Origin of the sequence: Oceanobacillus rekensis (genome assembly GCF_002153375.1) — a bacterium.
Lineage (GTDB): Bacteria > Bacillota > Bacilli > Bacillales > Amphibacillaceae > Oceanobacillus > Oceanobacillus rekensis.
Map to the genome: position 1 here is coordinate 1 of NZ_MTBQ01000005.1, position 115343 is coordinate 115343.

The following is a 115343-nucleotide window of genomic DNA, read 5'->3' on the forward strand; positions in this document are numbered from 1 at the left end:
ATCACTTCGAGTGAGTAAGATCCCTCAGAGACGATGAGGTTGATAGGTCCGAGGTGGAAGCGTGGTGACACGTGTAGCTGACGGATACTAATAGATCGAGGACTTAACTAAACTTCTTTATTGATATTGATGTGTTGATTTACTCTTATTTAGTTTTTAAGGTATAAACCTTAAAATATATGTCTGGTAGCAATAGCGAAGAGGTCACACCTGTTCCCATCTCGAACACAGAAGTTAAGCTCTTCAGCGTCGATGGTAGTTGGGGCTTTGCCCCTGCAAGAGTAGAACGCCGCCAGGCAAAAGATTATTTCACAGTACCTTAACGGTAGATCAACGACTATTCGTCGATTGGTCGTAGATTCGAAGTTCAACCTTTGAAATCTACCTGTGGAATTATTTATTTGTTAATACATAGTAAGTTTACCAGGCCCGTTGGTCAAGCGGTTAAGACACCGCCCTTTCACGGCGGTATCACGGGTTCGATTCCCGTACGGGTCACCAATATGGAGGATTAGCTCAGCTGGGAGAGCACCTGCCTTACAAGCAGGGGGTCGCAGGTTCGAGCCCTGCATCCTCCACCATTTTTAAACTTTTAGATGAATATTAATTTATCTCCCAAATCGCGGGGTGGAGCAGTCTGGTAGCTCGTTGGGCTCATAACCCAAAGGCCGTAGGTTCAAATCCTGCCCCCGCAACCAATATTTTCAATAATTATAAATTGGACTCTTAGCCCAGTTGGTTAGAACTATCGACTCATAATTGATGGGTCGCAGGTTCGCTTGGTAGCCCAGCAATTTACACATAAAATATGAATCCCTCCTATAAGCAGTTCCGATACTGTAGAGGGAGAAACTCCGCTTACATTTGTATCTATACGCTTCATTCACTTTGTGATTATAAATGAGTTTCATTACCCCTTTTGTCTTAATGGCAGGGAGGTTTGAAACAAAATCACGCCTATTAAATAGAATACGAACTTTTCTTCATATCTATTTTCACTCTAACCTAAGTTTTAGCATCTTTGCATATCGAGTATTTCACGAATACGGTACAAAAAACTCGCAGATCATTATCTGCGAGTTTTTTTGTGAAAGGAAAGTATTCCAATTATCCATATTGAAAAGTTAATTTCTCCCTTTATTGATCTACAAAGGTTCAGTAGCTTTATTTATTCAAAATAAACATTTTATTCTCTAACGGTATTTGAATTTAAGTTACTAACAATTTCTGTACTTGAAATATCTAAATGACTTTATAACACGGTCTTTGTTTCATCCAATGTAACTTCATTCAACAACCAGTAATACGTACCCCACTGGGAGTCAGATCCTTCTAATTGTATATGTTATGACAAATTTCGAGAACGCAGGAAATAAGCATTCATTTCATTTTATTATGATTTGTCTTTCGTGAATTGTATAATCATTACAAATTGTAACTACTGTAGTAAATTTAATCTTTATCGGATTTTTAAGAGTATCCTAAACACCGACGTTGAGATTCCTTCTGCGTGGTAAATAAAATAGCCTCACAATATTCCTTTAGAAAGTCAAAATGCCCCTTCCAGTCATCACCCATAACAAAAAGATCTGCATGGTACTCTTTTACATCACTGATTTTCTGATTCCACGAATATTCGGGGATAACATGATCGACATAACGAATTGCATCCAGAATTAACTTGCGATCCTCGAACGGATGATAGGCTTCTTTATTCTTCAGTTTACTAAATTCTTCTGTAGAAATACCAACAATCAAATAGTCTCCCATTTCCTTTGCGCGTGTCTGAGTAAAGGAATATGGCCAGCATGTATTAAATCAAATGTGCCATATGTGATTATCGTTTTAATGGAATTCTCATCCAGTAAATGTATTATTATAATTTTAACATAAAACTGGAACTAGAATTCTTCTTTAATTAATTAAATTCATGAGGATGTTCTAAGAAATCGTTGGACGTTTCAGAGGAGTCCAACCCCAGATGGTACCTAAGTTCATTTTGAGTTTGAACTCTACTTTCTTCTTCTACTTGGTAATACCAACCGCCGCCGTTTTCCATGTAACCTCCACTACCGGCTAGGTTTACATTTTCAATTTGAATCGTTTCATTTAATCCATAAGATAGGAATCCTCTAATCTCAGCAAATGTTAAATTTGTTTTCATATTTGATCCTACTGCAGTAAGTACATCTTCCAGTTTGAAAAGGGAGGATGCAGAAGTAACTTCTTTTGCTATTTCTTTAAGGATTTCCTGCTGTCTTTTTCCTCTTTCAACATCACTATCATATTTTCGCGTACGAGCTAATGCCAAAGCCTCTTCACCATCCAGCAGTTGATAGCCTGGGTATAAGTGAATAGCATCTCGTACATCCCCTGAATCCGACTCAACGATTTCATATGGCACATTAAACCGTATTCCGTCCAATGAGTCCACCACTTCAACAAAAGCATTGAAGTTCATGCGCACATAATAATCGACCGGTACATGCAAAAACTCCTCAAGTGTTTCAATCGTTGCCAGTGGTCCACCATATGCATGTGCATGATTAATCTTTGTTGAATAGTTTACTTCTGGCACATATACATAGGTATCTCTTGGAATACTCAACAATTTTATAGAACTATCATTCTTATTAAACGTAGCGAGTATTAATGCGTCTGATCGACTATTTTTACTATCCCGATGCTCGCTGTCATCGACACCAATAAACAAGACAGAAACATTATCTTCCACCGGATCAACAGGACCATCTCGAAGTGGAGAAGTTTCATCATCCCGGCCAACTTTCTCATGAGAATCCGTTACTATATTCGCTGTCTTATTATAAAGATGTGCAGCATAACCTATTCCGGATCCCACTAAAATAAGAAATAAAATTAATAACGAAACAAATATCTTTCTCTTTTTGGTAAATCTCTTTTTATTATCTTTAGACATAAATTAACCCCTCACGACAAAACATAACACTATTTTACCATAACAAGATAACATCATGGAAGCATGGGGACGGTTCTCCTTACTTCCTCGTATTTGATGTTCTGCAATTCATTATGTGAAGGCTAACATTTTTTAAAAATAATAAAGGCCTCTTCCAATTACAATCGAATAACCATCTACTAAAATGGTAGAAAATTTTAAGAACCCCCTTCGCACCCCCTAATCCAATCTCCTTTCGATTGTAATTGTGAAAGGGAGGTGAGAAACATGGCAGTAGCAGATATCACAAAATCCACATTGCAATTAGTACTTCAAGATGGGATTGATTCCGAATCAGGATTACCCATCTTGAAGTCGAAAAGCTTCAACAACGTAAAAACAGATGCAACAGCAGATCAGCTATATGCAGTTGCAACAGCTTTGGTAGAACTCCAGGAGCGTCCGCTTTATAACATTAATCGTAAGGATACGGCGGATATTCGGGAGGCGTAGTAATTTGAAATCTATTAAATAGAAAGGAGTTGTAACCATGAAAAAACTTGAAATGAAATTTACGAATCAAGATGGAAAAATTGTTACGTATTCATTGGACAAGCCTATAGAACCTGTCAATGTCGCTTCGATACATGCAGCAATGGATGAGGTCATTGCACAGAATGCATTTACTTCTACTGGTGGCGATCTTATTGAAAAGAAGAGTGCTCGTTTGGTTGAACGTATTGTGGAAGATATTGAATTAGGTTAATTTAGGTTTTGAAGCTTCATTACTAGAAAGGAAATATCACAACATGACCAGCGGCATAGCCTCTGGTCTGTTTTTCTTATTAAGAATAGCTTTAAATGGATTCTGAGTTTGAGGTTACAATTGTCTTTTACTATATTTATTATTCACCTAATTAAAAACCTGTAAACGGAAAAAATTCCATTACTCTATCACAATCTTACATTAATTAATACCTATTTGATTGAAAGAAAAGAAAGAAAGTGGTACTGTAAATAGGATTACAATTAAAGAATAAATGAAAAAATAAAACAACAAAATCTATTACTCGACATGCATTTAAATGTTATTAGCAGTAATGAGTGGTAAAATATATTTAAAATTCATTGGAGTGACTTGACAAATGAGTAAACGTATTAAGGTAATGACAATTTTTGGAACGAGACCCGAAGCAATTAAAATGGCTCCACTTGTTCTTGAATTAAACAAACGTTCGGAGGAGTTCGAATCGATTGTAACTGTAACGGCACAGCATCGCGAAATGCTGGATCAGGTTCTTGAGATTTTCAACATCACTCCAGATTTTGATTTAAACATTATGAAAAAACAACAATCCCTTGCACAGATAACTACCCGTGCATTAGAGGGTCTTGATGAAGTAATGAAGGAAACACAACCAGATATCGTGCTCGTGCATGGTGACACGACGACAACGTTCGCAGCATCTCTTGCAGCATTTTACAACCAGATTGCAATTGGTCATGTTGAAGCAGGTCTTCGTACATGGAATAAATATTCACCATATCCGGAAGAGATGAATCGCCAGCTTACCGGCGTGATGGCTGATTTACATTTCTCACCAACTGAAAAATCAAAGCAAAATCTGCTTAATGAAGATAAACCAGCTGAAAACATTGTTGTAACTGGTAACACAGCAATTGATGCATTGAAAACAACGGTTGATGAGTCGTATTCAAGCCCTGTTCTTGAAGGGATTGGCGATAAGCGACTCGTACTCATGACTGCCCATCGCAGAGAAAACCTTGGCGAAAATATGCAATCCATGTTCAGAGCTATAAAACGATTAGTAGAAACACATGACGATATTCAAGTTATTTATCCAGTACATTTAAATCCGGTTGTTCAGGAAACAGCAAATAAAATCCTTGGTAACGATGACCGCATTCAATTAATTGAACCACTTGGTGTGGTGGACTTCCATAACTTCGCATCCCATGCCTATTTAATTTTAACGGACTCTGGTGGTGTGCAAGAAGAAGCGCCATCCCTTGGTGTACCAGTGCTAGTACTGCGTGACACAACGGAGCGCCCAGAAGGAATCGATGCAGGTACACTGAAATTAGCTGGTACAGATGAAGATACAATCTTTAACCTGGCAAATGAGTTACTTTCTGATAAAGAAGCCCATGATAAAATGGCTAAAGCCTCGAATCCATATGGAGATGGGGAAGCATCTCGGAGAATTGCTGATGCAATTGTTAGTTATTTTGAAAAGAAATAGGAATAAAAAAGAGCCGTCAATATTACGATAAGGGTTGCATTTTTGATGTGCATATTAATTAAATGACAAAGGAAATGACGTATGAATTTTCATACGTCATTTTTACTGTCGTATCACTGCTTGCTGTTTGAATTAGGCAGTTAGATCAACAGAATTTTATTCGATGTTAACATAATATTCATAACATTATTCAAGAAGGAAAAGACAATCAAATTATGATTGCATTGTTTAACTCTCGCACCATATACTTTAAGTGAGACTTCCGCAATCGATGAATGATGAATAAGTCTTTAAAGATGTATGTACAAAATTTTTGCCAAAAATATTTTAAATTTTGTTAAAATTGTAAACAAATGCTTGTGTTGTGACAACCACCGTAATAAGATAGGGAAATAGAGTATAAAAACGGAGGTTAAGTGATTTGGGAAAATTTCTTGATTTAATTTATCAAGGTTTTAAATACAAGCTATATGTCCCTGGTGAATATAATACAGATAAAGAGTCTCCGTTGTTGGTGATGCTTCATGGATGTGGACAAGATCCAGATGATTTTGCTGCAGACACAAACATGAACACACTTGCTGAAAAGGAGAAATTCCTTGTCCTCTATCCTGATATGAACAATCCGTTCAATCCTTCAGATCCGGCCGGGTATAACTACTTTGGCTGCTGGAACTGGTTTTTAGATAAAAATCAGCACCGCGGGAAGGGACATCCCAAGCTTATTTATGAGATTATTAATGAGGTGAAAAGTAAATACAAGATTGATTCAAATAAAGTCTACGCTGCTGGATTATCGGCAGGCGGGTCACTAGCCTGTATTCTTGGTGCTACGTATCCAGATGTTTTTAACGCTATAGGAGTTTGTTCGGGACTAGCCTATGATGCTGCCAATGTATTTTTTCTAACCGACCCGATGGCTGAGGAAGCTAAAAAAAGTATGGAGAAAGGCGTGCCTGATCCATATGCATGCGGAAACAGTGCATTTAAAGAGATGGGAGAGTATAAGAAAAAAATACGGGTGATTGTTTTCCATGGAATCAGTGATACAACGGTCCATCCCATTAATGGCCAGCAGGTTATCACCCAATGGGCTCAAACCAATTTTCTTGTTGAAGGCGGTATAGGCCTTGCTGATGTTACCCCTGCCCTAGTCAAATCAGATATAATAAATGGGAAAAGCTATACCCAGCATATATATAATGATGGGGGCGGCGAACCATTATTGGAACTTTGGATGATTGATAAAATGGGGCATACCTGGTCTGGTGGAAGCCCGAATGGTTCTCACACGGACCCCTCTGGCCCAAGTGCAACAGAAATTATATGGAACTTTTTCAGTAACCATCAACAACAGCCGGAAGAAAAACGAATGGAGACTTCGGCCAAAAAGCCAATCCCGGTACCAGCGGAATTACCAAATGAATCATCAGTCAAAACATCGATTGAGTTACCGGTTAAACCGCAGGACGAATCACCAAGTGAAACACCAAAGAAGAACTTCTTTAGAGCTCTCCTGTCAAAACTTATGAAAAAGAAAAAATAAAACAAAAAACTAAAGAACCATCCCTATTAATCAAAGTTGGCGAGGTTCCCCCCGTAATCCGGCTACTAAGTTTGTAGCTGCTAACATAGTTATTTTGAATCTCGTTACATTTCTTCTGTCAGGTAAAGCCCTTCCGGTTGACTCAGGGTTTTTTCCACCTAAAGCGCGGGGATGGCTCTTTGCTTCTGTCTGGAGCTTATCCCGAAGTGAACTTTTGTAGAAATTTATCTGCAAAAAGAACTAAATAAGATTAATCAAACGTTTGAACAATAGAGAGAAAAGGAAGCATGGGGACGGTTCTCATGCTTCCTTCTTTGCTTTTATCTTAGAGTTCATCTTGCTAGAATTCGCTACCTTGAATAGTTAGATAGACTTCCTATAATCTACAATCGATATGATTCACTTATAGTAGCAAGAATTTTTAAAGAATCCTTCTCCACACCCCCTAATCCAATCTCCCTTCGATTGTAATTGTGAGAGGGAGGTGAGAAACATGGCAGTAGCAGATATTACAAAATCCACATTGCAGTTGGTACTTCAGGATGGGATTGACTCCGAATCTGGTTCACCAATCTTTAAGTCTAAAAGCTTCAATAACGTAAAAACAGATGCAACAGCAGATCAGCTATACGCAGTTGCAACAGCACTGGTAGAACTACAGGAGCGTCCACTTTATAACATTAATCGTAATGACACGTCGGATATTCGAGAGGCGTAGTAATTTGAAATCTATTAAATAGAAAGGAGTTGTAACCATGAAAAAACTTGAAATGAAATTTACGAATCAGGATGGCAAGATTGTTACGTATTCACTGGACAAGCCTATTGAACCAGTCAATGTCGCTTCGATACATGCAGCAATGGATGAGATCATTGCACAGAATGCATTTACCTCTACTGGCGGCGATCTTATTGCGAAGAAGAGTGCTCGTTTGGTTGAACGTATTGTGGAAGATATTGAGTTAGGTTAATTAAAGATGAGGCGATAAGGTTAGAGCTCGATTACTAGAATTTAGGAATATGACCAGTGGCTTAGCCTCTGGTCATATTCTGATAGAGAGAGATTATATTTTAGAGTGGATTTAAGAGAAGGTTGAAATAAAGGAGATGAGTTGTGCGATACAGAGGTGAAGTTGTGCAATAGACTCAGAAAGTTGCGCGGTACAGACGTAAAGTTGCGCAACCCAGACAGAAGGTGGTGCAATACCCCCAGGAAGTTGCGCAAATCATCCTCGAACTTGTGCAATAACTCTGTCGCAATCACCAGTATAAGTAAAAACTAACTGAAAACGATTCTTCTTCCTCTATCAATAATAAAACCAGACAGGAGGGAATTCACATGGAAACCTGGATACCATTCATGACTGAAGTAGGCTTTCCAATCGCGGTTACATTTTACTTGCTTCACCGTATTGAGGGAAAGCTGAATCAATTGATTGAATCGATTCATGCGTTGCCGGGAAAAATGAAATGATAGGAAAGAGAGCTTCGATTTGGAATCCGAAGCTCCTTTTCAAATTATTTTGTAACTCAAGACCTCTGCAAATATAGACAAGCAACGGAGATATATTTCATTTCCCGGGAAATATCGACAAAATAAAATATAAATTTGTTTAATTATGTTTGAATTACCCACTCTACAAGGTATAGTCAACTTATAATATATTTTTGGGAGGGGGGAGCCGGTGGAGATTTCACCAATTTACATAAAAGATGCAAACGTCTACAAGGAAGATAATAAAATTTCCAAAAGTAATATCTACATAGAAAATGGCCAAATTCAAACTATATCAAATAAGGACGACTTTGAGAAAGGATTGGAAGAAGATGTGCGCATTATCAACGCTACCAACCTAAACGCGATCCCTGGCTTCATTGACGGACATATTCACGGGACAAATGGAGCAGATGTAATGGATGCGACGGAAGAAGCATTGGACACGATGGCGGCAGCTCTTCCACAAGAGGGGACGACAAGCTTTCTGGCAACAACCATTACCAACTCCCCCGATAACATTGAAAAAGCATTGGTCAACGTTGCAAACTATAAAAATAAGCCCGGGCAGGCAGAAATGATTGGTGTACATTTGGAAGGCCCTTTCATCGAAAAGTCAAAGGCCGGTGCACAGCCACTGGAGTACATTATTGAACCAGACAAGCAGGTATTCAAAAAATGGCAACACCTTTCTGGTGGGAAGATAAAGACAGTCACGATGGCGCCGGAACACGATAGGGATGGTTCCTTTACTCGATACTTAGTAAGTGAAGGTGTTAATGTGTCTGCAGGCCATACTGGAACAGACTTTGCCGGAATGAAGCAGGCAGTAGGCTATGGTGTTCGTCAGGTCACACATCTTTGTAATGCCATGTCAGGAATTCACCACCGTGATATTGGTGTCGTTGGTGCAGCATTTCAATTGAAGGAATTGCGTGGGGAGTTAATTGCGGATGGGATTCATATTTCTCCTGAGATGTTGCAGCTGATTTATAATAATATGGGCAGTGAGCGGCTTATTCTGATTACCGATGCAATGCGTGCGAAGGGATTACCTGATGGTGATTACGAACTTGGCGGGCAGCCTGTTCAGGTAGCGAACGGGAGGGCAGTGCTTGCAGATGGCACATTAGCTGGGAGTATTTTGAAAATGAATGAGGGAGCCAAGCATTTGCTTCAGCTTGATGGAGTAGCAGTTGAAGATATTATCCAAATGGCTTCCGTAAATCCAGCGAAACAATTAGGTGTTTACGACAAAAAAGGAAGTATCACTGTAGGGAAGGATGCAGATATTTTATTAGTTGATGAAAATTTTAATATAAAATATACCCTTTCTCGTGGTATTATTACTTTCGTGGGGAAATAATAGGGTATATTACAAGTTTGTTCAAACGTTTGATCAAACAGAACAACGCCTGCTAATTCCTTAATATGGCAAATAATATGTATGGAGGTTAATTATATGAAAGTAATTAAAGTAAAAGACTATGAAGAAATGAGTACAGAGGCATGTACCTTTATTTTAAATAAGCTCAAGCAATTACAAAAACCCGTGCTTGGATTGGCTACAGGGTCGACTCCGGAAGGTTTGTACAAACGTTTGATCAATAAATATAATGAGCAGGAAGTCTCTTTTAAAGACATTTCTACATATAATCTAGATGAATATGTAGGGTTGGAAAATGATGATCCGAATAGTTACCACTATTTTATGCATGATAAGTTATTCAAACATATAGATATTCCAGAAGATCAAGCTCACGTGCCAAACGGAGTTGCCAAGGATATGGATAAGGAATGCCAGAATTATGAAAAACAAATTAGTGATGCAGGCCAGATTAATATTCAAGTACTTGGAATGGGTTTAAACGGGCATATCGGATTTAATGAGCCGGGAACACCTTTCTCCAGTAGGACACATATCGTTGAATTGGACGAATCAACGCGTGAGGCGAATGCACGGTTTTTCAATTCACTTGAGGAAGTTCCTAAAAAGGCAATTACGATGGGGATTGAAACCATTATGGAAAGCAAGGAAATTTTAATGCTTGTTTCCGGGGCCAATAAGAAAGAGGCGCTTGACCGGTTGCTGAATGGTGAAGTAACTGAAGATTTCCCAGCTTCAATCTTGCAACAGCATGATCATGTTACTGTTATAGCAGATGAAGCGGCTTTAGAGGGTAAATAGGACGCCCGAACGGTGCCTGACACTCCCCGCATTATGTTAAATAATATCAAGAGAGGGATGAGCAATCCGACGCTGATCCCTCTCCCTGAAATTATCGTTTCTTCACTGCAATAGCCGCGGTGTAACGTGTTATTCTGCAATCCTCCAGTTCTTTTCCCTCGAGCAGTCCAAGTTCAATTGCTGCGTTAATTTTCCCGTCATCTGGTTTTTTCACCACGTTAATTAGGTCGTCCAAACGAAGCTCCTCCAACCGTTCTACAGTATCCTTCTCGCTAAATTTTTCCGATTTCCTGATCTGCCTTAATAATGTAAATCCACCTTCCGTGATTTCTCCCTTTTCATTGGCACCCGCAAATTTATCCATGCAAGCATGGAAATTAGATTTTAACTGACTCATCTCTGCCTCTATTTCTTTCTTCATCTTATTAAGATCATAAAATCTAGCTAACATTTCTTCAGTTATAAGCAGGTTATCTACACTCATCCATATCCCTCCAGATAAAACCTATTTCTAGAGTTTATTTTAATGAAGGAGGAATTATTACAATAATATGGACAGGAACTTGAGAACCGTCCCCATGCTTCCGTCAAGTCACTTCATTTGCTTAAATTCTCGCCATCAAATATTATAGATTATTGTTTAATACACATAGGAGATGACAGTATGAATAATGTATTTCAAAATAAATGGTCGGTAATTGGGATTGCGATTTTTTGTTCTGTGTTATGGGGGAGTGCGTTTCCTGTACTAAAAATCAGCTACGAGGAATTGCAGATGGCACCGGATGATACGATTGCTAAGGTCGTATTCGCAGGGTTGCGTTTCCTGCTTGCCGGCTTGATTGTATTGGTTGGTTTATTGCTTACAAGTCCAAGGCATTTACTGGTGACACGCAGGCAGATACTCGTTTTAATTATTCTGGGCATCTTCCAAACGTCCCTGCAATACTTTTTCTTTTACAATGGACTGGCAAAAGTATCGGGCATGCAAGGTTCCATTCTTTCGGCCAGTGGGACATTTTTCACCGTTATTATTGCGCATTATTTTTATAAAAATGATCGAATGAATTGGAATAAGACAATCGGGTTAATTGCCGGGTTTACGGGGATTATTATCGCGAATTGGGGTCAGTCGTTTGAGCTGAGTTTTCAAGTGACTGGTGAAGGTTATATGATACTGGCAGCTTTGACGGGAGCGATTGGAACGATTATGGCAAAGGAACTTGCAACGGGGATCCATCCATTCGCACTAACAGGTTGGCAGTTGGCGATTGGAGCATCAATATTGCTCATCATCGGTCTTCCACAATTAGAGGAGAATGCGATTATCTTTAACCCGCTTGGAACAGGGCTATTCATCTACTCTGCAATACTTTCCGCGGTCTCATTTGCGCTCTGGTATTCGTTATTAAAATACAATAAAGCAGGCGAAATCAGTCTATACAAATTTGTCGTACCAGTATCAGGAACAGTACTATCAGCATTGTTTATACCAGGAGAAGAGATGAATTTGTTTATTGTCGGATCTATCGCCCTCGTTGCTGTAGGGATTGTTGCGATTAATTGGAAGCACGGGGACGCTTCTTCCGCTTCCGTTTCTAAGTAATTGGAAGAAAGAGAACCGTACCCGTGCTTCCTAAGAAAAACGATAGGATTAAATTTCAGCTATACCACAATGTTTCTCGTTGTGGTATTTTCAGTGTGTGGAGAAAAGAGCTTCTTGAAACGAGTCTTATTTGATAAACTATTAATATTAGGAGGCATTTTTAAAATACGGGCGAGAGCAGCACTCAAACGGGCGAGAGCAGTGCTCAAACGGGCGAGAGCAACGCTCAAGCGGGCGAGAGCAACGCTCAAACGGGCGAGAGCAGCGCTCAGACGGGCGAGGGCAGTGCTCAAACGGGCGAGAGCAACGCTCAAACGGTCGAGAGCAGCGCTCAAACGGGCGAAGGCAGTGCTCAGACGGGCGAGAGCAGCGCTCAAACGGGCGAGAGAAGCGCTCAAACGGTCGAGGGCAGTGCTCAGACGGGCGAGAGCAGTGCTCAGACGAGGACGGTTCTTCAGCTTCCGTTTCTAAGTAATTGGAAGCAAGAAAACCGTCCCCGTTCTTCTGTAAAGCTAATGCATGAAGCTGACCAAATCAGGCATCTTCTATTTCCTTGTCGATATAAGATAGTTCAGGCAAATTCATTAATCTATAATTTTCCATTTTTCAGCTTATTTTGGCTAGAACGTTCATCGAAGAACATAACCGTGTCATCACAGTTCTCGCAAAGTGCAAATCCATACGTTATTGGATTTCCACAGAATTCACAAGGCTCTGTTTTAGGATATGGCATTGCATTCCCTTCCTTCTTAAGGCAACACTTATATAGGTGTGGTTACCTTTTTATACCTATCCTGTCCATTTATCAAACCTAGTAAACTACCAGAATCCCAATTTACGTGAATTGTACCAATATCATCTACAAAACTAACAGTTCCTCTTGATCCGGGCGGTAACTTAAGGTAGGGGTCATATAACGAAATCACTTCAATTCGTGTTCCTTCTGGATACCTCTTACGAATCATTTCCACTACTTTACTTTTTGTAGCTACAATCACAATATTCATTCCTTTCATAAAAGGTTGTATCTTTATCATACCCTGAAAACTTACAGTTATATCCTTTTAATTTTTGAAGATTGTTAATATTAAAAGGTTACCGAGCTAACGGTGCTTCCACAAAGGTAGCTTTGCCATATTAAATGGTAAGGCTATTTTTGGATTGTCGACAAAAAGATTAATTTCAATAGGTTCAATAGTTGGATAAGAGGATCATTCTGCTGTGCTTATCTATTCGGAGTAAAATTTTATAACTGGAAAACTCATAAATACGTCTCAACCCAGTGAAAAGTATGGAAACTAAGTTAAAGATCAAATATGATATTCATCCAAGCGTTAGTAAGATCACCAACATATCATAATGAAAATGCATAAATGAGGTGATTTTTATCAAAGTTCGCCAGTATAAAGGATGTTGTCCACATTATCCTATTTCTAAAACACCAAAGAAAAAAGGCACCTGTCCATCTAGGAGGAGAGGACCAGCGGGACCACCAGGACTAGAAGGACCAGCAGGGCCATGGGGACCACCAGGACCACCAGGACCACCAGGACCACCAGGACCACCAGGACCACTAGGACCAGCGGGACCAGAAGGACCAGCAGGACCAGCAGGACCAGCAGGGGAAGCGGGAACTGGCTCAACCTTCTTTACTACACAAGCAAACAATACAGTTGACCTGCTTACTTCTTCTCCGATTGTAATGGACCTTCCACCTTTAACAACTTCAGAGGGTCAACAGATAAAGTTGGATTCCACGTTTAGACTATTTTTCTCAACAGGAAGTGTAACGAACTATTCGTTAAACGTGAATTACCAACTAGTGAGAATGGGTACTAGTCCTACTACGTTGACAACCGCACCAGTAATTCGAACTAGAACGTTTTCTTCAAACACAACTACGTCTGATACGTTTACACCAAATATCACGTGGATAGATACACCGCCACCAGGTACACACACTTATAGAATTATCATTACAAGAGTCACTTCAACAAATATCACAACCTTGCAAGTCACAAATCGAGCATTAAACACTGTGGCACAGATTACGGTTGACCCTTTTAATATCTATGTCAGAGCAGGGGAAGTAGATGGGGATGGAAGTCAAGAAAACCCATTCGGAACAATTCAAGAAGGTATTGCAGCAGTAGCTCCGACAGGAACCGTTCATATATTAGAAGGAACTTATCCCATTGTGTCCCCAATTAACGTTAATAAACAAGGAATCACTTTACTTGGATACCCAGGAAATATGATCGTACTGCAAGCAAATGTCAATCCTTTCGTCGTAACTGGAAGTTCGGTAACCCTTGAAGGATTAACGATGACGAGTGATATCCCATATCCTAGGGAATTTATTCGAATTAGCGGAAGTGATCATCGGATTTTAAATAACACTATTTATGGACCTGAGCAAACGCCGCCATCAAGTGGCTGGGTAACAAATCGTGCAATTGTTCCACTAGCGGGTAATATGACAAACCTATTAATAGAGGGAAATACCTTCCACTCGCTTAGACAACCTGCATATTTAAATCCAAATACAACTGGAGATATCATTAACAATGTGGTATACAATACCCGTGGCTGGGTAGTAGACAGAGCTATTTTTGTTTTCTCCGGAAATTCCTGGGGAATCCCTGGAAACTTCGTTGATATTGCTTTGTTAGCGGGAACTCAATTCGGTCCTCCCTATGACCCATTATCTGAGTTATCGGAAAATAATAGTGATGCTACAATCGACGATCAAAGAGTATAATAATAATTCATATTGGAAGCAATAGCATGGGTTAGCATAAAATATTCCTACTAAACTATAAAGGAATTATTCTATGCTTAACCCTAACTTCCAATCCAACAACATATTAATCGGCCAGAAAAGTTCTGGGTTGTACATCATTTCTAATAATCGAAGTCTAATTGGATAAGTGTAGAAATCTCTAGATACTGAATAAAAGATACTTTCCGATTAGTACTTTGTAAATAGTAGTGCAGCACCTGAAGAGCTTCCCTATGTAAATAACAGAATTACTATTACTTCAAATATGGCAATATCAAATCGATGGTCTTCTGAAGACTAGCCTTCTCTTCTGCAGACAACGTATTGGCCTCAAGGTTATTTGTCTTTAGTGATAAGCTTTCCAAATCAGCTTGTAGCTTTTTTAGGGGCGCTTCCAGCAGTGGCCTTTCTTCAGCGATAGGCTGTTTTTCTTTATCCACATATTTATCCACATATACATTTCCACGGGAGTCCATCTGGGCGAGGAAAACCTCCTTGAAGTCTTTTGCCCCTTGCTTTTGTACCTCACCGAGTAACCATTCCTTCGAATAACCGTGTTCCTTCAAGCCCTTATCAAGCAATTGACCATCCATAATCAAGATGGTTGGTCCATGTTCCGGTTCCGAGGGAATCCCTAATGTATGCGGTGTAAGCGGCTGCTGATCTGTCTTCAGCATGACACTAAGCTGCCCGTTCGTCTCCAAAACAGCCATCTCCACATCGGAAACCTTAAACGTCCCTTTCTCCCTGAGTAATAGCATCAATTCATCGATCGTAAACAGATTCTTTTTCATGTTTTTTTCCAGTATTTTACCGTTCTGTATCATTATCGTTGCAGTACCATCCATCATTTTTGTAAACCACATAGATTTCAAACTCATATATGCCAGGATGATTGGGAAAAGTCCCCAAACAAGCAATGCCATCAGTCCGGTTGCTATTTTAACATTCTGATCGACAGACAAGGTTGCGGCAATGGATCCAATTGTAATTCCCACGCAATAATCGAAAAAAGTAAGCTGAGAAATTTGCTTCTTTCCCATAATGCGAGTCATCAGCAACAACAACAGAAACGCAGCTATCGATCGAATTAGTATCAACACAAGTTCGGGCATGGCATATTTCTCCTTCGTCCATTATATGATGTAATCTTTTTCCATTATCGGGCAATATAGGATATGTTATTCAAACTATTGGGAGGAAATATCATTGATATGAAAACGATTATCTATTTGTCGCTATTCATCCTGCTTTCCGGATGTGCTCAGACAATCGGTGGGGATATCTTTTTCAAGCCTATGGATGAGCTTGAACAAGCATTGGACCAACCAGAATGGGAAGAAATTTCACTCCAGGCCAATGAACTCAAAAGTATTTATGAAGATAATAAATGGAAAATACAGTTGCTTGGCGATGAAGGTGAATATGAGGGATTAAATGAAAGCATTAATAAAATGATTGCGGCAGCAAAAGAAGAGGATACGACGAATGTAAGAATGGAACTCGCAACGGCCAGATCCCTTATAAAAGACATCTATTCATTATAGTTTTCATCATATAACAAAAATTTTAAATAGAGGTGAAAAGGTATGATATAATATTAAATTGAAAAGACAAAGGATGTGACAATTAAATGAATTTAAAAATATTCGCCATTGCTATTTTGGCTGCTGTTGTATTAACTGCTTGTGGTGCAGATGATACAGTCAAGGGGGAATCTTCCCAAGAAAATGAAACAGAAAACATGAAAGAATTGGTGCGTGATTATAGTACAGGTAATTTAAAAGCTGAGGCTGCTTCCATTACTTCTCACCAACTGATGGTAAACGATAACAATGGAAACGAGTTAGTCTATGACCTACCTGCAGACGACTTTTTTGTTTCTATTGCACCGTATGTCAATGAAACCCATCCATGCACAAATCATAGTTTGACAAGCTGCCAAGGAGAAATGACAGAAGAAGTGTTTGATATTTATATTGAAGATATGGAAGGCAATGTAATCATTGACGAAACAATGAAATCTCAATCTAACGGATTTGTCGATTTATGGTTGCCACGCGATAAAACGTATCGAGTTAAAATTAAGCATGAAGGACAAATGATTGAATCAGAATTATCTACTTTTAAAGGCGACAAGACTTGCATTACAACGATGCAACTGATGTAAACAAATGAATATTTACTTTATACATAAGAAAGATACTCGAAAGTCGATTATTATCTATCGACTTTTTTTATCGTTAAAAGAAGCAGTTTCATAACTCGGTTAAGCTATACATAATAACGTTTAAAAATAGTGAAAAGGGGAGATAGTATGAGAGGGATTTAAAATATAAAAAGTGGGAGGAAATGTAGCGATGAAGAAAAACAAATTAATCATAAGGATACTTGTTATTATGACAGTGCTGGTTTTAGCGGCTTGTGGTGGAAATGAAGAAACGACAACCAATGATGATGCAAATACTGGTACTGAACCTCAACAAATCACGTATGTGGGTGATGAAGAGTCTGATTCTGTCCAAGAAATGCATCATTCAAGTTCAGGTGAAGTTCCAGGAGGTTTGGTGGAGTCAGAAAATCCTACATATCCAGTTGATAGTGAAGCAAAAATAAACGCGGACCATATGGGTGGTATGGATGGCGCTACAGCAACAATTACTGGAGCATACGATACGACTGTTTATATGGTTTCATATACCCCGACAACAGGTGGTGAACCAGTGGAGGATCATAAATGGGTGATTCATGAAGAACTCGAAAACGCTGGGGAAGAACCATTTCAATCTGGAGATGAAGTTGTATTAAATGCGGACCATATGGAAGGAATGGATGGAGCAGCGGCTACGATTGATTCGGCTGAACAAACAACAGTATATGTGGTGAGTTACACGGATACCGAAACCGGTGAAGAAGTAACAAATCATAAATGGGTAACAGAAGGCGAACTTTCACCAGTGGAATAAATTATAATTAAACTTTAATTAGTAAATAAAGAGATCCCTTCACGAGTGGTGTGGAGGGATCTCTACTTGTAATTCGCGGCTAGCTATTGATAGAAAAAATCACGAAGCAATAGATCCTGAGTTGAATCATATTGAACATGTAGAAGAAATGGTGACGTTTTTCTTTTGAACGATGTGGTGTATGAATCATAGAATATTGAAGATCATAGTTCGGTTAATAGAAGTGAGATGATCCTTTCCCATGAATATCTATTTTAAAATTATAGAAGAAGTAATTTTTAGTTGTTCTGGTTGAGGGAGTGTCCAGCATTAGCATATATAGTAAAACATGATTTAAAGTCTAAAATTTCATTCAAACGTTTTATTTCATCATAAATTTCTCCTTTTAAAGTATTGTCCGTACACCTTTCGTACTCGTCTTCTAACTTATAAATTTCTCTTATGAAAAGAAGCCTTTCTTCAGGAGAAATCATAATCATCACCATCACCTTCTAACTGATAAGTACTTTAAGTGTAGTTACTTTGTACTTCATTTACAAGAACTTATATTGTCGAATTTTGGGAATTTATTAAAAATATATATTTAGATAGTATGGCAATATCGGATAGAGTTACCTGAGCGAATTGAAAGGTTAATGGAAGAAAGAGGATTCTAAATCTTAATCAACGAACGGGTTAAAAAACAGGTATGATTTTCTATAATTTAATGAAAATCATACCTGTTTGTTCTAGCTACATGCTCTTTTGATTTAGTTTCCCCATTTTATGCAGTGTATGGTTTGTTCCCCACTCATGCATGGCTTCTAAAATCGGTTCTAAACTTTTGCCATATTCCGTAATAGAATACTCCACTTTGGGAGGAACTTGCGGGTAAACTACGCGCTGAATTATATCCTCGCTCTCCAGTTCTCGCAACTGCTTCGTTAACATTTTTTGCGTAATACCAGGCATGCCTCGTTTCAATTCACTGAAACGTTTTGTGCCTTCCTGCAGTAAATGCAATAAAATAATTGGTTTCCACTTACCTACTAAAATGCCTAAAGCATCCTCTACGTTACAATGTTCTGGTTCTTTCTCCATGATTTATTCCCTCCAATAGTATCCTTTTGTATACTATACCACTTTTAAGTGCGTACTTTTAAAAAGTAATTTAATAATTTATAATAAGGATGTGCAATATAGAAAATAGGTATAAGAGGAGAGTTCTATTAATATGAATATTTTAGTAGTAAAAGCAAATAATCGTCCTTCAACAGAGGCAATCTCTAGCAAAATGTATGAAACATTTATGGCTGAATTAGAAGGTAAAGAAGTAAACGTAACAACTTATGATGTGTATGAAGAAGACACACCATACTTCGGTCAAGATGCCTTTAATGCTTTTGGAAAAGTCCAAAATGGTGGAGAATTAACAGACGTTGAATCACGTCTTTTAGCAGCAAAACAAAAAGCAATGGATGCAATCACAGCTGCAGACGTAGTCGTATTCGCATTCCCATTATGGAATTTAACAATCCCAGCTAAATTACAAACATTCATTGATTATGTATATGCTGCAGGATTTGCATTTAAATATGATGCCCAAGGCAACATGATTCAATTAATGACTGATAAAAAAGCTATGTTCCTAAACGCTCGTGGCGGAGTTTACTCCGTACCAGAAGCAGCTCCAATGGAAATGGCTGTTAATTACATGCGCAACGTATTCGGTGGCATATTCGGTATGGAAATTATCGATGAAGTGATCATCGAAGGTCACAATGCTATGCCAGATAAAGCGGAAGAAATCATTACTGCAGGTATGGAAGAAGTAAAAGCTTCAGCAAATCGTCTACTAGAAATGACGGTTACTGCTTAATTTAAAACTTTATCAATTGAGAAAAGGATCCATTTTGATTAATTTATTTATCAAAATGGGTCCTTTATTTATCGTAAAATCTAGTGGTTCTTCTAAATACAATTTCAGTTGTTTGAATTTTATGTTAATATAAAAGTAGAGTTCTAAAGTTGAAAGATAATATTTTACAATAAGAAACGATTGATCCATAAGTGTAGTGGTATCTTGTTTGAAAAGAGAGGAGAAGAAGTATGATTGAAGTATTTGGCAGGAAGTATCAGTTAAATGTTTTGATATTTTCCTTTATTTTTATCATTAGCCTAGCGATTATTTTATTGAATGTTTTCTATGCTATTAAATTTGGCTCTAGTATAGTCAATCTGAATATGGGTGTTGGATGTGTATTGCTTATTTATTCATATTGGAATCTATCGTTGAAGTAAATAAGAAACTTCGGCGACCGCTCTGGGAAATATACTTGCGGTTGCGGACGGCTGGGGTCTACTTATATTTCCTAGAGCTGGTGTTATGCTTGCAAACTATTAATTACATTAGTGATTACTATAAAAACACATTACACAGCCTCACCAGTCCGGCATCGCTGTGGGGTGACTCCTGCGGGAAAAGCACGTGTCCGAAGACCCCGCAGAGTGGTCTCCTCGAGGAGGCTGAGGCCGTGCCCGCGGAAAGCATCCGCCCGGAGCGATCCCGGACGGCGGCAAAGCACATACTTATAGTTTAATGGTTTAACTATTTTAATTTTTTCAATGTAATTGGAGAAAAAGGAACTTAAATCATCCTAAATTAACTGTTATAACTAAAAGGAGCGAAACGATTTGAAGTACTGGCTAACATTTATTGGTATTTTAATGACAACAATATTTGGTGGAGGATTTCTTATTCGCTTTATACGAGATTCAGACTTTTATATTGTTGAATTTATATTAGGTATGATAGGTATTATCATTTTAACGATAGGGATATTTATCAAAGCTACGATGAAACGAGATGAAAATCCCTTCCTAAGATAGGGTGAAATAAAAACAAAGAAGATAGTCAACAGATACTATCTTCACAAAAAACAAACTATTTTCCAAATTCAATTGTTACAGTTCCCAATCCTCCAAATTCCGCTTTAAACGTATCTCCATTTTGTACTGGGACAGCTTTCGCAAGTGCACCTGCAAGAATTACCTCTCCAGCATTCAGTGCAATATCATATTCTCCTAAAGCGTTGGCAAGCCAGACTACTGCTTCTAAAGGATTCCCCAAAACCGCAGAACCTAGTGCCTGATCCAGAAACTCACCATTTTGATATACTGTCATTTCTACATTCGGTAGATCAAGATCTTCCAAGCTTTTCTTACTCTTACCAAATACAGCACCAGCTGATGAACCGTTATCTGCTACGGTATCCTCGAACTTGATTTTCCAATCTTTAATTCGACTGTCAATAAGTTCTGCTGCTGGAACAGCATAATCGATAGCTTGTTTCACATCTTCCAATGTAATACCAGGACCTTTAAGGGAATGCTTCAAAACGAAAGCAATTTCAAATTCCACTCTCGGAGCAATGAAACGGTCAGCATCGATCGGTGTTCCTTCCGAAAAAATCATATCATCTAGTATGTGACCATAGTCGGGGCGGTCAACGCCTAGCATCTCTTGCATCGCTTTACTTGTCAGCCCAATTTTTTTCCCTTTAACGGTAGCTCCATTTCTTTTACGCTCTTCCACATAATTCAATTGAATTTGATATGCATCGTTAACGGAAATAGCCGTATCTGTATCTGTAAAGGGATCGATTGGCTGGCGATTTTTCTCTGCTTCGTAAATTTCCATTGCAGCATCTTTTATCTTTGCAACCATATCTTAAACTCCTCATCTCTCTATAAAATCATATAACCTTTCATTAGACAGGCATTTCCTCCATCTAACAGAAATGTCTGAACCGTTAAGGTCATCTCGCAATTTTTTATCTAAAATCTCAAACTTGCTTATCTCTGGATCGTTTTCGACTTCTGTATAAAAGATTTCACTTCCGGAGTGAATCGTCACTTCATACACGCCGCTTCCAGGCAGCATATAATAGCTTTCAGGAGAAAAAGAATCGTTTACTATTTTCCCTCTAACTTTATATACGCGCCCCATCATTGCTGAAAGGTCTTCTAACCGACCTTCAGCGATGGTATTTCTAATGCGGGTGGAGCTTATCTTCTGTCCCAAGTACTCAATTTTACTGACCTTTGTTACATCCAACTTCCCGGAAGAGTCCTCTATCATACGGTCAATAGTACCCGCCCCCATTTTGCCATACTTAAAATCATACCCTGCTACCGCATGAACGGTACCGAACTTTAATAGGTATTTATCCAAGTATGCTTGAGGTGAGAGAGAGGCGAATTCTCTATTAAACTCAACAATATAAAATCGATCTACCCCTAATGTTTCCAGCACATCTGCTTTTTCCTGTAAAGGCATCAAATAGTCAAACTCTTTCTTTCCACCTGAAAGGACAACTTTAGGATGGGGGAAAAAGCTCATCACCGTTAAATCCACATCTCTTTTTTTAGCTTCTTCTTTAGCCGCCAGTATTACTTTTTGATGCCCCTTGTGAATCCCATCGAAAAAACCTAAAGCGATTACATTTTCACTGGAGTGTTCCTGCCAATAAGTCAGGTTTTGTGAATTTAAATAGATTGTTTTCATTAGCTTTCTCCCCCTCCTATTAAAAGTTTAGACAGATACGCTTTCGAGTTCTTTCAGTTCACGGTATTTACCACAGTTGAAAATTAATGGATCCCCATCTTGCAAGTCCAATCCTGTTACCCGTCCGATAAACAATGTATGATCACCTTCGACGTGTTCATTGTAGACTTCACAAGAAAGTTGAGCCAACGCATTTCTTACGACAGGTACTTGTTCTAAATAATCGAAATTGAATGCATCTTCCATTTTCTTCTGACCAGCAAAAATCATCGATTCTTCTTGTTGCTCGCAAGAAAGAACATTTACTGAAAAGCGATTACTTTCCTTTATTTTATCCAGCATCTTTGCACCTTCTTTGATTGATATAACAATCAATTTTGGATCAAGTGATACAGACATAAAGGCGTTTGCTGTCATACCGTGAATTTCACCATCTGTTTCCGTTGCAATAACATTTACCCCAGTTGCGAATTTCCCCATTGCATTTCTAAATTGACGATCATCCATTAAAATTACCTCCCATAAATAATTAAATGCTTGATTGATAATGATTATTGTTGTTGTAGCTCTGCCGCTACTTCTAGAATCATATCTTCCTGGCCGCCAACAGCTTTGCGCTTACCGATTTCCATTAAAATATCACGGGCATCGACACCAAATTTCTCTGAAGCTTTATTTGCATGTAGCAAAAAGCTTGAATATACACCTGCATACCCTAGTACGAGACTGCCCCTCGTAATTTCCTGTGGCTGCGGTAAGATAGGTGCGATAACATCTTCGGCAACATCCATTATTTTATAAATATCAATACCGGTTTGAATCCCCATTTTATCTAGAACACTCGCGATTACCTCTGTTTGCGTATTGCCAGCTCCTGCACCGAGACAGCGAATACTTCCGTCTATACGTTCTGCACCGGCTTCAATTGCCGCCAATGAATTAGCTACGGCTAATGATAAGTTATTATGAGCATGGAAGCCGACTGGTACGTCTATTTCTTGTTTTAATGCTTTGATGCGTTCTGTTACTTGATATGGCAATAATGCACCAGCTGAATCAACAAGGTAAATGACATCAGCCCCGCCGTTCACCATAATCTTTGCCTGTTCCACAATTTTACTTGGTTCAGCCATATGGGACATCATTAGAAATCCGACCGTTTCTAGGCCTAATTCTTTGCCAAGATTTAAATGTTGTAGGGACACATCTGCTTCTGTCACATGTGTGGCAACACGCAACATAGAGACCCCTAAGTCAGCTGCACGTTTTATATTCGGCTTCGTTGCAATTCCAGGAAGTGACAGGACTGCGATTTTTGCGTTCTTCGCTGTTTCCACAGCTGCCTCAATGAGTTTGAACTCATCTGTTAAGGAATGCCCATACTGTATGGTGGAACCTCCTAAACCATCGCCATGCGTGACTTCGATATAGGGCACATTGGCTTCATCTAATCCTGTTACTGCAGCACGCACTTGCTCCTCTGTAAACTGATGGCGCATTGCATGACTACCATCGCGTAAAGCGACTTCTGTAATGATGACATCTCTTTTCATCCGATAATCCCCTCCCTTAAACAGTGGCTTTTGCTTTTGACCATTCCTCTGCGATTTTGACTGCGGCTGCAGTGATAATATCCAAGTTTCCTGCATAGGCAGGTAAATAATCTGCTGCCCCAGAAACCTCTACAAATACTGAAATTCGATTTTCTTCAACAAATGGACGGGATTTTAGGCGGTAGCCTGGTACATATTGCTGTACCGCTTGCTCTGTTTGAAGTAATTTCTCATATAGAGCATCTTCATCCACTAATGTCTGATCGACTATTAAGTGAATCGTATCGTTCATCATAATTGGCGGCTCCGCAGGGTTTAAAATCATTACGGTTCTCCCTTTTTTGGCTCCACCTACAACCTCAATAGCGCGGGAAGTTGTCGCGATAAATTCATCAATGTTCGCACGCGTTGCAGGACCAGCACTCTTACTTGCTATCGTTGCAACGATTTCCGCGTATTCTACCTCATAAAGTTGAGATACGGCATGGATAATTGGAATGGTTGCCTGTCCACCGCATGTGATCATGTTGACATTTTTAGCATCCGGATTTTCATGAAGATTGACAGTTGGTACGGTGAGCGGCCCGACTGCTGCCGGTGTTAAATCAATCGCACGAATTCCATGGGCTTCAAGCTGCTCCGCATGTTTTATATGTGCGTAAGCGCTTGTCGCATCGAATACAACATCTGCCTCCTCAGGATTTTCTAAAAAGCCATCCAAACCTGTGTGAACGGTTTTGAAGCCTGCTTCTCTTGCTTTACGAAGACCGTCTGAATCCGGATCAATACCAATAACTGTCGTTAGCTCCAGGTGCGGTGAACGCATAATTTTTTTCATAAGGTCGGTTCCGATATTTCCAGAACCTAAAATAGCTACTTTAAGTTTAGACATAAAATGCATCCTCCTTTGCTATAAAATTTAAATTTACTCTAGCCTTGTTATAAGGGGGGATAATTCTTCTCTTTTTGATTTTTCCTGTGGTATAATGATATACAGATTAGATACCTGAAAATTTTAAATCTTGACCATTTAAAATGTAACCGTTAACAAGTTTTTTAAAAGATGAATAAGGTTTAAAGCAAGTATTGTGAATGTTCCCCAACCCCTTATAAACTTTGCTTGGAACTCAATAACCAAATAGTATCACTTATGTAAATAAAATGAACCCTATGATAAATAGCAATTTTCAATTATTTTTAGTGTGAAACGTTTTAAAAGCTAATTCGAATGAACACGATTCATGATATGAAAGGGTGTATACAAGTGAATGTCGATCTAAGCAGTACAACATTAAATGATGTATTTGAATTGCCCAAAGAAGAGGCCTTAAAATCTTTTTATGACCGCATGGTTACCATTCCGGTTACGGCTATGTCGGCTTTAAAAAAGGAGCTTGTAGCAACTATCGGAGATGATCGCACGAAGGGGATTTTTATTCGATATGGTTGGCATTGTGGTGTTAGTGACGGAGAAAAAGCGCTCACTTCTCAGTGGGAAAATGAAGTTGATCTAATTAATGCTGGACCAAAATTGCATCGATTACACGGATACCTCGATGATGTTATAATAAATGCTATTGACTATGATAATGAAGGCGACTTAGCGTTGATAGATGCCGACTGGTTTAATTCATTTGAAGCACATGAGTTTTTAAAGAGCGGTATTCATAGTGATCAACCTGTTTGTCACACCCTTTGCGGCTATGCGAGTGGCTATTTATCAACGGTTTTAAATAGGCCTATGATCGTTAAAGAAACTAAATGCATGGGGATGGGTCATGATAAATGTGAAACCATTATTATACCTCAGGAAAAGCTGGGAAAAGAGCTGGAAAATGAAAATAGATATTACCAATCTACCAGTATGATTCAGGAATTGGATGAAATAACAGCAAAATTAAAAATTGAACGTGATAATTTAAATAAAACATATACCATTCATCGGAAATTAATTGAAGAATTATTGTCAAAGAAAGGGCTACAAAGCATTGTAGACTCATTATATAAAACAACAGGCCTACCTACATTTATTGAAAATGAACACCATCAGATTATGGTGAAATCGGATGATGTTACGATTGATTTTGATTTGGGGAAAATAAGTACGGATACGACTAGTTTTATAAATATTTCTCCTGGAATAGGTATACTTCGAACACCTATTTACTTTGAACAAAAAATTAAGGGGTATTGTTCGTTTCTTTATTCCACAGATCATACACCAAATGATTTGGATTACATGATTATCGACCAAGCTTCACTCACAGCATCGATTATATTGCTGAATGAAGATATTAAGATGAATACCGAGCTGAACATTAGACGTGATTTCTTAAATGACATTTTAGAGAACAGATTAGAGAAAGAAGAAATCTATAAAGTTGCCTATTATCTTAATTTTAATCCAGATGATTCTTACTGGATGCTTACGATGGAAAGAAATATCAATGAATCCGAGATGAATCATGAGATTGAAGTCAATGAGGAATTAGTCCGTTACGTAAACTTTTTTTTCAAGGAGAGAAATATAAACGCAATCGTATCGCAAAAAGCGGATAAAATTATTATGGCAATGGAATATTCCGCATTTGAAAAACAATATATGAAGCAATCAAAATTTATTAATCAGTTATTAAAGCATTGTTTACGCCGTTTCACCAAATATAAATTTTTTATTGGTGTAAGCACAGTCGTTCAAAAAATCGACCAGCTTCCTATACTATATGATGAAACGTTGGCAACATTAAAAGCGAAAAATCCGAAGAAACAAATTCATTATTTTGAGGACTTAGGGATTGAAAGTGTCTTATTTCAAATACCTGATGAGACATTAATTAATCGTTTTGTTTATAAACAAGTAGGGGAATTGCTTGAAGCGGACAAAAGTTGCGATTTAATTAAAACGTTATATGCCTATATAGAGAACGGTATTAATATTAATAACACCGCTAAAGCTCTTACGATGTCTATAAGTGGATTACGGTATCGTTTAGAGAAGATTAGCGATATTTTAAATATCGATTTGAACGATACAAAAAGTGTTTTCTCCGTTTATATGGCATTGAATGTGTTGAAAGCGAGGGGAGAGATTACGGTTTAATTGATTGATTATTTATGAATTTGCAGAACAACCTTAGGAGAAAGCAGTTAGTCTGACTGTTTTGTTCTGGGGTTTTTAACTTTTTATTTGATTTTTACGAGTAAAGATTTACTTACAAACTTCTATGTTTCCGTTTGAGGTGTGCTGAGGCCCGAGTGGAGTTTCGTTTGGCCCGTATGAGGTGAGCTGAGGCCCGAGTGAAGGTGTGTTTGGCCCGTCTGAGTTGAGCTGAGGCCCGAGTGGAGGTGTGTTTGGCCCGTTTGTGGTGTGCTGATGCCCGAGTGGAGTTTCGTTTGGCCCGTCTGAGTTGAGCTGATGCCCGAGTGAAGGTGTGTTTGGCCCGTCTGAGTTGAGCTGATGCCCGTCTGAGTTGAGCTGAGGCCCGAGTGGAAGTGTGTTAGGCCCGTCTGAGTTGAGGTGAGGAGCGGTTTTCTAAACCGCTCCTTATTCGTAAATTTTTTAAAAACCATTTGAAACAATCGAAACCAGTAAGAACAAACCTTAAAAGAAAGCAGTTATGACTGTTTTCTTTTTTAATTTGATTTTTACGAATAAAAGTTGTACTTGTAACCTCTATATATGAAGATACAGGTGCTTATTTATACTTATTAGTATATAAAGTACGAATAAACAGTGAACTTCCGTACTTTATATAGCTATCTTCGTGAATGTAAGGCAAATATAATGGTAATCTATTGAACAGAATTTTTTGACAATACAATTAATTTTAAGAAAAAGGAAGGATGATATCTTCCCCACATTTATTTCTTGGTATGTCTATTATCAAAAGTTGGATTTGAAAGCGGTTTCCAAGATGGATTTGGCCCAGGTAAACACAAGCTGGTGTGCTGAGGCCCGAGTGGGGATGTGTTAGGCCCGTCTGGAATGCGTTGCCGCCCGAGTGAAGGTGTGCAAGGAAAAAGGAGGATGATTGATTCAAAATGGATCATAGTAAAACATCACATTGCTGCAGTATGAGTCGGAGTGACATCGTGGCAATAGACGATGATTCTAGACAAGAGCTAGATTTTGAGGAAAACACTCTATCATCTGTAAAAGTAGAATCGGCTAAACAAATCTATATTCCTGGTGGTAGTTTCTTTATGGGTACGAAGGATAAGGACGGTTACCCGGAAGATGGGGAGGGGCCAGTTCGAAAGGTTACGGTAGATCCTTTTTATATGGATGCCCATAGTGTTACAAATGCGGAATTTCGCGATTTCGTAAATGAGACAGGCTATGTGACGGATTCAGAGCGATTTGGATGGTCATTTGTTTTCTATCAATTTGTTAGTAATCAAACAAAACGTAAAGTAAAGCAAGTCGTTCAGCAGACGCCATGGTGGCTCGTTGTACGTGGAACATCATGGAAGCATCCAGAGGGACCGGACTCAAGCATTGAAAAAAAGATAGATCATCCGGTTGTACATGTGTCATGGAATGATGCGAGCGCTTATTGTGAATGGGCAGGGAAAAGGCTGCCGACAGAGGCTGAATGGGAGTTTGCGGCACGGGGTGGATTAGAACATAAGAAATTTCCGTGGGGAGATGAACTTACACCAAATGAGGAACATCTTTGTAATGTTTGGCAAGGAGAGTTTCCAAAGACAAACACCAAAGAAGATGGTTACATAGGTACGGCCCCTGCTAAATCCTTCCCGCCAAACGAATATGGCTTATACAATACGGTTGGGAATGTTTGGGAATGGTGCTCCGATTGGTTCGCGAAGAGTGTACGGGACCGTGGTGGAAGGAATAATCCTAAAGGGCCAAAATCAGGTGAATCACGTGTGATGCGTGGTGGTTCGTATCTTTGTCATCATTCCTATTGTAATCGGTACCGTGTAGCAGCAAGATCAAAAAATACACCGAATAGTGCATCAGGGAATATAGGATTTCGCTGTGTCACAGATGTTTAAATTTATCATTAAAAAGGGAGGAAATGCTCTTGGAATATAAAAAGAGAGATGAAAAGCCATGGTCAAAGTACGTTAACAAATTTTCCATGTTCAGTACGGCGGCATTGGCAGCAACTATTTTCTTAGGGGGATGTCAAGCTCAGACGGAAGAAGCTAATGCTGACGCAGGTCCCGTGGAGGAAGCTGAAAATCAAGCGAAAATAGAAGAAAAAACGAATGTGATGTATATCGTATTAGATGATTCTGGTTTTTCTGATTTGGGTAGCTTTGGATCTGAAATAAGTACGCCAAATATAGATGCGCTAGCAGAAAATGGTTTGAGGTATAATAACTTTCATACAGCACCAGTTTGTTCTCCAACACGTGCCTCCTTGCTAACAGGAAGAAATACTCACGCTGTTGGCATGGGGAATGTGGCGAATTTTGATTTTGGTGAGGAGTATCCAAGCCGTAGAGCTGAAATACCTAAAGAAGCTGGTTTTGTAACAGAAGTACTTGGAGAAAATAATTATACAAACTTTGGACTTGGAAAATGGCATATTACACCGACAGTAGAGCTTTCTCCTGCTGGTCCATATGATAGATGGCCACTTGGAAGAGGATTTGATCGATATTATGGAAACTTAGAAGATTCTTCTGATCAGTTCCGTCCAGAATTATTTAGAGATAATAGCATCGTACCTTTACCAGATGTAGAAAACTATCACTATTCAGAAGATATTGTTGGGAATGCGAGACAATATATCACGGATCATGTATCCATTCGACCGGATGATCCTTTCTTTATGTATCTTGGTTTTGGTGCACAGCATATGCCGCATCAAGTACCTGAGGAATATATTGAAATGTACGAAGGTAAGTATGATGAAGGCTGGGATGTTTTGCGGGAACAACGATTTGCAAAACAAAAGGAACTTGGAGTTATTCCAGGAGATGCAGAACTTGCTCCAAGTGATCCTGATGTACCTGCATGGGATAGCCTAAACGAAGAGCAAAAGAAACTTTATACTAGGTTTATGGAGACATATGCGGGATTCTTAACACACACCGACGAACAAGTTGGGAAATTAGTTAATTCCTTAGAGGAAAAGGGAGAATTAGATAATACGCTCATTGTATTAATTTCCGATAATGGTGCCAGCTTCTCAGGTGGAGAAAATGGGGCAACGAATCAGGCCCTTGCATATAGTAAAGTTCCTGAAGAATTTGAATCGATGCTTGAAAAATACGATCAAATTGGTGGCGAACAGACGAATAGTGATTATCCTTCAGGTTGGTCCCAAGTAAGTAATACACCGTTTGCGAAATTTAAAGGCACGACACATGCTGGTGGAATACGTACTTCTATGATTGCTCATTGGCCGAATGGTATCGAATCAAAGGGTGAAATCAGTACACAATTTACACATGTTAGTGATATTACAGCAACAGTATATGATGTCCTTGGAATTGAAGTACCAGATCAATTAAATGGCATTGAGCAAATGGAAGTGACAGGAATCAGTTTTGCAGAAACATTTGATAACCCGGATGCGAAGACGGGTAAGGATACACAATACTTTGAACTTAGTGGTAAACGTACGATTTATCATGATGGATGGAAAGCAATATCCAAACACGAGCCAGGTACAGATTTTGAAGATGATGAATGGGAACTTTACAATGTAACAGAGGATTTTTCAGAATTATATAATGTGGCAGCTGACCATCCAGAATTAGTTGAGGAACTGATTGACCTTTGGAATGAGGAAGCAGAAAAGAATAATGTATTCCCATTATCAGAAGGCTTCTTAGAAGGTCTAGCAAATTTACCAGAGGGTAATATAAGAGCAAGAAAATCGTTTACGTATTATCCAGGAATGTCACATTTAAGTGAATCAGCTGCACCACTGACATTAAATCGTAATTATGAGATTACCATTCCAATTGTTTCAGGTAAAGGAGATGAAGGGGTACTACTTGCTTTAGGTAATGATAAGAGCGGATATACCTTCTATGTAAAAGAAAATATGCTTCATTATGAGTATCATAATGGTGCAGAAAGATTTATCATCACCTCAGATAAGAATTTAGGTGAGGGGGAGAATACTGTAACATTTGCCTTTGAAAAAACAGGTGAGCATCAAGGTACGGGTACATTGTTCATCAATGATGATCCTGTTGGTGAAACGGAAATACTATCACTTCCGTTCAAAACGTCTTTCGAAGGGTTGGATATTGGCAAAGATCTACTATATCCTGTAAGCCCTGAATATGCGGATAAGGAAAGTTTTCCATTTACCGGTGAAATTGAGAAGGTTCAATACGATTTTGAAGAAGCTGAATATATATTAATTGAATAGGTGAGGAGCGGTTTCGAAACCGCTCCTTTTTCTTTTAAAAAAACTGCCTGAAACAGTGGGAACTAGTAAGAATGAAACTTAGGAGAAGGCAGTTAGTCTGACTGTTTTTCTTTTGAGGTTGCTTTTTATAAATGAAATATTTACTTATAAACTTTTATGTTTCTTTTTGGGAAGTGCTTAGGCCCGAGTAGAGCAGCGTATGGCCCGTATGATGTGTGCTGAGGCCCGGGTGGAGTTGCGTATGGCCCGTATGATGTGTGCTGAAACCCGAGTGAAGCTGCTGTTACCAGGAAGATGGGGAGCGGATTTCGAAATCGCTCCTTATTCGTAAATACAAACCTTATCAGAAAGCAGTTAGTCTGACTGTATTCTTCTAAGGTTTGTATTTTTTTAGAAAAATAATGTACTTTTTATAAATAGAAGTTCCCTATAAAAACGCTTACCATCACTGGCTTTTGCAAACATTTAGAAAAGTCAATTAGTATATAAAATCTAAAAATATAGTAAACTTTAGTATTTTTAATAGCTATCATAATGAATCGATGCCAAATATACTATAACTAGTCAGACAGGTTGTTTGTAAAAAATGATTGCGTTTACAAAAGAACATGAAGGAGGAATTACATTGCCAATCAGTACTTTAGAAGCTCAGAAAACATTTAATAGAGAAGAGTTGCTTCAAAAGGCAAAAGAAATTGGAGAGTTAGCTGAAAAGCATGCTTTACAATCAGATAATGATGCGAAATTGCCAGATGTAGTCATTGAAAAAATGAAAGAGGCTGGCTTTCACAAGCTGCATAGACCGAAAGCATATGGTGGTCAGGATTTAGATTTTCATACCTTTGGTGATATCGTTCGAACGGTAGCCAACTATAGTGTTCCAGCTGCTTGGATAACATATTTCGCTATTATTCACGAATCATGGCCGGCATTTTTACCAAAAAAAGGTCGGGACGAAATGTACAAAACGAATGCTTTATTGGCTGATGTCTTTGCACCAGTTGGAAAAGTTACAGATGATCCTGATGGAGAAGGTTATCGAATCAGTGGTCAATGGAACTTCTGCAGTGGCGTATTATGGAGTGATTACATTGGCCTCGGTGCGATTCACAAGATGAGAGATGGCGAAGAGCCAGAGCTAAGTTTGTTTATCGTCCATAAAAAGGATGTAGAGCTCGTTGAAAACTGGGATCCAATTGGCCTTCGTGGGACAGGCAGTAACGGAGTGAAGCTAGATAATGTATATGTTCCAGCCCATAATGTTTTCCCAGCAAAAAGAGTTATTAATGGTGCCACAGCTCCAGACGGCAACTACGAAGAGGACTACCAGATTTTCAATGTACCTTATATGGCATACTTCCTATCTGGATTTTCACAAGTTGCAATTGGCGGTTTGGAACGACTCGTTAACGACTTTAAAGAAAAGACAAAGGGACGCATTCGTATTTACAACAATAATGCAAGCGAAAAAGACGGTGGCAGCGCCCAGCGTACACTTGGTGAAATATCCATACAGTTAACAGCTGTAAAAGCTGTAGCGAAGCAATATATGGATAAATTAAGTTATTATCAGGAAAATGGTATTCGGGTTTTAGAGGAAGAAGAGCGTGAACAGCTGTTCGCGATGCGTGCGTATATTGCTAAAACATCAGCAGATACGGCAACACGGATTTTAACAACACTTGGTGGGAATTCAATTTATAAGGATCAACATTCAGAAAGATTTGTTCGTGACATACTTGCAGTTGCAGCACATCCATCACATCTATATGAAGATGCAATGGTAGCGTATGGAAAAACGATTCTCGGATTTGATGGACATCCAATCTGGTAAACGGGTAATCCTTTAAAATATTAAAAACTAAATTTATTGGGGGAAAATGAAATGACAAAAGAACGTATTTTTGATATTGCACATCTGGCACATATTGAGATTTATAGCCCTAAATTAGAGGAATCTGTAAAGTTTTTTAAAGAAATTTTAGGAATGGATGATGTATACCGTGAAGGAAAGTCGGTTTACATGCGTGCATATGAGGATCACTACCATAATACATTAGTTATCACTGAGCATCATGAGGCTGGATTAGGTCATCTGTCCTTAAGAGCTACATCGCCTCAAGCACTTGAGCGTCGCGTAGCTGAGATTGAAAAGATGGGCTGCGGTATTGGCTGGATCGATGGAGATATCGGTCATGGCCGTGCATATCAGTTCAAATCACCGGATGGTCATAAGATGGAAATCTTCTGGGATGTTGAATATTATCAAGCACCTGACGATCAGAAAACCCCATTATTGAATCGCCCGCAAAAACGTCCGAATCGCGGTGTACCTGTCCGTCGTTTAGACCACATTAATTTACTGGCAAAAGAAACAAATAAAAATGTGGAGTTTTTGGAAGAAGCACTTGGCTTTAAAGTTCGCGAGCGTATTTTAGCTCCTGATAATACAGACGTTGCTGCATGGTTAAGTGTTAGTAACTTAGTGCATGATGTTGCGATTATGGGAGATGCATTAGAAGAAGAAGGGCGTCTTCACCACATTTGTTACTGGTATGGTTATCCACAGCATTTAACAGATGTTGCAGATTTATTGATTGAAAACGGATACGAAATCGAAGTAAGTCCGATTAAACATGGCGTATCCCAGGCAGCATGTATGTATGTTTTCGAACCAGGTGGAAATCGTGTAGAACTATTTGGTGATGCAGGTTATCTAATCTTTGACCCAGATTGGAAAACAATCGAATGGGATGCTAAAGATGTAGATCAAGCTATTCTATGGCATGGTACGCAATTGCCTCAAGAGTTTTTCCAATATGGAACACCTGTAAGAAGCAAAGAGCCAGTGAAAAATTAATAGCGTTTTTATAGTATAAGTTGGGGGAACATGAAAGAGGGAAGGATCGTAGGCTTCCTCTTTCATGCTCATCTTTTTAGGTTATACGATTGTTATCTGTTTGTTTATTGGCGGTTTTCGCGTAGGTTGCTTTTATCTGCTTCGTAGTCGAGGTAAACGGCTGCGAATGGAAGATAGGTGACATCGGCGACGCTCTGGGAAATATACTTGCGGTTCGCGGGCGGCTGGTGAGCCCCTTCATGCTAACGCATTTCAGTATCTCACCTATGCCTCTTTTCCCTTAGGAGTCTTCGTGTATTTCCCAGAGCTAGTTTTAAGCTTACAAATTATTAACTGCATTGGCTATTAATACAAAATCAGATCACAAAGCTTCACCAGTCCGGGGGAGCGGAAGGCGGTGACTCCTGCGGGAAAAGCACATGTCCGAAGCCACCGAGAAGAGTGGTTTTCTCTTCGGGGCTGAGGCCGTACCCTAAGGTGCGCATCCGCCCGCAGCGATCCCGGACGGCGGTAGAAGCACATAATTATAGTAATTATCTAGCAGTTACATCAGATCTTTTCGATGGGACGAGCAACCGCAGTCCCAAAGTTTACTTAAAAAATTCATCCATTCAACAGTTATCTATCAAGCCTTATAAAAAGGTAATAGGAGGGTTTTACTTGCAATTACAAATCAGTTCAAAACAAATGAAAATCAATGGAATTAATACACATTATCATGAAGAAGGTTCAGGAACAGAAAAGATGATCCTCATACACGGGTCAGGTCCTGGTGTATCAGCATTTGCAAACTGGAGACTCGTTATTCCGCGTTTAAGTGAATCACTTCATGTGTTTGCACCGGACATCGTTGGTTTTGGCGAAACAGATAAGCTTTCAAAAGATGAATACACACTTGATCTGTGGGTAGACCATCTGATTGGTTTTATCGAAGCAGTATCAGATGAACCCGTACATTTAGTAGGAAACTCATTCGGCGGAGCCCTGTCACTTCATGTAGCACATAGAAGACCTGATTTAGTGAAGAAATTAGTTTTAATGGGAAGCGTTGGGACGCAGCATGAAATATCATATGGTTTAGACCGCGTCTGGGGATACGAGCCAAGCTTTGAATCGATGCAAGAATTGATTCAACTGTTCTCCTATGATCAAAACGCAGCAAAAAATGACGAACTGGTTCGCATGCGTTACGAAGCAAGTATCCAACCAGAGTCCAGAGACGCATTTGCAACGATGTTCTTTAATAACCGACAAGAAAGACTGGATGAACTTGCATTGCCGGACGAAGAAATTAAGAAGATTAACACGGAAACTTTATTATTCCACGGCTTAAATGATCAAGTTATTCCATTTGAAGACACAAGTTATAAATTAGTTCAGCTATTACCACATGCCGAGCTCCATTTATTCACTGAATGTGGTCACTGGACACAAATTGAAAAAACAGAACCATTTATTGACCACATACAAGCATTTCTTAAAAACTAAAAAACTAATACAGAGGAAGCACGGGGACGGTTCTCGTGCTTCCTTTTGTGCAGATATGGAAGCAAGAGAACCGTCCCTATGCTTCCAATTAGCAGACTAATATAAAAAAAAGGATGAATGATGATGAGCGAAACTTACCAATATGAGATTGTGCTTCCTTCGAACGGTGTGAAAGAAAACAAGAAATACCCAGTTTTATTCGCTTTACATGGAATTGGCTATAACGAAAATGAAATGTTGTCCGTATTTGAAGGATTGAAAGAGGATTTTATATTAATTGGTATTCGAGGAAATTTAACGTATGAGGAAGGCTTTGCTTATTATTATTTACAAGAATATGGAAAGCCGGGACGTAAACTTTTTGATGAAAGTATGGAAGGGTTACAAGATTTTATCGAAACTTCCTTGGATAAGTATCCAATTGATCCAAACCATATTTATTTAGCTGGATTCAGTCAAGGAGCTGTACTTGCCAACTCACTCGCATTAGTTGTTGGCGATAAAATAAGCGGCATTGTTTCCATGAATGGTTATGTACCAGATTTTGTTGCCCGTGAGTACCAGGTAAAATCCATTGATCAGTTATCTGTCTTTTTAACGGATGGAGAAAAAGATAACATCTTCCCGCCGGAAATCGGGGAAAAGAATTATCAATTTTTCAAAGAAAAGGGTGCTTCCGTTAAATATAAAACGTATCCAACGGGGCATTTAATTGGTAATGAGAATAAAAATGATGTTACGGATTGGTTGCTTGCGAGAGTTCATAGCATTAACAAGCAGTAAATCTTATGAGCATATCAATTGTAAGAGTTGATGGCGGAGTATTTTTAACAGGTAGGTACCAAAATTATATTTTTAAATAGATAGAGTAGGAGTTCCCTTCTACTCGACTGGTCCAAGAAAGGATTGATGCCCTATTCTTTGAACTTGTTTAACTAAAGAGGCACAGAGCATAATTAAAAAGTGCTCTAACGTTAGAAAATGTTGGGGCACTTTCTATTGTTATTTGTGTTTACATTTGCTTCTTCATTCGAGAGTTTATTTCCTTTATTTAAAATAAAGAGCAATTAACATAAATAGCAAAGCAAACCAGCGCTTTGGACCAAGGGGAATCACAAGCTATTGAACCAACCAAAATGCTTTTTCAAATTCAATAATCCGGTCTTCCGTGAATCCACCTGTAACCACGATCTTAACATGCCCAAAACCTTCTTTATCAAGTGTTTCTCTTAATGTATTTAGCAATTCTCGATTAATTCCACGCGGATCAAAAGTCCCCATCAAATGATAGTTTCTCATGAAATACTTATCTAGAGCATACGTGAAGTGTCAAGGCGAACAGACCTAAGCTTATCACCGAATTCCCTTGCTAATTTCAACGAGTCCGCAATGAGATCATCATTATTATAATTAACAAGTGCTGGCATTCATCTTCAGGATGCATCCCATGATAGCCTTTTGTAGCTGCAACTATTATTTGGAAGGTATTCTGGCACGAAAACATTCGTTGCAACAAATGTATACAACGTGGTAAATTACACACTTTAAATATTAATCATCAAATAAGTAGCTTCCTGCTGCAAGTCTATTATTCCGGTTAAAAGCTAATTACATGATTTCCATAGATCAAAAGAATCTTTAATTCAAAATGTTTTTGTTGCATTTCACTAACTTGAGGTGTAAAGTGATAGTAACGAAAGGAAATGAGTCAATTGAGAAAAAATACACATGGTTCACTAATCTGGTTACGTATAGCTCGTTTTACTCATCAAAGTAATTTACTATCGAATGAATTCTTAAAACAGTTCGGTATTACGGCTGCACAGTTTGATGTATTGAATCAGGTTTCGACTTATCAGCCGATTACGCAAAGTCAGCTAGCTGAAAAAGTAACGGTGTCGGAAGGTGGAATTTCACGCATGCTCTCTCGTCTTGAACAAGAGGATTATATACATCGTAAGCAGGATTGGAAAACCAAATGGATTACCCTTACTTCCAAAGGGGAAGATAAAATGCAGGAAGTCTTTGAGCACCAACTTACTTTCCAAACGTCCGTTGTCAATGGGTGCTTGACAGAGGAAGAGCAGAAAACACTATATATACTAATGACTAAGCTACAAAAACATACTGAAGATAAATTAGAAAATTAAATGCCCCCTTTTCCTTGTGGTAATTCGAATATTATTATTTTTTTAATTATCACTTGACTAGTAAATTGAAAAAGGAGGAATTATATTTGTTTACAATACCAGGACATCATCACATCTCGATGATTACAAAAAATGCAAGTCAAAATAATCACTTTTACCGATATGTGCTTGGTTTACGTCGTGTGAAAATGACGGTGAACCAAGATGATCCGTCGATGTATCACTTATTTTATGGAGATAAAACAGGTAGCCCAGGTACAGAATTATCATTTTTTGAAATTCCAGCAGTAGGCAACACATATCGCGGTACCAATGCGATAACGAGAATCGGATTACTTGTTCCGTCAGAGGCAAGCCTATTATTCTGGAAAGTACGTTTTGAGGAGTATGGTGTACAACATGGGGAGATTACAACTTATGCTAATCATCCAGCTTTAAAATTTGAAGATCCAGAAGGTTTACAGATGGTATTGCTTGTTTCTAACGGTGTAAAAGTAGCACATTGGGAAACATGGGGGAAATCCGAGGTCCCTCTCGAACACCAAATTCAGGGAATGGGCTCTGTGGAAATGACGGTACGAAGACTTGATAAACTTGCGAGCACCCTTACAGACATGTTTGGCTATATAGAGATAAGTCGAACGGATGATGAAACTATTTTTCAGTCTATCAAAGGAGAAGTTTTTGGTGAAATCGTTGTAAGGTATTTAGACGGTCCAAAAGAAAGACCGGGCCGAGGAAGTATTCATCATTTAGCTATACGGGTTCAAAATGAAAGTGAGTTACTCTATTGGGAAGAACAAGTGAAGCAACGTGGATTTCATTCATCGGGAATTGTCGACCGTTTCTACTTTAAAAGTTTATACTTCCGTGAATCGAACGGTATTCTTTTTGAAATTGCCACCGATGGACCAGGTTTTGCGATTGATGGAGAAGTGGAACATTTAGGCGAAAAGCTGGATTTACCACCATTTTTAGAAGAACGCCGTAAAGAAATTGAAGAAAATCTAAACCCTATTGAAGAGTACTGATGAACAAACAAACCGTATCACATTAATCTAACCAATTATACGATTAAATTTGAAATTTCTAGGAGGAAAATAAAATGAACCAACTAAAAGGAATGCACCACGTAACAGCTATTACAAGTAGTGCAGAAAAGAACTATGAATTTTTCACCTATGTATTAGGTATGCGCTTAGTTAAAAAAACAGTCAATCAAGATGATATTCAAACCTATCATTTATTCTTTGCTGATGATAAAGGTAGTGCGGGTACAGACATGACGTTCTTTGACTTCCCAGGTATCCCGAAAGGTACACACGGAACAAATGAAATTTTTAAAACTTCATTCCGTGTACCAACAGATGCCGCAATAGAGTATTGGGTAAAACGTTTTGATAAATATGATGTGAAGCATGAAGGTATTACCGAATTATTCGGTAAAAAAGTATTATCCTTCGTCGACTTTGACGGTCAGCAATACATGCTTATTTCCGATGAATTCAATGAAGGGATAGCTTCAGGAACCCCTTGGCAAAAAGGCCCTGTGCCACTTGAATTTGCGATTACAGGTCTTGGTCCAATACATGTACGTATTGCGCAGTTCGATTATTTTAAAGAAGTATTAGAGAAAGTGATGCTGTTTCGTGAAATTGCAAAAAATGATTCCCTTCACTTATTCGAAGTAGGGGAAGGTGGTAACGGTGCACAAGTAATCGTAGAGCATAATGCCATTTTAGCCCAAGGACAACAAGGATATGGTACTGTGCATCATGCAGCGTTCCGTGTTGAAGATACAACTGTATTAAAGGAATGGATTGACCGCATGGATAATTTTGGTTTACCTACATCAGGCTATGTCGATCGTTTCTTCTTTGAATCCTTATATTCCCGTGTTGCACCTGGTATTTTATTTGAATTTGCTACAGATGGTCCTGGATTTATGGGAGATGAGCCTTATGATACGCTTGGGGAAAAATTATCTTTACCTCCTTTCTTAGAGCCTAAACGTTCAGAAATAGAAAAGATGGTTCGTCCAATTGATACAGTAAGAAGTACAAAGGAATTCATCAAAGAATAAAAGGGAAAATATTCAACCAAACAGCTATCTATGAAAAGGTAGAAAACTTACGCTAAACAACTTGATTGGATGCAATGTACTTAAACTTTAGTCGAAGATGATGTTTAAATAAATTATCATTTGTTTGGGTAACTTAATTTTAGGTAATACACATGTAAGAATTGCTGAATGAGAAGGTAAAAAAAGAAGAAGAAAACTTAAAATGAAAAAGGATTATTTTATATGACAGTAAGTAGATGAGCTAACCGGATAATAGCAATCGGCACTACCGAAAGGGGTGATACATGTACTGGGAGATATAGTTACTAATAATGAAACATGAAGGTATCCCAGCTATTTAGCAAGCGAAACTTACTGGAATATTCCGTAAGTAAAGATTCCAACAGACTTTCAGGAAAGTTTATTAAAAGCAAAAATACTACTATATTACTATTTGAGGTAAGAGACAGTTTTAACATAAGAAAGGGGCAATTAACAATGCAAAAGAAAGTGTTTATTTCACCGAAAAAATATATTCAAGGTGCAGGGGTTCTTAATCAAATTGGTGAAGAAGTTGCGAAAATAGGGAAAGCACCACTCGTTTTATCTGATAGTAACGTTTGGGGAATTACCGGAAGTACAGTAGAAGAAAGCTTTAAAGCATCTGGTACTTCTTATTTTTATGAAGAGTTTACTGGTGAATCATCGACTACAGAAATGGATCGTCTTACTAATGTAGGAAAAGACAAAAATGCGGACGTAGTAATCGGACTAGGTGGCGGAAAAACAATCGATACTGCAAAAGCAGTTGGGGATGCACTAGGTATTCCAGTTGTTGTTGCACCAACAACAGCTTCTACGGATGCACCAACAAGTTCACTTTCAGTAGTTTATTCAGATGATGGTGTGTTTGAGGGTTACAAATTCTATAATAAGAATCCAGATTTAGTTTTAATTGATTCAAAAGTAGTTGTTGGTGCACCAATCTTTCTTCTAGCTTCAGGTATGGGAGATGCAATGGCAACACTTGTTGAGGCAAGAGCTTCACAAAAACGAAATTCAGATACAATGGCTGGTGGGAAAGCAACCCTTGCGGCGCAAGCTATTGCTGAAAAAGCAGAAGAAGTTTTATTCGATCAAGGAATTGCAGCATATAGAGCAGCTAAACAAGGATTAGTTACTCCACAAGTTGAAGCTATTATTGAAGCAAATACACTATTGTCTGGATTAGGATTTGAAAATGGTGGAGTAGCTGCAGCACATGCGGTTCATAATGGATTTACTGCATTAGAAGGTGAAGTTCATCGTCTAACTCATGGTCAAAAGGTAGCGTATGGTGTCTTAACTCAATTAGTACTTGAAGGATACTCAGAAACTGAAATCTTACGTTATGCTAACTTCTTCAAGGAAATTGAATTACCAACAACATTGAAAGATCTTCATTTAGAAGATGCTACTTATGAAGACTTACTTAAAATTGGTGAATTAGCAACTATAGAAGGAGAAACATCGCATAACATGAATCCAGAACTTACACCAGAACAAATTGCAGATGCAATTTTAGCAGTAAACGAAATTACAACTGCTTAATTTTCGTCGATTGATTTGAAATGAGTCATGCTTTAGTAGAAAAGTAATATGTTTAAATAATTTACGAAGCCTTTCCCCTTTGGATATAGAATCTAAAGGGTTTTTTTTAGTGAAAGAAAAGACTTTCTAAATTAAAAGATGGATGCCAAAACAGATTAAGCACCTACATAAAGCATCAAGTTGTCATGAAGGAAATTACATATTTATGACTGATAAGTAATTTTCTTTCTTATTCGACATTCATGCCTTTTTGAATTAAAAGTAAATGGCTCTTTTACAAAAGAGTGCAAGTCTCTTTCATTATTTATTGCACAAATGTATGGTATCGAACTCAGCATTGCACAACAAATTACATTAATGTTAGTTCTGATGGTTACTTCTAAAGGAATGGCTGGAGTACCTGGTGTATCCTTTGTCGTGTTACTAACTACATTTAGTGCGATGGGATTACCTGCAGAAGGGTTAGCGTTCATTGCTGGTATCGACCGTATTCTTGACATGGGACGTACTGCAGTTAACGTAGTAGGTTACTCACTAGCAACGCTAGTTATTGCTAAATGGGAAGGTCAATTTAACCCTCTAGTTGAAGAAGAGAAAGTTGTACAAGTTTCATAATATTACTTTTAGAAACACTCACAAATGTTGATCCATTTGTGAGTGTTTTTTAGTTTCTTAGGGAAATTGCTGTGAACAACAGTTGTTTCTACTTTGTTCTTTGTACAGGAGAACGAGCAGCAGTCCATATTTCGACAATCCGTACGCACAAGAAGAAGCTGAGTTACAATTATTCAGCTTCTTCTTCAACTTCTAATTTAGTTGTTGTACGATGCTCCAATAATAATCAATAAGATAAACAAAACAACAATTAATGCAAATCCGCTTCCATTATTGTTAGACATATTTTTCACACTCCTTAAAATAAATTGAAGTAAGCTTACTCCGTATTACTATATTCTTGTTAAAAGAAAGTGATAGGGACAACCAAATTATGCTATTCGTGGAAATTCATAATAGTATCAATTTTATTCAGGACAATAGTTTATGCCTTTTTTATGCGAAATTATGATTCTAAGACGGTTTGTCTATACATCGAATTGACGGTAAACATAACTTATTTTAGATTGTCTTTTAACTGCAATCTATTAAAAAGTAAAGGAGAGGGAAAATGTCTAATCAACAAGCGGATAGGAATGCATCTTCAAACCAATTATACGAGAGTATAGAACAGCAGGTACGATTATTGAATGACATTTTATTAGAAAAGAGGAGAAGGAAAATGTCTAATCAACAAACGGATGGGGATAAATCACCCGAACAGTTATACGATAAAATAGAACAGCAAGAACAATTATTGAATGAAATTTTATTAGAAATTAGGAAAGATCAACCATCGTCTAGACCACCATCAAAATCACCTTTTAGTTTTTTAGAAAATATTGATTTGGATGTGGAGAAACTTTCAAAAATTGCTATTTTTATTTCAAGTCTATATATGGATAGTAATGAAGAAGAAGATGAAGTTCAATCGAGTAGGGACGGTGATTAATCTCTCGAACTTCCATACTTTTGTTTGATAAACGGTGATTCATTTTAAATCTGACCCAGTTGTATATAACGGACATCATATGCAATCCTCAGTAATATAATCTTCGCTTTTTTTGCAGTTTGGTATACTTGCTCGTTTATATGAATTCAGATACAAAAAGGCAGAAGCTGAATTGCAATCCAGCTTCTGCCTTTTTTCAAATTCTATCTTAGTACCATGATGCTCCAATAATAATCAATAGGATAAACAATACAACGATCAATGCAAATCCACCGCCATAATTGTTTGAGTTGTTAGACATACTTTTCACACTCCTCAAAATAAATTGAAGTAAGCTTACTCAGTATTAATATATTCATGCAAAACGAAAATGATAGGGACAACCACATCAAGCTTTTTGTGGAAATTTATAATATTGATTAATTGGTGATCGGGGCGAGGAAAAGGATTTTAAACATGACAGAGTTGTGCGGTATTTAGTGAAAGTCGCTCCATAACCTACAATAGTTGCGCGACATCACCTAAAAGTTGTGCACTAACTATTCTAAGTAGTGCAATCTCTGCTAATTGACATATATATAGAAGGTTAGGTAGTCAATTGCTTAAGCAACATTGGGTAACGGGACCCATTGGCAAATACCTCTCGTTCTTTCGGGATAAACAGGGAAAATAGTCAAGGGTATTCAGACATCGGTTATTGTGGTAGCTCTCTTTCATCAAAAAAAGGTATTGAGACCAGTTTTTTCAATATCGAATGGATTAATTGATATTTCCCAATTTCTTGAGGTGAAATGTGATTCTTTAATGTACAGCACTAACTAATTTTAATTATTTATTTTAATTTATTTATTTTCTTGACCGATTAAATAAAGTTTCTTATTCACACCTTTTTTAGGGATTCTCTTTAAAAAAAGCCGAAACAAAGACAAGTGCACAGGCAAAATGTCCTGGTATTAATATTCATATAGTATCCCTTATAAAAGGAGCTTTAGATAATGAATAGTATTAATAAAAAAATTCGCGCTTATCATCCTAATAAAAAAGGCCATACTTATTGTCCTCATTGTTGTAAAATTTCTTGTTGTTGTGGCTATTCTAGAGGACTAAAATGTCCAAAAAGACCGGCCTGCCTAGCAGGACCACCAGGACCGGCCGGCCCAGCGGGAGCGCAAGGAGAAGCGGGAGTACCAGGCCCAGCAGGAACACCAGGAGCAATCGGTCCATCAGGCCCGGCCGGCCCAGCGGGAGCTCAAGGAGAAGCAGGAGAACCCGGCCCAGCAGGCCCAACAGGGGCATCAGGAGCAGTCGGTCCATCAGGCCCGGCCGGCCCAGCGGGAGCACAAGGAGAAGCAGGAGAACCAGGTCCAACAGGAGCAACAGGAGCAATCGGTCCAGCCGGCCCAACGGGAGCGCAAGGAGAAGCGGGAGAACCAGGCCCAGCTGGCCCAACAGGCCCAGCTGGAGCAACCGGTCCAGCCGGCACAGCGGGAGCGCAAGGAGAAGCAGGAGAACCAGGTCCAACAGGAGCAACAGGAGCAATCGGTCCAGCCGGCCCAGCGGGAGTACAAGGAGAAGCAGGAGAATCAGGCCCAGCAGGACCACAAGGAGAGCCAGGCCCAGCAGGACCGCAAGGAATACAAGGGCCAGCAGGAGGAGTATTGGCATTTGCAGACTTCTTCGCGTTAATGCCACCTGATAATGCAGATACCGTAGCACCAGGTACAGATGTAGATTTCCCTCAAGATGGACCAAATAGTGGAACAGGAATTGCCCGTACAGGTCCTTCATCATTCAACTTAACTGATATCGGTTTTTATCAGGTGTTGTTTCAAGTGAGTGTCACTGAAGCAGGACAGCTTATTTTAACACTTAACGGTGCAGACCTAGCTTATACAGTGGTTGGAAGAGCAACCGGTACTTCACAGATAGTAGAAATGGCAATCATTGAAACAACAAGCGTCAATTCAATTCTTACTGTACGAAACCCTGCTGGTAACTCTACAGCACTTACGATCACTCCTTTAGCTGGGGGAACAAGACCTGTTTCAGCGCATCTTGTGATTACCAGACTTCAATAAACAGAATAGATTAGTAGAATCAGGACTGTCGTGATGATAAATCTCGATTCTAAATAGGTAATTGAAGTACTAAAGTAACTGTAAACAAATTAAAAATAGACCACCAAATTAATTTACAAATTTTGGTGGTCCATTTTAATGCCTTTTATAATTTGTATCATAGGTATCGGAACATGTTACTTTATTGCTGTTTTAGCTTGCACTCCCAGCCGAAACAGCAGATGAACAAGAAGAAACAAAACACATCCCGAAATACAAAAAAGGAAGCACGGGGACGATTCTCGCGCTTCTTTTTTGTGCAAATATGGAAGCAAAAGAACCGTCCACATGCTTCTTCTAATGCTAATTTTTAAATAATCGGGATGCCGTGGCGTTGGTATGCTGCGGCTTCGAGGTTTGACATTCCTTGGATTTCAGCAAAGGATGCAAGGTTGTCCGAGATTTTAGGTTCATAATTTTTCGGTGGTGCTGCATGTCCCATTCTACGCTGGTTTCCGGAATTTCTGCGGGCGAATGGTCCCCAAATCGCAAGTGTTAAGCCTGGTGATTGAATATTTACGAAAAAGGTCTTTCCATCAGGAGAAAAGGTCGGTCCAGCAAGCTCTGAGTTATTGAGCATATTTTCAGCGAAGACATATGAATCTCCTTCCGGTGTGATTCCTATAATCCGGTCTGTGCCATTGCCATCTTCAGCAATCCATAGATCTCCCCATGGTGTAATGGTAATGTTGTCCGGTGATTCCAAATCATTTGATTTCGTTGATTCATAGAAAAGCTCCAATGTATTTGTTGCGGGAATATAACGATAAACTGTACCTAGATTTTCACTGCCGCCAGACGTATCCGAGAACCAGAACACACCGCCAACAAAATGGCATCCTTCTAATCTGGAGAACTGGATACAACCTTGTTGTCTGGCTTCGAAAGTAGGTTTTTCAGGGTTCACATCTTTCCAAACGATTCCAAACTTTTGCCCGGAGTAAAAACTACTCGCCTCATCCGAACTCAATTCCTCAAAGGCAGCAGCCTGTAATTTGCCACCTTTTTGTAAGGAACCAATCTTTTGACTGCGGTCTACTGGAATGTAGCGATAAAAATAACTTGGTCCAGCGTCTTCAGTCAAATAGACAATTCCAGTCGCAGGATCAACATCCACAGCCTCGTGCGAGAAAGCACCCATATCACGAATTGGCGTTTTTGACAGATTACTTTCCGGATCAAGCGGATCTACTTCGAAAACATAGCCATGTCCTTCGTTAAGCGTCTCTTCACATGTAAGCCAAGTTCCCCACGGAGTAGCGCCACCTGCGCAATTCCGTATGGTACCTGCAGAAGTTACGTATTCATCTTGTACTTTGCGGTTAGCACCAACAACAATCGCTGTCGTGCCACCAGTATTTTCTTTATCATATGGATTTTTACCAATAACAGGATTATTTGTACTACTAGTCAATTCATGATTGCGTACGAGAATAGTAGAGTTATTACGTCCATTAAATGCTGCCATCCCATCAAACATCGATGGAATCGGACGCCCATCAGAAAGCTTGCCACCTTCTTCCGAGATAATCCGGTATTGAAATCCTTTTGGAAGCTTGAAAACCCCTCCAATATCATTTACTAAAGGGCCATATCCACCGAATACACCTTTTGCACTTGCTTGCGTTGAAGCTGCTAATGCACGATTCCCTCCAGTAAGAGAAAGAATGCCTGTTGCTCCTAATGCAATGCTTGCCGTGCCCATTCCGCCTACCTTCAGAAACTTGCGCCTGTCCATTTTAGATTTTTCACTCATGTAATTCCCACCCTTTAGATAATTTTGTATTTCCTATTGAAAAGTCTAATGAATTGCAAATCAACTCTACTAATAGGGTAACAATACTTTATTAACTTGATATGTACTTACAGTAAAGGTAGTGTAAATTCTGGGATTATTTGTCTTTTTATTAAATGAGGAAGCAAGAGAACCGTCCCCATGCTTCTTCTATAAAATCCGTACGTTTTATTTTTATAATTGTGTAATATATGTTATTGACGATGATTGTTGGTCGTGTTACGATTACTCAGTCATAAGGTTATTATAGAGTCGAATAAGGAGATGTAACGATGACGTTTAAGGAACAATATGAGGAAATTAAAGCTATTGCTGATAAAATATATGCAAATCCCGAATTGGGATATAAGGAAGTTCATACGAAAGAAACGATTATAGATTTTTTAAAAAACGTAAATCCGGACGTTAAGATAAATGAATTTAGTACAACGGGTTTTCGGACAACACTTGGGAATGAAGAGAAGGATGTACACATCGCGTTTATTGCTGAACTCGATGCAGTCTATGCACCGACACATAGGTATGCCGATAAAAGTAATGGGGCGGCACATAATTGCGGGCATTATACGCAAGTGGCAATTGCGCTTGCATTATATAATTATCTATTAAAATCGGAAGCTTACAAACAGTTTGATTACAACATCACCTTTGTCTTTGTGCCGGCAGAGGAATATTTGGATTTGCCATACCGTGAAGCGTTAATGAAGCAAAATAAAATTACACATTATGGTGGCAAACCCGAGGCAATGAAGCTTGGGGTGTTTGATGATATTGATGTTGGCATATGTGTTCATGCCATGGGTGGGGAGTTCGAGAAACGAAGCATTGAAATAAATTGTGATTTGGCTGGATTTTTATATAAAAAATACAATTTTATAGGAGAAGCAACACATGCTGGCTTTGATCCATTCTCCTCAAAAAATGCCTATAATATGTCATCCTTATTTAATGTTGCAGTGGGATTAAGCAGGCAGCAGTTGAAAGATTCGGAACAAGTGAGAATTAATCCAATCGTTATGGAATCGGATATGTCGACCAATGTCATTCCAAATCATATTAAGGTAGGAACAGACTTACGAACCAAATCGATCGATTATTTAAAAGAAGTTGCCGGAAAATTGGATGATGCTGCAAAAGGCAGTGCTATGTCTTTACAGGGAGAAGTAGAAGTGGAAACGCAAATGGGTTATATGCCATTTATACAAGATCGTTATTTATCGGAATTTGTGAAGGAAGCTTATAATGAAAGTGAAGAGATAGAAGATATTATAGAGAATAACTTTATTAGTGCTGCGGGAGATATTGGTGATCTTAGCTATATGATTCCATGTATTCAAATTGGCTATAGCGGGTTTACTGGTACGATTCATGGGGATGACTTTATCGATGTTGATCCGGAATACATCTATGAAACGTTCCCGAGATTTTTGGCCCAGGTTTTCGAAAAAATAAACGGAAACATCGACAAGTCTAAATTATATCGAAAAACGTATGAAGATTACGTCTCAATAATAGAAGCTATTATTAAATAATTATGCCACCCAAGGAAAGAGGAGACTCCATGAAGAAAAATTTCATCTATTTAATTGTTTTTGCTCTACTCGTTATTACGGTTGCTGAATTTATCGGTTTTCAAAGTATTCCTATAGGGTCATTTTCAATCGGATTACTGCCATTGGTTTTTGCAATTGCCATTACAATGATTCTTGGTTTGAGTATTTTTAGAAAAGGATTTTGGAAAAAAGTATATAGCAAAGAAAACGTTGATTTTGCTAGTAAATATTTAATCTTCATCATGCTTCCATTAATGGCCAGATATGGTGCCGACGTTGCTCCTCAAATTGGCGAAATCATTCAGGTAGGCTGGGTATTTATCATCCAGGAGCTAGGGAATTTGGGAACCGTTCTGATTGGTCTTCCACTAGCTATTATGCTTGGATTAAGGCGTGAAGCAATTGGTGCAACCCTCGGAATTGGCCGTGAAGGGGAACTCGCATATATCTCAGAGAAATATACATTGGAGTCTAAAGAAGGGCGTGGCGTTCTTTCCATCTATATAATTGGTACATTGTTTGGGGCAATCTTTTTCAGTATTTTCTCTCCGATCCTACTACAGTTAGGATTTCAGGTGGAGGCATTAGCAATGGCCACCGGGGTTGGTTCGGGGAGTATGATGAGTGCGGCATCGGCTAGTTTGGTTGCGCAAGTCCCTGACATGGAAAGTACGATTCTTGCCTATGCCTCTGCAAGTCAGCTATTAACTAGTTTCCTAGGTACATTTACAATGGTATTTCTAGCGGCTCCGCTACAACAATTGATATACAAATTTTTAGTGAGAGGTGACAACTAATGACTAATGGAATGAATAAATATGTTAAATATGGTCTAATTCTCTTGCTCAGTGTTGGTCTCATTTTGTTTACACAGGAAATTAAGTCGTTAAAGGATCCTAATTCCATGCCGGTTACTGGAACGACAGTGCTTGGACTTGGTGTTTTATGGCTGTTCTCCATGATAGGAATTGGTATTTCAGATGTCATGCAAAAATCATCAGTGAAATTTATTCGTGACTTTCCCATATTAGGATGGGTATCGATTACATCACTGGTACTTTGTTTAATTTCGGATTTCTTTGTTCAAGCAATCCAGGCTGTAGACTTTTTATCCATTACAACACCAATCCTTACATTTGCAGGAATCTCAGTAGCAAACCGCCTTGTGGATCTAAGAAAAACATCCTGGAAAATCGCCCTAGTCGCGATCTTCGTCTTCACCGGAACCTACGCAGGCAGCGCTCTACTTGCCCAACTTGGACTATATCTAGCAGGGAATTAGGAAGCGCGGGGACGGTTCTCTTGCTTCCATTTTACGCATTTGGAAGCAAAAGAACCGTCCCCGTGCTTTCACAATACTTTATTAACTAAATATGTACTTACAGTAAAGAGAGTGTAAGTTCTGGGATTATATGGATTTTAATTAATGGAACATATTAAAATTGGAAAGTAAGGATAGAAATGATGAGAATTATACATAGTTGGTCCAAACAGGGGGATGTTCAGAAGGTTTAATCGGTATACCAGGATTGAAACTGATTGCAGTTACCGCGTTAATTAAAAAGGCTTCTAGAGATTGGAAGAGCATCAGGAGATACCTTACGTGAACTAAAAAATATATACGCCGAAACAGCATTTTTTCCTTTTGCCACTGGTCTTTAAATGTATCCTTCTTAAATGCTTCAGAAATCATTTGTCTTGAATTTCGGATAAACCTTCTTTTAGCATTAATACTGTAATGTAGTTGTTATTGATGTCATAAGTCCTCAGAATACAAATGGATGGAAACCTGCAATAATAAAAAATAAATAGGGGGTTATATACCGGTGTTACAATTGTTTCCATAACCCCTGCATGTCAATCGCGTTAAAACTAGGCCCTGTTCAATACCTCTTGAAACGCATACTCCTCGTCATTCATATACCCTTTGAAAATGATATCCTTAATACTTGAATGATTGAATACATACGTATATTTCTGATCGATGTAGCCCTCCGGATAAGGCACACCAACATAGTCATACACTGCATCCGCTCCATCTTTCATTATTATCTGTTTTCTCCCGTAAATCATCAGTTTTTTGTCGCCGTTTTTCAATAAGACAATCGTTCCGTTCGGTAAAAGTGTTTCTGCCATTGTTTAACCACAATTCCTTTCTCATTTAATTTTCCTCTTATTTTATTATAGTTTGGCCTCAGAAGAATTATGTTTACAAAGAAATATTTACTTGATTGCTATTTCTTTTTGCTGGGATTCCTTTCTATCATATGCGCTGCTCAAGCCATTGTGATAAAAGAATCACCAAGACATAGAGTGGGGTTTATTTATGGATGTGGGAATGGGATTTGGTCCTTACATCATTGGTTATATATTTTGGTGCAAAATAACCATGACAAGCTAAAAGGCATACGTCATTTCGTATGCCATTTAGCATGTCATTTAACCGATATTACCTCAAAACGGATTCCTTTAAACGGTTCTCCTGCTTCCTGTACCGGTTTGGGGGAATGGTTTTAAACATAACAGAGTGGTGCGATATTTAGTGAAAGTCGTGCGATAACCTAGAGGAGTTGCGCAATAACACTTCTAAGTCGTGCGATAACCTAGAGAAGTTGCGCAACAACACTTCTAAGTCGTGCAATAACCTACAAAAGTTGTGCAGTAACTATTCAAAGTCACGCAGTCCCCACCAATAGTCGCGCAATCCTCCACTTTTAAATCGTATCACTCCCTGAGTTTTATCAATTCATGTCGAATATGTAAGCAAAAGAACCGTCCCTATTGTTGCTGAAATACTCTATTCGCAATACCCATTGCTTGTACAGCTTTGGGGAATCCGGTGTAGCCGGCGCAGTGGATGATGATTTCTTTGATTTCGTCTTCTGTTAGTCCTACTTTTAATGATGCTTGGAAGTGGACTTCGAGTTGTTCGAATGCACCTTGTGTGATGAGTGCTGTCAGTGTGATGACTTCTCTTTGGGAATGAGATAGTGCCTTTCTTGAATAAAGGTCACCGAAGCCGAAAGAGACGATCATTTCCCAGAAGTCTGGTGATATTTCCTTCATGCCTGACATGACTTCGCGGACTTCTTCCGAGAAAAGTTCTTTCATGGCTTCTATGCCGACATCATATCGTTTATTATTTTCCATTTTATTGCCTCCCCATTGTTGGTGGTATTTCGTATTGGTCGACTAAAACTTCTACAAGAACAGGTTTGTTTGTTTCTTCAATCGTATGTAATGCTTGTTTGATATTTTCTGCTAAATCAGCTGGCCCGTGGCTCGTGTACGATTGTAATCCCATTGCTTTGGCAAATAATGCTGCGTCCATTGGTGTATCATACACGCCCCCGATGGATGAGCCGGTCATTTTATGCATGCCTTTTTCGACCATATCAAGTCTTCCATTATTCAATACAATGAAAAGGACGGGAGAATCATAGTTGTAGGCGGTTGAAATCTCTGTGCCGTGCATAAACATACAGCCATCTCCGACTAAGCAAACAATGGTTTTCTCAGGCGCTGCTAGTTTAGCCCCGATGGAATAGCCAATGCCATGACCCATTGCACCGAAAATATCATCAAAAAAGAATGTTCCCGGATGATAAATATCAAAATGTTTTATACCATAAAATGTGTGACTTCCATCGTCCCCAAAAACAATCGCGTCTTCAGGAAGGGAGTTTCTCATGACTTGTAATGTTGTGACAGCAGACATACGCTTATCTGGATCATTTTCCACCGGATGAACGGGCTCCCTAGGGATGAAAAACTCATCACTGCTTGCAGGCTTGGGTAAATCTTTTAAAATAACACTCAGATTAGATCGAATATCTCCAAGTACAGGAGTAGTCGGTACCTTGATAGATTTCCCGATAAATGTCGGGTCATAATCAAAATGAATGATATGACTTGGGTACATATCTTCTGTAACACCTGGGATGGACATATCGCTTAGTCTTGTTCCGATGACGATTAAAACATCTACACCTTGCTGGAAGTAGTTCTTAGCTTCATCTGTTCCGCCCAGTCCAAATGCACCTAATGATAATTTGTGATTGGTTCGGAATGTTCCTTTACCGCCTGGTGTTGTGATAACGGGTATTCTCCAATGTTCTGCGAATTGCTGGACCTCCGCGTAGGCTCTGCTCGAATGCACACCTTTCCCTAAAAATAGAAGGGGACGCTCAGCAGAATTTAATTGATCAATAACATCCCTGGTAGCCGGGGAAACCATCTCATGCGCTATTGGTAAGTCAATTTTGAAGGGCTCAATTTCTTCTATTAAAATATCAAATGGTATCGATAAATGTACGGGTCCTTTGACACCGGAAACTGCTTTTTCCAAGGCATGCTGAAGATAGGGTTGCAACATCTCAGCACGTTCAATCCGGGCACTGAATTTAGTTACCGCTTTAAACATGTCAACGAGATCTGTACCGAATATGCTGGAATCTTGCCCCATTGCTTTACCAGTATCTCCCGCGGATGGGTGACCGGTAATAAGTAATAGCGGTACATTTGATGCCTTCGCTTGTCCAGCGGCTGTCAGCAAGTTCGTTCCACCTGGCCCGGAAGTTCCGACGGCGACTGCTATTTTCTGATTCATTAATGCATATCCAGCTGCCTCAAATCCAGCTCCAGACTCATGTTTACTTAATACAAATGTCAGGTCATTTTTCTCCAGTTGAAATAAGATTGGTGAAATAGCCTTTCCTGGTATGCCAAAAACGTGATTGATTCCCCAATGTTTAAAATTTGCAGCTAAAATAGATGCAGATGTTTTCATTATTGTTTTTCCTCTCTCGTTGTTTCTTTATTTTAAATATAGATTTGTTCAATTTCCCGAGCTGGAATTGGTTTACTAAAGAAATAACCCTGTGCAATATTGCAATGGTAAGTCTTTAGAAAATCCACCTGTGCTTGTGTTTCTACACCTTCAGCAATGACATTCAAATTAAGATTATGTGCCAATGTAATAATCGCCTTCACAATGATGGCATCGTTATTATCTTCCACTATTTCACTAACAAATGATCGATCAATTTTAATATAATCAATTGGGAAATCCTTCAGATATTTTAACGAGCTATAGCCTGTACCGAAATCGTCGATACTTATACAAATGCCAAGGGCTTTTAATTGTTTTAAGACTTTGACGGAATACTCATATTCCATCGCCATATATTCTGTTATTTCTACGACTAAATATTGCGGATCGAGTCCTGTTTGATAGAGTACTTTCTCCATATATTGCACCAAGTTCCGGGTCAAGAATTGTTGAGTCGATAAATTGACGGCGATTTTTACGGGCTTCATGCCAGCATCCTGCCATTTTTTATTTTGGATGCATGCTTCATTAATGACCCACTCGCCAATTTTCGTGATCAGACTGCTTTCTTCCGCCAATTTGATAAATTTATCAGGATAAAGCAAACCGAGCTTCGGATGCTGCCAGCGGATCAATGCTTCGAGTCCAACTAATTTTCCCGTACAGTTATCAATCTGTGGCTGATAATGCAATATAAACTGATCCTTTTCCAATGCTTTTTTTAAATCCCATTCCAGTTGAAGCTCATCAATCATGTTAACGAGCAGTTCATTAGAATAAACGACGTAACGATTTTTACCAAGTGATTTCGCCTGATACATCGCATTATCTGCAAAAATCATGAGTTGTTCCGATGTAATTACGTATTCTGGATAAATCGCAATACCGATGCTTGCTGTCGTATGCAGTTCGTTTGTTCCTACTTGGAAAGAGGTTTGGAACTGATCCAGTATTCCTTTAGCCCTTGTTCTTAAGGCGCGCTCATCTTCAAAATCTTTTAGCAACAATACAAATTCGTCGCCGCCCATCCTGCCAAGTACATCGTTTTCCCCGAGACTCATGGCTAGGCGCTTACTCACTTCCACGAGAAATTTATCTCCATTGGAATGGCCAAAGTTATCATTGATTATCTTAAAACGATCTAAATCCAAAAATAGCATTGCCCAATTTCGTGTAATACCCTGTCTTGCGTCTTCAATTAACGTATCAATTTCACTTTTAATATATCTTCTGTTCGGTAAAGAAGTCAGGTCATCATGGTAGGCCAGGTAGTTATATTTCTCCTGCAATAAATAACTGTCAGAAATATCCCTGAATTGGCCAAATGCTCCAATTATACGATTGCCTTCATAAATTGGCTGTGCATCAAATAAACAAACAACATCATCACCGTTTTTATTCTTGAAATGCAGCACTTCATTATTAAACTTCTCTTCCTGCTCGATCACCTTTTCAAAATAATCTCCAGTTAACGAAGACTCACGAATATCTCTTCCAACTACAGAATCCTTGCAATTACCTGAAATTTGCTGGGCAAAATCATTGAATTCTGTCGTTATCCCTTTTTCATTTGTGATGACAATGCCATTACTCGTTCTGCTCAGCATAATTTGATTCATGATGTTGAGCTGCCTGTTTTGCTTTCTCAATAATAATTCTCTCTCAATCGAATCAACCGACTGAGATAACATCGTTAAAAACAGCGGGTTCTGAAACTGAATCGGCATCATGAGGGACACGCTGCCAAGTAAATTATCTTCATCGGTATATTGGAATGTAGCGCCATAACAGGCTACATCATAGAGGAATTTATGGTAATGATTTTCACCTATGATACTTATCGGATGTTTCTGTTGTAATGTTAAACTGACAACATTTGTTCCCGTATCATCCAGTGTAAACAGACTACCTAATATAATCCCGAATTGATCGGTGGTAGACTTTATCGTTTCGTCACCATCTATATTCAAAAGGTACCCATCAGCATCAGAAATAACGACTAATATCGGTGTTCCTTCCAATGAATGTAGTAACTTGTTTGAGAAAAAACTTACAACAGACAGAATCTCACGATAGGATTTCCGCCTTTCCACCAATTCATCATCCGTTAAAAACGTCTTCGGACGGGACATCACATCCGGATCCATCCCAAGCCTTGCGCATCTCTCCTTCGACTCCCTTATATAAAACGGCTCCTCAACACTCATACCTAGCACCACCTTAAGAGGAAGCACGCGAACAGTTCTCCTGCTTCCATTTTTACATTTATGGAAGCATAAGAACTGTCCCCATGCTTCCATCTATTTAACTTACTACCAAATTATAACATTTAAACAATCTATTATAAGATGAAATAAATTCGATTGTCAATCCACTGAAGGAGCTTGGCGACGGTTCTCCTGCTTCCTCAAGGGCTTATTTATTAACTTTTTGTGAAAGAATTTATTTTATAGGGAAGGACTATAGTTACCTATAAGTGGTGCGTTTAGGATACGTTTGTTAAACTACTGGAAGATGGAAGCATGGGGACGGATCTCCTGCTTCCTTGTATCGGAGCGGGGAAGATGATTTATACATAGCAGTGTTGTGCGAAATTTAGCGAAACTCGCACGGTAACGTAGAGAAGTTGCGCAATAGGACCTGAAAGTCGTGCGGTAACGTGGTGAAGTTGTGCTATAGGAGCTAAAAGTCGCGCACTAACTATTCAAAGTCTATATTATCAAAAGAGGAACCGCGAGGACCGCGCTTCCGATAAAGGAGCTGAAATGGATGAGGGATGATGATTTATGGTATCGGCTTGATAATGCTGGGAAGTTATATTCTTCTCTCATTTCATCCCGGGCAACGACTTTGTTTAGGGTGTCTGTGACGCTTGATAAGCCGATTGAACGTGGTCTTTTGCAGGCTGCTTTGGAAGCGACGTTGGAGCGGTTTCCTTTTTATAAGGTGCAGTTAAAGCAAGGTTTCTTTTGGTATTATTTTGAGGGGACAGATCAAACCCCGCTGGTGGAGGAGGAAATGTATTATCCATGCATGAGTTTATCCATTAAAAGGCGCGGGTCATTTCCGTATCGGGTGTTATATTTTAAAAACCGGATTGCCCTGGAAGTTTCCCACAGTATTACGGATGGTACGGGTGCGCTTAAATTTCTGGAAGAGCTTGTCGTGCAGTACCTTCATTTGAAGGAGTCTGTCCCGATTCACAGCGAGAAGGTAAGTGAAGAACAGCTGCAAAAGGAGACGGAGAATGCATTTCGTAGGTATTATGAAAAAAGTATTCCTGCCCCGAAGTCTCGCGTTGGGAAATCATTTAAATTGCCCATCCAACTTGATAAAAAAGGGCATTATCATATCGTAACGGGTATTTTAAATGTGGATACATTAAAGAAAAAAGCAAAGGAATATAATGTGTCGATTACGATATTCCTGACTGCTATTTATATTGAGAGTCTGATAAAAATACAGGAGCAAACGGTGAGGCGTAAGCAGCCGATTGTTATCAATGTACCCGTTAATATGCGGTCGTATTTTGAGAGTGAAACGATGCGGAATTTCTTTGTCAGTATCACGCCTTCCATCGATGCAAGGCTTGGTGAATACGAATTTGAAGAAATTATAGCGGAATTAAAAATTGAGTTCAGCCGATTACTGGCACCTAAAAAGTTAAAGCAGTATATTAAGCGAAGTGTCATCAGTGAAAAATCGCTAGCCCTACGATTAATGCCATCACCGATCAAGGATATTGTGGCACCGTCAATCTATTCCTTCTTTGGTGAAGGCCAATATACGAGCGGGTTATCCAACTTAGGGATTATTCGCATGCCAAGTGAAGTGGAGAAGTACATCAAAAGAGTGGAATGTTACCCACCGCCAAGTATCGGGAATAAAGTAAAGGCATTGATGTTAACCTATAATGATTATGTTTACATATCTTTTGGAAATTTAACGAAAGATCGAATGCTGGAACGTGAATTTTTCCGGAGAATTCGTACGCTTGGAATTCCCGTGACAATTGAAACAAATGATGAGGAGTAAAATACAATGGCCTATTGTCCAAAGTGTGGCATTGAAGTGGAAGGAGATAACAGGCCTTGCCCACTATGCAATTTTCACATCCCTAAAGTAAATGAATCCGAAGAAGCAGTCGAAAAAAAATTCCCGAAAGCGGCCAACCCATACCCTGTCCATTTGAGAAGGGTGCTGAACCGGATTTTCGTTTTTGTAAGCCTATTGGTATTCGTCTCGGTGAGTCTTATGTTCTATATCGACTATGAATTAAATGAAGCATCTACATGGTCAAGGTATAGCAATATAAGCGTTATGGCCGGATGGGGTGTTTTATACTTTTCATTCGGTTATGTTCAAAGCTATTATAAAGTAATTATCGGTATCGGCTTAATCGCGTTAGCACTATTATTTGGACTGGACATGTTCAGTGGCAGTCTTGACTGGTTTGTCCCATTAGCATTTCCAATTGTTGTCGGGACTACTGCAATTGCTGTCAGCTACTGGAGTTTAATCCGAGCCTTATCGGTAAGAGGATTTAATGTCGTCGGCTTTTTCTTCATCGCCGTTGTCATTCTCTCCATGTGGATAAACTTCTTCATTAATAGTTATCAAGCTGAAACAGATCTAATAAATTGGATCATCGACACGGCCCTGCAACTCTTACCAGTAATTCTAATTATGATCTATGTTAAATATCTTATGCCTGAGCGGATTAAGCAAAAAATTTCTAGAAAGTTTCACTTATGAGAGGAAGCAGGGACTCCTGCTTCCTTTTGTTGTGGATGAGTAGGCGGAGTCCTCGACTTCGGCAAGGGACCGCGCGAGTTCCGGTCCTTATTGCACCACTTCGGCAAGGGACCGCGCGAGTTCCGGTCCTTATTGCACCACTTCGGGAAGGGGCCGCGCGAGTTCCGGTCCTTATTGCACCACTTCGGGAAGGGACCGCGCAACTTCCGGTCTTAATTGCACCACTTCGGCAAGGGACCGCGCGACTTCCAATCTTTATTGCACCACTTCGGCGTGGGACCGCGCAACTTCTGGTCATTATTGCACCACTTCGGCAAGGGACCGCGCGAGTTCCGGTCATTATCGCACCACTTCGGCAAGGGGCCGCGCAACTTCCGGTCATTATTGCACCACTTCGGTTAGGACTGGGGCGTATATTTGGGAGGATTTATAAGATACTAAGATTGATTCTAAAAAGATTAGAAGCTAATTGTTAATCAAATAATATGAATAAAGGATGATGACTTGCTATGAATAACCGTCGAGGTATGATGAGTTCATTACTTACTATTGGTGCAGCAAGTGCTGCTATTTACGGGATTACAAAAGGGGTCCAAAACGGAACATTCCAGCGATTGCCAGAAACCATTTCCAATACCCTCAATAGCCCGCAAGTTCAACAATTAACGCAACCACTACAGAATCTGGTAAATAACCAAAATACGCAGCAATTAAACAACGCAGTGCAACAGGGAACGGATAATCTACAACAACAAATGGGAATCAATCAAAATAATCAATAATGATTGTTGTAATCAAGATGGTTTTCGTTTAGAAAGCCATCTTGATTAACCTATAAAATAACGAAACATATCTCTCAAGATAAATGTACATTGTTCCCCCCTCCTCTACTTTTTAGTAGAGGAGGGGGGACTTTTAATTTTTATAATTAGAGATGTTTTGTTTACGTCTGAAGGTTAAAAAACGTTATAATCGCTCTCTCTTAATGATTTACTCTAAATGGCCTTAGCCCCATATTCTACAGGGCTAAGGCCATTTAGTCGTTCATTGTTATAAACCCATATAATCCATCCACATCCTTACAAACCTCTTCAAAGTACCATATCTATTAGGTACTATTTCTCGCATTTAAGTGTTTCTCAAAAAAACTCTATTGGTCCATTATCAAAACATCTACCGAGTTAAGAAGGTGTAATGTTTTGGCTGCAGAACCTCTACCAATTGGGAGAGGAATAAGTTCATGCGATTTCCATTTAAGACCTTGCCCAACCATTGGCATCAAGGGGTTTTGCCTGTTTTCACAATACTCAACAAACATACAAACTTTAAGGTTTTTTCTGCATTTACTATAAGTAAGAACATGCATAGATACATGATCTACGTGCTCTGTAAATTAATAGCAGGAGGGTAGCGTGTGAAAACAATAGTTTTTTTAGGAGCAAATAAATCAGGTTCCAGCCGAGAGGCCATTAAGGCTGCAGAACGCATGGGTTATTTAACTGTACTCCTAACAAATCGAAGTAAATTCTTGCTGCAAAGAACGGAGTTTCCTGATGTTCACGAAATGATGTTTAGTGAATTCACTAAAGAAGATTTGATTCAATGTATTATTGAACTAGAGAATCAAGGGAAAGAAATTGCCGGTATTCTAAGTTTTATTGAATCTTATGTGTGTCTAGCATGTGAATTATCGGATGAGTGGGGCATTTCTTCATTTTCAACAGAAGCTATGCGGAAAATGGAAAACAAAATCGAAACACATCAAGTGCTTAAAGGAATCACTTCAGCCAAATTTGAAGTTTTTCACCCATTCGATTCACTATCTATGTTCTTAAATCGTCATAAAAAAGGAAAATGGATTGTTAAACCTCCGAATTCTACTGGTTCAAAAGATATCATTCTAGCTGACAATCAAAACAAGTTAAGACAGGCAATTCAACATTTATCTAATAAGCGTCACGGTCAACCTATATTAGTTGAGGAATATTTGGATGGTCCACAATATTTAGTGGAGGTATTAATCGACGCTGGCACTGTCCATATTGTCGCAGTCATAAAGCAATCATTCTCTGAGTTTAATCCTTTTGTTGTCACAGGATATTCTATTCAAACAGATCTCGAAGAAGTCTTTTATAACCGTTTATATGAGAATGTCACTTCCATTATTCAAGCCTTTAATTTTACAAAGGGGGCATGTCATCTAGAATTAAGGTTTGTTCGTGGAGAGTGGAAACTCATCGAAATCAATCCACGGATTTCCGGAGGAGCCATGAATGCCATGATCGAGAAAGCTTATGGCATCAACTTAGTTGAGCAAACGATACGGCTTTATTTAGGACAAACACCTAACTTGTCTAGTCAATGGAAAACAAATATTTACACGCATTATGTAACCGTCAGTAAGTCAGGGAAATTATTAAAGGTAACAGGGCGTAATAGAGCTGCAAGGTGTCTAGGGGTAGAGCAAGTTTATGTGAAACCAAGAAAAGGTATGATAATAAGCCCACCTGTCTCCATGGGAAAACGCTATGCCTATGTAATAGCAAAAGGTCATACGTCTGAACAAGCAAAGATAAACGCTCAAATCGCAGCGAAAGAACTGCATTTTCACTTAGAGGAGGAAGAATATGACAACAATTGGCATGCTTTCTCACCGTAATGATCCAAAAACTGTGTTTAAGTCGTATGCATATGCAGCAGCTGCAAAGATGGAGGGGGTTGATTTTTTCTTCTTTTCTCCTGGGAGAGTTAATCTCAAAGAACAAATTATCCTTGGATGGGTTTATGAAATGGGAGAATGGATAGAAAAAATGGTCCCTTTTCCAGATGTCATCTACAATTCTAGTCCACCAATAACCGAAAATCAGGAAGTAATCGTTGATGCGTTGCGTCAAAATATACCTTTTACGAGTAACCCCATTGGTGACAAAATGAGTGTCTACAATCGAATAAAAAAGGATGGAACCTTTTCAAACTATTTGATTCCTTCCGTAGACATTACGCAATTCGATGTAGTAAACGACCTATTAAATAGATATCAAGAGATCATTGTTAAACCTGCATCTGGTGCAAAAGGAATAGATATTGTTTATATCCAACAAGAAGATGATCAGTACACTATTTTTCAAAATCAGGTAAAACAAGTTCTAACCAAAATAGAACTCCAGCAGTTCATCGAAAATATTATAAGGAATGATGACTTCCTATGTCAGCCCTTTATACAAAGTAAAACGAATAATGGATTATCCTACGATTTTAGGTTGCATACTCAAAAAGATGGAGAAGGAAAGTGGACATTGACAACTATTTATCCAAGAATTGCTGGGGAAGGTGTTGTTGCGAACTTAAGCGGTGGTGGCTATGCAGCCATGTTCGAAAGTTTTTTAAAACATGAGTTTGAAGAGAAATATTATGATGTCAAAAGAACGTTGGAGCATTTTGCCGTCCATTTTTCTACTCATTTTGACGGTTTGTATAATGAACCACTTGATGAATTGGGGATTGATATTGGCTTAGATGCTAACCGGAAAATTTGGATATTCGAAGTCAATTGGCGACCAGGACCTCCTGCACTATTTAGTCTAGAACAAGATGTTACCAAGCGTATGATTCGCTATGCATGCTATTTACACCTGCAAAAAGCGCGATTAATGCAGAGTTTAAGGAAATATAACTGATATCCAAAACATGCAAATGATATATTCATCTGTAAAATGAGGAATCTACTTTAATATCGAGGGATCTTAACGTTAAGTGTACGTATCGTATAGCAACGAGGGGAGCGATCAATTACGAATAGCATCGCTGCCCTCTTAACGTTAGTCAAACATCGGTTTCTTCTATCGTAAGTAATTCTTTTATATCCTTGACATCTAACTCGTTTACTATTTTATCTATCACGTTCCTGGGAATATGTTTATTTCGGTTATGGTAAAGATCATTAATTGTTCCCGGTCGGATTCCGATTGTTTCGGATAGTTTCGCTTGGGACATTCCGCGTGATTCAAGTAAATCCTTTAATTTGATTTCGACTTTTTTCATAAAAGGAATCCTCTATTCTAAATTAATTGTATTAACTTCATTATGGAACAAATTAAACTATATTAATCAGAGGTAATCGAATGAGTTTCGAATTGATCGGAGCGGACGGTAAAATTTATTCTATCGATGGTACGCGCATTAAATAACAATGACCCCATCGTTCTCCAAAACACAGGGCCGACTATACTACGTTAGCAGCGTCTCCAAAAATATACAACCCCGCTCGAATTTCCCGCGATACTTGTATAAATAATAACTACCATGTATATTGTCTTATTTTGTCGAAAACGAAACACAAGAAACTCCCCACGCTTTCAGGAATTATATTCCAATTTTACCATTTATGTGTAATAATTAGTTATAAAGGAGTGTGTATTTGCAATTTTCTATTTAAGGTAATAATTTACCGGGTGATTATGTTTTCATAATTTGGTCGGAATATTCATAAATTGGAGGGTGGGGATGGCGTTTTATAAAATATGAAACATCATTGTTATGTATTACTCGCCAATAACAGAAGGGGTATTGATATATGAAGAGAGTATTTCACCAGGGATTAGGGTTTGTAATTAGTTCGGAATATCACACATAAATTGGAGGAGAAGGGATGAATTTTTGTAAAGAATGTGGGTCTTCTTTGAAGGGGGCTGCGTTATTTTGTAAGGAATGTGGAACCCCCGTTGTTGCTGCAAGTGAAAGTAAGTCAATAGAACAGAAGGAATCAGCACCAGAACCACAATTAGTACCGAAACAACCGATGCCGAAAAAAACGAAGATTATGTGGATATCGATAGGCGCAGTGGTTGTATTATTTTTTGGACTACATACATTTATGAATACATTATTATCTAAAGAACGTTTAATTGATGGTTTTCAAACCGCGCTGATAGAGGGAAATGCGGAAGAAATCGCTGATTATCTCACATCAAAGGATAAGCAGCTAGAGATTGATAAGGATGCAGTAGCAGGTCTGCTCCGTTATTTCCAAGAGCATCCGGATGAAATCAATCCGCTTGTTACTAGTTTAAACCAACAATCGCAATTGCTCGACCAACCGAATAATGCTTTGGCAGTTGATCCATGGAATGAGAGTGATCTTATAAAGTTACAGGCGGATAGTAAGCTCTTATTTTACGATCGCTATAGCTTAGTAATTGAGCCTGTCTATCTTACTGTAGAAACAAATTATAAGGATACTGTTTTATCTATAGATGATGAAGAAATAGGTACTGCAGATATCCCTGATTATTCAAGTACATTTGGTCCTTATGTTCCTGGATACCATTCCGTGAAGGCTGCATTGAGTACGGATTTCATTGATTTGGAAAAAGAAGAGAAAATTCTTCTAATGCCGGAAAACGGTACGGAATCCGTTGGGATGAACTTGGAATCGGATCAAGTGACTGTTGAGATGCCAGCATCGGACGGGAATGCAACGTTATTTATCAACGGTAAGGATGTAGGGATAAACCTTTATGAAAACCCTACATTTGGCCCTGTGTTAACCGATGGGTCGATGACGCTTGCTGTAGAAGTGGAATTACCTTGGGGAACGGTAAAAATGGATGAGCAACCAATTGAAAGTGACTATGTGGAACTCAATATGATGAATGAAAAATTACAGACTGTTCTCATGGAAACAGCAAATGAGTATAATCAGCAATGGATTCAGGCAATGGCAACTGTTGATACTAGCGAATTAAATACGGCAACAAAATCACTTCAGGAAAGTACCCTGGAGGAAGCAACCAATGCGATGGAAAATGGCCAAGCTCTAGAAGCGGAATACCTTGGATCTGTTTATGATTTGGATTCCATTCGTCTATATAATGAAGAAGATCATTGGACAGCTGGAATGTCATTGGAACTAACAGGAAACTTTACAAGCTACGATATCGATTACCCCGAATATGCGGATACAGAGGATCGTTGGACTCAGGATTATGAGTTACAATACGATGAAAAAGCAGAGGCATGGCTAGTTAGTTCACATCGAAGCGGCTGGGGCATCGATAGTGAGAATGTGAAAGAATATACTGTCGACGAGCCAGTCATCCATAAATCTAATTGGATTGATGAAGATGTGGCAAGTCCGAGTGAAACTACGACTGCCACTGTAGAAGACTCTGATGCCGGGGAGTTCGTGCTTCAATTTCGTGATGCCTATGAGAATTCATTGAATTCAAAGGATTTTAGTTTGATAGAATCTTATTTAAAAGTGGATAGTCATGCATATGATGAATTAGAGGAATATGTCGGTAATTTAAAAGATACTGCCTACGCATATGAATTCACGTCGAATGAAGTGATTAATACAAAGGAAATTGATGATAGTACAGTTGAAGTAACTACAAATGAAATTTTCGTTTTTACGAATCATTTGGATGAGCAGATCGATTATGATCGTGACAAAGTTTACAACGTTAATATAACGGATGATGGTTATGAAATTACGAAAATTGATTATGTAGAAACAAATAGAGACTGATAAAAGAGGAGATATGAAAAAATGAATAAATGTTTCAAATGTAATCATGAACAAGATTCGGGTAAGTTTTGTGAACTATGCGGAACAACAATGGGTAGTGACGTACCGGCCGGTGTTCAAGTCAAACAGGAAACTGCTGCATCTGTAGCATCCAATGTGCCAATCCAGCAATCGAATATAGATGCGAAAACAGCTTTAAAAGACTTTGGAGCGTATTTTATGCGTCTGTTGAAGAATCCCTCAGCAGCATTGTCTTCCAATGAGAACTTATTCCTGAATGGATTAATTAACATTGCTATCTACGTGATAGCATTGGCAATCGGCCTTTATCTCTTGATTAATTCTGTATCAAAAGCAGCGATGGGTTTTGGTAGTATGCTAGGAAGTGATATGAACGTAACTATTCCTTTCTTTGCCATTGTATTCCGCGTCATTTTTATTACATTAATATTTATAGCTATTTCTTGGGTAAGTACACTTGCGATGAGTAAATTAGGAAAGAGTACCGTAACTAGTAAAGAATTAATTGCACAATTTGGTGGGTTGTTAACCCCATTTATCGCGATCAATATATTAGGTTTATTAGCAGGGCTGGCTGGATCTATTCCTACTACATTAACCTTAATGTCACTTTCCTTATTCTTTGTAACATTCATTCTTCCAGTAGTTCTAGTTTCAGAAAAGGTAAAAAACACATCGAATCAAAAAGTGTATATAGCGCTTGGCTCCTCTGCCTTAGCGATGTTTATATCTTATATCATTATAAGAAGTATCATATTCGGAATGATTGAAGACCTTGAAAGTTTAACCAGCTTTCTATAAAAACACGGGAGAAAGTGGACTGAGATAGTCATTATTGTAGAAAGAGGAAGCAGGAGAACTGTCCCTGCGCTTCCTAAAAGTGAACCCGGCCATGGGATGTGGAATCTTGGCCGGGTTTTGTTGTGGGTTATTATAATTTTAGTAGGTTCTATCCTTGGAGTATGGGGTAATGTTATGTTTTTATATCATTCCCAATGTCTTTTTAATGCGTTGTATGTCTACTTTATGTGCCCAAGTTTCTTCACGAATAAGTTCTTGGTTAATAGCTGCTGGGCTGTTTTCTTCTATTCGTGTACCAAATTCCTTCGCATTCCCAATCTTCATTCCATCCATTTCTGCTTTTAGATACTCTTGTCCAGATCGAAGTGCAGTTAATATTTGACCGTGTTCCCCTAGTTGAGTGCTATGTTCTTTAAGTTGAACGCTATGCTCCTTAAGCAAAATCCCATGTTCCCTCAATTGAGTGCTATGCTCCTCAAGAATGCGACTATGCTCATCCTGTTTCTCGAGAATCTTCTCCAGCATTCCAATAATCTGATCTTCTTTTTCCATGTCAGTCACCTCCTCTTTAGATAGTTATAATATAGCATAAAAAAATCCAAGCATAAATTGACATGTTTTCAGTAAAAAGGCCAAAAAGTATATCAAAACTCAATAAAACTCCCTTTGATAAACTGAAAATTAAATTACCAAAGACCCTGCGGCAATTTTCGACTAGTTAAATTCAGTAAAAATTAAATTTCAGCAAATTGCTAAATCTACCATTGTCCTTATACTATAGTTAATAACTAGTAGGGAGGAGGAAACGATGATTATTAAAAAACGTACAAAACCACTTCTGTTGAAAAAATACGAAGCGCTTATACCCAGACTTAGGAAGAACTTTCCGGCCCTTCCGGAAATTCAATATGAATCGGCGAAGTACCTAAAAGGCTATACAGGAGAAGTGAAGGTCGATTATTATTTATCCCTGATTGCCGAAGCTTATACGATTCTACGGGACGTTTGTCTAAACCTAAACAACCAGACATTTCAATTGGACAACCTCGTTATCACACCTCACGCAATCTACATTATCGAAGTTAAAAACTATAGCGGAAGGGTTATATTCGATACCATACTCAACCAGTTCACACGCGATGACGGTAAAAGGGAAGTGGGCTTCAATCACCCGATTACACAGGTCGAAATCCAACAAATTAAACTTCAAAATTGGCTAGAGCACCGAGGTCTTCCAACTATTCCAATCTACTATTTAATTGCCTTCAGTGAACCAACTACGAAGATTGAAGTAATAGGTGATCAGCAAGCTATCGCTAAAGTAGTTACACGGGGAGAAAATATCCCAAAGAAAATAATGGAGATGGAAAGCAGATTAACCGAAGCGGCTAATTACCAACATCAGAAAATCGGATATACCCTATTGAGGGAATGTAAGGAATATGATAAAAATGTTATGGCAAAGCATGGGATTGAAGGAAGTGATCTATCGCCAGGAGTGCAGTGTCCCGAATGTAGTTGGCTAGGTATGGAGCGTATCTATAATAACTGGATTTGCAACAGATGTAACCATCAATCAGCCCATGCACATGAAAAATCACTAGAAGATTATCTACTACTAATCAGCCCCTGGATTAAGAACGCCGAATTCAGGCGATTCCTAAACATTAAATCAAAAAATATCGCTACCAGACTCATGAGGAAATCGGGATTAACCCATGATAAACAGCGCAGGAGGTGGCATAAAAAGTAGCATCCCACAATACTCGGTCCGCAGCACCCACCAAACGGTCGCCGCCCGCGCCAACTCGGTCCCCAGCCCTCACAAACGGTCGCCACCCGCCCCAGCTCGGTCCCCAGCACCCACGAAACGGTCGCCGCCCGCGCCAACTCGGTCCTCAGCCCTCACGAAACGGTCGCCACCCGCCCCAACAAGGTCCCCAGCCTCCGCCAAACGGTCGCCGTCCGCTCCGGCTCGGTCGCCAGCACCCACCAAACGGTCGCCGCAAACTCCAGCTCGGTCCCCAGCACCACACCGCCGCCCAAACAACACCCACACATCAAAAGAAAAGGCACTCCAGCGCAGCTGGAGTGCCTTCTCTTTTCCCTAACAACCGGCCCTTCATAAACCTTATTTAATCAAAACCCAGCCACCCAAACCACTAAGCTAATAAAACCCACCCAACAAAAAAGAAGCAGGAAAACTCCCCCTGCTTCCAAACTAACCCTTAATAAAATCTCTTATAACTATCAAAATGACTCTTCCAATAAGGATTGTCCAAACTAGTAACCTCTACGCCACTAGACCCAGCTTGGATCATTTTATTATTTCCAATATAAATTCCCATATGAGAAATTCCTGCTTTATATGTTCCTTCAAAGAATACGAGGTCTCCTACTCGTGGAGTGTTAACGTAATAGGAGCGGTCAAAGTATCCTGCTGCAGATGTGCGGCTGATGTCCATGCCTGCTTGTTTGTATGCATAATAAATGAATCCACTGCAATCAAACCCGTTTGTAGTTGTGCCTCCCCAAACATATGGTGTACCAACTGCGCTATTTGCTACGCTGATTAGTTTATCAACATTATAATCAACGTCCGTTGCTGGAGCTTTACTTGAACTACTAGAAGGTGCTACCGAAGCTGATCCAGATCCAGCTTTCCCGCCAATATTCAATTTCTGTCCAATTAAAATCAAATCAGAACTTAACCCGTTCCATGATTTCAAGTTAGAAACGGATACACCATGCTGTGATGCGATTCGTGATAATGTGTCACCAGACTTCACCGTATAAACAGTTGATGAACTTACCTTACTGCTACTGGAAGAACTGCTCGATGAACTAGAACTCGAAGATCCTCCCGCACTCACCGCAAACTTATTCCCTGGATAGATCAATGTTGTGTCCAAGTTATTCCATTTCATCAAGTTTGATAGGGAAATTCCGTGTTTTGAGGCGATGCCGCTTAGGGTGTCACCACTTTTTACTGTATAAGTTGTAGATGTATTAGTAGATGTAGTAGTAGAATTAGAGTTAGATTCTGATGTTGTACCCTTATCTGTTTCAATTACTTGATTCGGATAGATTACATCGGATGTTAGATTGTTTATTGATTTCAACATGGATACGCTTGTACCATATTTACCTGCGATTGCCCATAGGGAATCACCACTTTGAACTTTATGTGATGCTGCTTCTGCTTCGTCTACTGCAAAGAATGCTGATGCAATCGCTGCTGAGGCAGTAACCGACATAACCATTTTCTTATTCGTCAATTTCATTATCCCCCTGTTGTCCAAATCAAGCTCACGAGTCACGCACGTCCTTAGCCTTTGAGCCTTTCTTTAGACTCTTGCAAAAACAGGTGCCCTTATTTGCTCTTAATTGGAAATCTATCTCTGTTTAGCCAATATCTAACAGAAACTATCATCATTATAGCTTCTAAACTAAAAAAATTATAGATTAATAGGATATTTGTAATCATTTTGTAATATAGACGCATCAACGTAATGTCCAGACTATAGGCTACTAGTAGTGGTTCCCAACAATTGTTTAGAAATTTTTACAAAACTTTTTCTGGAAATACCGCGAAATATGTTATAATTCCCTTTATATTGTCGATATAGAATGATAGGGTTAAAACATATAAATTAGAAACAGCACTCATTACAAGACTTAAAGTCGCCATCAACAATAGATGGTAAACACAATGGAGGTACAAGAATGGAAGAAACGATTTCCCTCAAAGAGATCTTCGAGGTCATCAAGAAGCGTTTGCTACTCATTATCGCGTTAATGTTGGGGGCAGCAATAATAGCTGCAGTTATTAGTTATTTCGTATTAACACCAACATATCAAAACAGCTCCCAATTTATTGTGAATCAAAGCAATCCAAATCCAGAAACACAATTTACACAGGCGGATCTTCGGACAAATGTGGAACTGATTAATACTTATAATGTAATAATTAAAAGTCCAGCAATCTTAGATACGGTTTCAGATGAATTGAACTTAGGTTTGACGAGTGGTCAATTATCAGAGAAAATCCAAGTTGCAAGTGCAGAGAACTCACAGGTTGTTACTGTAACGGCAACAGATCCTGACCCAACACAAGCAGCAGAAATTGCCAATACAACGGTAGAAGTTTTCCAAGAAGAGATTCCAGAAATAATGAATGTGGATAATGTTTCCGTATTATCACAGGCACAGCTTTCGGAAAACCCCACACCAGTAGCGCCGAATCCAGTCCTTAACATTGCAATTGCGATTGTTCTTGGAGCAATGGTTGGCGTAGGGCTAGCATTCCTGCTTGAATACTTGGATAACACGATTAAATCAGAAGAAGATATAGAGAAAAAATTAAATGTACCTGTACTTGGTGTCATCTCACATATTGATGACAAAGATATACATCTGGAAGGTTTCAATCATGCAAGTAAAGACAGAGTGGTAAGGGGTGGTTTCGATGGCGCGAAAAAAACAGTCTAAAAAAGGAAATAAAATGCGTCATTTAATTACAAAATTGAGTCCACGCTCACCTATCTCTGAACAGTACCGAACCGTCAGAACGAATCTGCAGTTCGCGTCAGTTGATGAGGAAGTCAGGTGCATCATGCTAACATCTGCTGGTCCAGCTGAAGGAAAATCGATGACGACAGCGAACCTAGCAGTTGTTTATGCGCAACAAGGGAAAAGCGTCCTGCTGATTGATGCAGACTTACGTAAACCGACCGTGCATTATACATTCCGTCTGGATAACTTAAAAGGCCTAAGCAATGTATTGGTAGGAGATATACCCCTAAAAGATGCGGCAGTAGCGAGTGATGTAGATAATCTTGATATTATCTCATGTGGACCAATCCCGCCGAACCCATCCGAACTGCTTGGCTCGAAGCGGATGCAGCATCTCATTCGGGAAGCGCGTGAAGTATACGATGTTGTCATCTTTGACACACCGCCAGTGCTTGCCGTAACCGATGCACAAATCCTTTCCACCTTTGTGGACGGAAGTATTCTAGTCGTTCGCAGTAAGAGCACCGAATTTGAAGCGGCACAGAAAGCAATTGAAGCATTAGAATCTGTCAATGCGAAAATCCTTGGTACCGTGCTAAATGATCGTGAGAAGAAAGAAGCTAATTATTACTATTATTATGGTAACTAATAAAAAACTCCCTTTCCGTTAATAGGAAAGGGAGTTTTTTTGTTGACCAATTATATATAGCATGACTTTTGTTCTACCAATGTGACTTTTATGTGACCGAAATACACTATTATCCTACTTAGTTCTCTGATAAAATTGAAATATAAGGAAAAAATCCTAAAGACTAACAAAAGAATTTATATAAACGGTAACTATTAATAAGGGGGTAACAGTTTTGATCGATATAAACTGTCATATTTTACCGGGGTTAGATGAGGGGTCCAAATCGATTACAGAAAGTATTGCGATGGCAAGAACGGCAGAAAAAGAGGGCATTAAAACGATTATCGCAACGCCGAACCACCATAAGGATTCATCATGGAACGATCCGATGGAAATTATGGGAGCGGTCAAATTCATGAACGAAAAGATGAAAGAAGAAGGAATCGACGTGGAAGTCCTTCCAGGTCAAGAGACGAGAGTATATGGGGAGATGTCAGATGATCTAAAAGCTGGCAAAATCCTGCCGATAAATGGAAGCAAATATATATGTGTGGAGTTACCGTCAAATCAGGTGCCAGAGTATACGACCCAATTATTCTTTGAAATTCAAATTCTTGGGCATATTCCAGTAATTGTGCATCCGGAAAAAAACCATGAATTTAGGGAAAATCCAGATAAGTTGTATCGAATCGTGAAAAATGGTGCACTGACACAGCTGAGTGCTGCAAGCTTGGCTGGGAAATTAGGCAGAAATACAGAACGGTTCGCAAATCAGATTCTGGATGCAAATCTAGCCCATTTTGTCGCATCCAATGCCCGCAATAACAAGAAACAGGGATTTTTTATGAAAGAAGCATTTGCACGTGTGAAGAAGAATTATGGCAAGGACTTCGCGAATCTTCTAATAGATAATAGTGATGCACTGGTCCATGATGAAGCAATCTTCAAAGATGTACCAGATCGAATTGCGGTCAAGAAAAAATGGGGTATGTTTTAAACTTATTTGTCAAATTATTTCAAATTAATATAAGATATAGTAATTATAATAAAGAACTCCCTGCTGGTTCTCATCGGGGAGTTCTTTATTTCCATAAATAGTATGTTAAAAGTTTCTTATCTTTCTGCTATACTAACGTTAAGTAAGTTGGGACAATTGTAAAGCATTAGTGACTTTACTATACTATTGGATAACTATAGATTAATCTGGAGTAATTTCACATACAAAAACGAGAGGACGTGGTTTCGAATGATAGATATCCATTCTCACATTTTACCCGGGATAGACGATGGAGCGAAAACGGAAGAAGACAGCATCGAGATGGCAAAGGCAGCTGTTGCCCAGGGAATAACGGCTATTATTGCGACTCCTCACCATAAAAATGGAAAATATGAAAATGACCGTAATTCGATTGTTAACCATGTTGCGATATTAAATAAACTATTTAACAATGAAAATATTCCGCTTGAAGTGCTTCCAGGGCAGGAAACACGAATCAATGGTGAAATGATAGAAGACATCCAAAACGAAAGTCTTCTTTCTTTAAATCACTCCAAATATATATTTGTTGAATTTCCGTCTGGACAAGTACCGCGATTCGCAACCCAGATGTTATTTGATATTCAGGTGGCAGGCTACACCCCTATCATCGTACATCCGGAAAGAAACCAGGAGTTAATTGAACATCCATCCAAGCTCTACGAATTCGTTAAAAAAGGGGCACTCACCCAAATCACCGCAGCAAGTCTCATCGGCAAATTCGGGAAAAACATTCAAAAATTCACCGATCAATTAGTCGCAGCGAATCTTACACATTTCATCGCCTCGGATGCCCATAATACGACAACCAGAGGATTCTGTATGGACAAAGCATTTCAATATGTGGGTAATCATTATGGAAACGACTACCATTATTTGTTTACAGAGAACAGTCAACTGCTCGTTGACAATATGAATGTCAATCGAATGGAACCCGTAAAAGTTAAAAAGAAAAAGTTCCTTGGCCTATTCTAAAGCTATATGCATACACGCTTATAGGCTATACACAGCTTTGTATAGCCTATATTTTAATTTACAAAAGTAGAGGAGATGGGAAACGAAATCTATTAAAAGGGGCATTCAAATCATGATTAACGTTCTTATTGTAGAGGATCAACGATTGTTTCGCGATGGGGTAGAGGCAATTATTGGTCGTACGGACGATATAAGCGTCGTTGGAACAGCTGAAAATGGAGAAAAGGCGATCGAACAGATGAAGCTTCTTCATCCAAAGGTTGATGTTGTATTAATGGATATCCATATGCCGAATATGGATGGGATTGCAACAACGCGCTTTTTAAAGGAAAACTACCCGGAAGTGAAAGTAGTTTTGCTCACCACGACGGCAGATGACGATATGGTTATCTCTGGTATCGTTCTCGGGGCAGATGGATTTTTAATTAAAACCCTCTATGCCGAACGGTTAATTGACGCTATTCGTATGGCGTATGAAGGGGAAATCGTGCTTTCTGGCGACGTTGCCAGAATACTTGGGAATCGTATTCGTGAATTGACCATGGATAAGAAACAGATCTTTACACTAAGACTCGATAGAATGGGATTTAATTTCACAAGACGTGAGATTGATATTGCCTATTTACTAATGGAACACAATTCCAATAGCCAGATTGCCAATAAGCTATTCCTTGGGGAAGGCACCGTTAAAAATTACATTAGTGAAATCTATCATAAACTTGACATTCATAATCGAGCAAAGGCGATTACCTATTTCAAACAAATCATGCAAGAAACTGAATAGGAAAAAAGTACAAGTTATGACTTTAATTGTCGAAAATCACTAATAAAGATGACTATGTTTATAGTACTATTTAAACATATCATTTCAATGGTAAAATTAAATAGGCGGGGAATACGAATGATTACAATTACATATATAAGCAAAAACACTTTCTCCACACAGTTTATAGAAAACGTTCTAATGCAACCCGATATGGGGCTGAATGGCCAGGTTTTTTTCTCGGAAGACACGGTTGCCATTACGAATAAATTAGATCCAGAAGTTATCTTGATGGATTCAGATGAAATACCTATTAGCAACACGATGGAAATCATGACCCAACTGAAAGAGACAAATCCCAGTGTGAAAATCCTCCTATTGGTAAGCACCGTCAATAACGGTAACCTTTTCCATTTCATTGAGGCTGGTGCAGATAGTATACTAGAAAAGCATTCGACTGTTACGGATGAAGTGATAGATACCATCCGATCCGTACGGAATGCTCATTTTGCCATGCCGCAAAAACTAATTGAAGAACTAATCGAGAGAATGGTTGAAATGAAGGATGATAACTATGACTTCTTTCAGAAAAGACTCACGTCAAATGGTGCCGTATTATCGGTAAAAGAATCTGAAGTTGCCTATTACCTCAAGCAAAACATGCGTAACCGGGACATAGCAAAGCAAATCGGAGTGATAGAAGGAACGGTGAAAGTACATATTAGTAATATTTATAGAAAACTTAATATAAAGGGCAGGAAAAATGTGGTAGAATATCTTAATAGAATCATGTCGAATAAAAACGATACGGAAAGAAAGCTCGAGTTTAGTAGTATATAAGAAAAAATCATAGGAAAGGAGCATAATATATGTCCTACCGTAAAAGGCTAACATCGCTCATCATCTTAGATTCACTCATTGTCAGTTCGGCAATCTTTATTGCGTTCTGGGTCGTGTACCCGTCCTATCCGAACGTATTTCTGACACAGGAGCTTATTACTAGCGCGGTTGCACTCTTAATTTTCCACCATATCTTCGCGTTTATTTATAAGCTGTATAACAAGGTTTGGTCGTATGCGAGTGTTGGTGAGCTTGTTGCCATTGCGAAAGCTATCACCTTCTCCATCGTTGGTGCAGCGGTTGTTCAGCTCATTGTAAATGGCTCTATCTTCAGCCGAGCATTGCTAATCACATGGATGCTGCATATTCTACTCATTGGCGGTTCACGCTTCGTATGGCGGATCTTCCGTGATCGATACATAGCGAAGGATACCGAGCAGAAGAAACGCACATTAATCGTTGGTGCCGGATCTGCCGGGGCCATGATTGCAAGACAATTGAAAAATGAACATAACAATACCGAGTTACTCCCTGTCGCATTTGTCGATGATGATAATAACAAACAAAAGATGCAGGTGTATAATTTACCAGTCGAAGGAACAACAGATGATATTGAAGCAGTTGCTGAAGCACAGAAAATAGAGCATATTGTTATTGCCATTCCATCGTTACGTAATGGCCAACTCGAGAAAATTGTTGAACAATGTAATAAAACGAATGCAAAAGTACAAATGATTCCAAAAATCGAGGATCTCATGACAGGAAAAGTATCTGTCAGCCATCTGAAAAATGTCGAAGTGGAGGATCTGCTCGGTCGTGATCCGGTCAAGCTCGATATCGATATGATATCCGATTATGTCACTGGGAATACGGTGATGGTAACTGGTGCAGGTGGATCGATTGGTTCGGAAATCTGTCGTCAGCTCATGCGCTTTACACCAAAGAAAATTCTACTTTTAGGCCACGGAGAATACAGCATTTATAATATTGATATGGAACTTAAACGTGTCTATGGCGATACCGAAACAGAGATTATTCCAATCATCGGTGATGTACAGGATAGACAACGTATATTTGATGTTGTTAATCAGCATAAACCAGAAATTATTTACCACGCTGCAGCACATAAGCATGTACCATTAATGGAATATAATCCACATGAAGCTGTGAAAAACAATATTATCGGTACGAGAAATGTCGCAGAAGCTGCCGATGCATTCGGCGTCAATAAATTTGTGATGGTATCTACCGATAAAGCAGTAAACCCTACAAACGTGATGGGTGCAACGAAACGTGTAGCAGAAATGGTTGTCCAGGATATGGCACAGCGAAGCAAGACGAAATTCGTCGCCGTACGATTTGGTAATGTGCTTGGAAGCCGTGGTAGTGTTATTCCACTCTTTAAAAAGCAAATTGAACGCGGTGGACCTGTGACCGTTACTCATCCGGATATGACCCGTTACTTTATGACGATACCAGAAGCATCGAGACTTGTGATTCAGGCAGGGACACTTGCGAATGGTGGAGAAATCTTCGTCTTGGATATGGGTGAGCCTGTGAAGATTGTTGATTTGGCTCGAAACCTTATTAAATTATCAGGTTATACAGAAGACGAGATTCCGATTGAGTTTGCTGGGATACGGCCTGGGGAGAAGATGTATGAGGAGCTTTTGGGTGAGGATGAGGTTCTTCCGGGTGAGGTTTATGAGAAGATTTATGTTGGTCGGACGGTTGAGGTGGATTCGGTGTTGTTGCTTGATTTGATTGATAAATTTGATTGTTATGATGCGGTTGAACTTAAAGAAGAGTTGATGGGGATTGTGTTTGCGGAGCGAAGAATGGAAGCAGTGAGGGGTTAAAATAATTGATTAGATAGTAAATAAAGAGAGTTTAATAACTTATTTTACTTCAGCTTACGAGCCAATTAAATTTTGAACTCTGTTTAATCTATATTAATAATATAGCTAGAAATATTTGATTAGTATGGGAGGAATATCAGTTGATATATGAAATAAAAAATAAATTTAGAAAACTGTCTCACTCTAACAAAATTTGGAAGAGTGCTTATTCGGTTGCTAATCAAATTAAGATTCGTTTATTATCTGAAATGAGCGATGAAAAATTTGCAAAGCTAAAATATAAAGAAAATACTGGGGAAACATTAAACATAAAGGACCCAAAAACATATAATGAGAAACTATGGTGGCTAAAGATTAACAATAGAGACCCACTATTGACAATTTGTTCAGATAAGTACAAAGTACGAGATTACGTGAAAGATTGTGGATTAGATAATATATTAATAAGAACCTATGGAATATATGATTCTGCTGATGAGATTGATTTTAGGGAATTTCCAGAAAAGGTAATTATTAAATGTACTCATGGTTCAGGTACAAATATAATTTATGATAAGAATAATAAGAATTTTGAAACAGAAAAATTTAAGAAAAAATTTAATGTAGCATTAAAACAAAATTATTATTATCAATCTAGAGAGTGGAATTACAAAAATATTCAATCAAAATTAATAGCTGAAGAAGTATTGGAAGATAAAGGAAATAAGTCATTAATTGATTATAGATTTTTATGTTTCGATGGAAAAGTACAATTAGTTTTAGTCGATATAGATACAATGGCACCAGACGGAACTCATGCTCCAAATGCAAAAAGAAATATTTATGATTCTAATTTTAATCTTATTGATATGAAAATCGGAAGAGAAAATTTCGATGGGAATTTAGTGCGAAAACCTCAAAATTTCGAGACAATGGTTGAATATGCAGAAATATTATCTAAACCTTTTCCACATTGTAGAGTTGATTTATATAATATTGAAGGACAAATCTACTTTGGAGAGATAACATTTTATCCTGGAGGTAGTACACAAAAAATCACTCCTAAAGAGTGGGATATAAGGCTTGGATCATGGATAGATATTAATAGCGAAAAGATACTGAAAAATTAGTGGATATATTGTTATAATTATAGAATTGAGGGGAAGATTTGTTACGACATACATTAATATATGCCTTGGCGAGAATAATCCCTGGCTTAATAAATCTTGTTGCACTACTTATATACTCGAGACTATTATCTCCAGGTGAATATGGCTTATATGCAACTATAATATCTATAGTAACTTTTTTAGGAATCTTTTTCTTTAAATGGCTAAATACAAGTATTATAAGGTTTGAATCTGCATATCAAAAAAATGAAAATATATTTATATCAACTATAATTGGTAGTTTCATTATATTGGTCTTTATATCTATATTTCTGATTCCTATTCCGATTATTTTAGTTGAAAGTAAATACTATTTGTTTTTAGTACTAGCAATATTATACTTTTGGTCACAATCTTGGGGAGATTTAAATTTAGAATTAATTAGATCTAAATTAAAGCCGACAGTATATTCTTTAATGTATTTAGTACGATCTTCTATCAGTGTAATTTTAGCTATTCTATTATTATATTGGGGTCAGGGAATTGAAGCTCTTTTTATTGGTCTAATATTAGCTAATTTATGTTCATCTTTATTAAACTTAAAATATTGGTTGAAATTCAGATTTAAATATATAAAAATATCGATTATTAAAGAGTCCCTTAAGTATGGATTTCCATTAACAATTAGTACAGGCCTAACAGTCATAATTGATTCCTCTGACCGCTGGACGCTTGCAATGCTAGGAAACCAAGAAATGGTGGGTATATATTCTGTAACTTATGATTTAATACAAAGAACAATTGGGGTACTATTAGTCATAATTAATACAAGTTCTCTACCATTAATAATAAGTTATTATGAAAAAAAGGATAAAATTAAATTAAAAAGCTCTTTAAAAAATACTATTAGCATGCTATTAATAATAGGTCTTCCTGCATTTGCAGGTTTAACATTACTATCTGATAGTGTGGCAATTGTATTATTGGGAGAGGATTTCTCAAAGCAAAGTGACTGGTTAATGCCAATTATAGGATTAGCTATTCTATTTTCATGTATAAAGGGTTACTATTTCAATATTCCTTTTATTTTAAAAAAGGAAACAAAATTCCAATTAAATATTTCTATAGTTGGTGCAATACTAAATGTTACTTGTAACTTAATAATGATTCCTTTATATGGAATAATGGGAGCTGCATTGGCGACGTTATTAACATTCATAATAGTTATGGTGATAACTTGGTATTTTGGAAAGGATTTACTTGCTTTACCTTTCCCGTTTTTAGATTTTACTAAAATTGTTATTTCAACATCCATAATGGTTATTGTTATAACCAATATTTCCTTTCGCCCTAATTTAATTAATTTATTAATGATTGTAACACTTGGCCTAGTTTGCTATACAATATGTTTGTTTTGCTTTAATGTATCTAATTTTAGAAAGAAAATAATTACTGTTGCTATTCGTTATAGAAGAAAATACTCTTGAATCTAGAAGGAGTTTTAGTTATGTACAAATTTTCAATTTTCATTCCTGCATATAACCGTGTTCATACTTTAGAGAGATTGCTAGTAAGTATTGAAAATCAAACATATAAAAATTTTGAATGTATTATTGTTGACGATGGTTCAAAAGATGAAACGGCGAATTTTATAAAAGAAGTTAGAGATAATTTTTCATTTCCAATTATATATGTATATCAGAAGAATAGTGGAAAACATGTTGCTCGGAATAAGGCTATAGAAATCGCTAAAGGTAAGTTTTTTTTGACTATTGATTCTGATGATATTTTGTATCCCACAACTCTAATGCAAATGTTAAATATATGGGAAAATGAAATTCCCGAAAGCGACAAATTGGGTTATGCAGGAGTGGAAGGATTATGCGTTAGAATGGGAGATAAAAAAGTATTAGGAGATAAGTTTCCGGAAGAAATATATCATTCAGATCACTTATATACAAGATTTAACCTTGGGGTTAGTGGAGATAAAATTAGATTTATTAGAACAGAAGTATTGAAAGATAATTTATTTCCTGTTATTGAGGGAGAAAAGTTTATAACAGAGAGTACAGTTTGGAATAAGATAGGAAAAAAATATAAAACTGTTTATGTAAATTATAAATTTGCCGAGGTAGACTATCAAAATGATGGTTTGACTAATAATAGTCTAATTAATAGATTAAAAAATCCAAGGGGATGTAGATTGTATTATAAAAATTTCCTATCATATATCTCTCCTACGTTTAGGCCTGAAAAAAAATATATAATTAGGAATTGTATTAATTATTATAGATTTTCATTTCATTCAAGAATACCATTTAAAAAACAAATAAAAGAAATACCTTTAAGTAATATTTATAATCTTTACATAATTATTGGATATATCTGTTACAAGCAAGATAAGTGGAAAACGAGGAAGAAAAAATGATTGCTAGTAATAATTTATCTTTAGTTAATTATCGTATTTTTAGTTTTCTATTAATAACTGCGTGTTTACTTTCTCCATTCTATACATTAAGAATTGGAAATATATTATTTACAATTTCTGATTTTCTATTTTTGTTAACTATTTTCTATTTATTTATAATTAAAGGTTTTTACTTTAATAAACAGGTATTGCTATATTATTCACCACTATTTTTTGGAGTATTCTTAATTGTCTTCGGCCACAGTGTAAGTGTTATTATTAATGGGTTTTCTGATGATTTAATTACTGAACCTTTACAGTATTTATTTGTGTATTTACTACTTCCATTTATATTGATTTCGGCAAATGAAGATACAATTCTTAGATCTATTAAAGCATATGTTTGGGGGATTTCTTTAGTTATTTTAATTGGTGCGATTCTATTACTATTTCTACCTGATGTATACAAAACTCTAGAGTCACATGGTATTTTTATAGGAATAAGTAGAATGGGGTCATTTTTAGGTGCGAACGGTTTAGCCAAGACAGTTGCTCTAAGTATTCCGCTATTATTTTTAATAAGAAAGATTGGGTTAATTAAGAAAATTACTTTTTACTTTTTTTCTATTATCTTTTTAATAGGAATTCTTCTCTCAAGTTCATATGGGGGATCTATTGCTGCAATAATCTCACTAATAGTTACATTCTCATTGAATTTCCTAATATCTAAAAAAAAGAATATTATATTGGACTTACTTAAATACTTTATTTATTTATTATTATTCATTGTTGTTTTTTCTTTCTTCCTATATTTAGATAATAAACTTGAATGGAATTTAACCAGCGGCTTTCAAGAACGAATAATTAATGTATTAGTTTCTCAAGAAGTTAATGAAGCAGGTAGCTACTTAATTAAGTTAGATCTAATGAGAGATGCAATAGAGATCATTTCGCAAAATCCTATAATAGGAATGGGTCCTGGTAACTATCTAGAACAAAGTATCTATTCACAAAATGTTCATAATGCTTATCTTGGATTGTGGGTAGAGTCTGGTTTATTTAGTATAGTAGGTTTATTAATTATATTATTAACTTCCATTTTTTATTCATTAATATCCTTATCAAGTAAAACTAGAAAGTTAAGAATTTATGGCATGACGGCCTTTGTTGTCACGCTAATTTTGTGCATAAATTTATTTACGGATACTACAGTGTATGTTAGGTCAACAATATTACCCATGTTAGTCTTATTTAGCTTGGTTGTGAAAAGTTTATATATTGAAAGGAAAAATATAAGAATGACTAACAAACAGATTTGAAAGAAAAAGGATATTATGTCAATGCTATAAAACTTCTTAAATTACTACTCGAAAGAGGTTATTAATAATACAAGTGAATTCAATAAAAAAAATCTCCTGAAATATAAAGTAATAAATATGTAAACATTGATTATATTTTAAACAAGTGAAGTGATAAAATGCCAAAAAAAAAAATTACCCATATAATAACTGGTTTAAATATGGGTGGTGCTGAAACAATGCTATATAAACTACTAAAGTATGTAAACAATGAAAAATATGATGTAAGTATTATTTCAATGATGGATGAAGGAGTTTATGGAGAAAAAATACGTGATTTAGGGTTCAAGGTTATTTGCTTAAATATGAAACAAGGTATCCCTACTATTAATAGCTTTATTAAGGCAAGAAAGCATACCAAGAATACAGATATTATCCAGACGTGGATGTATCATGCTGATTTGTTTGGTTATTTACTATTTAAGTTTTCCAGTGCAAAAAAGCTGATATGGGGTATAAGAAGAAGTAACTTAGATCCGAATTTAAATAAAAAAAGCACAATTGCAATAGCAAAAATAAATTCAAAACTATCAAAGAAAGTCGATGCTATAGTTAGTTGCTCTATTAAAGCTAAGGAAGTACATAGTGAATTTGGATACTATGATAGAAATATGATTGTAATTCCAAATGGATTCGAATTAACTGAATTCAGCAAAGACCTCCAGGGTAAATTAAAACTCAGTATGATCGTAGGAAGAGGAGAAGATATTCCCTATATTTTACATGTAGGTCGATGGAATAATTTGAAGGACCATAAAAACCTTTTGAGTGCATTATATAAACTGAAAAATAAAGGCATCAAATTTCATGCGGTTTTAGTCGGACCTAATATCGATGAAGAAAATAAAGACTTAGCTAATCTCTTAAATGATTTTTCTCTTAATAACAATGTCAGTCTATTAGGGAGAAGGAATGATATTACAACACTAATGTCGGGAGCAGATATTTTTGTTTCTTCCTCTATTGATGAAGGTTTTCCAAATGTAATAGGAGAAGCAATGGCATGTGAAACCCCCTGTGTAGCAACAGATGCAGGTGATTCAGCGTATATTGTGGGGAATACGGGAAAAATTGTTCCTACCAGGAATTCTACAGCGTTAGCTACCAGTATTCTTGAAATGCTAGATTTACCTAAATTCGAGAGAAATAAGCTGGGTTTATTAGCAAGACAGAGAGTTAACGACCAGTTTGATATTCATAAAGTAACAAGTCAGTTTGAAGAATTATATAAAATATAAATAGGGGTTGCGTAAAAATGAAGAATAAAATTCTAGTAACAGGTTCAGCAGGTTTCATAGGTTCGCATTTATCCAGAAGATTACTTAAAGAAGGCCATCAAGTAATCGGAATCGATAACATCAACGACTACTATGACCCGCAATTAAAAGAAGACAGATTAGCACAATTAACAAATGATAACTTCACTTTTGTCAAAACAGATTTAGAAGATTTAGAAACTATTAATCAAACGTTTGAACAATATAAACCAGAAATAGTAATTAATTTAGCAGCTCAAGCTGGTGTTCGTTATAGTCTAGAAAATCCGCATGCTTATATAAATTCAAACGTAGTCGGCTTTACCAATATTCTTGAAGCATGCCGCCATTATAAAGTGGAGCATCTTATCTATGCATCTTCAAGTTCTGTATATGGCGCGAATACATCCAAGCCATTTTCAACTAGTGACAATATTGATCATCCGTTAAGTTTGTATGCAGCAACTAAAAAGTCAAACGAGCTATTTGCACATACATACAGTCATTTATATGGTTTACCAACTACTGGATTAAGATTCTTTACGGTTTATGGACCGTGGGGCCGTCCGGATATGGCGTTGTTTCTTTTTACGAAAGCTATTGTTAATGACGAGCCAATTGATGTGTTTAACCATGGAAATATGATGCGTGATTTTACGTATGTAGATGATATAGTTGAAAGTATTACTAGATTGACTCAACGACCTGCTCAGCCAAACCCTGATTGGTCAGGTGCTAACCCAGATCCGGGTTCAAGCTATGCACCATATAAAGTTTACAATATCGGAAATAATAGTCCAGTTAAATTAATGGAATTTATTGAAGCAATAGAGAATAAATTAGGCAAAACAGCTAAGAAGAATTACTTACCGCTTCAAGCCGGTGACGTACCAGAGACATATGCAAATGTAGATGATCTATTTAGAGATATTGATTTCCGACCGCAGACAACTATTCAAGATGGTGTAAATAAATTTATTGATTGGTACTTACAATATTATGGGGTGAAATTATAATGGAACAAACAATAGCAGTAGTAGGATTAGGATATGTAGGATTACCGTTAGCAGTGGCATTTGGGAAAAAACGCGATATTATTGGTTTTGATATTAACGAAGAACGGATTGAGGCATTAAAGCAAGGATATGATAAAACGAATGAAGTAGAAGCGGAAGATATGAAAAATACAACCGTTGAATTCACAGCAAATCCTGCTGATTTAAATAGAGCAAATTTCATTATCGTTGCGGTTCCAACACCAATCACAGAAAATAAACAACCGAATCTAATACCTTTATTAAAGGCCTCAGAAACTATCGGTGAAAATATATCAAAAGGTACAATAATAGTTTATGAATCTACTGTTTACCCTGGAGCAACAGAAGAAGAATGTGTACCAGTTTTAGAGAAAGCCTCTGGATTAAAATGTGGAGAGGATTTCTTTGTTGGATATTCTCCAGAACGAATTAATCCTGGTGATAAAGAGCATACATTTACAACAATTACGAAAGTTGTCTCAGGACAGAATGAAGAAGTATTAGAAACTATAGCTGCTGTATATGGTTCAGTTGTTGATGCTGGGGTACATAAAGCAAGCTCAATTAAAGTTGCTGAAGCAGCAAAAGTAATCGAAAACACTCAACGTGATTTAAATATTTCTCTAATGAATGAGCTAGCTGTTATCTTTGAAAAGTTAGACATTGATACTGCAGAGGTATTAGCTGCAGCAGGAACGAAATGGAACTTCTTAAACTTTTCACCTGGTTTAGTTGGTGGACACTGTATAGGAGTAGATCCTTACTATCTAACTTATAAAGCTCAAAAGGTTGGTCATCATCCTGAAGTTATTTTAGCAGGTAGAAAAACAAATGATAACGTAGGAAAATTTATCGCGACGTCTTTAGTAAAACAGATGATTAAGAAAAACATGCCTGTACAGGGTTCAACGGTTACACTTCTTGGATTTACATTTAAAGAAAATGTTCCTGATTTACGTAATACGAGAGTAATAGACATTGTAACTGAGCTGGAAGATTATGGAATAAAAGTGCAAGTTACAGATGCACAAGCAGATCCTGTCGAAGCTCATGAAGAGTACGGAATTGATTTAATTTCATACAAAGAGCTAGTCCCTGCAGATGCAGTTGTTTTTACAGTCCCTCATGAGGAATATTTAAATGAAGGATGGGGAATTTTTGATCAATTATTGAAGCATGGTAAAGGTATTGTATTTGATGTGAAGAGTAAACTTGATAAAATGACTCGTCCTGAAAATATTGAATTATGGAGATTATAATTTATGAAAGGTAAGATACTGCAGGTTTGTGCGATAGATTTAACTGTAGATAAATTGCTCAAGCCACTGATATTAGAATCAAATAAAAGTGGATTTGAGACGCATGTTGCCTGTACAGATACTGGATTATTCTCGAAATTGAAAAGCGATGTACCAAACATGCATAATATCCGAATTGATCGTTCTATTAATTTAGTCTCTAACATTAAATCTATTATATCTTTGTACAAGCTAATAAGGAGAGAAAAATATGACATAGTGCATGTTCATACACCAATTGCTGCATTGCTCGGGAGAGTTGCAGCAAAACTAGCAGGTGTAAAACATATCGTTTATACTGCACATGGTTTTTATTTTCATGATGATATGTCAAAAAAAGAGTATAAATTCTTTTATACAATTGAAAAGTACGCTGCTAAATTTCTGACAGATTGGCTACTTCTTCAAAGTGAAGAAGATTATAATTTGGCTATAAAGGATAGATTTATAAAAGAGGATAAAACGATTCATTTAAGTAATGGTGTAGATTTAATAGAAGTGTTCAATCCACAAAAGCTAAATAAGGATGATATCTCTAACTTAACAGAGGAAATCGGTGTTAATGAAAATGATGTTATATTTACCTTTATTGGTAGATTAGTTAGGGAAAAGGGAATTATAGAGCTATTGAAATCTTTTAAAGAAATTTCATCCAAATATCCTAATGCAAAATTGCTATTGGTTGGTGGCTTACCGGATAGTGAGCGAGATACTACTTCAATTAATGAGATTAAAGAACTTATGGAGCAAGATAATGTGATTTTTTTAGGCTTTCGTGATGATATTCATAATCTCTTAGCTTTAAGCGACATTTTTGTATTACCTTCTTATCGTGAGGGGTTACCTCGTTCAATCATTGAGGCGATGGCGATGAATAATGCTATAATTGCTACAAATATCCGTGGGTGTAGAGAACAAGTCGTTGAAGGGGAAAATGGATTTTTGGTAGAGAGAAAATCCATTAAGGAATTAGCAGATGCTATGAATAAGATGTTAAGCCAAACAGATCAGATTGAAAATATGGGATTAAGAGCTAGAGAAATTGCAGTTCATAAGTTTAATGAAGCAAAGGTATTGGAGAAACAGCTGATACTTTTTGAAAAATTAATGTTTGGTAAAAACTTTAAATCGTAAAGCATAACAGATAGAATTTCTACCTATAAGACCTACGTGATACTAGAAATAGGATTCGTAGGTCTTGTTAATAAATTAAGATTTAAAATGAAATAATAGAAATAAGTAGGTGATCAAAATCAAAAGATGTTTCGATTTCATAGTTGCGTTAATTGCACTAGTTCTTTTATCCGTGTTCATAATAATAACAGCAATTTTCGTTCGATTTAAACTAGGGTCACCCGTTATATTTACACAACAACGTCCAGGTCTACATGGTAAGCCTTTTAACGTATATAAGTTTAGAACAATGACAGATGAGCGAAATGAAAAAGGTGAGCTTTTACCGGATCATGTACGTTTAACTAAAGTTGGTAAATTTATTCGAAAACTAAGTCTGGATGAACTCCCACAACTGTTTAATGTCCTAAAAGGAGATATCAGTTTAGTTGGCCCTCGTCCGTTATTGATGGAATACTTACCTTTATATACTCCAGAGCAAGCTCGTCGTCATGATGTAAGGCCCGGAATTACAGGTTGTGCTCAGGTGAACGGAAGAAATGCAATCAGTTGGGAAGAAAAGTTTAAATTGGATGTTTGGTATGTAGAAAATCGCTCCTTTTGGCTAGACTTTAAAATTCTATTTCAAACTGTGTTGAAAGTATTCAAGTCTGAAGGAATTAATCAGGATGGACAAGCTACGATGGAAAAATTTAAAGGTACTGATCACAAGAAGGTCTCCAAAAATCGTTAAATTAATTTTAATAGGCAGCGGATAGTAGTACTAGATTGCTAGATTCTTTACAAAAGAAAGATTATAAATATTGTATAGCAATTGGAAGAATTATGTCCGTAAAAAAATTTGATAAATTTTTTATCCTGATTGAGCAATATGCGATTGTAAATCATCCAACCGCGGTAAGTCTACTAAAATAGGTAATTGAACTGTGATTATGCTAAATTCAATGGTTAATGCAGACTCTGTAATCGGTAACCATTCTATTTTCAATGCAGTCTTTGGTTGAACATATAATATATTGAGGGTTATGTATACTTCTCCAAAAGCAACTTAGCTGGAATTGTGTCTCTAGGCTAATGAAATCAGGTGCGCAGGGGCTGTTGTGATCTCTGGAAAACATGTTGGAGGTTGGAGTGTTGCCGAGGGCGTTGTTGTGAATGATATTGGTGAACAGTGTTACTGCAGTTGGAGTTCATACAAAAGTAATAAAATAGTTATGAAAAGAGATGAAAGTAATGCAAAAACAAAAAAGAATCTTCCTCTCATCCCCACACATGAGCGGAAACGAGCAAAGATACATTCAAGAAGCATTTGATTTAAACTGGATTGCTCCACTTGGTAACAACGTGGATGGACTAGAAAAAGATATTGCAGAATATAACAATATAAGAGGTGCAGCTGTAGTTGTTTCTGGTACTGCAGCAATTCATTTAGCATTAAGACTTTTAAATATTGGACCCGAGGACACTGTTTTCTGCTCATCGCTAACTTTTGTGGCTAGCGCAAATCCAATTTTTTATCAAGGGGCAACACCCGTTTTAATAGATTCAGAAATGGACACATGGAATATGTCTCCAGTAGCATTGGAGCGTGCATTTGGTGAGGCACGTGAGAATGGAAAGCTCCCAAAGGCTGTAATTCTGGTTAATTTATATGGCCAGGCCGCTAAGATGGATGAATTGATGTCTATCTGTGATTCATATGGTGTGCCGATTATCGAGGACGCTGCAGAATCATTAGGAAGTACATATAAAGGGAAGAAAAGTGGTACATTCGGAAAATACGGTGTGTATTCATTTAATGGCAATAAAATCATCACAACATCCGGTGGTGGTGCTCTCGTATCGGATGATGAGGAAGCATTGAAGAAAGCTACATTCCTAGCAACACAAGCCCGTGACAAAGCAGTACATTATCAGCATAGTGAAGTCGGCTATAATTATAGAATGAGTAATATTGTTGCTGGCATCGGGCGCGGACAGATGGAAGTATTGGATGAGCGTGTTGCACAAAAGCGTGCAGTTTTTGAACGCTACTATGAAGCATTTGGTAACTTAGATGGAATTGAATTCCAACCAGAACTCGAAGAAACAATGTCAAATCGTTGGTTAACTGTATTGACCATTGATCCTGAATTAACCGGGGTTTCACGTCATGAAATAATTAAGAGACTTAATGAAGATAATATCGAAGCACGTCCAGTATGGAAGCCAATGCATTTGCAACCGTTATTTGAAGATGTGAAGTATTATCCGCATGAAGAAGGAAATAGTGTTTCAGATTATTTGTTTGAATATGGTTTGTGTTTGCCTAGTGGGTCGAATATGAGTGTTGAGGAGCAGGAGCGGGTTATTGAAATTTTAAAGGGTCTTATAAAAATATAAATTCCGATGAAGGTTAAATATCTGCTGGAACTAATATGTTTTAAAACTCTATTAGAACTGGCAGTATTTATTTTTATTTATGGAAGTACAATAAATGGACCAAAATACAAGTTGTTACAATTAGACTCTAACTTATTTATTACTTATAAGAATAATGCCGAAAGTATTATTAGAATTGTTATTAAAATTTTGAAACTTGGATTTAGAATATTACATAATTATGGTACAATATAATCATTCGTTCGACGAACGAATGATTATATTATTTGGAGGGAGTCCAATAGATATATTAAAGAATACAACTCTTTTTCACCCAACTGCAGAATTAAAGGAATTGATGGTTTTAGAAATGTTAGATAAAGATACGAACATTACGCAAAAAGAGTTGTCAAATAAGCTCAGTGTAGCAACGTCGATGATAAATCAATATATAAAACAATTAGAGGAAAAGCAATTTCTAGTCAAAGACAAAAAGTCAAGTAGAAATGTTAATTATATAGTTACAAGTAGAGGAATAAAAAGGAAAAAATACTTATTGATGACATACGTATATGAACTATTACAACTCTATAACCTGGCAAAAGACAGCTTTGATTTTATTTTCACAAAGATTGAATCAAAAAAAATTAATAATATTTTGTTATATGGTGGAGGTGAAGTAGCTGAAACAGTAATAAATTTAATAAACGAAAGAGGTGATACAGATCTTAAGATTACTGCAATTATTGATGATGATGATAAAAAACAAGGGGATAAATTATTAGGTTATGAAATAGTTGATCCTAGAAAACTTAATTATAGTAATCATATTATTTTAATAACAAGCTATACTTATGAGCAACAAATAAGGAAGAAGTTAAAAACACTAAAAGTACCTGAAGAAAATATTTTAAATGTTTTTGAGAGATAACATAGGAGGAAAAATAATGAATGACATAGTTATTTATGGGGCTGGCGGATTTGCAAGAGAAGTAGCTTTACTAATTGAGCAAATAAATGCAGAAAAACCTACATGGAACTTACTTGGTTTTATAGATGATAACGTGGAGAATACTGGGAAAATACTAAATGGGTATTCAGTATTAGGTGATAGCAAATGGATTGAGGATTTTGATAAGGAGTTAAGTGTTTCTTTAGGTATAGGTTCACCAAGAGCCAAGGAAAAAATCATTAATAAAATTAAGCATATAGATAGTATAGGCTTTCCAAATATTATTCATCCGACTGTGGGTATTAGTAATACAAATATCCTAGGTGAAGGAATCATTATTTGTGAAGGCAATATTCTAACATGTAATATCTCGTTAAATAATTTTGTAACTATTAACCTTAATTGTACAATAGGCCATGACACTATTATTGATGAATTCTGCACTTTACTTCCGAATGCATCTATCTCTGGAGGTGTTAATTTAAATAAGAGAGTAGACTTTGGAACTAATGCAACTATTATCCAAGGAATAAACGTAGGAGAGAATACAATCGTTGGAGCTGGAGCAGTGGTAGTAAAAGATTTACCAGCAAACTGTACGGCAGTAGGAATGCCTGCAAAGCCTATTAAATTTCACGAAAACTAAGATTTATTAATAACAAATAAAATTAATGTTTAAAGGAGTTAAATATGATTAAAACCGTAACAGTACTAGGCGCAAATGGCACAATGGGTTCTAATGTTTCTGGTATTTTTGCTTCATTTGGAGGAGTAAAAGTATATTTGGTAAGTCGTACAATTGAAAAGTCAAAAAAGGCTATGGCAAATATAGCTTCTTCAGTAAAAGCTGATTCTGTTAAGAAGAATCTAATTCCAGCAGATTATTCCATGCTTGAAGACTGTATTAGGGAGTCTGATTTAATATTTGAAAGTGTTGCAGAAGATTTAGATACTAAGATAAAGATAAATAATGAGATATCTAGCTGGGTAGATGAAGATACAATTATCTGTACAGGATCATCTGGATTATCTATAAAGGTGTTGGCTGAGGTATTTCCTGAAAATATTAGAAAGAATTATTTGGGTGTTCATTTCTTTAACCCTCCTTATAATTTAACCTTATGTGAGATAATACCATCGGAGTACACAGAAAAAAAACTTTTAAATAATATGAAAGATTATGTAGGGAGTAAATTACATAGAACAGTAGTACAAGTAACAGATAGTCCTGCCTTTCTTGGAAATAGAATCGGATTTCAATTTATAAATGAGACTCTGCAATACGCTGAAAAATATAAACATAAAGGTGGTATTGATTATATTGATTCCATACTAGGACCATTTACAGGTAGAAGTATGCCACCTTTAGTTACCTCGAATTTTGTAGGATTGGATGTTCATCAAGCAATAGTTGATAATTTATATGATAATACAAATGACTATGCTAAAGAATCATTTATTATGCCCAACTTCGCAGTCTATTTAGTAAATAAAGGAATTCTTGGAAAGAAAACAAATGGTGGATTATATAAAACTATAGTTTCAAATGATGGGACTAAGAAATATCTGGTATATGATATTTCATTAAATGAATATAGAGAAGTTAAAAATTATAATTTATCTTTTACAAATAAGATGGTAGATTCATTGAGAGTAGGAGATTATAATTCAGCTTTCAATACATTAATTAATGATAGTAGTCTTGAGGCAAAGTTATGTTTAGAGTTCCTACTAAAATATGTTGTATATTCATTAATTACTTCAAAATATGTAGGTGATAGTATTCACGCAGCAGACGATGTTATGGCTGCTGGCTTTGGCTGGTGTCCTCCATTAGGAATGGTACAAGCATTATTTGGTATAGAGAACTTTGTAACTTTAGCAGAAGAGAGATTACCAGAAGCAATCTGGAATGAAGTTGAGATTGAACAATTATTTTCGGATATCTCATCATCAAAATACGATTACCGTAGATTTTTCCAAGCGAAACATTAATTTATAAATATGGGGTGTAACGATGAATAATGTATATGTATTAGGTGGATCTCAAACTGACTTTCAACGGAATTGGAGTAAAGAGGGTAAAAATGAAATTGCATTATTAAAAGAAGCTATAACAGATGGTTTAGATGATGTAGGTATTTCTTTTGAGGATATAAGTCAACTAAATTCAAAAAATAAAGTTGCTTTTTATGTTGGTAACTTTATAGCTGAGGAATATATACAACAAGGTCATATTGGTGCCTTAATCACAGAAGTAGATTCTTCTTTTTATGGTGTCCCAACTGCAAGATATGAAGCGGCCTGTGCATCTGGATCTGTTGCTTTAGATGCTGCTATTACTAAAGTGAAAACCGGCGATTATGACGTAGCTATAGTTGTAGGTTGGGAATTAATGAAGACCGTTAACTCTAAAGTTGGTGGAGATATTTTAGGTAGAGCAGCATATTATGAAAAAGAAGGGAAAGGTATTGATTTTCCATTCCCAAAACTTTTTGGCAAGTTAGCTGATGAGATTATTGAAAAATATCAATTAGATGAGCAAAGATTTATGGATAGTCTTTCTATTATATCTAATAAAAATTACAATAACGCAAAAAGAAATCCATTAGCACAAACTAGAAACTGGTTTATGGATTTAGAACAAGCTAAAATGAGGGGCACAGAAACTAACCCTTCAGTAGGTGGTAGGTTAGCTGTCTCAGATTGTTCACAGGTTACAGACGGAGCTGCTGTAGTAGTTTTAGCTTCAGAAAAATACATGAAAGAAAACTATGAAAAAGAATTTCCCATAGTAAAAGGATATGGCCACAGGGTAGCACCTATGCTATTTGAAAAGAAAATGAAAGATAATAATAACTCCCCTTATATTTTACCTTGGACAAGACAAGCGGTTGAAGATGCCTATAATCGTTCTGGATTGTCAGTAGACGACATTGATTTCTTTGAAACTCATGATTGCTTTACCTCAAGTGAATATGCAGCAATTTCTGCTTTTGGGATTACAGATCCAGGTAAAGAATATGAAGCAATTGAAAAGGGAATAACCGATTTTAATGGAGAGAAGCCAATTAACCCAAGTGGTGGACTTATTGGCAGTGGTCATCCAGTAGGTGCAAGTGGCGTAAGAATGTTCCTGGATTTATATAAACAATTAACTAATAATGCCGGTTCTTATCAACTAGAAAAAAGTGATAATGGAATGATGTTAAATATAGGTGGCAGCGCCACTACTAATTATGCATTCATTTTAGGTAAAGAATAAAGATATTAGATAATTATCTTTTTCTGTTTTATTTTGAGGGATATGGGGTCAAACACCCAATGCGTTAATTTGCCATAGGGGGGCTATGGGGTCAGACCCCCACCGCTTTAAAGCGCTAAAGTGTATAATTAAAAATTAGAGTAAATCATAGGATTTACTCTCCTTAATCTCTGGTGCCTGTCCTCCACTATGTTGGGTTGATGAAATTCCAAGAGTTAAATAATGTTTGATGTTTGAAATGATTCGGATCCCACCGCTTTGACCCTCCACTTTAAAGTATTAATGTCCATAAGCATAATATTTTTAGCGAAAGAAGTAATAGATAGCAACGTTAATCTATGGGCTATAGTAGTTCATTATGTATTGCAAGAATGAAGACTCTAAACGAAATGTGTTTCACGATTAGTAAAATTAAATAAAAGTGCTACCATCTGGTATAGGATTCAAAAGCATCAACATCTCCAACCCACTTATCTCCGGCAGTCTACCTAGAAAGTCATCGAGTTCCAACCGGTTTCGGAAACTAAAGGCAGCTAATTCCTGTACCGGTCGATATATACGATCTTCATCAAGCGCTAATTGATATAAACGTAAAATAAGAGTAGAACCTACTTCCTCAGTAAGCGCTGAAACTGCAAAAATTTCATTTGTAGGTGAGAATATAGTTGTGTCTAATGTCATTTTTTCTAATAGTTGTTTTGGGAAAACTACATTTGGTTCTGCATACATATTCATAACCTCCACTTTTTAAGTTAAATAATGCTTGATTTTGAAATGATTGGTGTTAAGCAATAAGACCCGTTTTTGAAGATTAGATTTAATATAACAATTCATTGAAAAAATGATTATTTGTAATAATTTGCTTGTATGTTCCCAAGTCTTTAATAGGTAAGTTTGTCTCTAAACTGTAGCAGCTTTGGTGTGTCACCGTATTCAATTCATCCATGAAAACAGCATCATTATCTTGTAATGGTACGTGACATACTCCACAATGGATCCGTCTTTTTTGATTTTCCATTTTATCACTCCTTATTTAATTTTATTTTACCTATTAATCTATTTAGAATCAAGTGTATATCCTGCTTTCAAATGCAGGTGCCTGACCCCCGACGCTTCGTGCCAGAAAGGAATTGCGACAAAGAGTGGAGGAGATACTTAGAATTTCGGAGGTTTGTTTTCTTTGGGAGGATACCATTAAAGGGATTTTCTCTGCTGAAAACCCCTACCTATTCTCAGAGATCGTTCAGCCCTTGCAGCTCCTATTAAATATTGATGTCAGTCATGCATTTATTGCACTCAAGGGGGACAAGGATCGATTGCAACAGCATTTGCAAAAATTTCATCCCTATACAAACTACTTCCACCTTGTCGATTCTAGTGAAAAGCATGATGCATTGCCACTAGGACAAGGAAACATTGATTAGAATATGGTGAAACCCTATGTAGGTAAGAAGAATTTCATCTTTGAAATTGATTGATGCATTCAGATTTTCTGGATTGTACACCGATGATAAGAAGTGTGGAGCATTTTAATAAGATTTAGGGTTATAGGGACAGAGAACCTGTAAGCCTAAGTTGGGGAAAGGGTGGAGCTTCTTGTTTTTTAAAAAATAAGCCCTTCGATTATTCCCACAATCAAAGGGCTTTAACATTAATGAAAAGCTAGTTCGTATTTAATTTATTTCATCACTTTTTCTAATGCTTTCTTAGTAACAGGTCCGTATATTCCGTCTGCCGCTAATCCATGAGTTGACTGGAACCTTCTAACCGCATCAGCCGTCTTGGGACCGTAAACTCCATCAATCCCATTATTCTTCGCACCTTTATCCGGGTAGTAATAAACGCTTGCTAGTGTCTCTTGTACAGCCCTAACACCGCTGCCGCTAGGATATGGTCTAATTGCACGATAAACAGTGTTGGGTAGAGACGTTCCACTATTTGGAGGCGTTTTATTGCTATTTAGTTTATTATACACTTGTTTACCTGCTAATCCATCCTCGGTTAGACCGTAATAACTTTGAAATCGCCTTACAGCATCTTCCGTATCGTCACCGTAATAGGAATCAATCCCATTGTTATTAGCTTGCTTATTTGGATAGAATGGTGGATTGTTGTTCGAAAGTTTCGTCTGTAATTGTCTTACAGGTTCACCGTATTCACCGTTTCCAAGAGTTTGACCAGTCCAATTACCAGTTACTTTTGTCCATTTAGGTTTAGGTGTACTAGGACTAGGGGACTTAACTGGCTGCTCAGGTTGACCTTCAGAAGTATCTCCACTAGCACCACTGATCATCCGATTGAAGTCAGCCCAATCAATTCCTTTACTCCCATTTCGTAAGTTAGTCGGACAGTTCTTACCACTCCAGCGGTGATGCTGAACCACATTCGTTTGTGGAATACCCTCATCTTTCATGATTTTCTTAACTAATTCCGCTGCATTCTCAACCGCCTGTTTGAAATCTCCGTCCCTGTTAACGCAAATTTCAATGGCGATAGAATTCATGTTACCATCACCACGACCATCTCCTGCATGCCAGAGCCTAGCCGTGTGTTCAAACGATTGTATAGCTTCTTTATCGTCCACTTGCCAATGCCAGGATGCGGTAAAACCATTAGATTGTAGATTGGCATGTGTTTGTGCATCTGCACCACGGCTTGTATTGGCGGTCTCATGAATGGTGATAAACTTTCTACCATTGATTCCGGTGTACCCACTTCGGCTTGAGTAGACGAGTTGCTTTTTAATAAGCACCATCTTAACACCTCCTTATTATATTATTTAAAAAACGAGCCGCCTGATTGGACTAGTTGTTTGTACTAGATAAGCAGCTGACTGGATTCCTTATTTCAACCATTTTCTATGCAATTCTTCATTTTGCTTCTGTGCCTTTTTCTCATTGAAGCAGTTTTTGGGGCTATGGAGGAATAAAGTGGATTTCTATAACTACAATCGAAATTAGATTGAAAGAAGGGGTGTTCAATGGGGCAGACACCCAATGCTTTAAAGTGTTAAAGAATACAGGTGCCTGAACCCCGCCGTTAAAGCGCTAAAGTGTAAAGGGTTTATGGTGGGGAAAGGTAGTGGCAAATGGAAGTCATTCGTGAAATTATGAAAGGTATTGTTCGTAAAAGCGCGGCATATATTTTTCAAAAAACGTATTTGACCAAAAGAAAACCACCCCGCGCCGTCGCAAGCAAAAGGGTGGTTCTCAGGAACAAATAAAGTTGTTTGACAACCATCACCCAGACGGTAGTGGTTGCGGGAGGAGTGTTAGTTGCACTTCTCCTTTTATCTATATCCTTTATACATGAATTTATTCCAATTCTAGTAGCGATAGGAATTTTAGAAGATTAATGAAGGTATCCGTTCATAGATCCTGGTGCCTGCACGCACTGTTATGCTTCTCGCCTACCAATCGCATAACTAGGAAGTCTAAGGATAAAAACAGTTTAAGCATTTCTAGTATCTTTTAATTTCCTAAAAAAAGAATATTTAAACGCTAGAAAAAACTAGACGTGGAACTCTGTCTACTGGGAAGGATTGAAGTGGTTGCGATTAGGCTTAGTTTCTAATATATTAAATAAGCCGACTCAAAAATGTGGGTCCGTATTTTTAATATATTGTTAATGGACGTGATTTAATGATTGATCTATCAGTTTTTAATATTTTAACTCTTTAAAAAAGTACTTGATTGTTAAAGCGCTTTCAATTATAATCAAGAAAAGTATTTAGTTTGTTTGATTGACAAATAATATTATGAGGGGCTGGGGATAGAAATTATTGGAGTGATTAACAAGTGATGAGGCGTATTTAATTCAGGGGAATCTTGTATTTTTAAATTCATTTAGGTTTAAAATGTAAGCGTTATATCGTTGCTGTGCAGAGCAGTGAGCTAGTTTAGTTTTTAGGACTTTTACCCATTTTTATGTTTCGCGTTAATGCAGGGGTTAATTCGAATGGATAGGGAGAGTTAGCTTTCAGGATGGAATGGGCAAATGCCAGTTAGTAATAGACAACAGGGGGGAAAAAATATGTCAAATTTAAAAATGGATAGTGGTTACGAATATAATACGGCAAAGCTATGGCAAATTGCCTTCTTTACACTAAATAATACAGCAACTAATTTATACATGTTTGCGATTGGATTTGTATCCTATTATGCAACGGGTATAGCTGGTTTATCTGTCGTTGTTGTTAGTACAATCCTAACGTTAATGCGAGTATTTGATGGTATTACGGATCCAATTATTGGGTTCTTTATCGATAAATTAGAATCGAAGTTTGGAAAGTTTAGACCAATGATGATTATGGGGAATATTATTCTCGCTGGTACGTTATTAATTATGTACAACGTCACACATCTATTACCAGAATCCATGCAGTTTTTATTTTTTGTTTTCATATATGCAATTTATATTATCGGTTATACGATGCAAACAGCTTGTACGAAAGCAGCACAAACCGTATTGACGAATCATCCGAAACAACGACCGTTATTTTCCGTATTCGATGCTTCCTACAATATTGCTATCTTCACAGGTGGACAAATTTTCGTAGCTTCCTACCTTGTTGTTAAACATGGTGATTTTAATCAGGGGTTATTTACAGAATTAAACACATATGCAATTATCCTTTCTGGTATGTTTACGATATTAGCTGTAATTGCACTATGGAATAAAGATCGTAAAGAGTTTTATGGCTTAGCAGAGGAGAGTGTTCAAACAAGATTCCGAGACTACTGGCCAATACTAAAGGGAAACAGACCGATGCAAATGCTTGTTTTAGCCGCTTCTACGGACAAGCTTGCTAGTTCCCTTATTCGCCAGCCAGCTGTTATCATTATGTTCTTCGGAATTATGCTTGGCGATTATGCGCTCAGTGGAACAATCTCATTGATCACCATTGTGCCGTCTCTTTTAATAACCTTTATCGGTGTAAGGCATGCGACAAGAGCTGGTTTGAAATCGACACTGGTAAGAGCTACTTGGTTGGGACTTATTTCGTTTTCATTACTGGCCATTTTCTTGTTGGTAATTGAACCATCAGCGATTTCTCTGACGAATATCGGGATCACGACGATTATTTTCCTTATCTTGTATAGTTTAGGAATGGGTTCTACGTCGCTTACTCCCGCGATTGTAATCCCGATGATTGCAGATGTGTCCGATTACGAGACATATAAAACTGGTCGCTATGTGCCTGGTATGATGGGAACCATTTTCTCATTTGTAGATAAGCTAATCTCTTCATTAGCGCCAGCACTCGTCGGTTTTCTATTATTCTTTATTGGCTATCGAGATGAGTTTCCTCAACTGGGAGAAACGCTTACTGTAGCATTGCTGATTATGACATTAGTGATGAAATTCGGTATTCCGATTCTTGGCTGGATTTGTACACTGATTGCTATGAAATATTATGATTTGGATGATAAGCGAATGAAAGAGATTCAAACAGCGATTGCAGAAATTAAAAACAACGCTAAGGAAAATAACGATAATCCAAAGAGGGTCGTTTAACCCCAACGCGTTAATGAGCTATATGTAAGATTAAAGGAGAGTGAACCTTAAGGGTTACTCTCCTTTAATTCTGACGATCATAGGAATCACATAGAGTGTCAACGTTACACTTAAAACCGTTTGACCGTTTCGATGAAAATAAATGGCCGTGATTGAAATGCAGGTGTCTGACCTCCATCGTTAGTGAAATAAAGGTAGAAACGAAAGCTTGTGGAGAGCGATAATTCCTTCTCCGCAAGCTCTTTATATTTAGAACCATGCCGACTTATAAAATTCTGCTTTAAAAAAGATACGACCAAGCTTTATGGAAACGCATATTTCTAAACCTTAGATTTCTTTAATATCAAATGAAACGATTCGATCTGTGTTTGGATTATAAATAACATTTCCTTGCACTCGGATTGTTTCCTGTGGTGACTGGAGAATAAATTCAAAGGATTCTTTTGTCTGTGAAGCAGAAATCTCTGATTTACCTAAATGTGCATAATTCGTTATGTTATAGCCCGGATATGCTGTTTGCGTAACTTCCATTAAATAGTTTCCCCATTTATCCACTTCTAACTGTGGATAAGGTAAGATCTCAATATTAAAAACGCCAACATTCGGATTTACTCCCAATGCTTGAAAAGCTCTTCGGTGCAGGTTAATCCTGTTAGATGGGTAACCAGCCACCTGGTCAACGACTTTTACGAGAATTTCCCTGCCTACAGGTGCCGAAACATTTCTAATCTTAATGGTGTCCCCACATTGATAAGGGGAATCTTCTCCAACTGCTGCTGTCATGTATTCGTTATCTGACCAAGGGATATCGCATATTGTTACTTGTCCACCTTCAGTCCAGGTTGCCTGGCCTTTTATTGCTTGTTGACGACCATTATTATCATAGGAGTAACCCACTTCATTATATATAGGATTAGGATAGATATATGGATTTATTGGATAAGGGATTACCGGTTGATTTAAATATCGCATATTTGCAAAATAAGGGTGCATCATCTTACTTACCTCCTGTCATAAACTTAAACCTTCTTGTTACTATATGATTTTATAAGGTTAACTTGTGACAGTTGCTGTAATAGTAAAATATTTTTTGTAATCAAATTATAATAATTTCCAAGTTTTATGTATGTTAATTATGGGAAATAGTCATTATATAATCATTACATTCTTAGAAAGGAATGATTCATATGAAAAATTTTAAATGGTTAGGAATTGTCCTGCTTTCTTCAGCAGTTTTAGTTGCTTGTGGTGATGAACCTGCGGAAGAAATTGAAGAACCAACAACTCCACCTGTAGAAACTCCGGCAGAGGAGCCTGGTGGTGAGATGGAGGATGATGGAACAGGAACTGAAGATGGGACAGAAACTGAAGATGGAACAGGAACTGAAGGCGGAACAGAGACTGAAGATGAAATGAATGATGACGCCGATACAGGTGCTGAAACTGAGACTGAAACAGAAGAAGATAGTGAACAATAAAGGGCATGAATATAGGTATAAAAATAGTAACAGACCTCTAGGACCTCTACTAGGGGTCTGTTTTTCATTCATAAATTTCAGATGAATTTTTCGGGACAAAGGGACAGGCACCGCGTCCCAACGGTTTTTGCCATATTTTGTGTATCCATTGAGCTGAGAATTCAGATGCTTGACAGTGCGGAAGGTGCAAGCTCGTAATAAATAGCGAGTGGGATTTCTAACGAAGGAATGCCGGGGTCAGACTCCCACCGCTTCAATTCCGTCAATTATCGTATTAAGTTGAGCATCTTTAAATATTTCCTTGAAGTAAAAGTAATTAGCCAGTTCTGGATACCCAACATTATACCGTTCATGACATTTAGGACAACCTGTATGATGAATAGTTCGGTTTTTAGCTTGAGTTTCCCAATTATGGCCACATTCCTTACACCGCCAAACAATATACTCATCACAAATGCAGGAGCCTGACCCCCACCGCTTTAAAGTGCTAAAGTATTTTTGAGAAATGTTTAGACGAAGACAGAGGAAACACTGAATGGAATGACACCACTAGAATATAAGAATGCAATCGCAGCTTGACCATCATCATTCAGTAAGCTCACAGGCCTTGCTCGCTTACTGAATGATGAGGATGAAGTTGCAGAAGACTTCCTTGCTTATTTTGAAGCTCCATCAATGTGTAACTTTTATTGCAGATTGAACAGCTTTAGGCTAGGGACGTGCTAATTCGTCATTTCCCGGGAAATATAGACAAGTTATTGTAAATATAAAGTCGATAAGTGACAATGCTGTTCGAGAGCTATGGGGTTAGTCCCATTCCGCATTCGCTATTTCGTTTTTCTGGTAGCAATTCAGGGTGTTATGAAACGAATTAAAGCTAAGGGGATTGAAGTAGTTGTATATGAGCCAGCACTTCATGAAGAGACATTCTATAATTCTAGAGTAATTAATAATTTTGAAGAGTTTAAGAGAGTTTCAGATGTAATTGTTGCAAATCGATTGTCAGATGATTTACGGGAAGTTGAGGATAAGGTGTATACGAGAGATTTGTTTAGTAGGGATTAATAAATTGACCGCCGGGCCTGGAACACTGGGGCAGGCACCTTGGTCTGAAAAGGACTTAGGGCCAGTTCTCAACAGGTTTCCGACGCCAACTATTTTAAAGTAGTTTTTTTACAGGAAATAACAGTGCCTGTCTCTACCACTTTAACGCTGTGAAGCGATAGGGGACAGGACCTGTTTTCCAAAGAAGTAAAATCAGTTAACGGTGCTACCACTTGGTAATGGATTCAAAAGCATCAACATCTCCAACCCACTTATCTCCGGCAGCCTGCCTAGAAATTCTTCGAGATTCAACCGGCTTTGGAAACTAAAGGCAGCCAATTCCTGTACCGCTTGATATCCACCATCTTCATCGATCACTAATTGATATAAATGTAGAACAAGAGTAGGACCTACTTCCTCAGAAAGAGCTGCAACTGCAAAAAATTCATTTTCGGGTGAAAATATAGTTGTTTCTAATTTCATTTTTTCTAATAGTTCATCAGGGAAAAATATATTTGGTTCTGTATCCATATCATAACCTCCAATTTTTATATAAATGATAGCATGTTGAAGCAGTATAAATCTACGTTATCTTTATTAAGTTTTTGTATAGTTTTGTTATCTACTAGTTTCGGTTTTATGGGGTTGCTTATTCGGATTATTACAAAGGATTTAGGTTTCGATTAACTTATACCTATTTAAGTAATTTGAATCGATAGGGGTGGAGGGAAAAGTGAAATCATGTGGTGTTCATTTTAAATGGTTTTGGCTTCAAATTATTTAAAAAGCCTAAATCTAAGAGAAAAGGCATTTTATACAAGAATAATGTTGTCGGTGTAATGGAAGAAAGTAAATTAATGTCGTGAACTTAAATAAAAATACCTATGTTATTTTAGGCATAACTTGTTGATAATAATAGTAGGTGGTGTGTATATGATCAAACTATGGCATAGGTTCAGATTGATGTATTTTAATACAATTTATCAAGATTGCATCGATGCAGCGGTAAGAGAAAAGATACGGAAGAAAATAAGACACCATGAAAGTTATTTATATGATTTGGAACAAAGTGCGAACTAGTGAATACTCAGAAAATATTTAAAGGCTTCCTGAAATCAGGAGGTCTATTTCTATGTAAGAAATGAGGTGATTAATTGGATATTAACCAGGACGATGTTTAATTGACCATTATCTCAGAATAATTAGCACCATTCTGAAAATGTGTGATTACAGCCAGCGAAATGTACCATCCTTGACATGTTTTTTACCACTGAATGACAAAAAGTGTACCAATGAATGACAGCCTGTTTACCACTTCCTACCTTCAGGTGTAATGAACAAGGGTAAAATATCATAGGTTTTTAATGTTAAGTTGTTATACAAATTTGATTGTTGTTCAATAAGATCAGTCTTCCGCAAACGGGATAGATTGTTGGAGAATATTATTACTGTAGTTGCGTGACCTTACCAATTTATTTTCGCCTAATCCCTAGAGAAATTAAAGGGGAGGTTCTATAAGAGTTAGAAAATAAAACCTATCTACTCTTGGAAATAACAGTACGGAATGTCTCACCCTTATCCGTTACAACCCAAGCAGGATCATCTTCCTGATTAACAGATTGAACTCGAGTATCATAACGCAAGTCAATTCTAGGACCAGCTTCGGCTTCTGCCCATAAGATAAATACAAAACCACTTTTACTTGAATTTTATAACCCCTATCATTCGCCTTTTTTTAACCCTTAATCTTCTTACCTATACAATATTATTTCGATTTACATACCGTATAGAAAGGAGGTGAAATTTATGGAGAAATTTATCGCTAAGTTAAGAGGGATAAACGAAGTACCTCCAGTAAAGACGGATGCTTTTGGAGTAGCTAAGTTTCTTGCTAATAAGGATTGTACAAAAATTGAATTTGAGCTAGAGGTCAACAATATTAGAAATTTCATTCAAGCACATATTCACTTTGGAGCCAGCGGTGAAAATGGACCTGTTCTCACTTTCCTTTTTGGGGCTGACCTAGCGACTTTAGAAGATCAAAATGGGATAACCACTCGCCGAGGAGTAGTTACGGGAGTTATTACAGATAAGGACATCGTTCCTAATGACGCAGGTGTAAGAAATGTCAATGACTTACTAGTACTGATGCGAAAAGGATTGACGTATGTAAATGCTCATACCGAACAAAATCCTGGTGGGGAAATTAGAGGTCAAATTATTCCCATTCACAAAAGATACTAAGTGTCTATTTTGCCTGTCTGTTCCCCACCTCTTAATGGGTGAAAGACAGGCACAGGATTTGATATATTTTAATAGATTTTGATTTTACGCAATAGGGCGCTATTGTTGAAGACCATAAGCCTAATTCCTCGTTTAAAATAAGGAGAGATTAGGCTTTTTATCTTTCAATATCCTTAACGTTATATATCCGCACTTTCTTGACGTGACTCCCATTGGTAATTGGCAATAAGTGGTAAACTCATTGGCGAACACTGGTGAAAGACATGGCAAGGGTGGTAAAATCACGTGGCCGTAATCAAATGTGAGTATTGCAGATAAATTGAGCCACTTGTGCGGAGTTTTGAGCTAGTGATTGCGGCGGAAAAATCCACGTAAACGATAAAACAAGAATCATAAATTTAACAATCTAAAAATGCAATATATCGTATACTAGTTCCATGTTTGTCAACTTATCCCAAATTATTATCAAGATTGTTATTAATAAATAATACTTATAGTAAGTGATAAACGAATGAAAACGTTTTATTAGGAATTATGAGAAAATTTTCATTAAATGCATTGCTTTTTGTAGAAATATTGTGTAATATATTGCGTATTACTTAAATAGGCAAAGGGGTTGCAGCAATGATAACATTCATCGGGTCTATCTTATTTTTGATTGTAGGTTATATAATATATAGTAAGGTTGTTGAACGAATTTTTGGGATTGATGATAGACAGGAGACACCTGCCTATTCCAAACAAGACGGTTTAGACTTTGTACCAATGAAATGGTGGAAAGGGAGTTTGATCCAATTATTAAACATTGCTGGAACCGGGCCAATCTTTGGTGCCATATTAGGTGCTCTATACGGACCGGTCGCATTTATTTGGATTGTTGTTGGTTGTATCTTCGCTGGAGCTGTCCATGATTATTTCTCTGGCATGATGTCACTCCGGCATGGTGGGGCACAATTTCCAACACTAGTCGGAAAATATTTAGGGAAATATGCGAAATTTTTCATTACGATTATTTCCATTTTCTTGATGATTTTAGTGGCTGCAGCATTTACAGCGGCGCCTGCGCAATTGGTTTCTTCTATAACACCACTTAGTTTCACGGCATGCTTGCTTATCGTTTTTGTTTATTTATTGCTTTCTGCCATTCTTCCAGTTGATAAAATTATCGGGAAGCTTTATCCGTTTTTCGGTGCAATTCTTATTTTTATGGCTGTATCCATTGGGATTGGGATGTTCTTTTTCGAGACACCGATACCTAATTTAACATTAAATAATCTACATCCTGGGGATATGCCGATATGGCCGTTGTTGATGGTTACTATTTCCTGTGGTGCGATATCTGGATTTCATTCTACACAAAGTCCGATCATTGCACGTACCTTGAAAAAGGAAAGTGAAGGTAGGAAAGTATTTTACGGTGCGATGGTTGTTGAGGGTGTTATCGCATTAATTTGGGCTGCAGCAGGTATGACATTCTTTGGCACTACTTCAGGTCTTCAGGAAGCACTAGCAGTAGGTGGTCCTGGTGGGGTTGTAAGTGAAATCAGCATCTCTACCCTTGGCACATTCGGTGGAATTCTAGCAATCTTTGGAATCATCATTCTTCCAATTACGACAGGTGATACGGCACTTCGATCATCGAGAATGATGCTTGCGGATTTATTAACACAAATCACGAAAAAAGATTTAAAAAAGAAAGGGACAGTTGCTTTACTTATCATTCCTGTTGCATTGCCAGTACTGTTTCTTTCCATGATTGATTATAATTTCTTGTGGCGCTATGTTGGGTGGACAAACCAGCTTGTTGCAACGGTGATGTTGTGGACAGGTGCGATGTATTTAGTGAAAAATTACAAGTTCCATTGGATTTGTAGTATACCGGCATTATTTATGACAGCAGTTGTTACTACCTATGTCTTTTACGCACCAGAAGGATTTAATATGGGTTATGGCATTTCGATGATGCTCGGTTCTATACTTTGGGTTGTTGTTGCGATTTGGTTTGTAAGTAGGTTGATGAAGCAGAGAAAAGTGAAGGATAGTGAGGTTGCTGTTGGTCGTGCTTCGTAGTGAGGGTGTTGTGTTAGACCCCTACTAAAGTGCATCAATTGGATTGATTCATTGTTACTTATTGGTTTAAACGTTGTATTCATCTTTTCGTTTAGTTACATTATTCTTTTGTAACTGAACGGGAGGGTGTTTTTTTATATAGACTTATATATCATGCGGCTTGGGGGTGTGGTTTCTAGAAAGATTGAAAATAGTTTTATATTGCTGGTTAACCTATTAGATTATAAATAAAATTTAACATTATTTTCATATAATTTTAATATTTCCGTGGTACTATATAACTATGGTAAGGGTAAGTATATTTGCCTGCTTTATTTTTTGGAATAAGGTAATACAATGGGATACATATTTTAACATCCATGAAAATAGCTAGCTTAACGTCAAAACATAACAAGCTACTATAAACCTCCTTAGACATCCTGCACCGAACTTTTTCAACTTCAGCTGTCAGTTGGAACGATTAAAAGTAATATTTTACAGATGGCTACTAATTCATTTATGGGAACTTTTGTTCTTGTATACATATTATTATGAGGCTTCTTATAATGAAGCTTCAAATATATTAGGAGGAAATCCAATGATGAAGGAAGCAAAAAGAATTGAGTGTCCTATGTGTGGACACAGGTTAATGGACAAAAAAGAAGGAGCATGTGGGGCTGTTCAGGTAAAATGTATAAAAAGTAAGCATGTATGGGAAGTTGAATTAAGTAAACCTACTTTTAAGCTATTACGTGGAAAACTATACCCAGATGGTAAGGGAGTAGTAATGGTAGATTATTAAGGTTGACTTAAGGTCTGGGTAAGAACAAGTATGAATCGAAATTTTCACTTATTATATGTAAAAATTAAATACCAAATTATACCGAGCGAGGAATCTTAAGAATTACCCAGGCCGGATAATCACTTCTAATAGAAGGATTATCTGGTTTTTTTGCGTTCTATAGGGGACGCAGGGACAGGTTCATTGTCCCGGAAAGGGGAGGTCAACATGGAGAAAAATCAGGATTTATCGTTTGAGGATATTTTTAAACAGAATGAGAGGAGGATTTATTATCACATTCAGCGATTAGGAATTCGCGATGTTCATCGGGAGTTTTATGTAGAGGGAATGTATGCGATGTGGATGGCTTACAAGAAATACGAGCCGGATAAAGGCCCACTCGCTACCTATTTCAACTATACCATTCGCAATCGCCTCATCGACTTGGTGCGAAAAAAGACGAATGATGGTCAGCGGGATGAGAAGGTCCAACAAGCGCATTTGCTCGAGGGATCTTCAGGGAATTCTTATGGCGGCGGAAAATTGCTCGTCACTGAGGGTGAGGGTATAGAGTTGGCTGACGATGCCCACTGGCAGGAGATCAAGGGCATGCTCACCGAGAAGCAATGGAAATGGGTGTATTATTACGTCATTTTGGATATGCCTCTAAAGGAAATTGCGGAGCAGGAAAATGCAACTATAGAGGCGGTAAAAAGCTGGGGGAAAGAAGCGCGGAAGAAACTGAAGGGGGAGTATGGGGAAGGTACTTTTGCTTCCTTGGAGGAATAGCGGTTTGCGTGGTGCCTGCCTGTTACCTTTGGGTGCGACGCGGGTGCCTGTCACTCCCTGATATTTGTATAATTTTGTCGAGAGGTTAATAGAATTTGAGAGGTTGTTAGGGAATGGACTAGCTATTCTTTAGCATTTTTCTAGCAGCTTCTCTTCATAATCATAGAGAGTTATTTAACTTGAAAGGGTGGAAACGATGAATTACATAAAAGAAGTGAATGCATTTTATACCCATTTAGAGACGAATCCATTATCAGCTGCGGCAGCGAATCTTTGGCATGTGTTGATGCATGTCAATAATCGAGCAGGCTGGAGGGAGGAGTTTACGGTTGCGATGTCGGTGCTCTGCTGTAAAGCGAATTTAACTGAAAGTACATTTAAACGAGCGAGGACAGAATTGCGGGAGAAGGGATATATTTGTGTCAATTCGCAAGGTGGGAATCGTGCAGCGGCTTATCAAATTGTCTCGTTGGATAGGGTGATGGATCAGGGGAATGAAGAGAGTTTCGAAGTGAGCGAGATTAAGGACGGGAGTGCGGTCTACATGGTGAACCGTAATTTGACCCACAGTATGGACCGCAATTTGGCCCCCGATGTGAGCGGCAATGCTGACCCATTAGTTAAACTAAAAGAAACGAAACAAAACGATACTACAAATACAACAGACGCGATTCAATTTTTCCAAGAGAATTTCGGTTTGGTTAGCCCATATGTTGCGGAGGATATGATTCATTGGATCAATGATTTAGGTGAGTCGTTAGTTTTATTTGCCATGAAGCGTGCACTGGAACGCGGAAGTTCGAACTGGGGATATGTGAAGGCGATTCTTGATTCTTGGGCGAAGAAGGGAATTCGTAATGTGGAGGATGTTAAGGCAGAGGAAGCGGAGTATCGGCGTCGTCGGGAAAGAAAAGGAACGCGTCGTTCGAGTGGACAGCGAGCTGGTGGTTCTGGTGTAGCGGAAGTGGTGCCGGATTGGTTTAGGGAGGGGAAGCATAGGGTGAAGCCGAAGAGAGAGCAGAACGAGGATAAGAATGTGAATGTGGAGAAGGAGGTGGCGGAAGTTGCAAGGAGGTTGAGGGAGTATGCGAATGCTTGATGGGGTTGGTTGTTTTGAAACTGGCAACTGAATTGCTTTCTATAAATAAAATCGAGATGAGATTGAAAGATGGGGTATTTTTAAGTGGGATGGATTTTAATTATTTTTTATGCCACCAAAGGCAATTTCGTTTCGATTGTGGTTGTGAAGGTATCTAAAAAGCAAAGCTTTTTAGATGGTAGAGGGAAATTATGTAAGAATATAGATGCTTCTCACCGTTAGAATATTAAAGAGAATAAAAAAATATTTTGAAGTAAATTTTACAAAAACAGTTAAACATTTAAAAGTTATGTCGATATAAGTAATGAGTCATCAGGGAGGATGTTATGCCATGGCACTGATGATAGATAGAAAGATAGAAAGCCTGGAGAAAAAGTAATTATCCAGGACGATTAAGGTAGAGAAATTGAAGTAAAAGTGGTAAAGGCGAAGGGAAGCGTGAAAAACGCTCTTAAGCTCAGAATCACAGCTCCACCCGAATTCAATATTGTTCGTGGAGACATTAACGATGGTAATAACTCCTGATTCAGGAGATATTATAAAACTAGCATTTCACAAGGATAGGTCTTGCTAGTAAAATAAAAAACACGGAGGTAAGGAAACATGATTATTAATCACAATATTTCTGCTATTAATGCACACCGCCAATTAGGGGCAAATCAATCAGCAACACAAAATTCTTTGGAGAAGCTTTCTTCAGGTCTTGGAATTAACAAAGCTGGAGACGATGCTGCAGGGCTTGCAATCTCTGAAAAAATGCGTGGACAAATTCAAGGTTTGGAACAAGCTCAAAGTAATGCTCAAGATGGTATTTCTTTGATCCAAACTGCTGAAGGTGCAATGAACGAATCACATGCAATTCTACAGCGTATGCGTGAATTAGCTGTTCAAAGTTCCAATGATACGAATACAGATACTGACCGTGCTGAGTTGCAAAAAGAAGTAGATCAGTTAGCAAATGCTTTAACTGATATCTCTGAAAACACGGAATTCAACACAAAGAACCTATTAAATGGTGAATTTGAAGGAACTTTCCATGTTGGAGCTAATGAAGGGCAAAACTTATCTGTTGAAATTAATGATATGAGTGCAAGTGCACTAAACGTAGGTGGAGTTGAAGGTGCATCATACGCTATTGCTTCAACTGCTGGTGCAGGTTTGACTAATGATACAACATATAATGTCACTAAACTGGATGAAGGCTCTACTGTTAGAAACAATGCTAATAGTGCTGATGTTGCTGTTAACTATGCTTTACAAGATGACTCAGGTGATATTGTAGCAGTTAGTGCGGATGGGAAGGATTATCAAACACTCTCTGCAAGTTCATCTAAGGAAGATTTAGCTACTGCAACTCAAAGTACTGATGCTGCTTATGCATTTGCTGATGCGGTTGTTAGTGGAAGTGTAGAAGTTAATGGAAGTGGCGTGGCAAACGCAACAGCTACTGCTACCACTGGTGTCGATCTAGCAGATGGAACATATACAGTAGTTGGAACAGAACATGCAGCAATTAGTACTGGTAATGGGTTGTTAAATGACAAGGGTGACTTAGTAGCTACGTCAGATGATGGACAGGATTGGAAGTCTTATTCAGATGCTAATAAAACCGTACTTACAACTGGTACAGCATTACAAACAGCAGGAGCTGAAATAACAGTTGGTTCTGGTGAAGGGTTAAACATCTCTACACAAAAATCAGCTGATGCAGCAATCACAACTATCCAATCAGCTATCGACACAGTATCTGCTGAACGTTCTAAACTAGGTGCGGTACAAAACCGTTTAGATCACACAATCAATAACCTAGGTACTTCTGCAGAAAACCTAACTGCTGCAGAATCACGTATCCGTGACGTTGATATGGCGAAAGAAATGATGGAATTCACTAAGAACAACATCCTTTCACAAGCAGCACAAAGTATGTTAGCTCAAGCCCAACAAATGCCTCAAGGAGTTTTACAACTTCTTCAGTAATTTGATGGAAAGGGCGTCTAATCTGGTAACGGATTAGAGGATTACTGGGTGAATTGCTGGAACTTCCTAAAGTGTTTTGTACCACAACGTAGCTGGAAACGGCAGACGTGATGGTTTGAAAAACAAAGCAATGGAACAATGGATAATCAGCAGCCAAACGCCTGTGGTGAAAACCTGGCGAAGGTTCAACGACTAGAATGTACTGCCTAACAGTTAAACTTAAGGCAATGAGATTCGTAGGGTGATCAAACGATGATCATTCGAAGTGCCCAGCCCCTAGAGATTTTAGGGTGAAGATATAGTCTATTCTACGATTGAAAGACGTAGTGGCAAAGCAAGCCAACCAACAACCACAAGGTGTTTTACAATTATTACAATAAGATTAGAATTTTGGGAGGGACTCTGGCTTTGGCTAGGGTCTCTTTTTAAAATAGAATCATTTTACTTTATTTAGCTTTATGAGAATGGGTTATTTTTATAAAATTTTATTTGATAGAGGGGAAATACTATTTGGATAATTTACTTAGAGGAGATTCATTTAATTTTTTTGTAGATGAGGTTTATGCTGTTCCAAAAATAACCAAAAATAGTAATGAAGAATTTAAAAGTGATAATTTATTCGGTGCTTTATTAATACCAGATATAAATTCAACTTACTTTCCTCCATATCATTTACGGAGAATACTATTTCCAGCAACTTTTCTTTCTAGTGATTATTACAATTATTATAGAATGAAATATCCAACATTAGGGAATATAAGTGATTCTGAGTTTAGCGATAGTATTGTAGAGGGTCAATATTATTCGCTTAGAACGAATGTATTTACAGACTACAGACTTCCTGAGATTTTACCACCGACTTTTCAAACTCTTTTAAATCAATCTAAGCTAGATTCCCCTTATAGAGACAGCTTAACGGATAATATAAATGATGAAGGGCTAGCCTTATTGAATAGTGAAGAACATGGAGAAGAAGAAAAAATATTACTTTATTGTTTTAATGTTGGCCAAGGTGATTCGATGCTTTTAATATTACCAAACAAAAGTGTGTACATAATAGATACTAACTTTTATTCAGGGAGGAAAATTACAGACTATATTAATAACATAATTCGAATATTAGAATCGAATGGGATACATTCAAGGAAAATAAAAGGTTTATTAATTACACACAAGCATCTAGACCATATAAGAGGTGCTGCACAAATAATAGACTATGGAGATCTTGTATTCGAAAGTTTCATAATAAATTTTGATTATGTACATTCAGGTAAAAAAGTAGAAGAGCTTTTGGATGTTGCAAATAGGAAAATTGCAAATCATATAAATGTAAATAAACAAGATACCTTTTATGAAGGTAAGGTTAAAATTTCTGTATTAAACCCAAAGCCTGATACTTGTAACAAAACAGTCTGTAGCGATTTAAATGACAGTTCAATTGTATTAAAGTTAGAATATGGAGAAAGTAAGGTTTTGTTAAGTGGAGATGCTGGATTTCCGATTACCAATAGTGTTATCAAGGGACAATCAAATAATTATTTGTTGAAAGTTTCACATCATGGGAGTAGAACTGGTACTGATAAGGTTTTATTGAATAAACTCCATCCATCCTATGCATTTATTTCAGCTGGGAATCACAAGGGCTTTAATCATCCACATAAGGAGGCAACCGATTTACTAAATGAATATGATGTTGATTTTGATAACTCAAGGGAAGTAGGTTCTATAGTTTATGAAATTACCGAAAATACTATTATGAAAAATCCATTTACAGCTACTTAAGTTTAGGTAATTCGTATATTGGATTAGAACAACTCCTACTCAAAGTGCCCAGCTCCTTTTCAGAATAAGAGTGAAAATATAGTCTGTTCTATGATTGGAAAACGTAGCGTCGTAGCAAGCCAACCAAATGCCTTAAGGAGAATTACAGTTATTACCATAATTTTAGAATTGAAAGGCACTCTGGTTTAACAAGGTCACTTTTCTGTAAGCATAAATCTCAATTAAACAAGCTAGTAAATATATATAGTACTCCCGAAATCGGATGCCTGTCCCCCACCGATTTAAAGCGCTAAAGTGAAATGTATAGAAAGAAAAAGATCAGATTTAGAGTAAATCTCAATTATCTAAATGTTAGGATGACTAAATGAATAATTCACACGGCGAACACTACCATCAACTCCAATGGACAAAAGACAGAATCAAATACTTAGATGTCCTAGAAGGAAAACTTCAAATAATGCGCGACCTTGCAGAAGATGCAGCAAGCGACCAGATAACAGAAAATCAAAGAAAACAACTAAACAAGGAATTCCAGCAACTCCAAGAAGAAGTAAATAACATGGTGAAAGAATGGAAATATAGAGAGAATTAATCGTACACATAATTTATTGTAAGGACGAAGACGAACGGTGCTTTTAGCTACTTCTATACCAGTATATTTTTCTAACAACATTAGACGATACGTTTAAGAACTACATCCCAGATAAAACAATCAACCACCCATTCCCAATAACATCCAAATATAGTATAATTTGGATTAGTTCAAATTTACTATATCGGGGTGTTTCTTTATGTATAACTCAGACTTTTATAATAGTGTATTCAGTAATGATGACGTATTCTCACCGTTACCAGAAACACTATATGTGAAAGAAAACGTACTTGATGGAATTTCAATTACAACGGGGAATGGTTCAACAGTGATGGAAGCTGCTCCAAATGTAACTGGTGGGATGACGGTTGACTTTGGAAATGGGGAGACAGCAACTATTCAGGAAAATATCTATCAAGGGACATCCATTGATATGCCAGGTATCGAAAATGATATTATAGGCAGGCCAACAATTTTTGGTGGTGAAAGCTTTACACAAAATGCGGAGTATGTTGGCACGTTAAGTCCTAGCCTGCTTGGTGATGGGTATCAGTTTACAGATTCTGCAGGTGATACTTTATTTACCACTTCAACGGCTTTTAACGGAAGTACACAGCTTGATATCAATTCCTTTGCAACAACTGATCTTGGTACAAGTACTGCAAGTTCCTTCGATATTGCGGATTCCTTTTCAGGGATTGATGCTATTAGTTCACAGGTTTCCGTGGCAGATTTAGGCTCGGCAACAGATGCCATGGATGGATTAGATGTATTGGGGATGCTCTAATGGCAATGAAAATAGAACAATTTTTCCGTGATACACAACTAGAAATAGATCATATGAAAAAAGATCTACAAGCAAATCTTCAACCAAATGTGACAGAAGAACTGCTTCTGTTTGCAAAACACCAGACAGGGTTAATGATGGACAGCGTTTGGCAAAATATTGGTTGGAGATATAATCAACTGCAAGATCTTGATGCATATTTTCCGGAGAATCCGTCAGCAGAGCAACAGCAGGAATATAGAAAAAATTTCTTCAGGTTGACAGATCCAGGATCCATTTCAAATGACTTGAAGAAAGCACTGAAGCTGGATGATTTTGAACTGGAATACTGGCATTTTATTAACACAATGGAACAAAAGGAGTACGGTGCAATTTTCAAGCGGTATGAATATCCGGAAGATTTCTTTGCGGCAATTAAGAAAGGAATCTTTAATCATATCGAGGCGTTGGTGGGAGCTCTTCAACGTTATGCAGAGGCGCTGGGAAAACATGCCCTGATTTTAAAGGAGATGAAAGCTTCACAAGGAGAAAAGGCAATTATAAAAGGTAGTGCAACAGCATTGGGATTGCTTGTTGGGTTGCCATTTGTAGGAGCAGGTGTTGGTGCACTTCTCGGTGGCAATGACCGTTCGAAAATAGCTGATTCCCTTGGGACGATAAGTAAAGATTGGAATACATATGAACAACAACTTCATCAGTTTTTAAATCGTTTGGAGGAACATCTGGAATTAGCGATACTTGCTGTCTACGGTGGAACAATCCTCAGGGTGAATGAACAGTTGAAAACATTAAATCTTCAGATACAAAATTTGGCTATGGATGATTATGGTTACATTCTTGAATTGACGCCGGATGAGCGGTTGAATATTTATGAATGGGTTCGTGAAGCAACAGCAGGTATCCAATCTTTAATAAAGCAAGGGAGATTCCAAGAAGCAATCCAGGTTGCTAATAAATTCCATGCAGCTGTGAAAAAGCATCCTGTGGTTGGAAGAGATAGGATAGAGGGCAAGCTTTCCACATTGTATATTGCCCATCAGCATACATTTATGGCGTATGAGGAAGCACTTCTTACAGAATATCGTAACGGTCATATGGATAGCTTTTACCAAATGGCGAAACAGCTTCTCGGTGAATTATATTTACTTGTGAATAATAAACATCTTTACACAGTTCAGGAGGAGCTGCTATTTCGCTTTTTGAAAGAGGCTTTAAAGCGTAAGCAACATGAAGATATCAAACTGACTACGGAATATACTAAACGCGTGGAAGAGCGGATGGAGAAATACCAGCTATATGCCGGTGAGTTGACGGAGCGATCCACACCTGAAGAGTTAGCGCTACAATTCAATGACGATTATAAAGGATACATAGCAATCGAGCAGTTTATGGAAGAAGTATTAGGGATGGACGTGGGGGAGAGTGAGGGAGACAATCCAATACTCACGAGGAAACAGTGGAAACAACTGATTGAGATTGATGCTTCAATTGGCCAAGTAGATGCATTCACAGTATTTTTACGTAAAAAACTTTGGAAATATGCAGGCCGGAAATTTAATAAACATAAACGAAAGATCGCAGCCACGGCAGCTGCTATTATGATAGGTGTAACAGGACTTCAATACGGAGACGATGTCTATTCCTACGGTAGTAATAAACTAGCAAGTGTGGAATGGACGGCATGGATTGGTGGAAGTGAAGAGCAAGCACAGGCGAAAGAAGTTTTCCAGATTAATACAGATTACGGTAATATACGTAAGGACGCCTCCTTGGATGCGCAAATTGTGACGGTCGTAAGTAGAGATATGGATTTAGTTTCACTGTTAGAAATCAGGACTGACGGTGAAGGTAGAGAGTGGTATCTAGTGGAAGCGCCAGATGGTGTACAGGGGTGGATTAGTAGTGGGATTGTGGAGTAAGGTTTTTTTTGAAAGTTTCTGCAGTATTTGGATGCGTTAGCACGCCAGATAAATTTTAGGGGCAGTGGGACATTTCTATTAGTATGAGTCCCCACTATACTAATAATTTAATGTAGCAGGGGACTGACTGTATTATTAAAAAGTTTATATATATCATGGTACAATTTAACTATATACTATTCCATTAATTACCAATAAGTCAACTAGAAGGGAGCATCTAAATGAGTGCAAATGATCTTGATAACGGGCCACGGAGAGATTACTGTGAATTTACGTTTTGTCATAGAAACGATGTGAGTAGATATACCAGCTTTTTCATGACAAACAAACAAATAATCTTTACAGATAGTACATTTGAACCGATAGTGTTTGCAGACGTTTCGAAAGTGACCGTTGAAGAAGAAGGTGTATTGCTTCTAGAGGGAAACTTACATCAAGATAATCAGGTAGTCAGAAAGGTCCGATTAAACTTCTTTGCGCAAAATAGCATAAAAGAAAAGGTAATCTTGTTAATTAATAAGAAAAGTGTCAGTGCGAAATTAATCATGACAAATGGAACAACGCAAAAGGAGTTTCCAGTGGAAATCATTGATGATGAAGATGTACTTTCTGTGAGTATAACTTCACTTAAGAGGAAAATCCTAATCATTAATAAAGAGGATAAACTTTTTAAAAGTAAGCGTGTACTCTTAATTTTTAATTCAGATGGGTATCCGTATTATTTAGAATTTGAAAATAAAATACCACTGGACTTAAGTAATTATAATGTCTCTGAAAATGCTTATTTCCACTCATTTTGTGACATTTATGGTACTATGGGCGCCGAAAAATTTGATGATAATGGACTCAGTATTTTATTAGATAGCGAAATGATCTACATAATTAATAATTATTTTGAAATATTTTCTTTTACCTATCCGCAGTTAAAGATAGTTAATCGAAACAAAGACAGTATGATATTTCAAGTTAGTTCCACTTCGGGTGAAATCTCATATGTAACCTTTTCAAGAGTTCCTGAGAAGTTAGTATCGCTTCTTCCTCCTATGGAAGAGCAAGATAGTTTGATTCGGGTAAATCATAATCCGTATATGCTTACATATGAAGATAATGAAATTGGTTTTTATCAATCTAGAGACACAAAGCTTTATATTCCTTATAAAGATATCGAGTCGATTGATGTCATAGATA

The 115343-nt window shown here is 37.7% G+C and carries 106 protein-coding genes, 3 tRNA genes, 2 rRNA genes and 4 pseudogenes (1 of these 115 running past the window's edge); 84 read left to right on the forward strand and 31 right to left on the reverse strand.

What is annotated here, in order from left to right:
• From BV906_RS13035 to BV906_RS13055, 5 genes are all read left to right on the forward strand, one after another.
• Nucleotides 1–111 (forward strand): 23S ribosomal RNA (locus BV906_RS13035); the annotation flags it as partial.
• 71 nt (nt 112–182) lie between these two features.
• A 5S ribosomal RNA gene (gene rrf, locus BV906_RS13040) occupies nt 183–298 on the forward strand.
• A gap of 128 nt (nt 299–426) precedes the next feature.
• Nucleotides 427–501 (forward strand) — tRNA-Glu (locus BV906_RS13045).
• 4 nt (nt 502–505) lie between these two features.
• A tRNA-Val gene (locus BV906_RS13050) sits at nt 506–581 on the forward strand.
• Between the two features lie 40 nt (nt 582–621).
• Nucleotides 622–698: transfer RNA gene (locus BV906_RS13055), tRNA-Met, on the forward strand.
• A 761-nt stretch (nt 699–1459) separates the two neighbouring features.
• Here the strand turns inward: BV906_RS13055 and tagD are convergent.
• Nucleotides 1460–1850, reverse strand: a pseudogene (gene tagD / locus BV906_RS13060) (glycerol-3-phosphate cytidylyltransferase).
• Between the two features lie 68 nt (nt 1851–1918).
• Complete coding sequence (locus BV906_RS13065) at nt 1919–2938, reverse strand: LCP family protein (RefSeq protein ID WP_087974089.1); 1020 nt, start codon at nt 2936–2938, stop codon at nt 1919–1921.
• A gap of 267 nt (nt 2939–3205) precedes the next feature.
• On the opposite strand from BV906_RS13065, the gene BV906_RS13070 reads away from it, so the two are divergent.
• The 9 genes from BV906_RS13070 (at nt 3206) to nagB (ending at nt 10410) form a co-directional block, all read left to right on the forward strand.
• On the forward strand, nt 3206–3430 hold the full coding sequence (locus BV906_RS13070; RefSeq protein ID WP_087974090.1) for a DUF1659 domain-containing protein: 225 nt from the start codon (nt 3206–3208) through the stop codon (nt 3428–3430).
• Nucleotides 3431–3467: 37 nt separating this feature from the next.
• Nucleotides 3468–3683 carry a DUF2922 domain-containing protein gene (locus BV906_RS13075; protein WP_087974091.1) on the forward strand — a complete coding sequence of 72 codons (216 nt, stop codon included), beginning with the start codon at nt 3468–3470 and terminating at the stop codon, nt 3681–3683.
• A gap of 379 nt (nt 3684–4062) precedes the next feature.
• Complete coding sequence (wecB, locus tag BV906_RS13080) at nt 4063–5181, forward strand: non-hydrolyzing UDP-N-acetylglucosamine 2-epimerase (RefSeq protein WP_087974092.1); 1119 nt, start codon at nt 4063–4065, stop codon at nt 5179–5181.
• 421 nt (nt 5182–5602) lie between these two features.
• Nucleotides 5603–6727: an extracellular catalytic domain type 1 short-chain-length polyhydroxyalkanoate depolymerase gene (locus BV906_RS13085; RefSeq protein WP_087974093.1), complete on the forward strand. Its 1125-nt coding sequence runs from the start codon at nt 5603–5605 to the stop codon at nt 6725–6727.
• A gap of 493 nt (nt 6728–7220) precedes the next feature.
• Entirely contained in the window at nt 7221–7445 is a 225-nt protein-coding gene (locus BV906_RS13090) for a DUF1659 domain-containing protein (RefSeq protein WP_087974094.1), read from the forward strand.
• A 37-nt stretch (nt 7446–7482) separates the two neighbouring features.
• A complete protein-coding gene (locus BV906_RS13095) occupies nt 7483–7698 on the forward strand; it encodes a DUF2922 domain-containing protein (RefSeq protein ID WP_087974096.1) in 216 nt (71 codons plus the stop codon).
• 368 nt (nt 7699–8066) lie between these two features.
• Nucleotides 8067–8201, forward strand: a complete 135-nt coding sequence (locus BV906_RS13100; RefSeq protein ID WP_087974097.1) for a YvrJ family protein — start codon at nt 8067–8069, stop codon at nt 8199–8201.
• 217 nt (nt 8202–8418) lie between these two features.
• Entirely contained in the window at nt 8419–9588 is a 1170-nt protein-coding gene (gene nagA / locus BV906_RS13105) for an N-acetylglucosamine-6-phosphate deacetylase (protein ID WP_087974309.1), read from the forward strand.
• 96 nt (nt 9589–9684) lie between these two features.
• On the forward strand, nt 9685–10410 hold the full coding sequence (gene nagB / locus BV906_RS13110) for a glucosamine-6-phosphate deaminase (RefSeq protein ID WP_087974098.1): 726 nt from the start codon (nt 9685–9687) through the stop codon (nt 10408–10410).
• Between the two features lie 91 nt (nt 10411–10501).
• Here the strand turns inward: nagB and BV906_RS13115 are convergent, their stop codons facing one another.
• Entirely contained in the window at nt 10502–10894 is a 393-nt protein-coding gene (locus BV906_RS13115) for a hypothetical protein (protein WP_087974099.1), read from the reverse strand.
• 180 nt (nt 10895–11074) lie between these two features.
• Here BV906_RS13115 and BV906_RS13120 point away from each other — a divergent pair, with 180 nt between their 5' ends.
• Nucleotides 11075–12016, forward strand: a complete 942-nt coding sequence (locus BV906_RS13120; RefSeq protein WP_087974100.1) for a DMT family transporter — start codon at nt 11075–11077, stop codon at nt 12014–12016.
• Between the two features lie 589 nt (nt 12017–12605).
• Here BV906_RS13120 and BV906_RS19515 read toward each other — a convergent pair.
• The gene (locus BV906_RS19515; RefSeq protein ID WP_176330348.1) at nt 12606–12749 is read right to left on the reverse strand and encodes a hypothetical protein; all 144 of its coding nucleotides are present in this window, start codon (nt 12747–12749) and stop codon (nt 12606–12608) included.
• Nucleotides 12750–12777: 28 nt separating this feature from the next.
• Complete coding sequence (locus BV906_RS13130) at nt 12778–13053, reverse strand: DUF4314 domain-containing protein (RefSeq protein WP_217896385.1); 276 nt, start codon at nt 13051–13053, stop codon at nt 12778–12780.
• A gap of 341 nt (nt 13054–13394) precedes the next feature.
• On the opposite strand from BV906_RS13130, the gene BV906_RS19900 reads away from it, so the two are divergent.
• A complete protein-coding gene (locus tag BV906_RS19900; RefSeq protein WP_176330349.1) occupies nt 13395–14777 on the forward strand; it encodes a polysaccharide lyase domain-containing protein in 1383 nt (460 codons plus the stop codon).
• Nucleotides 14778–15052: 275 nt separating this feature from the next.
• Here BV906_RS19900 and BV906_RS13145 read toward each other — a convergent pair whose 3' ends face one another.
• Nucleotides 15053–15913: a YetF domain-containing protein gene (locus BV906_RS13145; RefSeq protein WP_087974102.1), complete on the reverse strand. Its 861-nt coding sequence runs from the start codon at nt 15911–15913 to the stop codon at nt 15053–15055.
• Between the two features lie 99 nt (nt 15914–16012).
• Between BV906_RS13145 and BV906_RS13150 the strand changes: the two genes are divergently transcribed.
• From BV906_RS13150 to BV906_RS13160, 3 genes are all read left to right on the forward strand, one after another.
• Nucleotides 16013–16345, forward strand: coding sequence for a DUF4363 family protein (locus BV906_RS13150; RefSeq protein ID WP_176330350.1), 333 nt, complete (start codon nt 16013–16015; stop codon nt 16343–16345).
• Between the two features lie 86 nt (nt 16346–16431).
• Nucleotides 16432–16968, forward strand: a complete 537-nt coding sequence (locus BV906_RS13155) for a CueP family metal-binding protein (RefSeq protein ID WP_087974104.1) — start codon at nt 16432–16434, stop codon at nt 16966–16968.
• A gap of 190 nt (nt 16969–17158) precedes the next feature.
• On the forward strand, nt 17159–17764 hold the full coding sequence (locus tag BV906_RS13160; protein ID WP_087974105.1) for a YdhK family protein: 606 nt from the start codon (nt 17159–17161) through the stop codon (nt 17762–17764).
• A 278-nt stretch (nt 17765–18042) separates the two neighbouring features.
• On the opposite strand, the gene BV906_RS13165 is transcribed toward BV906_RS13160, so the two are convergent.
• Nucleotides 18043–18243, reverse strand: a complete 201-nt coding sequence (locus BV906_RS13165; protein ID WP_087974106.1) for a hypothetical protein — start codon at nt 18241–18243, stop codon at nt 18043–18045.
• Between the two features lie 253 nt (nt 18244–18496).
• The gene (locus BV906_RS13170; RefSeq protein WP_087974107.1) at nt 18497–18844 is read right to left on the reverse strand and encodes a winged helix-turn-helix transcriptional regulator; all 348 of its coding nucleotides are present in this window, start codon (nt 18842–18844) and stop codon (nt 18497–18499) included.
• Between the two features lie 133 nt (nt 18845–18977).
• On the opposite strand from BV906_RS13170, the gene BV906_RS13175 reads away from it, so the two are divergent.
• Together BV906_RS13175 and BV906_RS13185 are read left to right on the forward strand one after the other, a co-directional pair.
• Nucleotides 18978–19622, forward strand: a complete 645-nt coding sequence (locus BV906_RS13175; RefSeq protein WP_087974108.1) for an FMN-dependent NADH-azoreductase — start codon at nt 18978–18980, stop codon at nt 19620–19622.
• A gap of 815 nt (nt 19623–20437) precedes the next feature.
• Complete coding sequence (locus BV906_RS13185) at nt 20438–20632, forward strand: hypothetical protein (protein WP_087974110.1); 195 nt, start codon at nt 20438–20440, stop codon at nt 20630–20632.
• A gap of 55 nt (nt 20633–20687) precedes the next feature.
• On the opposite strand, the gene BV906_RS13190 is transcribed toward BV906_RS13185, so the two are convergent.
• Genes BV906_RS13190 through BV906_RS13210 form a run of 5 tightly spaced genes read right to left on the reverse strand, consistent with a single transcriptional unit; the run spans nt 20688 to nt 24755 of the window.
• A complete protein-coding gene (locus tag BV906_RS13190; protein ID WP_087974111.1) occupies nt 20688–21470 on the reverse strand; it encodes a 2-keto-4-pentenoate hydratase in 783 nt (260 codons plus the stop codon).
• A 12-nt stretch (nt 21471–21482) separates the two neighbouring features.
• On the reverse strand, nt 21483–22310 hold the full coding sequence (locus BV906_RS13195; RefSeq protein WP_087974112.1) for an FAD synthetase family protein: 828 nt from the start codon (nt 22308–22310) through the stop codon (nt 21483–21485).
• Nucleotides 22311–22337: 27 nt separating this feature from the next.
• A complete protein-coding gene (locus BV906_RS13200; protein ID WP_087974113.1) occupies nt 22338–22817 on the reverse strand; it encodes a flavin reductase family protein in 480 nt (159 codons plus the stop codon).
• A 44-nt stretch (nt 22818–22861) separates the two neighbouring features.
• Nucleotides 22862–23863: a 4-hydroxy-2-oxovalerate aldolase gene (gene dmpG, locus BV906_RS13205; protein ID WP_087974114.1), complete on the reverse strand. Its 1002-nt coding sequence runs from the start codon at nt 23861–23863 to the stop codon at nt 22862–22864.
• A 16-nt stretch (nt 23864–23879) separates the two neighbouring features.
• Nucleotides 23880–24755 carry an acetaldehyde dehydrogenase (acetylating) gene (locus BV906_RS13210; protein ID WP_087974115.1) on the reverse strand — a complete coding sequence of 292 codons (876 nt, stop codon included), beginning with the start codon at nt 24753–24755 and terminating at the stop codon, nt 23880–23882.
• A gap of 336 nt (nt 24756–25091) precedes the next feature.
• Here BV906_RS13210 and BV906_RS13215 point away from each other — a divergent pair, with 336 nt between their 5' ends.
• The 7 genes from BV906_RS13215 to BV906_RS13245 all read left to right on the forward strand — a co-directional run bounded on the left by BV906_RS13215 (nt 25092) and on the right by BV906_RS13245 (nt 36355).
• Entirely contained in the window at nt 25092–26963 is a 1872-nt protein-coding gene (locus BV906_RS13215; protein WP_245844121.1) for a XylR N-terminal domain-containing protein, read from the forward strand.
• 941 nt (nt 26964–27904) lie between these two features.
• On the forward strand, nt 27905–28882 hold the full coding sequence (locus BV906_RS13220) for a formylglycine-generating enzyme family protein (RefSeq protein ID WP_087974116.1): 978 nt from the start codon (nt 27905–27907) through the stop codon (nt 28880–28882).
• 23 nt (nt 28883–28905) lie between these two features.
• Nucleotides 28906–31224: an arylsulfatase gene (locus BV906_RS13225; RefSeq protein ID WP_087974117.1), complete on the forward strand. Its 2319-nt coding sequence runs from the start codon at nt 28906–28908 to the stop codon at nt 31222–31224.
• A 586-nt stretch (nt 31225–31810) separates the two neighbouring features.
• Nucleotides 31811–33058 (forward strand): acyl-CoA dehydrogenase family protein, encoded by a 1248-nt coding sequence (locus BV906_RS13230; RefSeq protein WP_245844125.1) that lies wholly within the window; start codon nt 31811–31813, stop codon nt 33056–33058.
• A gap of 51 nt (nt 33059–33109) precedes the next feature.
• On the forward strand, nt 33110–34084 hold the full coding sequence (locus BV906_RS13235) for a catechol 2,3-dioxygenase (protein ID WP_087974118.1): 975 nt from the start codon (nt 33110–33112) through the stop codon (nt 34082–34084).
• Nucleotides 34085–34771: 687 nt separating this feature from the next.
• Complete coding sequence (locus tag BV906_RS13240) at nt 34772–35572, forward strand: alpha/beta fold hydrolase (protein ID WP_087974314.1); 801 nt, start codon at nt 34772–34774, stop codon at nt 35570–35572.
• Nucleotides 35573–35695: 123 nt separating this feature from the next.
• On the forward strand, nt 35696–36355 hold the full coding sequence (locus tag BV906_RS13245) for an alpha/beta hydrolase (RefSeq protein WP_245844128.1): 660 nt from the start codon (nt 35696–35698) through the stop codon (nt 36353–36355).
• Between the two features lie 357 nt (nt 36356–36712).
• Here the strand turns inward: BV906_RS13245 and BV906_RS19905 are convergent.
• Nucleotides 36713–37046 (reverse strand): annotated as a pseudogene (locus BV906_RS19905) (nicotinate phosphoribosyltransferase); the annotation flags it as partial.
• A 238-nt stretch (nt 37047–37284) separates the two neighbouring features.
• On the opposite strand from BV906_RS19905, the gene BV906_RS13255 reads away from it, so the two are divergent.
• The 5 genes and pseudogenes from BV906_RS13255 to BV906_RS13275 all read left to right on the forward strand — a co-directional run.
• Nucleotides 37285–37722, forward strand: a complete 438-nt coding sequence (locus BV906_RS13255) for a MarR family winged helix-turn-helix transcriptional regulator (RefSeq protein WP_087974120.1) — start codon at nt 37285–37287, stop codon at nt 37720–37722.
• An 86-nt stretch (nt 37723–37808) separates the two neighbouring features.
• Complete coding sequence (locus BV906_RS13260) at nt 37809–38753, forward strand: ring-cleaving dioxygenase (protein WP_087974121.1); 945 nt, start codon at nt 37809–37811, stop codon at nt 38751–38753.
• 74 nt (nt 38754–38827) lie between these two features.
• Nucleotides 38828–39805 carry a ring-cleaving dioxygenase gene (locus BV906_RS13265; RefSeq protein WP_087974122.1) on the forward strand — a complete coding sequence of 326 codons (978 nt, stop codon included), beginning with the start codon at nt 38828–38830 and terminating at the stop codon, nt 39803–39805.
• A 477-nt stretch (nt 39806–40282) separates the two neighbouring features.
• The gene (locus BV906_RS13270; protein WP_087974123.1) at nt 40283–41374 is read left to right on the forward strand and encodes a glycerol dehydrogenase; all 1092 of its coding nucleotides are present in this window, start codon (nt 40283–40285) and stop codon (nt 41372–41374) included.
• 297 nt (nt 41375–41671) lie between these two features.
• Nucleotides 41672–41989: pseudogene (locus BV906_RS13275) on the forward strand (cation:dicarboxylate symporter family transporter); the annotation flags it as partial.
• A gap of 197 nt (nt 41990–42186) precedes the next feature.
• On the opposite strand, the gene BV906_RS20140 reads toward BV906_RS13275, so the two are convergent.
• Nucleotides 42187–42273: a YjcZ family sporulation protein gene (locus tag BV906_RS20140; protein ID WP_087974124.1), complete on the reverse strand. Its 87-nt coding sequence runs from the start codon at nt 42271–42273 to the stop codon at nt 42187–42189.
• 266 nt (nt 42274–42539) lie between these two features.
• Between BV906_RS20140 and BV906_RS13285 the strand changes: the two genes are divergently transcribed.
• Nucleotides 42540–42920: a hypothetical protein gene (locus BV906_RS13285; RefSeq protein ID WP_087974125.1), complete on the forward strand. Its 381-nt coding sequence runs from the start codon at nt 42540–42542 to the stop codon at nt 42918–42920.
• A gap of 208 nt (nt 42921–43128) precedes the next feature.
• Here the strand turns inward: BV906_RS13285 and BV906_RS13290 are convergent, their stop codons facing one another.
• Nucleotides 43129–43221, reverse strand: a complete 93-nt coding sequence (locus BV906_RS13290) for a YjcZ family sporulation protein (RefSeq protein ID WP_087974126.1) — start codon at nt 43219–43221, stop codon at nt 43129–43131.
• A gap of 694 nt (nt 43222–43915) precedes the next feature.
• Here BV906_RS13290 and BV906_RS20045 point away from each other — a divergent pair.
• A complete protein-coding gene (locus BV906_RS20045) occupies nt 43916–44998 on the forward strand; it encodes a collagen-like domain-containing protein (protein WP_087974127.1) in 1083 nt (360 codons plus the stop codon).
• A 349-nt stretch (nt 44999–45347) separates the two neighbouring features.
• Here the strand turns inward: BV906_RS20045 and BV906_RS13300 are convergent, their stop codons facing one another.
• The gene (locus BV906_RS13300) at nt 45348–46793 is read right to left on the reverse strand and encodes an alkaline phosphatase PhoX (RefSeq protein WP_087974128.1); all 1446 of its coding nucleotides are present in this window, start codon (nt 46791–46793) and stop codon (nt 45348–45350) included.
• A gap of 311 nt (nt 46794–47104) precedes the next feature.
• On the opposite strand from BV906_RS13300, the gene BV906_RS13305 reads away from it, so the two are divergent.
• The 4 genes from BV906_RS13305 to BV906_RS20050 all read left to right on the forward strand — a co-directional run bounded on the left by BV906_RS13305 (nt 47105) and on the right by BV906_RS20050 (nt 49992).
• Nucleotides 47105–48364 (forward strand): M20/M25/M40 family metallo-hydrolase, encoded by a 1260-nt coding sequence (locus tag BV906_RS13305; protein ID WP_087974129.1) that lies wholly within the window; start codon nt 47105–47107, stop codon nt 48362–48364.
• 29 nt (nt 48365–48393) lie between these two features.
• Nucleotides 48394–49182 carry a DUF3100 domain-containing protein gene (locus BV906_RS13310; RefSeq protein WP_087974130.1) on the forward strand — a complete coding sequence of 263 codons (789 nt, stop codon included), beginning with the start codon at nt 48394–48396 and terminating at the stop codon, nt 49180–49182.
• Nucleotides 49182–49667 (forward strand): hypothetical protein, encoded by a 486-nt coding sequence (locus BV906_RS13315; RefSeq protein ID WP_087974131.1) that lies wholly within the window; start codon nt 49182–49184, stop codon nt 49665–49667. Before BV906_RS13310 ends, BV906_RS13315 begins: the two co-directional genes overlap by 1 nt.
• Before the next feature lie 199 nt (nt 49668–49866).
• Nucleotides 49867–49992 (forward strand): hypothetical protein, encoded by a 126-nt coding sequence (locus BV906_RS20050; RefSeq protein WP_281254143.1) that lies wholly within the window; start codon nt 49867–49869, stop codon nt 49990–49992.
• Nucleotides 49993–50257: 265 nt separating this feature from the next.
• Here the strand turns inward: BV906_RS20050 and BV906_RS13325 are convergent, their stop codons facing one another.
• The 4 genes from BV906_RS13325 to BV906_RS13340 form a co-directional block, all read right to left on the reverse strand.
• Nucleotides 50258–50521: a DUF4176 domain-containing protein gene (locus BV906_RS13325; protein ID WP_087974133.1), complete on the reverse strand. Its 264-nt coding sequence runs from the start codon at nt 50519–50521 to the stop codon at nt 50258–50260.
• Nucleotides 50522–51163: 642 nt separating this feature from the next.
• On the reverse strand, nt 51164–51535 hold the full coding sequence (locus tag BV906_RS13330; protein WP_087974134.1) for a carboxymuconolactone decarboxylase family protein: 372 nt from the start codon (nt 51533–51535) through the stop codon (nt 51164–51166).
• Nucleotide 51536: 1 nt separating this feature from the next.
• Entirely contained in the window at nt 51537–53174 is a 1638-nt protein-coding gene (locus BV906_RS13335; RefSeq protein WP_087974135.1) for a thiamine pyrophosphate-binding protein, read from the reverse strand.
• Nucleotides 53175–53206: 32 nt separating this feature from the next.
• Nucleotides 53207–55423 (reverse strand): EAL domain-containing protein, encoded by a 2217-nt coding sequence (locus tag BV906_RS13340; protein WP_087974136.1) that lies wholly within the window; start codon nt 55421–55423, stop codon nt 53207–53209.
• Nucleotides 55424–55985: 562 nt separating this feature from the next.
• Here BV906_RS13340 and BV906_RS13345 point away from each other — a divergent pair.
• The 3 genes from BV906_RS13345 (at nt 55986) to BV906_RS13360 (ending at nt 58753) form a co-directional block, all read left to right on the forward strand.
• Nucleotides 55986–57251, forward strand: a complete 1266-nt coding sequence (locus BV906_RS13345) for an alcohol acetyltransferase (RefSeq protein ID WP_087974137.1) — start codon at nt 55986–55988, stop codon at nt 57249–57251.
• A 6-nt stretch (nt 57252–57257) separates the two neighbouring features.
• Entirely contained in the window at nt 57258–57971 is a 714-nt protein-coding gene (locus tag BV906_RS13350) for a DUF6320 domain-containing protein (RefSeq protein WP_087974138.1), read from the forward strand.
• 509 nt (nt 57972–58480) lie between these two features.
• Nucleotides 58481–58753: a hypothetical protein gene (locus tag BV906_RS13360; protein WP_087974140.1), complete on the forward strand. Its 273-nt coding sequence runs from the start codon at nt 58481–58483 to the stop codon at nt 58751–58753.
• Between the two features lie 213 nt (nt 58754–58966).
• Here the strand turns inward: BV906_RS13360 and BV906_RS20310 are convergent, their stop codons facing one another.
• Entirely contained in the window at nt 58967–59038 is a 72-nt protein-coding gene (locus BV906_RS20310) for an IS3 family transposase (protein ID WP_140322006.1), read from the reverse strand.
• 347 nt (nt 59039–59385) lie between these two features.
• Here BV906_RS20310 and BV906_RS13365 point away from each other — a divergent pair, with 347 nt between their 5' ends.
• Together BV906_RS13365 and BV906_RS13370 are read left to right on the forward strand one after the other, a co-directional pair.
• Nucleotides 59386–60630, forward strand: a complete 1245-nt coding sequence (locus BV906_RS13365) for an ATP-grasp domain-containing protein (protein WP_087974141.1) — start codon at nt 59386–59388, stop codon at nt 60628–60630.
• A complete protein-coding gene (locus tag BV906_RS13370) occupies nt 60599–61648 on the forward strand; it encodes a YheC/YheD family endospore coat-associated protein (RefSeq protein WP_087974142.1) in 1050 nt (349 codons plus the stop codon). Before BV906_RS13365 ends, BV906_RS13370 begins: the two co-directional genes overlap by 32 nt.
• A gap of 145 nt (nt 61649–61793) precedes the next feature.
• Here BV906_RS13370 and BV906_RS13375 read toward each other — a convergent pair whose 3' ends face one another.
• Complete coding sequence (locus tag BV906_RS13375) at nt 61794–62012, reverse strand: helix-turn-helix domain-containing protein (protein ID WP_087974143.1); 219 nt, start codon at nt 62010–62012, stop codon at nt 61794–61796.
• Nucleotides 62013–62619: 607 nt separating this feature from the next.
• Between BV906_RS13375 and BV906_RS13380 the strand changes: the two genes are divergently transcribed.
• Both BV906_RS13380 and BV906_RS13385 read left to right on the forward strand, forming a co-directional pair.
• The gene (locus BV906_RS13380) at nt 62620–64500 is read left to right on the forward strand and encodes a zinc ribbon domain-containing protein (RefSeq protein ID WP_087974144.1); all 1881 of its coding nucleotides are present in this window, start codon (nt 62620–62622) and stop codon (nt 64498–64500) included.
• Nucleotides 64501–64521: 21 nt separating this feature from the next.
• Nucleotides 64522–65322 carry a hypothetical protein gene (locus BV906_RS13385; RefSeq protein ID WP_087974145.1) on the forward strand — a complete coding sequence of 267 codons (801 nt, stop codon included), beginning with the start codon at nt 64522–64524 and terminating at the stop codon, nt 65320–65322.
• A gap of 180 nt (nt 65323–65502) precedes the next feature.
• On the opposite strand, the gene BV906_RS13390 is transcribed toward BV906_RS13385, so the two are convergent.
• Nucleotides 65503–65874 (reverse strand): hypothetical protein, encoded by a 372-nt coding sequence (locus tag BV906_RS13390; RefSeq protein ID WP_087974146.1) that lies wholly within the window; start codon nt 65872–65874, stop codon nt 65503–65505.
• Nucleotides 65875–66130: 256 nt separating this feature from the next.
• Between BV906_RS13390 and BV906_RS13395 the strand changes: the two genes are divergently transcribed.
• Nucleotides 66131–67075 (forward strand): nuclease-related domain-containing protein, encoded by a 945-nt coding sequence (locus BV906_RS13395; protein ID WP_087974147.1) that lies wholly within the window; start codon nt 66131–66133, stop codon nt 67073–67075.
• Nucleotides 67076–67550: 475 nt separating this feature from the next.
• On the opposite strand, the gene BV906_RS13405 is transcribed toward BV906_RS13395, so the two are convergent.
• A complete protein-coding gene (locus BV906_RS13405; RefSeq protein WP_087974149.1) occupies nt 67551–68600 on the reverse strand; it encodes a C40 family peptidase in 1050 nt (349 codons plus the stop codon).
• Between the two features lie 448 nt (nt 68601–69048).
• Between BV906_RS13405 and BV906_RS13410 the strand changes: the two genes are divergently transcribed.
• The 21 genes from BV906_RS13410 (at nt 69049) to BV906_RS13515 (ending at nt 92097) form a co-directional block, all read left to right on the forward strand.
• Nucleotides 69049–69813: a YveK family protein gene (locus tag BV906_RS13410; protein WP_087974150.1), complete on the forward strand. Its 765-nt coding sequence runs from the start codon at nt 69049–69051 to the stop codon at nt 69811–69813.
• Entirely contained in the window at nt 69791–70486 is a 696-nt protein-coding gene (locus BV906_RS13415) for a CpsD/CapB family tyrosine-protein kinase (RefSeq protein ID WP_087974151.1), read from the forward strand. Before BV906_RS13410 ends, BV906_RS13415 begins: the two co-directional genes overlap by 23 nt.
• A gap of 214 nt (nt 70487–70700) precedes the next feature.
• Complete coding sequence (locus BV906_RS13420) at nt 70701–71465, forward strand: tyrosine-protein phosphatase (RefSeq protein ID WP_087974152.1); 765 nt, start codon at nt 70701–70703, stop codon at nt 71463–71465.
• Nucleotides 71466–71714: 249 nt separating this feature from the next.
• Nucleotides 71715–72479, forward strand: a complete 765-nt coding sequence (locus BV906_RS13425; protein ID WP_087974153.1) for a tyrosine-protein phosphatase — start codon at nt 71715–71717, stop codon at nt 72477–72479.
• 112 nt (nt 72480–72591) lie between these two features.
• Nucleotides 72592–73263 carry a response regulator gene (locus tag BV906_RS13430; RefSeq protein WP_087974154.1) on the forward strand — a complete coding sequence of 224 codons (672 nt, stop codon included), beginning with the start codon at nt 72592–72594 and terminating at the stop codon, nt 73261–73263.
• A gap of 117 nt (nt 73264–73380) precedes the next feature.
• Entirely contained in the window at nt 73381–74082 is a 702-nt protein-coding gene (locus BV906_RS13435; protein WP_176330353.1) for a response regulator transcription factor, read from the forward strand.
• Between the two features lie 29 nt (nt 74083–74111).
• Nucleotides 74112–75941 (forward strand): polysaccharide biosynthesis protein, encoded by a 1830-nt coding sequence (locus BV906_RS13440; RefSeq protein WP_087974156.1) that lies wholly within the window; start codon nt 74112–74114, stop codon nt 75939–75941.
• 140 nt (nt 75942–76081) lie between these two features.
• On the forward strand, nt 76082–77050 hold the full coding sequence (locus BV906_RS13445) for an ATP-grasp fold amidoligase family protein (protein ID WP_217896386.1): 969 nt from the start codon (nt 76082–76084) through the stop codon (nt 77048–77050).
• Between the two features lie 38 nt (nt 77051–77088).
• Nucleotides 77089–78516, forward strand: coding sequence for an oligosaccharide flippase family protein (locus tag BV906_RS13450; protein WP_087974157.1), 1428 nt, complete (start codon nt 77089–77091; stop codon nt 78514–78516).
• 20 nt (nt 78517–78536) lie between these two features.
• On the forward strand, nt 78537–79457 hold the full coding sequence (locus BV906_RS13455) for a glycosyltransferase family 2 protein (protein ID WP_087974158.1): 921 nt from the start codon (nt 78537–78539) through the stop codon (nt 79455–79457).
• A complete protein-coding gene (locus tag BV906_RS13460) occupies nt 79433–80755 on the forward strand; it encodes an O-antigen ligase family protein (protein WP_140321994.1) in 1323 nt (440 codons plus the stop codon). Before BV906_RS13455 ends, BV906_RS13460 begins: the two co-directional genes overlap by 25 nt.
• A 158-nt stretch (nt 80756–80913) precedes the next feature.
• On the forward strand, nt 80914–82032 hold the full coding sequence (locus BV906_RS13465; protein ID WP_087974160.1) for a glycosyltransferase: 1119 nt from the start codon (nt 80914–80916) through the stop codon (nt 82030–82032).
• A 17-nt stretch (nt 82033–82049) separates the two neighbouring features.
• Nucleotides 82050–83066: an NAD-dependent epimerase gene (locus tag BV906_RS13470; RefSeq protein WP_087974161.1), complete on the forward strand. Its 1017-nt coding sequence runs from the start codon at nt 82050–82052 to the stop codon at nt 83064–83066.
• Nucleotides 83066–84346 carry a nucleotide sugar dehydrogenase gene (locus BV906_RS13475; protein ID WP_087974162.1) on the forward strand — a complete coding sequence of 427 codons (1281 nt, stop codon included), beginning with the start codon at nt 83066–83068 and terminating at the stop codon, nt 84344–84346. Before BV906_RS13470 ends, BV906_RS13475 begins: the two co-directional genes overlap by 1 nt.
• Before the next feature lie 3 nt (nt 84347–84349).
• Entirely contained in the window at nt 84350–85519 is a 1170-nt protein-coding gene (locus tag BV906_RS13480) for a glycosyltransferase family 4 protein (protein ID WP_087974163.1), read from the forward strand.
• A 118-nt stretch (nt 85520–85637) separates the two neighbouring features.
• Complete coding sequence (locus BV906_RS13485) at nt 85638–86252, forward strand: sugar transferase (protein ID WP_087974316.1); 615 nt, start codon at nt 85638–85640, stop codon at nt 86250–86252.
• Between the two features lie 491 nt (nt 86253–86743).
• Nucleotides 86744–87901 (forward strand): DegT/DnrJ/EryC1/StrS family aminotransferase, encoded by a 1158-nt coding sequence (locus tag BV906_RS13490; RefSeq protein WP_140321995.1) that lies wholly within the window; start codon nt 86744–86746, stop codon nt 87899–87901.
• A gap of 253 nt (nt 87902–88154) precedes the next feature.
• Nucleotides 88155–88811, forward strand: a complete 657-nt coding sequence (locus BV906_RS13500; RefSeq protein ID WP_176330354.1) for a winged helix-turn-helix transcriptional regulator — start codon at nt 88155–88157, stop codon at nt 88809–88811.
• A 16-nt stretch (nt 88812–88827) separates the two neighbouring features.
• Nucleotides 88828–89478 carry an acetyltransferase gene (locus tag BV906_RS13505; RefSeq protein WP_087974167.1) on the forward strand — a complete coding sequence of 217 codons (651 nt, stop codon included), beginning with the start codon at nt 88828–88830 and terminating at the stop codon, nt 89476–89478.
• A 44-nt stretch (nt 89479–89522) separates the two neighbouring features.
• On the forward strand, nt 89523–90827 hold the full coding sequence (locus BV906_RS13510; protein WP_087974168.1) for a 3-hydroxyacyl-CoA dehydrogenase family protein: 1305 nt from the start codon (nt 89523–89525) through the stop codon (nt 90825–90827).
• Between the two features lie 22 nt (nt 90828–90849).
• Nucleotides 90850–92097: an acetyl-CoA acetyltransferase gene (locus BV906_RS13515; protein WP_087974169.1), complete on the forward strand. Its 1248-nt coding sequence runs from the start codon at nt 90850–90852 to the stop codon at nt 92095–92097.
• A gap of 411 nt (nt 92098–92508) precedes the next feature.
• Here the strand turns inward: BV906_RS13515 and BV906_RS13520 are convergent, their stop codons facing one another.
• Nucleotides 92509–92826 carry a hypothetical protein gene (locus BV906_RS13520; protein ID WP_087974170.1) on the reverse strand — a complete coding sequence of 106 codons (318 nt, stop codon included), beginning with the start codon at nt 92824–92826 and terminating at the stop codon, nt 92509–92511.
• Between the two features lie 88 nt (nt 92827–92914).
• On the reverse strand, nt 92915–93115 hold the full coding sequence (locus tag BV906_RS13525) for a hypothetical protein (protein WP_087974171.1): 201 nt from the start codon (nt 93113–93115) through the stop codon (nt 92915–92917).
• Between the two features lie 112 nt (nt 93116–93227).
• On the opposite strand from BV906_RS13525, the gene BV906_RS13530 reads away from it, so the two are divergent.
• Nucleotides 93228–93521 (forward strand): hypothetical protein, encoded by a 294-nt coding sequence (locus tag BV906_RS13530; RefSeq protein WP_140321997.1) that lies wholly within the window; start codon nt 93228–93230, stop codon nt 93519–93521.
• 254 nt (nt 93522–93775) lie between these two features.
• On the opposite strand, the gene BV906_RS13535 is transcribed toward BV906_RS13530, so the two are convergent.
• Nucleotides 93776–94852: a peptidoglycan recognition protein family protein gene (locus BV906_RS13535; protein WP_087974173.1), complete on the reverse strand. Its 1077-nt coding sequence runs from the start codon at nt 94850–94852 to the stop codon at nt 93776–93778.
• Nucleotides 94853–96129: 1277 nt separating this feature from the next.
• On the opposite strand from BV906_RS13535, the gene BV906_RS13540 reads away from it, so the two are divergent.
• Nucleotides 96130–97614, forward strand: coding sequence for an MFS transporter (locus BV906_RS13540; protein WP_087974174.1), 1485 nt, complete (start codon nt 96130–96132; stop codon nt 97612–97614).
• Nucleotides 97615–97941: 327 nt separating this feature from the next.
• Here the strand turns inward: BV906_RS13540 and BV906_RS13545 are convergent, their stop codons facing one another.
• Nucleotides 97942–98610: a DUF3889 domain-containing protein gene (locus BV906_RS13545; protein ID WP_245844132.1), complete on the reverse strand. Its 669-nt coding sequence runs from the start codon at nt 98608–98610 to the stop codon at nt 97942–97944.
• 191 nt (nt 98611–98801) lie between these two features.
• Between BV906_RS13545 and BV906_RS13550 the strand changes: the two genes are divergently transcribed.
• Nucleotides 98802–99092: a hypothetical protein gene (locus tag BV906_RS13550; protein ID WP_087974175.1), complete on the forward strand. Its 291-nt coding sequence runs from the start codon at nt 98802–98804 to the stop codon at nt 99090–99092.
• 237 nt (nt 99093–99329) lie between these two features.
• Here BV906_RS13550 and BV906_RS20270 read toward each other — a convergent pair whose 3' ends face one another.
• Complete coding sequence (locus BV906_RS20270) at nt 99330–99629, reverse strand: zinc-ribbon domain-containing protein (RefSeq protein WP_087974318.1); 300 nt, start codon at nt 99627–99629, stop codon at nt 99330–99332.
• Nucleotides 99630–99938: 309 nt separating this feature from the next.
• Between BV906_RS20270 and BV906_RS13560 the strand changes: the two are divergent.
• A pseudogene (locus BV906_RS13560) lies at nt 99939–100157 on the forward strand (UDP-glucose 6-dehydrogenase); the annotation flags it as partial.
• Nucleotides 100158–100349: 192 nt separating this feature from the next.
• On the opposite strand, the gene BV906_RS13565 reads toward BV906_RS13560, so the two are convergent.
• Nucleotides 100350–100667, reverse strand: a complete 318-nt coding sequence (locus BV906_RS13565) for a hypothetical protein (protein WP_087974176.1) — start codon at nt 100665–100667, stop codon at nt 100350–100352.
• 402 nt (nt 100668–101069) lie between these two features.
• Here BV906_RS13565 and BV906_RS19530 point away from each other — a divergent pair, with 402 nt between their 5' ends.
• The 12 genes from BV906_RS19530 to BV906_RS13620 all read left to right on the forward strand — a co-directional run.
• On the forward strand, nt 101070–101216 hold the full coding sequence (locus BV906_RS19530; protein WP_176330355.1) for a hypothetical protein: 147 nt from the start codon (nt 101070–101072) through the stop codon (nt 101214–101216).
• A gap of 726 nt (nt 101217–101942) precedes the next feature.
• On the forward strand, nt 101943–102380 hold the full coding sequence (locus tag BV906_RS13570) for a CHRD domain-containing protein (RefSeq protein ID WP_087974177.1): 438 nt from the start codon (nt 101943–101945) through the stop codon (nt 102378–102380).
• A 624-nt stretch (nt 102381–103004) separates the two neighbouring features.
• Nucleotides 103005–104450: a carbon starvation CstA family protein gene (locus tag BV906_RS13575; RefSeq protein WP_087974178.1), complete on the forward strand. Its 1446-nt coding sequence runs from the start codon at nt 103005–103007 to the stop codon at nt 104448–104450.
• 577 nt (nt 104451–105027) lie between these two features.
• Nucleotides 105028–105231, forward strand: a complete 204-nt coding sequence (locus BV906_RS13580) for a hypothetical protein (protein ID WP_087974179.1) — start codon at nt 105028–105030, stop codon at nt 105229–105231.
• A gap of 207 nt (nt 105232–105438) precedes the next feature.
• Nucleotides 105439–105999 (forward strand): sigma-70 family RNA polymerase sigma factor, encoded by a 561-nt coding sequence (locus BV906_RS13585; RefSeq protein ID WP_087974180.1) that lies wholly within the window; start codon nt 105439–105441, stop codon nt 105997–105999.
• A gap of 286 nt (nt 106000–106285) precedes the next feature.
• Nucleotides 106286–107098, forward strand: a complete 813-nt coding sequence (locus tag BV906_RS13590; protein ID WP_245844145.1) for a DnaD domain-containing protein — start codon at nt 106286–106288, stop codon at nt 107096–107098.
• 603 nt (nt 107099–107701) lie between these two features.
• Nucleotides 107702–109075: a flagellin N-terminal helical domain-containing protein gene (locus BV906_RS13595; RefSeq protein ID WP_087974182.1), complete on the forward strand. Its 1374-nt coding sequence runs from the start codon at nt 107702–107704 to the stop codon at nt 109073–109075.
• A gap of 510 nt (nt 109076–109585) precedes the next feature.
• Nucleotides 109586–110857 carry a ComEC/Rec2 family competence protein gene (locus BV906_RS13600; RefSeq protein ID WP_087974183.1) on the forward strand — a complete coding sequence of 424 codons (1272 nt, stop codon included), beginning with the start codon at nt 109586–109588 and terminating at the stop codon, nt 110855–110857.
• 364 nt (nt 110858–111221) lie between these two features.
• Nucleotides 111222–111449: a flagellin N-terminal helical domain-containing protein gene (locus BV906_RS13605; protein ID WP_087974184.1), complete on the forward strand. Its 228-nt coding sequence runs from the start codon at nt 111222–111224 to the stop codon at nt 111447–111449.
• A gap of 199 nt (nt 111450–111648) precedes the next feature.
• On the forward strand, nt 111649–112236 hold the full coding sequence (locus BV906_RS13610; RefSeq protein WP_087974185.1) for a hypothetical protein: 588 nt from the start codon (nt 111649–111651) through the stop codon (nt 112234–112236).
• Nucleotides 112236–114155 (forward strand): SH3 domain-containing protein, encoded by a 1920-nt coding sequence (locus tag BV906_RS13615; protein WP_087974186.1) that lies wholly within the window; start codon nt 112236–112238, stop codon nt 114153–114155. Before BV906_RS13610 ends, BV906_RS13615 begins: the two co-directional genes overlap by 1 nt.
• 221 nt (nt 114156–114376) lie before the next feature.
• On the forward strand, nt 114377–115343 hold the 5' portion of the coding sequence (locus BV906_RS13620; protein WP_087974187.1) for a hypothetical protein. The gene runs 1115 nt beyond the window's last position; 967 of the gene's 2082 nt are visible here — the first part of the coding sequence; it begins with the start codon at nt 114377–114379; the stop codon falls past the right edge of the window.

Coding starts and splice junctions, on each gene's coding strand:
- BV906_RS13375 (WP_087974143.1), bottom strand. CDS start 62,012: ATGAAAAAAGTCGAAATCAAATTAAAGGATTTACTTGAATCACGCGGA.
- BV906_RS13430 (WP_087974154.1), top strand. CDS start 72,592: ATGATTAACGTTCTTATTGTAGAGGATCAACGATTGTTTCGCGATGGG.
- BV906_RS13505 (WP_087974167.1), top strand. CDS start 88,828: ATGAATGACATAGTTATTTATGGGGCTGGCGGATTTGCAAGAGAAGTA.
- BV906_RS20140 (WP_087974124.1), bottom strand. CDS start 42,273: ATGTCTAACAATAATGGAAGCGGATTTGCATTAATTGTTGTTTTGTTT.
- BV906_RS13120 (WP_087974100.1), top strand. CDS start 11,075: ATGAATAATGTATTTCAAAATAAATGGTCGGTAATTGGGATTGCGATT.
- BV906_RS13500 (WP_176330354.1), top strand. CDS start 88,155: ATGATTATATTATTTGGAGGGAGTCCAATAGATATATTAAAGAATACA.
- BV906_RS13195 (WP_087974112.1), bottom strand. CDS start 22,310: ATGAAAACAATCTATTTAAATTCACAAAACCTGACTTATTGGCAGGAA.
- BV906_RS13230 (WP_245844125.1), top strand. CDS start 31,811: ATGATTGCGTTTACAAAAGAACATGAAGGAGGAATTACATTGCCAATC.
- BV906_RS13410 (WP_087974150.1), top strand. CDS start 69,049: ATGGAAGAAACGATTTCCCTCAAAGAGATCTTCGAGGTCATCAAGAAG.
- BV906_RS13130 (WP_217896385.1), bottom strand. CDS start 13,053: ATGATAAAGATACAACCTTTTATGAAAGGAATGAATATTGTGATTGTA.
- BV906_RS13580 (WP_087974179.1), top strand. CDS start 105,028: ATGATGAAGGAAGCAAAAAGAATTGAGTGTCCTATGTGTGGACACAGG.
- BV906_RS13370 (WP_087974142.1), top strand. CDS start 60,599: ATGACAACAATTGGCATGCTTTCTCACCGTAATGATCCAAAAACTGTG.
- BV906_RS13590 (WP_245844145.1), top strand. CDS start 106,286: ATGCATGTCAATAATCGAGCAGGCTGGAGGGAGGAGTTTACGGTTGCG.
- BV906_RS13605 (WP_087974184.1), top strand. CDS start 111,222: ATGAATAATTCACACGGCGAACACTACCATCAACTCCAATGGACAAAA.
- BV906_RS13160 (WP_087974105.1), top strand. CDS start 17,159: ATGAAGAAAAACAAATTAATCATAAGGATACTTGTTATTATGACAGTG.
- BV906_RS13345 (WP_087974137.1), top strand. CDS start 55,986: ATGAGGGATGATGATTTATGGTATCGGCTTGATAATGCTGGGAAGTTA.
- BV906_RS13475 (WP_087974162.1), top strand. CDS start 83,066: ATGGAACAAACAATAGCAGTAGTAGGATTAGGATATGTAGGATTACCG.
- BV906_RS13220 (WP_087974116.1), top strand. CDS start 27,905: ATGGATCATAGTAAAACATCACATTGCTGCAGTATGAGTCGGAGTGAC.
- BV906_RS19515 (WP_176330348.1), bottom strand. CDS start 12,749: ATGCCATATCCTAAAACAGAGCCTTGTGAATTCTGTGGAAATCCAATA.
- BV906_RS13225 (WP_087974117.1), top strand. CDS start 28,906: ATGCTCTTGGAATATAAAAAGAGAGATGAAAAGCCATGGTCAAAGTAC.
- BV906_RS13570 (WP_087974177.1), top strand. CDS start 101,943: ATGGAGAAATTTATCGCTAAGTTAAGAGGGATAAACGAAGTACCTCCA.
- BV906_RS13440 (WP_087974156.1), top strand. CDS start 74,112: ATGTCCTACCGTAAAAGGCTAACATCGCTCATCATCTTAGATTCACTC.
- BV906_RS13470 (WP_087974161.1), top strand. CDS start 82,050: ATGAAGAATAAAATTCTAGTAACAGGTTCAGCAGGTTTCATAGGTTCG.
- BV906_RS13090 (WP_087974094.1), top strand. CDS start 7,221: ATGGCAGTAGCAGATATTACAAAATCCACATTGCAGTTGGTACTTCAG.
- BV906_RS13300 (WP_087974128.1), bottom strand. CDS start 46,793: ATGAGTGAAAAATCTAAAATGGACAGGCGCAAGTTTCTGAAGGTAGGC.
- BV906_RS19530 (WP_176330355.1), top strand. CDS start 101,070: ATGATCAAACTATGGCATAGGTTCAGATTGATGTATTTTAATACAATT.
- BV906_RS13550 (WP_087974175.1), top strand. CDS start 98,802: ATGAAAAATTTTAAATGGTTAGGAATTGTCCTGCTTTCTTCAGCAGTT.
- BV906_RS13360 (WP_087974140.1), top strand. CDS start 58,481: ATGAATAACCGTCGAGGTATGATGAGTTCATTACTTACTATTGGTGCA.
- BV906_RS13215 (WP_245844121.1), top strand. CDS start 25,092: ATGAACACGATTCATGATATGAAAGGGTGTATACAAGTGAATGTCGAT.
- wecB (WP_087974092.1), top strand. CDS start 4,063: ATGAGTAAACGTATTAAGGTAATGACAATTTTTGGAACGAGACCCGAA.
- BV906_RS13170 (WP_087974107.1), bottom strand. CDS start 18,844: ATGGAGAAAGAACCAGAACATTGTAACGTAGAGGATGCTTTAGGCATT.
- BV906_RS13315 (WP_087974131.1), top strand. CDS start 49,182: ATGACTAATGGAATGAATAAATATGTTAAATATGGTCTAATTCTCTTG.
- nagB (WP_087974098.1), top strand. CDS start 9,685: ATGAAAGTAATTAAAGTAAAAGACTATGAAGAAATGAGTACAGAGGCA.
- BV906_RS13305 (WP_087974129.1), top strand. CDS start 47,105: ATGACGTTTAAGGAACAATATGAGGAAATTAAAGCTATTGCTGATAAA.
- BV906_RS13265 (WP_087974122.1), top strand. CDS start 38,828: ATGAACCAACTAAAAGGAATGCACCACGTAACAGCTATTACAAGTAGT.
- BV906_RS13145 (WP_087974102.1), bottom strand. CDS start 15,913: ATGCCCGAACTTGTGTTGATACTAATTCGATCGATAGCTGCGTTTCTG.
- BV906_RS13415 (WP_087974151.1), top strand. CDS start 69,791: ATGGCGCGAAAAAAACAGTCTAAAAAAGGAAATAAAATGCGTCATTTA.
- BV906_RS13425 (WP_087974153.1), top strand. CDS start 71,715: ATGATAGATATCCATTCTCACATTTTACCCGGGATAGACGATGGAGCG.
- BV906_RS13245 (WP_245844128.1), top strand. CDS start 35,696: ATGAGCGAAACTTACCAATATGAGATTGTGCTTCCTTCGAACGGTGTG.
- BV906_RS13385 (WP_087974145.1), top strand. CDS start 64,522: ATGAATAAATGTTTCAAATGTAATCATGAACAAGATTCGGGTAAGTTT.
- BV906_RS13510 (WP_087974168.1), top strand. CDS start 89,523: ATGATTAAAACCGTAACAGTACTAGGCGCAAATGGCACAATGGGTTCT.
- BV906_RS13210 (WP_087974115.1), bottom strand. CDS start 24,755: ATGTCTAAACTTAAAGTAGCTATTTTAGGTTCTGGAAATATCGGAACC.
- BV906_RS13565 (WP_087974176.1), bottom strand. CDS start 100,667: ATGGATACAGAACCAAATATATTTTTCCCTGATGAACTATTAGAAAAA.
- BV906_RS13335 (WP_087974135.1), bottom strand. CDS start 53,174: ATGAAAACATCTGCATCTATTTTAGCTGCAAATTTTAAACATTGGGGA.
- BV906_RS13100 (WP_087974097.1), top strand. CDS start 8,067: ATGGAAACCTGGATACCATTCATGACTGAAGTAGGCTTTCCAATCGCG.
- BV906_RS13065 (WP_087974089.1), bottom strand. CDS start 2,938: ATGTCTAAAGATAATAAAAAGAGATTTACCAAAAAGAGAAAGATATTT.
- BV906_RS13585 (WP_087974180.1), top strand. CDS start 105,439: ATGGAGAAAAATCAGGATTTATCGTTTGAGGATATTTTTAAACAGAAT.
- BV906_RS20045 (WP_087974127.1), top strand. CDS start 43,916: ATGAATAGTATTAATAAAAAAATTCGCGCTTATCATCCTAATAAAAAA.
- BV906_RS13610 (WP_087974185.1), top strand. CDS start 111,649: ATGTATAACTCAGACTTTTATAATAGTGTATTCAGTAATGATGACGTA.
- BV906_RS13155 (WP_087974104.1), top strand. CDS start 16,432: ATGAATTTAAAAATATTCGCCATTGCTATTTTGGCTGCTGTTGTATTA.
- BV906_RS13330 (WP_087974134.1), bottom strand. CDS start 51,535: ATGGAAAATAATAAACGATATGATGTCGGCATAGAAGCCATGAAAGAA.
- BV906_RS13535 (WP_087974173.1), bottom strand. CDS start 94,852: ATGGTGCTTATTAAAAAGCAACTCGTCTACTCAAGCCGAAGTGGGTAC.
- BV906_RS13285 (WP_087974125.1), top strand. CDS start 42,540: ATGTCTAATCAACAAGCGGATAGGAATGCATCTTCAAACCAATTATAC.
- BV906_RS13390 (WP_087974146.1), bottom strand. CDS start 65,874: ATGGAAAAAGAAGATCAGATTATTGGAATGCTGGAGAAGATTCTCGAG.
- BV906_RS13240 (WP_087974314.1), top strand. CDS start 34,772: ATGAAAATCAATGGAATTAATACACATTATCATGAAGAAGGTTCAGGA.
- BV906_RS13540 (WP_087974174.1), top strand. CDS start 96,130: ATGTCAAATTTAAAAATGGATAGTGGTTACGAATATAATACGGCAAAG.
- BV906_RS13190 (WP_087974111.1), bottom strand. CDS start 21,470: ATGGTTGCAAAGATAAAAGATGCTGCAATGGAAATTTACGAAGCAGAG.
- BV906_RS13490 (WP_140321995.1), top strand. CDS start 86,744: ATGAAAGTAATGCAAAAACAAAAAAGAATCTTCCTCTCATCCCCACAC.
- BV906_RS13075 (WP_087974091.1), top strand. CDS start 3,468: ATGAAAAAACTTGAAATGAAATTTACGAATCAAGATGGAAAAATTGTT.
- BV906_RS13520 (WP_087974170.1), bottom strand. CDS start 92,826: ATGTATGCAGAACCAAATGTAGTTTTCCCAAAACAACTATTAGAAAAA.
- BV906_RS13545 (WP_245844132.1), bottom strand. CDS start 98,610: ATGATGCACCCTTATTTTGCAAATATGCGATATTTAAATCAACCGGTA.
- BV906_RS13235 (WP_087974118.1), top strand. CDS start 33,110: ATGACAAAAGAACGTATTTTTGATATTGCACATCTGGCACATATTGAG.
- BV906_RS13395 (WP_087974147.1), top strand. CDS start 66,131: ATGATTATTAAAAAACGTACAAAACCACTTCTGTTGAAAAAATACGAA.
- BV906_RS13150 (WP_176330350.1), top strand. CDS start 16,013: ATGAAAACGATTATCTATTTGTCGCTATTCATCCTGCTTTCCGGATGT.
- BV906_RS13615 (WP_087974186.1), top strand. CDS start 112,236: ATGGCAATGAAAATAGAACAATTTTTCCGTGATACACAACTAGAAATA.
- BV906_RS13480 (WP_087974163.1), top strand. CDS start 84,350: ATGAAAGGTAAGATACTGCAGGTTTGTGCGATAGATTTAACTGTAGAT.
- BV906_RS13070 (WP_087974090.1), top strand. CDS start 3,206: ATGGCAGTAGCAGATATCACAAAATCCACATTGCAATTAGTACTTCAA.
- BV906_RS13380 (WP_087974144.1), top strand. CDS start 62,620: ATGAATTTTTGTAAAGAATGTGGGTCTTCTTTGAAGGGGGCTGCGTTA.
- BV906_RS13525 (WP_087974171.1), bottom strand. CDS start 93,115: ATGGAAAATCAAAAAAGACGGATCCATTGTGGAGTATGTCACGTACCA.
- BV906_RS13350 (WP_087974138.1), top strand. CDS start 57,258: ATGGCCTATTGTCCAAAGTGTGGCATTGAAGTGGAAGGAGATAACAGG.
- BV906_RS13115 (WP_087974099.1), bottom strand. CDS start 10,894: ATGAGTGTAGATAACCTGCTTATAACTGAAGAAATGTTAGCTAGATTT.
- BV906_RS13095 (WP_087974096.1), top strand. CDS start 7,483: ATGAAAAAACTTGAAATGAAATTTACGAATCAGGATGGCAAGATTGTT.
- BV906_RS13165 (WP_087974106.1), bottom strand. CDS start 18,243: ATGATTATGATTTCTCCTGAAGAAAGGCTTCTTTTCATAAGAGAAATT.
- BV906_RS13325 (WP_087974133.1), bottom strand. CDS start 50,521: ATGGCAGAAACACTTTTACCGAACGGAACGATTGTCTTATTGAAAAAC.
- BV906_RS13290 (WP_087974126.1), bottom strand. CDS start 43,221: ATGTCTAACAACTCAAACAATTATGGCGGTGGATTTGCATTGATCGTT.
- BV906_RS13175 (WP_087974108.1), top strand. CDS start 18,978: ATGAATATTTTAGTAGTAAAAGCAAATAATCGTCCTTCAACAGAGGCA.
- BV906_RS13200 (WP_087974113.1), bottom strand. CDS start 22,817: ATGGATGATCGTCAATTTAGAAATGCAATGGGGAAATTCGCAACTGGG.
- BV906_RS13455 (WP_087974158.1), top strand. CDS start 78,537: ATGTACAAATTTTCAATTTTCATTCCTGCATATAACCGTGTTCATACT.
- BV906_RS13465 (WP_087974160.1), top strand. CDS start 80,914: ATGCCAAAAAAAAAAATTACCCATATAATAACTGGTTTAAATATGGGT.
- BV906_RS13515 (WP_087974169.1), top strand. CDS start 90,850: ATGAATAATGTATATGTATTAGGTGGATCTCAAACTGACTTTCAACGG.
- BV906_RS13575 (WP_087974178.1), top strand. CDS start 103,005: ATGATAACATTCATCGGGTCTATCTTATTTTTGATTGTAGGTTATATA.
- dmpG (WP_087974114.1), bottom strand. CDS start 23,863: ATGAAAAGAGATGTCATCATTACAGAAGTCGCTTTACGCGATGGTAGT.
- BV906_RS13435 (WP_176330353.1), top strand. CDS start 73,381: ATGATTACAATTACATATATAAGCAAAAACACTTTCTCCACACAGTTT.
- BV906_RS13340 (WP_087974136.1), bottom strand. CDS start 55,423: ATGAGTGTTGAGGAGCCGTTTTATATAAGGGAGTCGAAGGAGAGATGC.
- BV906_RS13270 (WP_087974123.1), top strand. CDS start 40,283: ATGCAAAAGAAAGTGTTTATTTCACCGAAAAAATATATTCAAGGTGCA.
- BV906_RS13595 (WP_087974182.1), top strand. CDS start 107,702: ATGATTATTAATCACAATATTTCTGCTATTAATGCACACCGCCAATTA.
- BV906_RS13310 (WP_087974130.1), top strand. CDS start 48,394: ATGAAGAAAAATTTCATCTATTTAATTGTTTTTGCTCTACTCGTTATT.